General features: G+C 41.1%; 103 protein-coding genes and 5 tRNA genes (1 of these 108 running past the window's edge). 49 read left to right on the top strand and 59 right to left on the bottom strand.

Features of this window, described 5'->3' with window-relative positions; translation table 11 throughout:
• The 11 genes from ACL9RF_RS15425 to gltB all read right to left on the bottom strand — a co-directional run.
• Positions 1 to 97, bottom strand: partial view of a DUF4254 domain-containing protein gene (locus ACL9RF_RS15425; RefSeq protein ID WP_422801532.1) — the 5' portion only. It extends 509 nt beyond the left edge of the window; 97 of the gene's 606 nt are visible here — the first part of the coding sequence; its start codon is at positions 95 to 97; the stop codon falls past the left edge of the window.
• A gap of 45 nt (positions 98 to 142) precedes the next feature.
• Positions 143 to 1636, bottom strand: coding sequence for an NADH-quinone oxidoreductase subunit N (locus ACL9RF_RS15420; protein ID WP_422801531.1), 1494 nt, complete (start codon positions 1634 to 1636; stop codon positions 143 to 145).
• Between the two features lie 6 nt (positions 1637 to 1642).
• Positions 1643 to 3247 carry a complex I subunit 4 family protein gene (locus ACL9RF_RS15415; protein WP_422801530.1) on the bottom strand — a complete coding sequence of 535 codons (1605 nt, stop codon included), beginning with the start codon at positions 3245 to 3247 and terminating at the stop codon, positions 1643 to 1645.
• 1 nt (position 3248) lies between these two features.
• Positions 3249 to 5255, bottom strand: a complete 2007-nt coding sequence (gene nuoL, locus ACL9RF_RS15410; protein ID WP_422801529.1) for an NADH-quinone oxidoreductase subunit L — start codon at positions 5253 to 5255, stop codon at positions 3249 to 3251.
• On the bottom strand, positions 5255 to 5560 hold the full coding sequence (gene nuoK / locus ACL9RF_RS15405; protein WP_422801528.1) for an NADH-quinone oxidoreductase subunit NuoK: 306 nt from the start codon (positions 5558 to 5560) through the stop codon (positions 5255 to 5257). Before nuoK ends, nuoL begins: the two co-directional genes overlap by 1 nt.
• The gene (locus tag ACL9RF_RS15400) at positions 5560 to 6102 is read right to left on the bottom strand and encodes an NADH-quinone oxidoreductase subunit J (RefSeq protein WP_422801527.1); all 543 of its coding nucleotides are present in this window, start codon (positions 6100 to 6102) and stop codon (positions 5560 to 5562) included. The genes nuoK and ACL9RF_RS15400 overlap by 1 nt, the downstream gene beginning before the upstream one ends.
• Position 6103: 1 nt before the next feature.
• On the bottom strand, positions 6104 to 6664 hold the full coding sequence (locus tag ACL9RF_RS15395; RefSeq protein WP_422801611.1) for a 4Fe-4S binding protein: 561 nt from the start codon (positions 6662 to 6664) through the stop codon (positions 6104 to 6106).
• A 4-nt stretch (positions 6665 to 6668) separates the two neighbouring features.
• The gene (locus tag ACL9RF_RS15390; protein ID WP_422801526.1) at positions 6669 to 7742 is read right to left on the bottom strand and encodes a complex I subunit 1/NuoH family protein; all 1074 of its coding nucleotides are present in this window, start codon (positions 7740 to 7742) and stop codon (positions 6669 to 6671) included.
• 464 nt (positions 7743 to 8206) lie between these two features.
• Entirely contained in the window at positions 8207 to 10183 is a 1977-nt protein-coding gene (locus ACL9RF_RS15385) for an FUSC family membrane protein (RefSeq protein WP_422801525.1), read from the bottom strand.
• 229 nt (positions 10184 to 10412) lie between these two features.
• Complete coding sequence (locus ACL9RF_RS15380; protein ID WP_422801524.1) at positions 10413 to 11879, bottom strand: glutamate synthase subunit beta; 1467 nt, start codon at positions 11877 to 11879, stop codon at positions 10413 to 10415.
• A 20-nt stretch (positions 11880 to 11899) separates the two neighbouring features.
• Positions 11900 to 16399 carry a glutamate synthase large subunit gene (gene gltB, locus ACL9RF_RS15375; protein ID WP_422801523.1) on the bottom strand — a complete coding sequence of 1500 codons (4500 nt, stop codon included), beginning with the start codon at positions 16397 to 16399 and terminating at the stop codon, positions 11900 to 11902.
• A 452-nt stretch (positions 16400 to 16851) separates the two neighbouring features.
• Here gltB and ACL9RF_RS15370 point away from each other — a divergent pair, with 452 nt between their 5' ends.
• The 3 genes from ACL9RF_RS15370 to rdgB all read left to right on the top strand — a co-directional run bounded on the left by ACL9RF_RS15370 (position 16852) and on the right by rdgB (position 19138).
• Positions 16852 to 17832 (top strand): deoxyhypusine synthase family protein, encoded by a 981-nt coding sequence (locus ACL9RF_RS15370; RefSeq protein WP_422801522.1) that lies wholly within the window; start codon positions 16852 to 16854, stop codon positions 17830 to 17832.
• Between the two features lie 91 nt (positions 17833 to 17923).
• Positions 17924 to 18481, top strand: coding sequence for a hypothetical protein (locus ACL9RF_RS15365; protein WP_422801521.1), 558 nt, complete (start codon positions 17924 to 17926; stop codon positions 18479 to 18481).
• A 69-nt stretch (positions 18482 to 18550) separates the two neighbouring features.
• Positions 18551 to 19138 carry an RdgB/HAM1 family non-canonical purine NTP pyrophosphatase gene (gene rdgB / locus ACL9RF_RS15360; RefSeq protein WP_422801520.1) on the top strand — a complete coding sequence of 196 codons (588 nt, stop codon included), beginning with the start codon at positions 18551 to 18553 and terminating at the stop codon, positions 19136 to 19138.
• A 42-nt stretch (positions 19139 to 19180) separates the two neighbouring features.
• Here the strand turns inward: rdgB and ACL9RF_RS15355 are convergent, their stop codons facing one another.
• Positions 19181 to 21586, bottom strand: coding sequence for an OstA-like protein (locus ACL9RF_RS15355; RefSeq protein ID WP_422801519.1), 2406 nt, complete (start codon positions 21584 to 21586; stop codon positions 19181 to 19183).
• Positions 21587 to 21688: 102 nt separating this feature from the next.
• Here ACL9RF_RS15355 and tilS point away from each other — a divergent pair, with 102 nt between their 5' ends.
• The 5 genes from tilS (at position 21689) to ACL9RF_RS15330 (ending at position 25405) form a co-directional block, all read left to right on the top strand.
• Complete coding sequence (gene tilS / locus ACL9RF_RS15350) at positions 21689 to 23017, top strand: tRNA lysidine(34) synthetase TilS (RefSeq protein ID WP_422801518.1); 1329 nt, start codon at positions 21689 to 21691, stop codon at positions 23015 to 23017.
• Between the two features lie 6 nt (positions 23018 to 23023).
• Positions 23024 to 23509 (top strand): hypothetical protein, encoded by a 486-nt coding sequence (locus ACL9RF_RS15345; RefSeq protein ID WP_422801517.1) that lies wholly within the window; start codon positions 23024 to 23026, stop codon positions 23507 to 23509.
• An 83-nt stretch (positions 23510 to 23592) separates the two neighbouring features.
• A complete protein-coding gene (locus ACL9RF_RS15340; protein ID WP_422801516.1) occupies positions 23593 to 23946 on the top strand; it encodes a DUF4834 family protein in 354 nt (117 codons plus the stop codon).
• A 48-nt stretch (positions 23947 to 23994) separates the two neighbouring features.
• A complete protein-coding gene (recF, locus tag ACL9RF_RS15335) occupies positions 23995 to 25098 on the top strand; it encodes a DNA replication/repair protein RecF (RefSeq protein WP_422801515.1) in 1104 nt (367 codons plus the stop codon).
• Positions 25091 to 25405 carry a DUF721 domain-containing protein gene (locus ACL9RF_RS15330; RefSeq protein WP_422801514.1) on the top strand — a complete coding sequence of 105 codons (315 nt, stop codon included), beginning with the start codon at positions 25091 to 25093 and terminating at the stop codon, positions 25403 to 25405. The genes recF and ACL9RF_RS15330 overlap by 8 nt, the downstream gene beginning before the upstream one ends.
• Before the next feature lie 73 nt (positions 25406 to 25478).
• Here the strand turns inward: ACL9RF_RS15330 and ACL9RF_RS15325 are convergent, their stop codons facing one another.
• The 10 genes from ACL9RF_RS15325 to ACL9RF_RS15280 form a co-directional block, all read right to left on the bottom strand.
• Positions 25479 to 26099: an L-threonylcarbamoyladenylate synthase gene (locus tag ACL9RF_RS15325; protein ID WP_422801513.1), complete on the bottom strand. Its 621-nt coding sequence runs from the start codon at positions 26097 to 26099 to the stop codon at positions 25479 to 25481.
• Between the two features lie 137 nt (positions 26100 to 26236).
• Entirely contained in the window at positions 26237 to 27685 is a 1449-nt protein-coding gene (asnS, locus tag ACL9RF_RS15320; RefSeq protein WP_422801512.1) for an asparagine--tRNA ligase, read from the bottom strand.
• A 169-nt stretch (positions 27686 to 27854) separates the two neighbouring features.
• Positions 27855 to 28610, bottom strand: coding sequence for a tryptophan synthase subunit alpha (trpA, locus tag ACL9RF_RS15315; protein WP_422801511.1), 756 nt, complete (start codon positions 28608 to 28610; stop codon positions 27855 to 27857).
• Between the two features lie 56 nt (positions 28611 to 28666).
• Positions 28667 to 29851 (bottom strand): tryptophan synthase subunit beta, encoded by a 1185-nt coding sequence (gene trpB / locus ACL9RF_RS15310; RefSeq protein ID WP_422801510.1) that lies wholly within the window; start codon positions 29849 to 29851, stop codon positions 28667 to 28669.
• Entirely contained in the window at positions 29829 to 30476 is a 648-nt protein-coding gene (locus tag ACL9RF_RS15305; RefSeq protein ID WP_422801509.1) for a phosphoribosylanthranilate isomerase, read from the bottom strand. The genes trpB and ACL9RF_RS15305 overlap by 23 nt, the downstream gene beginning before the upstream one ends.
• Entirely contained in the window at positions 30469 to 31458 is a 990-nt protein-coding gene (gene trpD / locus ACL9RF_RS15300; RefSeq protein ID WP_422801508.1) for an anthranilate phosphoribosyltransferase, read from the bottom strand. Before trpD ends, ACL9RF_RS15305 begins: the two co-directional genes overlap by 8 nt.
• Before the next feature lie 224 nt (positions 31459 to 31682).
• Positions 31683 to 32189, bottom strand: coding sequence for a hypothetical protein (locus ACL9RF_RS15295; protein WP_422801507.1), 507 nt, complete (start codon positions 32187 to 32189; stop codon positions 31683 to 31685).
• A 172-nt stretch (positions 32190 to 32361) separates the two neighbouring features.
• Positions 32362 to 32583: a DUF2795 domain-containing protein gene (locus ACL9RF_RS15290; RefSeq protein ID WP_002996718.1), complete on the bottom strand. Its 222-nt coding sequence runs from the start codon at positions 32581 to 32583 to the stop codon at positions 32362 to 32364.
• A gap of 153 nt (positions 32584 to 32736) precedes the next feature.
• On the bottom strand, positions 32737 to 33471 hold the full coding sequence (locus tag ACL9RF_RS15285) for a lysophospholipid acyltransferase family protein (protein WP_422801506.1): 735 nt from the start codon (positions 33469 to 33471) through the stop codon (positions 32737 to 32739).
• Positions 33472 to 33627: 156 nt separating this feature from the next.
• The gene (locus ACL9RF_RS15280) at positions 33628 to 34998 is read right to left on the bottom strand and encodes a dipeptidase (RefSeq protein ID WP_422801505.1); all 1371 of its coding nucleotides are present in this window, start codon (positions 34996 to 34998) and stop codon (positions 33628 to 33630) included.
• Positions 34999 to 35202: 204 nt separating this feature from the next.
• Between ACL9RF_RS15280 and ACL9RF_RS15275 the strand changes: the two genes are divergently transcribed.
• The gene (locus ACL9RF_RS15275) at positions 35203 to 37941 is read left to right on the top strand and encodes an outer membrane beta-barrel protein (RefSeq protein ID WP_422801504.1); all 2739 of its coding nucleotides are present in this window, start codon (positions 35203 to 35205) and stop codon (positions 37939 to 37941) included.
• A gap of 8 nt (positions 37942 to 37949) precedes the next feature.
• Positions 37950 to 38738, top strand: a complete 789-nt coding sequence (locus ACL9RF_RS15270; RefSeq protein WP_422801503.1) for a GLPGLI family protein — start codon at positions 37950 to 37952, stop codon at positions 38736 to 38738.
• A gap of 76 nt (positions 38739 to 38814) precedes the next feature.
• Here ACL9RF_RS15270 and ACL9RF_RS15265 read toward each other — a convergent pair whose 3' ends face one another.
• Both ACL9RF_RS15265 and ACL9RF_RS15260 read right to left on the bottom strand, forming a co-directional pair.
• Positions 38815 to 38994 carry a histone H1 gene (locus ACL9RF_RS15265; protein WP_422801502.1) on the bottom strand — a complete coding sequence of 60 codons (180 nt, stop codon included), beginning with the start codon at positions 38992 to 38994 and terminating at the stop codon, positions 38815 to 38817.
• A 120-nt stretch (positions 38995 to 39114) separates the two neighbouring features.
• Positions 39115 to 41256, bottom strand: a complete 2142-nt coding sequence (locus ACL9RF_RS15260) for a S46 family peptidase (protein ID WP_422801501.1) — start codon at positions 41254 to 41256, stop codon at positions 39115 to 39117.
• Between the two features lie 126 nt (positions 41257 to 41382).
• On the opposite strand from ACL9RF_RS15260, the gene ACL9RF_RS15255 reads away from it, so the two are divergent.
• From ACL9RF_RS15255 to ACL9RF_RS15240, 4 genes are read left to right on the top strand one after another with little or no spacing between them, the layout of a single operon-like run.
• Complete coding sequence (locus tag ACL9RF_RS15255) at positions 41383 to 42759, top strand: DEAD/DEAH box helicase (protein ID WP_422801500.1); 1377 nt, start codon at positions 41383 to 41385, stop codon at positions 42757 to 42759.
• A gap of 4 nt (positions 42760 to 42763) precedes the next feature.
• Positions 42764 to 43003, top strand: a complete 240-nt coding sequence (locus ACL9RF_RS15250) for a hypothetical protein (protein ID WP_422801499.1) — start codon at positions 42764 to 42766, stop codon at positions 43001 to 43003.
• On the top strand, positions 43004 to 43357 hold the full coding sequence (gene gldC / locus ACL9RF_RS15245) for a gliding motility protein GldC (protein ID WP_422801498.1): 354 nt from the start codon (positions 43004 to 43006) through the stop codon (positions 43355 to 43357). It begins immediately after the preceding gene.
• A 31-nt stretch (positions 43358 to 43388) separates the two neighbouring features.
• Positions 43389 to 43799, top strand: coding sequence for an EVE domain-containing protein (locus tag ACL9RF_RS15240; protein WP_422801497.1), 411 nt, complete (start codon positions 43389 to 43391; stop codon positions 43797 to 43799).
• A 341-nt stretch (positions 43800 to 44140) separates the two neighbouring features.
• Here the strand turns inward: ACL9RF_RS15240 and ACL9RF_RS15235 are convergent, their stop codons facing one another.
• The 7 genes from ACL9RF_RS15235 to ACL9RF_RS15205 all read right to left on the bottom strand — a co-directional run bounded on the left by ACL9RF_RS15235 (position 44141) and on the right by ACL9RF_RS15205 (position 51784).
• Complete coding sequence (locus ACL9RF_RS15235; protein WP_422801496.1) at positions 44141 to 44668, bottom strand: acyl-CoA thioesterase; 528 nt, start codon at positions 44666 to 44668, stop codon at positions 44141 to 44143.
• Positions 44669 to 45583: an SDR family oxidoreductase gene (locus ACL9RF_RS15230; protein ID WP_422801495.1), complete on the bottom strand. Its 915-nt coding sequence runs from the start codon at positions 45581 to 45583 to the stop codon at positions 44669 to 44671.
• Position 45584: 1 nt separating this feature from the next.
• A complete protein-coding gene (locus ACL9RF_RS15225) occupies positions 45585 to 46520 on the bottom strand; it encodes a M28 family peptidase (RefSeq protein WP_422801494.1) in 936 nt (311 codons plus the stop codon).
• Between the two features lie 97 nt (positions 46521 to 46617).
• Positions 46618 to 47268, bottom strand: a complete 651-nt coding sequence (locus ACL9RF_RS15220; RefSeq protein WP_422801493.1) for a lipoprotein signal peptidase — start codon at positions 47266 to 47268, stop codon at positions 46618 to 46620.
• A 57-nt stretch (positions 47269 to 47325) separates the two neighbouring features.
• Positions 47326 to 47712, bottom strand: a complete 387-nt coding sequence (locus ACL9RF_RS15215) for a TraR/DksA family transcriptional regulator (protein ID WP_422801492.1) — start codon at positions 47710 to 47712, stop codon at positions 47326 to 47328.
• Between the two features lie 3 nt (positions 47713 to 47715).
• Positions 47716 to 51129 (bottom strand): isoleucine--tRNA ligase, encoded by a 3414-nt coding sequence (ileS, locus tag ACL9RF_RS15210; protein ID WP_422801491.1) that lies wholly within the window; start codon positions 51127 to 51129, stop codon positions 47716 to 47718.
• A gap of 301 nt (positions 51130 to 51430) precedes the next feature.
• Positions 51431 to 51784, bottom strand: coding sequence for a HesB/IscA family protein (locus tag ACL9RF_RS15205; RefSeq protein ID WP_422801490.1), 354 nt, complete (start codon positions 51782 to 51784; stop codon positions 51431 to 51433).
• Positions 51785 to 52040: 256 nt separating this feature from the next.
• On the opposite strand from ACL9RF_RS15205, the gene glyA reads away from it, so the two are divergent.
• The 3 genes from glyA to ACL9RF_RS15190 all read left to right on the top strand — a co-directional run bounded on the left by glyA (position 52041) and on the right by ACL9RF_RS15190 (position 55126).
• Positions 52041 to 53312: a serine hydroxymethyltransferase gene (gene glyA / locus ACL9RF_RS15200; RefSeq protein ID WP_422801489.1), complete on the top strand. Its 1272-nt coding sequence runs from the start codon at positions 52041 to 52043 to the stop codon at positions 53310 to 53312.
• A gap of 272 nt (positions 53313 to 53584) precedes the next feature.
• Positions 53585 to 54172: an RNA polymerase sigma factor gene (locus ACL9RF_RS15195; protein ID WP_422801488.1), complete on the top strand. Its 588-nt coding sequence runs from the start codon at positions 53585 to 53587 to the stop codon at positions 54170 to 54172.
• Between the two features lie 267 nt (positions 54173 to 54439).
• Entirely contained in the window at positions 54440 to 55126 is a 687-nt protein-coding gene (locus ACL9RF_RS15190) for a zinc metallopeptidase (protein WP_422801487.1), read from the top strand.
• Positions 55127 to 55251: 125 nt separating this feature from the next.
• Here the strand turns inward: ACL9RF_RS15190 and ACL9RF_RS15185 are convergent, their stop codons facing one another.
• From ACL9RF_RS15185 to ACL9RF_RS15175, 3 genes are all read right to left on the bottom strand, one after another.
• Positions 55252 to 57534, bottom strand: a complete 2283-nt coding sequence (locus ACL9RF_RS15185; protein WP_422801486.1) for a cation:proton antiporter — start codon at positions 57532 to 57534, stop codon at positions 55252 to 55254.
• A 108-nt stretch (positions 57535 to 57642) separates the two neighbouring features.
• Positions 57643 to 58362, bottom strand: a complete 720-nt coding sequence (locus ACL9RF_RS15180) for a LytR/AlgR family response regulator transcription factor (RefSeq protein WP_422801485.1) — start codon at positions 58360 to 58362, stop codon at positions 57643 to 57645.
• On the bottom strand, positions 58328 to 59089 hold the full coding sequence (locus ACL9RF_RS15175) for a histidine kinase (protein ID WP_422801484.1): 762 nt from the start codon (positions 59087 to 59089) through the stop codon (positions 58328 to 58330). The genes ACL9RF_RS15180 and ACL9RF_RS15175 overlap by 35 nt, the downstream gene beginning before the upstream one ends.
• Positions 59090 to 59219: 130 nt before the next feature.
• Between ACL9RF_RS15175 and ffh the strand changes: the two genes are divergently transcribed.
• The 5 genes from ffh to purE all read left to right on the top strand — a co-directional run bounded on the left by ffh (position 59220) and on the right by purE (position 63576).
• Positions 59220 to 60563, top strand: coding sequence for a signal recognition particle protein (gene ffh / locus ACL9RF_RS15170; RefSeq protein WP_422801483.1), 1344 nt, complete (start codon positions 59220 to 59222; stop codon positions 60561 to 60563).
• Positions 60564 to 60785: 222 nt separating this feature from the next.
• Positions 60786 to 61406, top strand: coding sequence for an NADH-quinone oxidoreductase subunit A (locus ACL9RF_RS15165; protein WP_422801482.1), 621 nt, complete (start codon positions 60786 to 60788; stop codon positions 61404 to 61406).
• Positions 61403 to 61906, top strand: a complete 504-nt coding sequence (locus ACL9RF_RS15160; protein WP_422801481.1) for an NADH-quinone oxidoreductase subunit B — start codon at positions 61403 to 61405, stop codon at positions 61904 to 61906. The genes ACL9RF_RS15165 and ACL9RF_RS15160 overlap by 4 nt, the downstream gene beginning before the upstream one ends.
• 15 nt (positions 61907 to 61921) lie before the next feature.
• Entirely contained in the window at positions 61922 to 63064 is a 1143-nt protein-coding gene (locus tag ACL9RF_RS15155; protein ID WP_422801480.1) for a 5-(carboxyamino)imidazole ribonucleotide synthase, read from the top strand.
• A 5-nt stretch (positions 63065 to 63069) separates the two neighbouring features.
• Positions 63070 to 63576 (top strand): 5-(carboxyamino)imidazole ribonucleotide mutase, encoded by a 507-nt coding sequence (gene purE / locus ACL9RF_RS15150; protein WP_422801479.1) that lies wholly within the window; start codon positions 63070 to 63072, stop codon positions 63574 to 63576.
• A 56-nt stretch (positions 63577 to 63632) separates the two neighbouring features.
• Here the strand turns inward: purE and ACL9RF_RS15145 are convergent, their stop codons facing one another.
• The 4 genes from ACL9RF_RS15145 to bshA form a co-directional block, all read right to left on the bottom strand.
• On the bottom strand, positions 63633 to 64610 hold the full coding sequence (locus ACL9RF_RS15145) for a sugar phosphate isomerase/epimerase family protein (protein ID WP_422801478.1): 978 nt from the start codon (positions 64608 to 64610) through the stop codon (positions 63633 to 63635).
• A 206-nt stretch (positions 64611 to 64816) separates the two neighbouring features.
• Positions 64817 to 65380, bottom strand: a complete 564-nt coding sequence (gene frr / locus ACL9RF_RS15140) for a ribosome recycling factor (RefSeq protein WP_422801477.1) — start codon at positions 65378 to 65380, stop codon at positions 64817 to 64819.
• Positions 65381 to 65399: 19 nt separating this feature from the next.
• Entirely contained in the window at positions 65400 to 66104 is a 705-nt protein-coding gene (gene pyrH, locus ACL9RF_RS15135) for a UMP kinase (protein ID WP_422801476.1), read from the bottom strand.
• An 81-nt stretch (positions 66105 to 66185) separates the two neighbouring features.
• A complete protein-coding gene (gene bshA / locus ACL9RF_RS15130) occupies positions 66186 to 67319 on the bottom strand; it encodes an N-acetyl-alpha-D-glucosaminyl L-malate synthase BshA (protein WP_422801475.1) in 1134 nt (377 codons plus the stop codon).
• A gap of 81 nt (positions 67320 to 67400) precedes the next feature.
• Between bshA and arfB the strand changes: the two genes are divergently transcribed.
• Together arfB and ACL9RF_RS15120 are read left to right on the top strand one after the other, a co-directional pair.
• Positions 67401 to 67811, top strand: coding sequence for an alternative ribosome rescue aminoacyl-tRNA hydrolase ArfB (arfB, locus tag ACL9RF_RS15125; protein ID WP_422801474.1), 411 nt, complete (start codon positions 67401 to 67403; stop codon positions 67809 to 67811).
• Between the two features lie 591 nt (positions 67812 to 68402).
• Positions 68403 to 69239: a hypothetical protein gene (locus tag ACL9RF_RS15120; RefSeq protein ID WP_422801473.1), complete on the top strand. Its 837-nt coding sequence runs from the start codon at positions 68403 to 68405 to the stop codon at positions 69237 to 69239.
• Between the two features lie 46 nt (positions 69240 to 69285).
• Here the strand turns inward: ACL9RF_RS15120 and ACL9RF_RS15115 are convergent, their stop codons facing one another.
• The 13 genes from ACL9RF_RS15115 to ACL9RF_RS15055 all read right to left on the bottom strand — a co-directional run bounded on the left by ACL9RF_RS15115 (position 69286) and on the right by ACL9RF_RS15055 (position 79868).
• Entirely contained in the window at positions 69286 to 69969 is a 684-nt protein-coding gene (locus ACL9RF_RS15115) for a phosphoribosylaminoimidazolesuccinocarboxamide synthase (protein ID WP_422801472.1), read from the bottom strand.
• Between the two features lie 44 nt (positions 69970 to 70013).
• On the bottom strand, positions 70014 to 70286 hold the full coding sequence (locus ACL9RF_RS15110) for a chaperone modulator CbpM (RefSeq protein WP_422801471.1): 273 nt from the start codon (positions 70284 to 70286) through the stop codon (positions 70014 to 70016).
• Between the two features lie 4 nt (positions 70287 to 70290).
• On the bottom strand, positions 70291 to 71196 hold the full coding sequence (locus ACL9RF_RS15105; protein WP_422801470.1) for a DnaJ C-terminal domain-containing protein: 906 nt from the start codon (positions 71194 to 71196) through the stop codon (positions 70291 to 70293).
• Positions 71197 to 71336: 140 nt separating this feature from the next.
• Positions 71337 to 72917: a M28 family peptidase gene (locus ACL9RF_RS15100; RefSeq protein WP_422801469.1), complete on the bottom strand. Its 1581-nt coding sequence runs from the start codon at positions 72915 to 72917 to the stop codon at positions 71337 to 71339.
• Positions 72918 to 72937: 20 nt separating this feature from the next.
• Positions 72938 to 73369, bottom strand: coding sequence for a ribose 5-phosphate isomerase B (gene rpiB / locus ACL9RF_RS15095; RefSeq protein ID WP_422801468.1), 432 nt, complete (start codon positions 73367 to 73369; stop codon positions 72938 to 72940).
• A gap of 11 nt (positions 73370 to 73380) precedes the next feature.
• Complete coding sequence (gene tatC / locus ACL9RF_RS15090; protein ID WP_422801467.1) at positions 73381 to 74250, bottom strand: twin-arginine translocase subunit TatC; 870 nt, start codon at positions 74248 to 74250, stop codon at positions 73381 to 73383.
• Positions 74251 to 74327: 77 nt separating this feature from the next.
• A complete protein-coding gene (accC, locus tag ACL9RF_RS15085) occupies positions 74328 to 75689 on the bottom strand; it encodes an acetyl-CoA carboxylase biotin carboxylase subunit (protein WP_422801466.1) in 1362 nt (453 codons plus the stop codon).
• Between the two features lie 84 nt (positions 75690 to 75773).
• The gene (gene accB / locus ACL9RF_RS15080; RefSeq protein WP_422801465.1) at positions 75774 to 76274 is read right to left on the bottom strand and encodes an acetyl-CoA carboxylase biotin carboxyl carrier protein; all 501 of its coding nucleotides are present in this window, start codon (positions 76272 to 76274) and stop codon (positions 75774 to 75776) included.
• A gap of 76 nt (positions 76275 to 76350) precedes the next feature.
• Complete coding sequence (locus ACL9RF_RS15075; protein WP_422801464.1) at positions 76351 to 77340, bottom strand: beta-ketoacyl-ACP synthase III; 990 nt, start codon at positions 77338 to 77340, stop codon at positions 76351 to 76353.
• Positions 77341 to 77346: 6 nt separating this feature from the next.
• Positions 77347 to 78285: a phosphate acyltransferase PlsX gene (plsX, locus tag ACL9RF_RS15070; RefSeq protein WP_422801463.1), complete on the bottom strand. Its 939-nt coding sequence runs from the start codon at positions 78283 to 78285 to the stop codon at positions 77347 to 77349.
• A gap of 105 nt (positions 78286 to 78390) precedes the next feature.
• A complete protein-coding gene (gene rpmF, locus ACL9RF_RS15065) occupies positions 78391 to 78582 on the bottom strand; it encodes a 50S ribosomal protein L32 (protein WP_422801462.1) in 192 nt (63 codons plus the stop codon).
• A gap of 15 nt (positions 78583 to 78597) precedes the next feature.
• Positions 78598 to 79137, bottom strand: a complete 540-nt coding sequence (locus ACL9RF_RS15060) for a YceD family protein (protein WP_422801461.1) — start codon at positions 79135 to 79137, stop codon at positions 78598 to 78600.
• A 68-nt stretch (positions 79138 to 79205) separates the two neighbouring features.
• A complete protein-coding gene (locus tag ACL9RF_RS15055) occupies positions 79206 to 79868 on the bottom strand; it encodes an epoxyqueuosine reductase QueH (protein WP_422801460.1) in 663 nt (220 codons plus the stop codon).
• A gap of 114 nt (positions 79869 to 79982) precedes the next feature.
• On the opposite strand from ACL9RF_RS15055, the gene ACL9RF_RS15050 reads away from it, so the two are divergent.
• Positions 79983 to 81083 carry a hypothetical protein gene (locus ACL9RF_RS15050; RefSeq protein WP_422801459.1) on the top strand — a complete coding sequence of 367 codons (1101 nt, stop codon included), beginning with the start codon at positions 79983 to 79985 and terminating at the stop codon, positions 81081 to 81083.
• Here the strand turns inward: ACL9RF_RS15050 and ACL9RF_RS15045 are convergent.
• From ACL9RF_RS15045 to ACL9RF_RS15020, 6 genes are all read right to left on the bottom strand, one after another.
• Positions 81080 to 81928 (bottom strand): transglutaminase-like domain-containing protein, encoded by an 849-nt coding sequence (locus ACL9RF_RS15045; RefSeq protein ID WP_422801458.1) that lies wholly within the window; start codon positions 81926 to 81928, stop codon positions 81080 to 81082. The genes ACL9RF_RS15050 and ACL9RF_RS15045 overlap by 4 nt on opposite strands.
• A 41-nt stretch (positions 81929 to 81969) precedes the next feature.
• Positions 81970 to 82629, bottom strand: a complete 660-nt coding sequence (locus ACL9RF_RS15040; protein WP_422801457.1) for an ABC transporter ATP-binding protein — start codon at positions 82627 to 82629, stop codon at positions 81970 to 81972.
• A 202-nt stretch (positions 82630 to 82831) separates the two neighbouring features.
• Positions 82832 to 85294, bottom strand: coding sequence for an ABC transporter permease (locus ACL9RF_RS15035; RefSeq protein WP_422801456.1), 2463 nt, complete (start codon positions 85292 to 85294; stop codon positions 82832 to 82834).
• 34 nt (positions 85295 to 85328) lie between these two features.
• On the bottom strand, positions 85329 to 87719 hold the full coding sequence (locus tag ACL9RF_RS15030; protein ID WP_422801455.1) for an ABC transporter permease: 2391 nt from the start codon (positions 87717 to 87719) through the stop codon (positions 85329 to 85331).
• Between the two features lie 144 nt (positions 87720 to 87863).
• Positions 87864 to 88547: an ABC transporter ATP-binding protein gene (locus ACL9RF_RS15025; protein WP_422801454.1), complete on the bottom strand. Its 684-nt coding sequence runs from the start codon at positions 88545 to 88547 to the stop codon at positions 87864 to 87866.
• A 13-nt stretch (positions 88548 to 88560) separates the two neighbouring features.
• Entirely contained in the window at positions 88561 to 89814 is a 1254-nt protein-coding gene (locus ACL9RF_RS15020) for an efflux RND transporter periplasmic adaptor subunit (protein WP_422801453.1), read from the bottom strand.
• A gap of 315 nt (positions 89815 to 90129) precedes the next feature.
• Between ACL9RF_RS15020 and ACL9RF_RS15015 the strand changes: the two genes are divergently transcribed.
• Genes ACL9RF_RS15015 through ACL9RF_RS14995 form a run of 5 tightly spaced genes read left to right on the top strand, consistent with a single transcriptional unit; the run spans position 90130 to position 94647 of the window.
• A complete protein-coding gene (locus ACL9RF_RS15015; protein ID WP_422801452.1) occupies positions 90130 to 91437 on the top strand; it encodes a TolC family protein in 1308 nt (435 codons plus the stop codon).
• Positions 91438 to 91452: 15 nt separating this feature from the next.
• On the top strand, positions 91453 to 92802 hold the full coding sequence (locus ACL9RF_RS15010; protein WP_422801451.1) for a sigma-54-dependent transcriptional regulator: 1350 nt from the start codon (positions 91453 to 91455) through the stop codon (positions 92800 to 92802).
• Positions 92803 to 92806: 4 nt separating this feature from the next.
• The gene (locus ACL9RF_RS15005; RefSeq protein ID WP_422801450.1) at positions 92807 to 93502 is read left to right on the top strand and encodes a hypothetical protein; all 696 of its coding nucleotides are present in this window, start codon (positions 92807 to 92809) and stop codon (positions 93500 to 93502) included.
• Positions 93503 to 93505: 3 nt separating this feature from the next.
• The gene (locus ACL9RF_RS15000) at positions 93506 to 94126 is read left to right on the top strand and encodes a sensor histidine kinase (RefSeq protein WP_422801449.1); all 621 of its coding nucleotides are present in this window, start codon (positions 93506 to 93508) and stop codon (positions 94124 to 94126) included.
• 17 nt (positions 94127 to 94143) lie between these two features.
• Positions 94144 to 94647, top strand: a complete 504-nt coding sequence (locus ACL9RF_RS14995) for a hypothetical protein (protein ID WP_422801448.1) — start codon at positions 94144 to 94146, stop codon at positions 94645 to 94647.
• A gap of 163 nt (positions 94648 to 94810) precedes the next feature.
• On the opposite strand, the gene ACL9RF_RS14990 is transcribed toward ACL9RF_RS14995, so the two are convergent.
• A complete protein-coding gene (locus tag ACL9RF_RS14990; protein ID WP_422801447.1) occupies positions 94811 to 95950 on the bottom strand; it encodes a polymerase in 1140 nt (379 codons plus the stop codon).
• 339 nt (positions 95951 to 96289) lie between these two features.
• On the opposite strand from ACL9RF_RS14990, the gene ACL9RF_RS14985 reads away from it, so the two are divergent.
• The 19 genes from ACL9RF_RS14985 to ACL9RF_RS14895 all read left to right on the top strand — a co-directional run bounded on the left by ACL9RF_RS14985 (position 96290) and on the right by ACL9RF_RS14895 (position 114946).
• A tRNA-Thr gene (locus ACL9RF_RS14985) sits at positions 96290 to 96362 on the top strand.
• A 25-nt stretch (positions 96363 to 96387) separates the two neighbouring features.
• Positions 96388 to 96468 (top strand) — tRNA-Tyr (locus ACL9RF_RS14980).
• 45 nt (positions 96469 to 96513) lie between these two features.
• Positions 96514 to 96586 (top strand) — tRNA-Gly (locus ACL9RF_RS14975).
• Positions 96587 to 96671: 85 nt separating this feature from the next.
• Positions 96672 to 96743 (top strand) — tRNA-Thr (locus tag ACL9RF_RS14970).
• A gap of 75 nt (positions 96744 to 96818) precedes the next feature.
• Positions 96819 to 98003 carry an elongation factor Tu gene (gene tuf, locus ACL9RF_RS14965; RefSeq protein ID WP_422801446.1) on the top strand — a complete coding sequence of 395 codons (1185 nt, stop codon included), beginning with the start codon at positions 96819 to 96821 and terminating at the stop codon, positions 98001 to 98003.
• Positions 98004 to 98159: 156 nt separating this feature from the next.
• Positions 98160 to 98231, top strand: a tRNA-Trp gene (locus ACL9RF_RS14960).
• Between the two features lie 25 nt (positions 98232 to 98256).
• The gene (secE, locus tag ACL9RF_RS14955) at positions 98257 to 98448 is read left to right on the top strand and encodes a preprotein translocase subunit SecE (protein ID WP_422801445.1); all 192 of its coding nucleotides are present in this window, start codon (positions 98257 to 98259) and stop codon (positions 98446 to 98448) included.
• Positions 98449 to 98472: 24 nt separating this feature from the next.
• Entirely contained in the window at positions 98473 to 99018 is a 546-nt protein-coding gene (gene nusG / locus ACL9RF_RS14950) for a transcription termination/antitermination protein NusG (protein WP_422801444.1), read from the top strand.
• 222 nt (positions 99019 to 99240) lie between these two features.
• Positions 99241 to 101925: a glycoside hydrolase family 2 TIM barrel-domain containing protein gene (locus tag ACL9RF_RS14945; protein WP_422801443.1), complete on the top strand. Its 2685-nt coding sequence runs from the start codon at positions 99241 to 99243 to the stop codon at positions 101923 to 101925.
• 516 nt (positions 101926 to 102441) lie between these two features.
• Positions 102442 to 105621 carry a SusC/RagA family TonB-linked outer membrane protein gene (locus tag ACL9RF_RS14940; protein ID WP_422801442.1) on the top strand — a complete coding sequence of 1060 codons (3180 nt, stop codon included), beginning with the start codon at positions 102442 to 102444 and terminating at the stop codon, positions 105619 to 105621.
• Between the two features lie 12 nt (positions 105622 to 105633).
• Positions 105634 to 107526: a RagB/SusD family nutrient uptake outer membrane protein gene (locus tag ACL9RF_RS14935; protein ID WP_422801441.1), complete on the top strand. Its 1893-nt coding sequence runs from the start codon at positions 105634 to 105636 to the stop codon at positions 107524 to 107526.
• A 24-nt stretch (positions 107527 to 107550) separates the two neighbouring features.
• On the top strand, positions 107551 to 108786 hold the full coding sequence (locus ACL9RF_RS14930; protein WP_422801440.1) for a DUF5000 domain-containing lipoprotein: 1236 nt from the start codon (positions 107551 to 107553) through the stop codon (positions 108784 to 108786).
• A gap of 21 nt (positions 108787 to 108807) precedes the next feature.
• The gene (locus ACL9RF_RS14925; RefSeq protein ID WP_422801439.1) at positions 108808 to 109983 is read left to right on the top strand and encodes a DUF4998 domain-containing protein; all 1176 of its coding nucleotides are present in this window, start codon (positions 108808 to 108810) and stop codon (positions 109981 to 109983) included.
• Between the two features lie 157 nt (positions 109984 to 110140).
• The gene (locus ACL9RF_RS14920; RefSeq protein ID WP_422801438.1) at positions 110141 to 110923 is read left to right on the top strand and encodes a ThuA domain-containing protein; all 783 of its coding nucleotides are present in this window, start codon (positions 110141 to 110143) and stop codon (positions 110921 to 110923) included.
• A 14-nt stretch (positions 110924 to 110937) separates the two neighbouring features.
• Positions 110938 to 112140, top strand: coding sequence for a DUF5009 domain-containing protein (locus ACL9RF_RS14915; RefSeq protein ID WP_422801437.1), 1203 nt, complete (start codon positions 110938 to 110940; stop codon positions 112138 to 112140).
• Between the two features lie 131 nt (positions 112141 to 112271).
• On the top strand, positions 112272 to 113294 hold the full coding sequence (locus ACL9RF_RS14910; protein WP_422801436.1) for a glycoside hydrolase family 18 protein: 1023 nt from the start codon (positions 112272 to 112274) through the stop codon (positions 113292 to 113294).
• Positions 113295 to 113640: 346 nt separating this feature from the next.
• A complete protein-coding gene (locus tag ACL9RF_RS14905; protein WP_422801435.1) occupies positions 113641 to 114123 on the top strand; it encodes a hypothetical protein in 483 nt (160 codons plus the stop codon).
• A 79-nt stretch (positions 114124 to 114202) separates the two neighbouring features.
• Entirely contained in the window at positions 114203 to 114508 is a 306-nt protein-coding gene (locus tag ACL9RF_RS14900) for a hypothetical protein (RefSeq protein ID WP_422801434.1), read from the top strand.
• A gap of 3 nt (positions 114509 to 114511) precedes the next feature.
• Positions 114512 to 114946, top strand: coding sequence for a DUF4304 domain-containing protein (locus ACL9RF_RS14895; protein ID WP_422801433.1), 435 nt, complete (start codon positions 114512 to 114514; stop codon positions 114944 to 114946).
• A 33-nt stretch (positions 114947 to 114979) separates the two neighbouring features.
• Here the strand turns inward: ACL9RF_RS14895 and ACL9RF_RS14890 are convergent, their stop codons facing one another.
• Positions 114980 to 115291, bottom strand: a complete 312-nt coding sequence (locus ACL9RF_RS14890; protein WP_422801432.1) for a helix-turn-helix domain-containing protein — start codon at positions 115289 to 115291, stop codon at positions 114980 to 114982.
• Positions 115292 to 115343: the final 52 nt, after the last annotated feature.

Raw genomic sequence — 115343 nt, 5'->3', positions numbered from 1 at the left:
CCGGATACGGGTTATCCATAGGGAAATCAATCTGATCATGTACGTGGTAATCATCGATAGCACGTTGAAAAATCATGTTGGCAGTGGCACTAATCATAGTGCAAATATAAATATATTACCGATAATTAGTAAGAACAGCCCATTAATTAAAAAAGGGAAGCAGCAGATTCGGGAAAACCCCTAGTACCAAAGTCAATATTGCCAATGCAATTGCTATAGCGTAAAGCAAGCCGCCGATACGCACAGTAGGAAGCGGTTTATGGCTTTCACGAAGGAAGGCATACAGTGGAATCCGGAAATAATAAAACAAAGAAATTACCGATGTTAACGCCCCCACAATCAGCACCAGTAAAATAGCGACATCATGTTCAGCCTGATAGCGCTCAAAGGTTGTGCTAAATACCAAGAGTTTACCAAAGAAGCCAGCAGTTGGTGGCAGTCCGATCAATGAAATTCCCACCAGCGTAAAGGCAGCAAACAATAAGGGGTGTTTACGGCCTAAGCCCGTGTAATCTGCCAACGCAGTGGCGCCATAGCGCTTTTCGACAACGGCAATACAGGCAAAAGCCGAAAGGTTCATGATACTATAGACCGCCAGGTAAAACAAGAGTATGGCGGGGCTGCTGCGCTGAAAAGTCAGTAACAACATCAGCAAAAATCCCGTATGACCGATGGAGGAATACGCCATCATCCGTTTGACCTGCTGCTGACGTAAGGCAATCAAGTTACCTACCAGCATGGTTGCAATAGCAGCTACAATAATAAAAAAATAAATAATCTCGCTGATATAAAATAAACTACCCGTTAAAGCCTCGAACACCCGTGCAAACAGCACAACGGCAGCAATTTTAGGCACTGTAGCTAAGAATGCCGTTATCGGTGTCGGAGCACCTTCGTACACATCCGGAGTCCAAAGGTGGAAGGGTACGAAGCCCAGCTTAAAACCAATACCCACCAGCATAAAAAGTATAGCAATAGCCAGTAAAACTGGAGGCGCAGCGATTAATCCCTGCAAATGCTCGGTACTAGCAAAATCCATATTCCCCGTGAAACCATAGATTAAGGAAAGCCCATATAACATTACTGCTGCCGATACCGATCCGAAAAGCACATACTTCATGGCCGCTTCCGACTGTCTTTTCGTTTCGGAAAAGTAGCCTACCAAGATGTAAGAGCCTATAGATACCGTCTCGATACCGATAAATACCATTAACCAATGGCTGGTTAAGGTTAGGGTATATAGACCTACGGATACCGCAAGTACCATGCTATAAGCATCGCCCAATTTTTGGGGTGCTGTAGTACTACGCTGAAAGTATTGCTGTATAAAAACCAATAATACCAACAACGATATAGCGATGATAAAACGGGCTTTAATGGCGAAGGTATCCAGGGTTAACATGCCGAAAAAGGCCTTTTCTGTGGATGGAGTCTGTGCCGACAAGAAGTAACAGGAAAACAAGATGCCAAGCAGGGCAATCAGGAAGGAGCTATGCTTCCATAACCTATCGACAAATAGCGCGGAAATTACGGTTCCCAAAAAGGCAAAAATTAAAGCCAGCTCGGGTTTAAAAACCGGAACCGACTGTATCACATGGTTTAGCGTATCTGTAAGCTGTGGTCCAAACTCGTGCATAGTATCTTATAAATACGTTGTTACTAATGAAACTAGGTTTAACACCGTAGCGTTAAGTTTTTCGAAAACCAAAGCGGGCATCAATCCTAAAACAAGCGCTAAGGTAAGGGTAGGAAATAGCACGATACGTTCGCGAATGCTTAAGTCCGTTAAAGCTAAAGCCCATTCCTCGCCACCTTTTAAGCGCGTCTGTCCAAAAAACATACGCTGCAAAGTCCACAATAAATAAACAGCACTCAACAAAATCCCTATAGACCCTGCAATCGCCATCCAACGCGGAATTCCGGTGCCCACCGATTCCGCATTAAAGGTTCCGATAATAACAAAAGCCTCCCCAATAAATGCCGAGAAACCCGGTAAACCCAGCGAAGCAAAAAAAGCAATAGCGACAAAGGCAGTAAACTGGGGCATAAGGTTAGCGAGGCCACGGAAATTATAGATATACCGGTCGTGCACACGGTCATAAATAACCCCAACGAGAAAAAATAATGCCGCCGAAAGGAAGCCGTGGCTAATCATCTGGAACATCGCACCCGAAATACCCTCGGCCGTGAAAGATGCTATACCTAGTAGCACAAAGCCCATATGCGATACCGAAGAGTAGGCGATCATACGTTTCAGATCTTTTTGTGCCAAGGCATTAAGTGCCCCATACAAAATAGAAAGTACACCGATGAGCCCCAGCCAATAGTTGGCTTGCGCTGCCGCATCGGGAAATATACTTAAGCATACCCGTATAATACCGTAGCCACCAATCTTAAGGAGTATACCTGCAAGTATAATAGACACGGGAGTAGGTGCTTCAACGTGTGCATCGGGCAACCAGGTGTGTAAGGGTACTACCGGTATTTTAATTGCAAAAGCAATAAAAAGCACGATAAAACCTAATAGACGTGCCGGTATACCAAATACTTCATTATAATTGTTTGCGAAGCCAAAGAAAGCACCATCCACATAATTGGCGGGATTCATCATATGGATCATATTGAAGGTATGCGCACCTGTTTCCGGGTTGATAACCGAGAAATAAAGCCCTACAATAACCAAAAGCATAAATACCGACCCTAGGAGGGTATAAATAAAAAATTTAATGGCCGCATATTCCCGGTTGCTACCTCCCCAAATGCCTATTAAGAAATACAAGGGCAGCAGCATAACCTCGTAGAAGATATAAAACAAGAAAAAGTCTAAGGCCGAGAATATCCCCATCACCGCCAGGTTCAGTACCATTAGCAGGGCAAAATAACCCTTCAGATTTTTGTCCATACGCCAGGAAGCACCGATGGCCATCAACATCACAAAGGCACTCAATACCAATAAAGGCAAAGAAACACCATCTATGCCGACAAAATAATCTATTTCCAAATTGCCAAGGCTACCTAAAGAAAGGCGTATCCAGGGCAGCTGCTCTACAAACTGAAAACCAGCAGTATGGTTAATCCCCGTTGCAGCAGCGTTAAATTGGCTATACATCCAACCCGCAATTCCGAACTGCAGCAACGTTATCCCCAAAGCAATATACTTAAAACTATGGCGTAATGCACTTGGTAATACCAAGATCAGTACCGTAGCCAGCAAGGGCAAAAATATAAGAAGAGAAAGTATTCCCATATCAACGTAAAATCAAATAAATTATTCCAAGTAAAACAACGGTAAAGGCAAAGCCCAAGTAATTCTGTAGGCGTCCGTTTTGCACCCACCGTAAAATATGTCCAATCGTATAGGCCGTATTTGCGACCATATTCACGATTCCATCCACAACAACGCTATCGAACCAAGTCGCGCTATTCGCCAAGGTACGTGTTAGCACGGTAAAAAATTTCACTAAACCGTCTACAATATTTCTATCAAACCAGTAAGTCCAGTTACTAAGTTTTAAAGTGCCATTCACAAAAATAGCCCCGATCCATAAGTTTAGGTTCAGTTGGTTTGTCGCCAAGGTTATCCATTTGCTTGCAGCATGCAGCGGATATTGATCTTTTACATACCAACGGTACCCCAATACCCAACTGAGTAGTGCCGTAGAGGTAAGCAATACGGGGATAATAATATGCAGGCTGTGCAACTCCTGAAAAATATAATGCACGGAGAAGCCTTCTAAAATAGCCGCGTCATGGTAGGAAATAGGGTTACTGGAGAACACAAAAAATAAACAGCATAATCCGAGGAAATACATCGGATATAACATCAATTTTGGGGCCTCATGCATAGTATCAGGCTTATAATTTTGCAGTCTGAAATTTCCGAAGAATGCTTTGAAAATTAGACGACCAATATAAAATGCCGTTAACATACTCACTAGCACCAAAACAATAGGGACAATAATATACACAGTACCCTGATGTGCCGCCCATTCAAATGCCGCAATAACAATTGCATCCTTGGATAGAAACCCAGAGGTCAGCGGAAAACCCGCCAATGCCAGTGAGGCAACCACCATCAGCAGGAAAGTTTTCGGCATATACCGCCGTAATCCCCCCATATTGCGTAAATCCTGCGGGTCAAAATCCGCATTATGCTGCGCTTTAAGATGCGCCATTTCGTGAATTACAGCACCAGCACCTAAGAATAAGAGACATTTGAAGAAAGCATGTGTAGCCAAATGGAACATCGCTGCATCCCAGGCACCGATGCCTACAGCAACCATCATATACCCCAATTGAGATACCGTAGAGAAAGCCAAAATCTTTTTTATATCATACTGCCCCAAAGCAAAGTATGCAGCCGATATCGCCGTAATCGTGCCAACGATTGCTATCACAAGCAACACTGTGCCGTTAAAGAGTGGAAATATAGACCCCAATAAAAACACCCCGGCAGCAACCATCGTGGCAGCATGTATTAACGAAGATACCGCGGTAGGGCCTTCCATTGCATCAGGAAGCCATATATGCAGCGGAAACTGTGCCGATTTTGCCATTGCCCCGACAAAGAAACAGATACCAGCAAAAGTCATCAAGCCCGTATCCTTATCGTGCAGCTCGAGGATAAGCCCCTCCTTGCCAAAAAGCTCCTGCAGATCCAGGGATCCAAAACATGCAAATAAGGTAGAAATACCCAGAAGAAAACCTAAGTCGCCGATTCTATTGATTATAAAAGCCTTTTTGTTAGCCTGTACAGCCGAATCTTTGGTAAACCAAAAACCGATTAATAAATAAGAGGCAAAGCCTACCAGCTCCCAGAAGATATACATCATCAACAGATTTTTAGAGATGGTAAGCCCTAACATAGCAAAGCAAAAAAGACTTAAATACATCCAATAACGATGTATACCCGGGTCGCCTTTCATATAAGCACGCGAGTAAATATGCACAGGTACAGCAATAACACAGACAATAAGCTGCATTAATACACTAAGGTTATTTAATAAGATGCCCAGTGTAAACGTTTTATCGCCAACGGTAAACCACGAAAAAGTCTGCACAAGGGGCACATTTCGCCATACCTCGAGAAATACAAACACCACCGAGATCAGGGTACTAAGCACGATGGCAAGCAAGGCAAATATGCCAGAGGTAGAACGCTTGCCCCATATAGCCTGTAGCAGAAAAGCCAGAAAGGGGAGTAGTACAACCACCATGCTGGCCGTAAGCGGAGATATGTTAACTAAATCCTTCATCAATCGTGTAAATCTGTAATACCATCCGGATCTATAGTTTTATAATATCGGTATACATTCAATATAATCGCTAAAGCCACGGCAACCGAAGCTGCAGCCAAGACAATGGCAAACAAAGCGAACACCTGCCCGCCGTAGTTTATTTTGTCATATTTGGAAAAGGCTACCAAGTTAAGTATGGCCGCATTAATTATAAGTTCAATCCCGACCAAAATCATAATAGCATTGCGCTTGGAGAGAACAGCATATAAGCCAATAGAAAAGATGAGGGCACTAACGACCAAGAAGTGCGTAAGGGTAATCATTATTGTTGTTCCTCCTTTCTAGAAAGATGAGCTGCACCAATCAGCGCCATCAATAAAAATATAGATATCACTTCAAACGGAAGGATATATTGTGTCATAAACTTAATACCCAATTGGTTGATGTTATTGTCGCTAGGTTGAATAACCTGACCCTGACGGATATTATCATTAATCCAGTCGGCAGTAATCGGTTGCCATTCGTTTATACCATACACAAGCACCACACAGAAAGCCAGAGACAGCAGCAACGCTTGCCAGTTGGGGAGTGCTAAAAACTTCCCCGACATATTTTGCAAATCCTCCAACAGGGTTTTATTGGACAACATAAAAGCAAAGAGCATTAATATTAAAACGCCACCCACATAAACCATAATCTGCGTAATAGCAACAAAATCGGCGAGTGCAAAAATAAAAAGCCCAGCCATGGCAAAAAGCGTAACGAAAAATAAAAATAACGCCCGGGCAGTATTCTTTAAACCTACAACCAAGAGCGCAGATCCTACGGCTAAAGCTGCAAAAGCATAAAATACAATCGCTTCCATATTATTTTTTCTTTGCCGCCTCCTTGTCAGCTTGAAACCGTGTCCATTCCGCTTTACGTTGCGCAATTTCGGCATCCGTCATTTCGGCAAAGTCGTAAATCAAATCCGTTAATTTGGTGCTGCTGCGGTCGTATTGGTTCGTCATGGTAATACATTCCGTTGGGCACACCACCGTACACAGTCCGCAGTACATACATTTTGCCATGTCAATATCAAACTGTGCAGCATACAAACGTTTTACCGATCCGTCGGAAGTTTTCCCTATCGCTTCCGGCGACTTAATCGATTCAATCGTAATGCAATCTACAGGGCAAGCCTTAGCACAGAGATCACATACAATACAATCGTCGATATCCACCTGAAGCTGGTAACGCGCCAACTCAGGGATAGGCATTTTCTGTTTCGGAAACTGCACCGTAGTAACCCCATCCTGCTGATCAAAATAGTTCGCATCGCGGATATCTACTATATTTCTGGATTTACGGGCACCAAAAAGATGCCTCACTGTAAGCAGTAAGCCTTTGACCGCAGTGGTAAATCCCTGTATCGTTGTTTTAAGAATCACGTTATACCATTACTAAAATACGCCATAGCCCAGATATTGCCATCAATAAAAAGGCTGCAGGAATCATTATTTTCCAACAAAGGTTCATCAACTGGTCCGCACGGAATCTTGGTAAAGTCCAGCGGATCCACATCTGAATACCCACGATGGTTAACGATTTGGCTAAAGTCCAGAAAATACCCCAATATAACCCTGTTGTCCAATCGGCAAGTCGTAGTGGTCCAATATTAGGAAGAATGGTATTCCAACCACCCAGAAATATGGTTACCCCCAAAATTGCGACTAAAAACATCATAGCATATTCGGCGAGAAAAATAAAGGCAAAATGTATTCCACCATACTCCGTATGGAAACCACCGATAAGCTCACTTTCCGCCTCCGGAATATCAAAAGGAGCCCGGTTACATTCCGCCAAAGAGGCGATAAAAAAGATAATATAAACAATAAGAAGGTGCGGCGCCTGGAAAATATTCCAGGCCAGGAGTCCACCAATATCCGTAACTTCAAAAATCCCGAGGAAAAAAACAGGCTCTTTGGCCCATATCCCCTGGTTAAAGGCAATATCATTGAGGTTTAGCGTCTGTGTAATCATCACTGCCGCGATGAGCGACAAGCCTACCGGGATTTCATACGATACCATTTGCGCAATAGCACGTATCGCCCCCAACAAAGAATACTTATTGTTGGAGCCCCAACCGGCCATTAAAATACCTAAGGCATCAATAGACACCACCGCCATCATAAAGAATAAACCCGTATGCGTATTTGCCGGAAGAAAATCCGGCCCCCAAGGTATCACAGAGAAACCAATAAATACCGCCGTAAAGATAACAATAGGCGCTAAGGCAAATAAAATACGGTCTGCAGCTTTGGGGGTAATAAGTTCTTTTTGTAGTAATTTTAATATATCGGCAAATGTTTGCAGCAGGCCATATTTCCCGGTCTCCATAGGGCCCAATCGGTCTTGTACAAAACCAGCAATTTTACGCTCCGCATAAACTGCAAAAAGTGTGAATAGCGCGATAAAGCCAAATATGGCTACAGGTACAAGTATATGAATGAATAGTTCAGCCAACTTCTACTTTAGATTAATTCTTAATAGGTGCAAACATACGGAAAACGTTATAAAGGTTGTACAAAAATAATAATATACCGGAATAGTAGGCTATTTTGAATATAGATAATTCGAGAATATCAAAATCTTATTGTTTTATCCGTAGATAGCATGCTTCAATAAAGGTATTAGCAGGCTGAAAATAGGAAATATACCTTATCCAATTGCAAACCCGGAAAAAGAATTGCAAGCTATAATAAGAGCAATTGTCTGCTTTACAATACACTGACTTGGTTATATACTGAGTACCGCCTAAAAGAGGGCTTGTGGCATACTAAAAAACATGCGATGCGTATTGCATGCATACTAAAGCAGAATAGACCGTTGACTCCTATACCCGGCAAGTCCAAAGTATAAGATAAAAGGCACTTTTGCTAAAAGATATTAGCGAATAAATTTACAGAAAAATGATTTTTAAAAAACGCTTACGATAAGAGCAACTTTTTTTGCGATATATAGTTTAAATCCGCAATTAACGCTTGTATACGCAGCAGTCTTTGGTTGCTGGTATAATCCTGCTCCACAGGCGACGTTTTACTTAAGCTAACCGATAGTCCGACCAATAGCGCATGGATACGGTATGCTAGCGTTTGAAACTCACTGATTTGCCGCCAATCTTTCTTACGGTTCTGAGGTTCGTTTTGCACCTGACTGATGGTGTCGTAAAATTTTGCTAAGGAGTTTTGTGCATTCTTACGTGCCAGCCTCAATTCCAGGGCATCAATTTTTTCGCCTTGGAGTTTAGCATTTACCTTATTAAAATACTGCTCATAGTGGCTTATCAATACCTCCGTTAAGCTACCAACAGTTTTATGTTGGTTTACCGGAACAATAAAACAACCCAGTAAAGCTAATACAGAACCCAAAAGCGTAAACGCAATTCTACTACCTAAAAGATCCCATAGGTTACCTTCGTAAATATTAAGACATAGCATAATGCATAGCGTAATAAAAACGACACTGATTAAGTAGCTCGGTTTATTAAATAAGAAAAAACCATACAACGACAGCGCCGCAATAACCAGTAACAAAGGCGTGTTTTTAATACATACATAGGTAATTACAATGCTTAGGATTAAGCCAATTAGCGATCCTACAATACGTTCGTAATTACGTTTTTGTGTAATGGCATAACTCGGCCTTGCCACTAAGATAATAGTAAGTATCGTCCAAGACGAGAATTTATATTCCGGGGCAAGCACACCAATTAAACCACCAAGCGCTAATAATAAGGCCATACGTAAACTATACCGGAATATAGGCGATTTAAAATTCAGTTGCTTCCTTATGGTGTTGAAGGTATGCTGTGCGGGAATAAAATGCTTATACGCATTGCTATCAATCCAAGTATGGTCTGCAACAACATGTACACCCTTTACGCCATCAATAATTTCTAAGATATGATTAACATGGTCTACAACAGATTGCAGAATCTGTGCAACATCCTCCGCTTGCTGTTTTTGGATAAATATCAGCTGTTGCAGTACAGAATTTACGGTAGTGCGTTGCAGCGTATCTATACCAACCCTATGCTCCTGGTCATCGGCAAGGGTTGCCACCTCCTGCGCCAAGCAGTGCAGGATAGCACGAATTAAAGGCAACGACTGCGTGTCGGCCAGTTTTTCGCGTATGGTATCATAATCATTATCAACAGCAGTCAAGAGCTCGTAAAGGTCTATTAAGCGGTACACCTTATTTAACCAGACGGTTTTCTCCGCACTTTCGGAAGCTATTAATTCGGTTTCACGCAGCAGTAGCGAGCGAACAGATTCCAGCTGATCACTGATGCGGATATGTACCAAGGTTAATGCCTTATACGCCTGATCTAACGGGGTATTATCATCATAACACTTTATTTTAAGCTCCAACAGTCCGGACATGGTTAAAAAACCATCATTTAAGGCATATTTTAAGGAGCGATAAGGCGTCAACTGGCTTTGGATAAGGCTAACGATAAAAAACCAGATTGTTCCTAGCGTAAGTGCTAACGTAAACTCCAGGATATGTTGCGGTTTAAGGCCAATTGTAAAACTTACAACAATCATAGTAAGGTTTCCTACCGCACCAACACGAGGCCCTAATGCAAGGAGCATGGAGCAGGCGAAGCCCGCAAAAGCCAGGATTAACAGGATAAGTGGGCTATGATATTGTATGCTGATGGCAGTTACGAGTGCCGCAACAAAGAATAGTGGAATACAATAAGCTGCAGTTTGGCGTTTGTCTAGCCTGTTGCCAGGCAGATCCGTTAACGAAGAAAGGATCGTGCCTACCGCAAAGGCTATCGCAAAATTTAAATTGATGACATAAAATAATAGAACTGCAGGTAGGATAATCGCAATAATATTGCGTAACGCATCTCGGCTAAATTCCTTCCCGAAAAATTGTGTTAAAGTATTGTACACAAGTAAAGTTCTAAATCTTTTATATATGGAAACCCAATCTGGGTACAAAAGTAAGAAAATAACTGTTTAGTAGAATATATTATTAGGTTTTATATGTATTGTAGAATTAAATTTTGACATACATCTGTTTTATGTAGTCTATATTTTGTTGTTGCAGGTTTTTTATAACAACCCCAGCAGCCCCATTCAGGGCTGCCAGGTTGTAAAAATATAAATTGATGATTAGTAATTAAGCGTAAGCGTAAATAGCATCCTTACTTTCCAGATCAGAGGTTCCCATAAGAAACTCATCCACCTTGCGCGCGCATTCGCGCCCCTCGGATATCGCCCATACCACTAACGACTGTCCGCGACGCATATCGCCGGCGGTAAAGATATTGTTTACCGATGTTTTATAGGATCCTTCAGCGGCTTTAACATTTCCTCTTTCATCCAAGTCTACAGCCAGCTGCTGCAAAAGATTCTGGTGCTGCGGGTGTAAGAAGCCCATCGCGAGCGTAACGAGCTCACATGGGATTTCGCGTTCCGATCCTTCCACCTCCTTAAAGCTGGTCGGCCGACCAAGGTTATCGGTCTCCCATTCCAGGTCTACGACCAATGCCGCCCTAAGGTTGCCATTTTCATCGCCTAAAAACTCCTTGGTGCTAATGCTCCAATGGCGGGTACATCCCTCCTCGTGGGAGGTCGTCGTTTTTAGCAGCATAGGGTAAGTAGGCCACGGCATGGCTGCAGTACGCGTTTGCGGCGGTTGTGGCATAAGCTCAAATTGCGTCACCGAGCGGGCACCATGCCTGTTGGAAGTACCGACACAGTCGGAGCCCGTATCACCGCCCCCGATTACCAGCACATTTTTGCCGGCAGCATGTATTTCGTCGACCTCAATGGCTACATTGCCGACACGTTTATTCTGTTGTTTTAAAAACTCCATAGCGTAATGTACCCCCTTCAGGTCGCGTCCCGGAATATTAAGGTTTCGCGGTATGGTAGACCCACCTGAAAGCACAATAGCGTCGTATTGATGCAGCTCAGTGGCCGGAACGTTAACACCAACTTCGGCGTTGGTGCGAAATTCAATGCCCGATTCTTTCATAACCTCAACCCGGCGGTCGATAACGGATTTATCCAATTTAAAATCTGGAATGCCGTAGCGTAGCAATCCACCCACCTTATCGTCGCGTTCATACACCACCACATCGTGCCCCGCTTTATTAAGTTGTGCTGCAGTGGCTAAGCCTGCAGGGCCAGAGCCCACCACGGCCACTTTTTTTCCGGTTTTAAGGTAGCTTTTATTCGGTTTTACATAGCCCTTTTTATACGCTATCTCGATGATATGTTTTTCAATTTCCTCGATAGCGACCGGGCTTTTATTGATACCTAACACACAGGCCGACTCGCATGGTGCAGGACAAATTCTACCGGTAAACTCCGGAAAGTTATTTGTTGATGTTAAAATATGGTATGCGTCTTCCCATTTACCATCGTATACCGCATCATTAAATTCAGGTATTACATTCCCCAGTGGGCATCCCGAATGACAAAAGGGTATACCGCAGTTCATGCAGCGTGCAGCCTGGTTGTTTAGCTGTGTGTCGCTAAAAGGCTGTACAAATTCCTGATAATTCTGTTTCCTGTTTTCTACAGAATCTTTCTGAGGAAGTGATCTGTCAAATTCTAAGAATCCTGTTGCTTTTCCCATGATATTATTTCCTCCAATAATTAGGCTAAGGCCAATTTTTTTGTTAACACATTTTTGTACTCCCGCGGAAATACTTTGATAAAACGACTTTTTTCTGCTGCCCAGTTCTTTAAAATAAAGTCTGCACGTTCGCTGTTGGTCAGCAAGATATGGCGTTTCAATAAGCCGATAATTGCAGTTTCATCCTCAGCTTCCAGCGGATCAAGGTCTACCATTTCATGGTTACAGTTTTCGCGGAACGTACCTTTAATGTCGTAAATCCACGCAATACCACCACTCATTCCGGCAGCAAAGTTGCGTCCTGTTTCGCCAAGAATTAGCGCTCGTCCGCCGGTCATATACTCACAACCGTGGTCGCCCACACCTTCTACAACAGCGGTAGCGCCCGAGTTGCGGACAGCAAAACGTTCGCCTGCCATACCATTGATAAAGAGGTGCCCCGATGTTGCACCATACAGTGCCACATTACCGATAATAATATTATCCTGCGGTACCAAAGGGCTATATTTCACCGGGTAAATAGCCAGCTGAGCGCCAGAAAGACCTTTTCCAACATAGTCATTCGCTTCACCCTCAAGCTCAAACGATATACCCTTGGTATTAAAGGCACCAAAAGATTGCCCTGCAGAGCCTTCGAATTTAAAGTTAATCGTATTGTCGGGCAGCCCCTCTGCGCCATAAATCTTGGATATCTCGTTCGACAATAAGGTGCCGATAGTTCGGTCGGTATTTTTTACTTTAAATGTTCCAAATACCGGTGTTTTACTATCCAAGGCAGCCTTCGCTTGTTTCAGCAAGCCCCAATCCAGAATCATGCTCATGCCATGGTCTTGCTCTTCGGTATTGTGTAAACTTTGACCTACATCATTTCTTGGGACATACAGAATATCTGTAAAATCAATTTTCTCAGCTTTCCAATGGTTTATATGCTCCCTTTTCTTCAGAAACTGTGCCTTACCTACCATCTCATTGATGCTACGGAACCCAAGTTGTGCCATAATTTCACGCATCTCTTCGGCAAGGAATTTAAATAAGTTGACAACATCATCAGGCTTGCCAGAGAAAAGCTTACGCAGCTCCGGGTCCTGCGTTGCCACGCCAACCGGGCAGGTATTTAAATGACATTTACGCATCATAATACATCCGCCAGCGACCAAAGCAGCCGTTGCTACCCCCCATTCTTCTGCACCCAATAGCGTAGCAATAACCAAGTCGCGCCCCGTTTTCATCTGTCCGTCGGCCTGTAATACCACCCGGCTACGGAGTTTATTTTTCACTAAAGTTTGGTGAGCCTCCGCTAAGCCCAGTTCCCAAGGTAAGCCCGCATGTTTTATAGAGCTAATCGGTGATGCTCCGGTTCCACCATCATAACCAGCAATCAGAATAACGTCAGCATGAGCTTTGGCAACGCCGGCAGCTATTGTTCCTACGCCCGCTTTAGATACCAGTTTAACATTGATACGAGCATGGCGGTTAGCGTTTTTAAGATCAAATATAAGCTGTGCTAAATCCTCAATAGAATAAATATCGTGGTGTGGCGGTGGCGATATTAACCCCACCCCAGGTGTCGCATGGCGCACCTTAGCAATCCACGAGTCAACCTTGTCTCCAGGAAGCTGTCCACCTTCACCCGGTTTTGCCCCCTGTGCCATTTTAATCTGTAGCTCGTCAGCTTGCGTAAGGTAATTCGACGTAACCCCAAAGCGAGCCGATGCTACCTGTTTAATTGCCGACCGCATGGAGTCGCCATTCGGTAACTTCTGATAGCGTAGCTCATCTTCGCCGCCCTCACCCGTGTTGGATTTTCCACCAATACGATTCATGGCGATGGCCAAAGTGCTATGCGCTTCATGCGATATCGAGCCAAATGACATCGCTCCAGTAGCAAAACGTTTCAAGATATCTTTTGCCGGCTCCACCTCCTCAATAGGGATTGCCGTACGGTGCTTCGCAAAGTCCAACAATCCACGAAGCGTAAACATATGCTCCTGTTGGTTGTTGATATGTGCGGCATATTTCTTATAGGTAGAATAATCCCCTGTGCGGCAAGCCTGCTGCAGTAAGTGCACGGTTTGTGGGTTCCATAAATGCCCCTCGCCCCGTCTTTTCCATTGGTAGATACCGCCCTCAGGTAAAAGTTCAGTTTGATTCCGGCCCTGGTCGAAACCGCGGTGATGTTTGGCAAGCGCCTCTTTGGCAATATCATCAAGTGTCAGTCCGCCGATGCGTGATACGGCACCACAGAAATATCTATCCACCACAGACTTGTCGATGCCCAATACTTCAAAAATCTGTGCCCCGTGGTACGACTGTAAAGTCGAGATTCCCATTTTAGAGAAGATCTTTAACAAACCATTGCACACCGCTTTAACATAGTTTTTCTTCAACTGATCCCAAGACAATTGCGTATCCAGCTGCCCCTGTTCGCGTAAAGTTCGGATACTGGCCAAGGCCATATACGGGTTTATTGCCGTAGCACCGAATGCCAGTAAGCAAGCAAAGTGATGAACCTCCCAGGCATCGCCCGCTTCCACAACAAGACCTACAGCGCCGCGGTTTCCGGTTTTTATCAAGTGGTGATGGACCGCAGAGACCGCTAAAATAGAAGGTATAGCAGCGTGCTGCGAGTCAATCGCGCGATCCGAGAGAATAATAACCTCAAAGCCATCCCTTACCGCATCATCGGCATAGCGGCATAAACGCTCTAAGCCGGCCTCCAACGCACCCGCAGTACCGTCGGCACGGAAATAACTCTGCAATGTTTTTGCTTGAAATACCCCCGTATCAATGGAGCGCAACTTTTCAAGTTCGCTGGATGTTAATATAGGGTGCTCTAAGGTAACACAGTGGCAGAACTTTTTATCTTCGATAAGAATATTGCCTGCATTTCCGATAAAAGTTGCCAGGCTCATCACCAGACGCTCCCGTATAGGGTCTATCGGCGGGTTTGTTACCTGAGCAAAAAACTGTTTAAAATAACTCGACAAATGCTGCGGTTGATCGGAGAGCACCGCTAGCGGCACATCCGTACCCATCGAGCCTATCGGTTCATAACCCGTAAGCGCCATTGGCGTTAATATCGTTTCAATATCCTCTCGGGAGTAACCAAAAGATTGCTGATATTTAAATACAGACTCTTTAGAAAGGTAAGTAAAAGTAACCCGAGGGTCAGCTAATTCTTCAAGTTTAATTTTATAGTTGTTTAACCATTCGCCATATGGCTGCTGGTTTACCAGCTGGCCTTTCACCTCCTCATCCGTACGGATAATACCTTCTTCCATATCGACAACGAAGATTTTTCCCGGTTGCTGACGCCCTTTTTTGATAATGATAGACTCGTCGATCGGTAATGCTCCAGCCTCCGAGGCTACAATAACACGGTTGTCGGAAGTTACGGCGAAACGTAACGGGCGAAGTCCGTTGCGGTCTAAAGTTGCGCCAATCATTTTACCATCGGTAAAACATAAAGCCGCAGGCCCATCCCAAGGCTCCATTAAGGTGGCATGGTATTCATAGAAAGCCCGTTTTAAGGGATCCATCTGTGTATTGCCGTCCCAAGCTTCAGGTACCAGCATCAGCATCACGTGCGGCAAGCTACGACCGGAATGTAAAAGAAGCTCCACCACATTATCTAAGCAGGCCGAATCGGATTGGCCGCGGTCTACGACAGGTAGAAGAATTTCCATCTCTTCGGCTGTAAAGTAGGGTGAGGATAAAGAACGTACACCCGCATAAAACCAGTTTAAATTTCCTGTTAAGGTATTTATTTCGCCATTATGTGCGATTAAGCGGAAAGGCTGTGCCAGCGACCAGGATGGAAACGTATTGGTCGAAAAACGGGAGTGAACCAATCCAAATGCCGATACTACCCTAGTATCGCGTAAATCTTTAAAATATGTGCCTACTTGATAGGTGGTTAACTGGCCTTTATAAATAATGGTTTTGCAAGAAAGAGAAGCGATATATAGGGGGAGCGGGTAACTTTGATGGTTTTTGATTTTTTGGATAATAAGTCTTCTTAAGACATATAATTTCCGTTCAAAATCTTCTGTGTTGTTAACCCCATCCGGTCTAGAAACGAAGAACTGCACGATTTCCGGTTCTGCGCTTAAGGCGGTTGGCCCGATACCTTCTTTATTGACCGGTACAAGGCGGAAGCCCAGAAAATCCATTTGACGTTCTGCGGCTGCCTCTTGGATTACCTGTCGGCAGAGGGCATTTACGTCTTTCTCTTTGGGTAGGAATACCATCCCGACGCCATAATATCCCGGTTCCTGTAATTGGATACCTAAGTTAATACACTCTTCCCAAAGGAATTCATGAGGCAACTGGATCAAGATGCCGGCACCATCTCCACTTTCAGGGTCACTGCCACAGGCGCCGCGATGTTCCATATTTTCCAACATGGTTAAAGCATCCTTCACCTGCGCGTGCGACTTTTGCCCTTTTATATGTGCTACAAATCCAACGCCGCATGCGTCATGTTCAAATTCCGGGTTGTAAAGTCCTTCTTGCTGCATTGTGTTATGAATATTTTACTATAGAATAAATGAGATTGCTAATATATAAATAAAATCATTAATTGTTTATGAATATTATAATTTTTATGTTATTTATTTAGATTCTTTCTAATAAACGAATGTCTTTTTAAGGGTATTTGTATTTCTTTCGTTGATTTGTTGATAAACTGAAATTTCATTCGTTATTTTGGTTAAAAGAAGAAACAACGTATGTTGTGCTCAAACAGCATATGCAAGAATATTTTTTTTATTACTAAATAAAACCGCTATGCATTCGATGAGTTGGGGAATCGGTAAGGCCGAGATTATTATACTCTTTATTTTACTGCTTATCCTTTTTGTATTTTATCAGATTTTTTCGCGTCTACTGAAGCGGAAGTAATTCGGTTTCGAGGCTGTGCCTTTGGGATATATTCCATACCTTTGCGGTACTTGTTAAAACATAAAAAAAGATGAGTACACAAAAAGGTCCAATTAGTCAATTTATTGAACACAATTACCGTCACTTTAATGCTGCAGCATTAGTAGATGCGGCAAAAGGTTATGAAGCACACCTATTAGAAGGCGGGAAAATGTTAATCTCGTTAGGTGGTGCAATGTCAACGGCAGAATTAGGTTTATCTCTTGCCGAGATGATCCGTCAAGATAAAGTACATATTATTTCTTGTACAGGAGCCAACTTGGAAGAGGATGTTATGAACTTGGTAGCACACTCGCACTACAAGCGTGTGCCTAACTACCGTGATTTAACCCCTGAACAAGAGCGTGAATTGTTGGATCAGCATTTCAACCGCGTTACAGACACCTGTATCCCTGAAGAGGAGGCTTTCCGTCGTTTACAGCAACATTTAGAAGATGTATGGCATGCTGCCGAAGCGAAAGGTGAGCGTTACTTACCCCATGAATTCCTATACCAAGTTGTAAACTCTGGGGTGTTGGAACAATACTACGAGATCGATCCTAAAAACTCCTGGATTGTTGCAGCAGCAGAGAAAAACCTACCTATTGTATGTCCAGGATGGGAAGATTCTACAACAGGAAATATCTTCGCTTCAAACGTTATCAAAGGAAAACTAAAAGCTTCTACGGTAAAATCAGGTATTGAATATATGATCTACCTAACCGAATGGTACCGTGCAAACTCTGGCGGTAAAGGTGTAGGATTCTTCCAGATTGCTGGCGGTATCTCAGGAGATTTTCCAATCTGTGTTGTACCTATGATGTATCAGGATTTGGAGTGGGAAGATGTTCCTTTCTGGGCATATTTCTGTCAGATTTCTGATTCTACAACCTCTTACGGGTCGTACTCAGGTGCCGTACCTAATGAGAAAATTACTTGGGGTAAATTAGACGTAGACACGCCTAAGTTTATGATCGAGTCGGATGCTACCATTGTAGCACCTTTGGTTTTTGCATGGATATTAGGTCAATAATCTAATTCATACGATACGGTAGCGATGTAAGGTCAAGGGAAAATATGACCGGCACTTTACATCGCTAACTTCTAAATAGCTTACCCTTGTTATGTCTCAGCTTATCACTACAGACCCTATAGCTTTACAAGCGTTAATGTCGGAAACTCTATTTTCGACAGGTTTTGAGACGACAGCAACAGAGGTCAACCAAATGGCTGTAGAGCCGGAGAAAGCGGCAGTCCCTTTATTTGATACCTCCGAAGAGGAATTTGTATTTCAAGGCAATAAGTCCTCCGGTGTATTGTTTATTTTACGGTACCCTGCCTATCCTTATTTTTCTCCCGCCGCCGAGGAAGCTTTTACCAAGACCATAGCTGCTTTACAGCTATCCCTATCCAATGTTGCCGTGGTGAATTTAGCGAATCCACAAAACCCGAATGATTTTAAAAGGATAATGTCCTTTTTTACACCCCAAAAAATTACCCTTTTAGGCGTAGACCCCGTTTCCCTAAAACTTCCTGCAATTGCCCATAACGCGTATATGCAGGGCCGTATTGCTACGGTCTTTAATACCTTTTCTTTCGAAGAGATGTTTGCGGATGTGCAAAAAAAGAAACTCTTCTGGGCCGAATTTAAGCGTTTTATCGGCGCCGCCGATACGCAGTAATAGCGGTATTTTTTCCTTTATATTTCCTCTTCTTTTTATTATTTAATTTTTCCTTGTTAATTTTAACACATGAAGATAGAATTGGTGTTTGCAACAAACAATGCGCATAAGTTGGGCGAGGTGCAGGCGATGGTAGGGGATAAGTTTTTATTACAATCCTTATCCGAAATAAACTGCCACGAAGATATTCCAGAAACGGGTGTTACATTCCATGAAAATGCAAAACAGAAGACCGACTATCTGGTAAAAAATTACCAGGTGATTAATTGTTTTGGCGACGATTCGGGTTTGCTTATAGATGCCCTGGATGGAGAACCGGGAGTGTATTCGGCCCGGTATTCGGGAAGCCGTGATATGGCTGCTAATATTAACCTCGTTATGCAACGTATGGCAGGGAAAGCGAACCGCAGTGCGCGGTTTAAAACCGTAATTTCCCTGTATCTAAATGGGGCACAATACTTCTTTGAAGGATCTGTTGAAGGGACGATTATCGAAGAGCAGCGGGGCACAGAAGGCTTCGGTTATGACCCCATCTTTATTCCCTTAGGGGCTACAAAAACCTTTGCTGAAATGTCGGCATCGGATAAAAATGCCATCAGTCACCGATCTATTGCCATCGGAAAAATGGTAGATTTTTTGAAAGATATTAAGCTATAAAAACCAAAGAGCCTACAAAATTTTTAGTAGGCTCTTTGCTGATTAATTACTTTCTATAATTTCGTCGCTATCGGATTTTTTTTCATTTCCTTTAGTCGCCTTATCGCTATTTGTATTTTCCGTTTTAGGGCCTTCACGTTTCCGATTTAACAGGTCCTCCTTTGAGGTCGGCCTATCTTGAGGGCGCCAGATAAAGCCCGGAAGAATTTCATTATCCTGCGTTACGAGTTTAAAAGGATATACTTTTTGGTCTACCTTCCGTATGGTATAATAGTCGATAAGCTCTTTATTTTTCATAAACACTTTTATCCGTGCGCCACGATCGTGAAACATTTCGGTAATGGTCTTGGTCTTATCGTTAACACTAAATACCAAATTTTCGGCATTACCATCTACGAAGAGTTTCTCCATTTCATTGTTTTCAAAAAATGCCGTTATTTTACGCCCCTTCAGCTGGTTGTACTTCAGCGTATCCTGCACTACATTAACCATAAAGGCATTATTTATTAACAAGGCATTGTCGATCTGTTGGTTTACAATCTGCATAAATATCGTGTCTGAAGATATCTGAGATCCTTGTGCCCATATCATAGGTCTACCCATAAAACGGAACATAGAATCTGCCATGCCATAATACACCGAATCGGCTACAGCCTGAAGGTCCGATTTATATAACCGTACATTATAAAATGCCTTAACTATACGTGTACGTGCCGTATCTGCCGGTACCTGTGTTAGGCTATCCTTGGAGATGCTATCCCTATTGGTGAGAGGCGTTGCATCCTGACTTTGTGCGGCCAGTAAGGCCTTATTAATCAAAGTATCCGCAGTATTTGCTTTCGGGATAACCGCTTTTTTTCGAAGAATAGAGTCAGCTTTAAGGGTCGATTCTATACTAATCCCATCGTCTCTTTTTTTAGATGGCGCAATCCGTGCTGCTGTGGATGTAGCCGTCGTTGCTGTCGCCGGTTTAGCTTTTGAATTTGCTTTTAATGGGGCTACAGATTTTGGCGCATCCTTTTTTTGCAAACTATCCTGCGTTTTTGAAGCCAGCGGATTAGCATCTACCGATGCAGCCGTTAAGGAGTCCGTACTTAAGTCGTCTAAAGGAGCCGTATTATCATCGGTATTTGCATCCTCGTCGTCGCCATAATCCTTGTTATCCTCAGTAATCAATTCTCCACCGTCTCGTTTTAAATTAAGATTTAAAGGTTTATAATCTTTGCGTAATATCATACGCGAGTATAACGTATCCGCCGTCATATACACCGAATCCATTAACGGTTTTTTTAAGGTGTCGGCAGGGAGGAGGTGCTTTTCCTGTTCGCCGCTAGTTTCAGGTTGCGAGGCTGCAGCACTTTTTTTCTTTTCATCCTGAACGTGGACAATTTCTTTCGTGGCCTCCGTATTTTCTTTTTGCTGTGCCTCTATTTTCTCCTTCTCCTTCTCTTTCTGTTCCTTTTTCAGCTCCTTTTTAGACTTCGAACTTTTTATATCCGTACTGTCAACGGCAATACTATCTTTGGCTCCGTTATCATTTTTTACGACGGTAATGATATACGGTTTTTCGGTCATTAAAATAGACTCTTCGGTTTGTTTATATAAACCACGTCCACCATAGGCATAAAATTTATCGAGGGTATCCACAAAGACCACATTACGGAAAGCTTCGCCGATACCGCTTGCTCGATCATAGTGTAAACTATCGCCCTTTAAAAATTTACTACCTTCGGTATAGAGGTTATTTTTATTGAAGTTAGCAATTCCAGTGGCGGTATTATACGTTCCTCTTTCGGTATACAGATTTTCTTTGTTATTGCCTTTAATATTTGTGGGGCCAAAGAAATAGGTGAGCTTGCTTAAGGAATTATAGCGCATGCTATCGGTATAAACCCGGACTTGCGGATTTCTGACCACCACATCATAACGAAAATAAGCATCCGAGGTGTTTTCAAAATAAAAGGCATTTTTCGAAGTTATGGTATCCGTCTGCGAGATAATACGCCCCCCCCCGGTATAAGTACCTACCTTAGATTTTAGGTTGTAGGTTAAATAATTGGTGGTTAACGTAGAGTTTTTGTCTACCATTTTAACATTTCCAAACAAGCGTGCCAACTGCACTACAGCATCATAGTGTAACCTATCTGCATAAATAACAGTACCCGACGGCTGGGTAATAACCACGTTGCCAAAAGCTTCGAAAAACTGGTTTCGGTGCGGGTCTTCATAGAGCAAGCCGCTATCTGCAGATAGGGTGTTGCCCTTATGCTCGTATACCGGAACAATACTATGTATACTATTTTGATCTTTAATAATAGAGTACCTGGAAGACACCAGATTAAGGCGGTCTCCACCTCCTTGCGGAGGGTTAACAGTAGAAATGGGCGTTTGGCCAAATGCTTGACTGATGGCAAGGATGCAAGTTAAAATAAAGGCATAGATTCTCACAAGGCAAAAATATAGAATAAAAAGGCAAAAATATGTTAATTTGAAAATTTTAAACGGGTATTCTGCTTAAAAGAAATAGATAATAATGGTTAATTTTGAACTATGGATATTCGTACGCGTTTTGAAGCCTATGTAAGCGACAATCAACTGTTTGAAAAGGGAGATAAAATATTGCTGGCCGTAAGTGGGGGGAAGGACTCTATGTTGATGTTATGGCTGTTTATGGCCTGTGGTTTTGATGTCGTCGTTGCGCACTGTAATTTTCAGTTGCGTGGTGAAGAATCGGACGCCGATGAGGCTTTGGTTCGCAACTACACAAAACGATGGGGTTTGCCCTTGCATGTTAAGGCTTTTCCTACCGAAACTTGGGCGCAAGAACATAAAACCTCTATTCAAGTCGCTGCCCGCGAGTTACGTTATGCTTGGTTTAAGGCCTTGGCGAAAGACTTGAACTGTGCTTATATTGCCGTTGCACAGCATAAAAATGATCATATAGAAACGGTACTGTGGAACTTAACACGTGGAACGGGATTGCTCGGCCTGCAGGGGATATTAAATAAACGGGATGCTATAATAAGGCCTTTGTTATTCCTAAGCCGTGACGAGATTTCCACCGCAATGTCGACCTATGGTATTCCTTATCGTGACGATAGTTCAAATTTTTCTACGAAGTATTCACGAAATAAAATACGATTGGATATTATACCCAGGTTTGAAGAGCTAAATCCTAATTTCCTTTCGGTAATGGAGGCGAACATCGCACGTTTTCAAGAAAGTATGCAGGTGTTAAAGGGTTTTGTGGATCCTTTACGATCTCAATATTTTATTCCTTTAGGTCCCGAATTATGGCAGATAAAACAAGAAAATTTGCAGCTTTTGGATATGGGCTTATTATATCTATTGTTTGAGCCATATGGTTATGCAAAGAATGTGTTACACGATTTAGTAAAGGGGCTTCAACAACAGGAGTCGGGTAGGGTTTTTGAGTCGGAGGAATATCAGCTTTTGCTAGATCGCGAATACGTATATTTACGGAAGAAGGAACTGCCACAACTTGCGGAGGCCGAAATTCTGGAGGATACAAAAGGGCTAGATTTTGGAGGATATAGTTTTTCTTTTTCGTGGCCTAGTGATCTTTCTATTGAAAAAGATCTTGCTGTAGTTAAGGTAGATAGCTCCAAATTAATTTTTCCACTGCGATTACGCTATTGGAAACTGGGGGATACCTTCCATCCCTTGGGTATGAAGGGGCAAAAAAAAGTGAGTGATTTGTTTATTCAAAAAAAAATAAATCGCTTTGAAAAGGATAGGACGCCCATATTGGTAAATGGCGATGGTGAAATTATATGGGTGGTAGGTTTGCAGTTGGGTGATGCATACAAGATAACGGAAAACTCGCAAAAAGTCCTTAGATTAGTATTTCGAAAATAAATGGATATGGATCAAGATCGAATTTTTGTGGAAAGGCAGTATTTAGGGAGGGATATGACATGGATTAGCGTGCGTATGGTATTGGCTCTATTTTGTTTTATTGTCTTTTATCTGAATGTGGATCATTTTCCTTCGCAGCAGTTGTTTTTTATTGTCGGGAGTAGTATTATCGTGGTCTCTGTTATTATGATGTACTTGGTGCATTACCGTACAGTGGTCACGCAGCATAATATAACCTTGAGTGGTTTGTGGACGACAAGTTTGGTGAAAATCGATTTAAACGCTATCGTTAAGGTTGAAAAAAAGAACTATAGCAAATTTGTGTTTAACAACCCAGTATACAACTTACATAAAAATGGAAAGATTCGTTTTTATGCCGGAGGTAAGGATGCGGTGTGGCTCACGGATAGGGATGGGTTGGTTTATATTATTGGTACACATAAACAAGAGGCCTTGTATAATGGTATTATGGCCGCAAAGGCAAATTCTTAAAAAATGTTAAGCTTTCGACTCTGACAGTTTACTGACGTTAGCTTTCTATGAATTTATTATATTTGGTAAAATAGAATTTAACAATGACAGCATTATATTTTATACTTTTTGTAGTACTCGCATATTATGCCTTTAAGTTTTCTATGCGTTTACTTATTCCTTTTGCTATGCGTAAGCTTACCGAAAGGATGATAAAAAAAGCACAGGATTCTCAATCCCAATATTCATATGGTAATTCAGGTAATCCATTTGCTGGTGGAAACCCTTTTGCGGGAGGTAATGCATACGAAAGTGCAAGTTATGGTCGTCAGTCGCGTAGCAGGCGCGCTGCCGATAGTAAAGTTCAGGTAGATTATATTCCACCAAAAGACCCGAAACGTCAGGGTAAAGGAACGGCTACGGCTGGGGAGTTTGTGGACTTTGAAGAGCTGAAGTAGTAGGCGCTCTTCGCTCTTCCTGTTAAAAAGTTTATCTTTGTCATACTTATGTGGCTAAAGCAACTTTCTATTCTTAATTTTAAAAATTATACCGAGATTTCCTTATCGTTTTTGCCGGAGGTAAATGCTTTTACAGGTAAAAATGGGGCTGGGAAAACCAACCTGTTGGATGCCATTCACTACCTTTCGCTCTGTAAATCGTATTTTAACCCCATAGATTCTCAACATATTAAAAAGGGAGAGGAGTGGTTTATGGTACAGGGTGAATTCGACCGAGATGAACGTGTGGAGTCGATTTCTTGTAGCCTCAAGAAAAACCAAAAAAAACAGTTTAAAAGGAATAAAAAAGATTACCCCCGTTTAGCTGATCACATTGGACAGTTTCCCTTGGTTATGATATCGCCAAACGATAGCGAAATTATTACCGACGGTAGTGAGGAGCGGCGTAAGTTTGTGGATAATGTGATCTCCCAAACCGACAACCGTTACCTGGATACGTTGATTTTGTATAATAAGGTGCTGCTACAGCGCAATACCTTATTGAAGAATATTAAGGAAAATGGTGTTTTCGATATCGGTCTACTGGAGGTATTAAACATGCAGCTTGTAGAGGTTGGAGAGCGTATCTATACCCGTAGAAAACGCTTTATGGACGAGTTTTTGCCGGCCTTTCAAAAGTATTATGCCTTTTTGACGGATGCGGCTGAAGATGTAGCCTTAATTTACGAGTCGCCCTTACATTACGAGGGGTTCAACAGCCTTCTGGAGCGTAGTTTGACGAAAGATAGAGCGCTGGAGCGAACTACTCAAGGGGTTCATAAAGACGATTTATTGTTTACCATACATGGCGATATGCCGCTAAAGAAATTTGGGTCGCAGGGGCAGCAGAAATCTTTTTTAATTGCTTTAAAATTAGCGCAATACAGTTATTTGCAGCAGCAGAAAAAATTTAAACCCCTGTTATTGCTGGATGATATCTTCGATAAATTAGATGATACCCGTATCAAAAAACTGATGCAGTTGGTGTCGGAAGATGAATTTGGGCAAATATTTATTACCGATACCGATGCTGTAAGAATTCAGCATATTTTTAATGATATCGCTCAGCCAATACGTATCTTTGATATCGAAGGAGGCACCATACATGTATAAGAAGAAGTTTGATGAAATTCCGACCCGGGATGATATCAGTATGAAACAAGCCGTTGAAAAATGGTTAGAGGTATATCGGTTAAGGCGAAAATTTGATGAGTCTTCAATTGCCGTATTTTGGCCAGAACTTATTGGTCCATACATTGCCAAACGCACACAAAAAGTATATATTCACGATAGAAAACTGTATGTTAAAGTAGAGTCGGCCGTGGTAAAACATGAACTTGTATTAATGCGTAAACAAGTTATAGGTCGTGTGAACGAACATGTAGGCAAAGTTATAATCGAGGATTTTGTTATTCTTTAAAACGTACTATTTTTAAATCTATAAAAATGAATTGGCAGACATATGGCCTGCCAATGAAGCCGTATTTATAAATTTATAAATAAAGATCTAAATCGCCTTTACCATCGCGGATAATCTCAAATTCACCTCCAGTAAGGTCCACAACAGTAGAAGCGACATTATCGCCATACCCTCCGTCAATAACCAGATCCACTTTGTCCTGATATTTTTCGTAAATCAATTCGGGGTCTGTAGCGTATTCAATAATCTCATCCTCATCGTGGATAGAGGTCGTTACAATAGGGTTACCCAATTGTTTTACAATTTCACGTACAATATTATTATCTGGAATACGGATACCTACCGTTTTCTTTTTCGAACTCAATAGTTTGGGCACCTGTCCACTGGCATTGAAGATAAACGTAAAGGGGCCTGGTAGTGCTTTTTTTAATACCCGGAATACAGCCGTATCGAAAGGCTTGGTGTACTGTGCTATATCCGTTAGATCGTAACAGATAAAGGATAAATTAGCTTTATCGGCCTTGAGACCGCGGATATTACATACCCTTTCAATTGCCTTTTGGTTGGTAATATCGCATCCTATACCATACACCGTATCGGTAGGATAAATAATAACACCACCCTTTTTAAGAATGTCAACAACCTGCTCAATGGTCTTAGGGTTAGGGTTATCGTTATATAGTTTTACTAGCACAATCGAGAATTAAAAAATAAAATTAAATAAAATAATGAAGCAGGGAGGAAAGTATTATACCAATACTATCTTCAAGCCCTATGTAAAGAAAAACGCCAAACGATACATATTGTTTGGCGTTTTAATTTTATGTTTTGTTAAAACTCTGCGTTTTTAGGTGTACGAGGGAAAGGAATCACATCACGTATATTTGTCATTCCAGTGGTAAACAATACCAAACGTTCAAACCCTACACCAAAACCTGAATGCGGTACAGAACCAAAACGGCGTGTATCCAAGAACCAATCCATCTCTTCAGGTTGAATACCAACCTCAGCCATGCGCGCTAAAAGTTTGTCTAGATTTTCTTCTCTTTCCGAACCTCCGACCATTTCGCCGATACCTGGGAACAGAATATCCATTGCGCGTACGGTATGACGGCCTTCGGCATCAACCTCATTTTGCTTCATATAGAAAGATTTAATCTCTCTCGGGTAATCGGTCAATATAACCGGTTTTTTGAAATGTTTTTCTACCAAGTAACGTTCGTGTTCCGATTGCAGGTCGGCTCCCCATCCATCAATACTATATTTGAACTGTTTCTTCTGGTTAGGTTTACTATTTTTTAAGATGCCAATAGCTTCCGTATACGTTAAGCGTTCGAAATCATTATCAATTACGAAGTTTAATTTTTCTACTAAGTTCAGCTCCGAGCGTTCGTTCTGCGGTTTAGATTTCTCCTCTTCCAATAAGCGGTTTTTTAAGAATTCAATTTCCTCCGGACAGGTTTCTAGGGCATATTTAATAACATACTTCAACAACTCCTCCGCAAGGTTCATATTATCTTCCAGCTCGTAGAAGGCCATTTCCGGCTCTATCATCCAAAATTCAGCCAAATGGCGTGTAGTGTTTGAATTTTCTGCGCGGAAGGTCGGGCCAAAGGTGTATATATTACCGAAAGCCAATGCTGCCAATTCACCTTCCAATTGTCCTGAAACAGTAAGGTTGGTAGATTTACCAAAGAAATCTTCTTTAAAGTTGATATCCCCTTGTTCATTCCGTGCTGGGTTGTTCAGGTCTAAGGTCGTTACACGAAACATCTCTCCGGCACCTTCGGCATCCGATCCCGTAATAATTGGGGAATGGAAATATAAAAAGTCACGCTCATTGAAGAACTTATGAATGGCAAAAGCCAAAGCGTTACGTACTTTAAATACTGCATTAAAAGTACCCGTACGTAATCTTAAATGCGCAATTTCGCGTAAAAACTCAAGGCTATGTTTTTTCGGTTGTAAAGGATATCTCTCAGGATCTGAATCCCCAATAATAGAGACCTCTGTAGCCTTTATTTCTACGCGCTGGCCTTTTCCTTGAGACTCGATTAATATACCTTTAACACGAACTGCAGCTCCTGTAGTAATCCTTTTCAGGATACTTTCGGCTGTGTTTTCAAAATCCACAACGGCCTGAATATTATTTATCGAAGAGCCATCGTTTAGCGCAATAAACTGATTGTTACGAAAAGTTCTAACCCAACCTTTAACGATAACCTCTTGTCCTAATAAATCTTCCGATTGTAATACTTGTTTTATTCGTGTATGTTCCATATTCTATTTTTATGATAGCGCTACAAAAATACGCTATTCATTGACTATTTTGTAATAAATGCTCAAAATGTTGTTGCGCAGTATCGCTGTTATTTCCTTTTTCTATAGGTTTTAAATGTAAACCCCATTCTACAGAAGCCAATCTATGCGGCTTGCCCAATACGCCAATCTATTTTTTAATTGTGGCAATAAAAGGTGCGATGGTTTCCATGTAGTTTTTTTCTGCCAATAATTTTACAAACGCCGTTCCGATAATTGCAGCATTCGCGTATTGTGTTGCTTTTTTAAATGTTTCGTTGTTGGATATACCAAAACCAATAACCACAGGGTTTCTCAAGTCCATATCCTGAATACGTTTAAAATAAGCTTCAGATTGATCTTTAACTTCCAGGTTTTTGCCGGTCGTAGCATTGGACGACAATAAGTAAATAAAGCTGGTAGAAAGCGAATCGATTTTACGAATCCTTTCCTCCGATGTTTGTGGTGTTACGAGAAAAACATTGCTAATGCCATATTGCTCATAAACACTTTGGTAAAGTTCTTCGTATTCGTACATAGGTAAGTCTGGAATAATAGTTCCGCTGACGCCCACCTCTTGGCACGACTTACAGAAATTGGCTACGCCATATTGCAATACAGGGTTAAAATACCCCATAAGAAATATCGGAATAGAGACCTTTGCGCGCAGTTCTTTCAACTGCTCGAAAAGAACAGGTAAGGTCATTCCATTTTTTATGGCCTTCTCCGAGCTATGTTGAATCGTAGGTCCATCAGCTACAGGATCGGAGTACGGGATACCAATCTCCAAGAAGTCAGCACCAGCCTCTTCCAAGGCCTGTGCTATTGGCAGGGTACTATCCAGTGTAGGATAGCCTGCGGTGTAATATATGGATAATAATCCGTTTGCGTTTTTATTTAATTGCATGGTATAATAAGGCTTTACTGAAATTTATCTATCCAAGTTTCTTGCTGCTATCCGCATTACAGGTTAAAATATTTCATATAATTATCTAAGTCTTTATCGCCACGGCCAGAAAGGCAGATCACTACCGTCTCATCGCCCTTGAAAGTCATTTTCTCCAAATGTGCCAAAGCATGGGAGCTCTCAATAGCCGGAATAATTCCTTCCAGTTGCGTTAATCGTAATCCCGCCTCCATGGCCTCAGCATCGGTGGCACTAACATACTGGCCGCGCCCCGATTTAAATAACCAGGCATGCTGTGGGCCGATGCCCGGATAATCTAAACCCGCCGAGATGGAATATGGCTCAATAACCTGACCGTCGTCTGTCTGCATTAAAATCGAGCGGCTACCGTGCAACACCCCCTCTTTGCCCAGCACTGTCGTTGCTGCTGTTTCGCCCGTGTCTACACCTAAACCAGCCGCTTCAACGGCAATAAGTTGCACAGATGGCTCATCCACAAAGTGGTAAAACATGCCGGCAGCGTTCGAACCCCCACCTACACAAGCCATAACAATATCTGGATTCTCTTTTCCTGTTTTCTCGTGAAGCTGTTTCTTGGTTTCTGCAGATATAATAGATTGAAAGCGGGCAACCATATCCGGGTAGGGGTGTGGGCCAACAACCGAGCCGATAATGTAGTGTGTATCTACCGGATTGTTTATCCAGTCGCGCAGGGCCTCATTGGTGGCATCTTTTAGCGTTTTACTTCCCGATGTTGCCGCCACAACTGTTGCGCCCATCATTTTCATGCGTGCCACATTCGGTGCCTGCCGCTGAATATCAATTTCGCCCATATAAACCACACATTCCAACCCCTTCAGGGCACAAACCGTAGCTGTTGCAACACCATGTTGCCCAGCGCCAGTTTCGGCGATAATACGTTTTTTACCTAGGCGCTCAGCCAGTAAAATCTGACCAATGGTATTATTAATTTTATGTGCTCCTGTATGGTTTAAATCTTCCCTTTTAAGGAATATATTGGCGCCATATTTTTCCGATAGTCTTTTTGCCAAGTATAAGGGCGACGGGCGCCCTACATAATCTTTTAACAGCTCATTAAACTCGGCTATAAAAGTAGGGTCTTCCATAATACGTAAATACTGCGCTTGCAGTTCTTCAACATTTGGATACAACATTTCGGGCACATAAGCTCCGCCAAAAGGTCCGTAGTACCCTCTATTATCTACTTGATATTTGCTCATTTTGTACTATTGTAAATGCGTTAGCTAAGGATTGTATATTTTTTATGCCCGGTTCACTTTCAAACTTAGAATTGAGGTCCAGGGCATACAGTCGGGCATCGTGATGCGCAAAATCCAGCGCATCTTTAACATTTGTTAGCGCTAGGCCACCGCTTAAGAAGTAAGGCGTCTCTAAAGGATAACTTTTAAGCTTATCCCAATTAAACGTAATTCCAGTACCACCGTACGCGTTACTTTTGGTGTCGAATAAAAAAAAGTCGGTAAATGGCACGTAAGGAGTTAAGGTATCCCAATTGAAAGCATCATCTATACCAAAAGCCTTAATAATATGTAGACCATGGGCTTTCAACTGCTGTACCGTTGCAGGGGCCTCATCACCGTGTAATTGTACCATTTGCAGCTCGTAAGCCTGCACTGTGTCGATAATCGTTTCCACGTTTTCATTTACGAATACACCTACCTTTTGAATATGCTGCGGCATATAGGCAGGTTTATGTGGCACAAAACGCGGCGATTTAGCATAGAAAATAAAACCCATAAAATCTACAGGTAAAGCACTGACGGCCTGTATATTTGCAGGGTCGCGCATGCCACAGACTTTAATTTTAAGTTTAGTATTAAGCATGTGTAAGGATGTTTAAGCTTTTCAAGGCTTTAAGCCCCATCAGTGAGGCCTCAGCTTCGTAATAACAATCGGCGAAGCTTTTTTCAGGATGGATGGTTTTTATGGCAAAAGCCGCATTGGTAAGCACCACATCATTCTGGAAGGCATTGCCCTTACCTTCAATAATGCTGCGGAAAATTGCCGCTGCTTCCTCCACTGTATCCCCACCCGCAAGCTCCAGTGCGGCAATAGGCGCAAAGCCTAAGGCCTCTGGTTTATAATAATACTCGCCACTATTGTTCACAATTTTAAAATCACCAGTTAAGGAAATCTCATCGTATCCATCCAAAGCATGTAAAATGCTGAACTGTTTCTCCGTATGTTGATACAAATAGGTATATAAACGAGCGAGCTCCAGACTAAATACCCCTACCGATTGGAATTTTGGGTTAGACGGGTTGGTAAGTGGGCCTAACATATTGAAGAATGTTTTCACGCCTAATGCACGACGTATAGGAGCCACCGTTTTCATGGCCGGGTGAAACAAGGGTGCATGCAGAAAACAGATATTAGCTTGCTCCAATTGTTTTTCCAGAACATCCTTATCGTTTGTAAAGGTATAGCCCAGGTATTCCATAACATTTGATGATCCACAACCCGAAGACACCCCAACATTGCCATGCTTCGCAACATGGTAACCTGCACCGGCAACAACAAAGGATGCTAAGGTAGAGATATTGAATGTGTTTTTACCATCGCCGCCTGTACCACACAAATCGATAAGGTCGTAGCCCTTAAAGTCTACTTTTAAGCATAAATCATACATCGCATCGCGAAAGCCCCCCAGTTCTTCCACCCGAATGCTACGCATACCATAGGTAGTCATAAAGGCTGCAATCTGATGGGTGTCGTATTTCCCTACCGCTATATTGGTTAATATATCGTATGCTTCCTTCCGTGAGAAAGATTTGTATTCAAAGAGATGTCTTAATATATCCTTCATATCCTGTACTTATCCGAATTTCTAATTTTTAAGCATAAAAAAAGGCCTGCCGAAATGGCAAGCCTACGATTATTTTGAATGGATCAATTTAAGCAATAGACAAAGCCACAACATTATTCGTTGTGCCACCACCATGCATTATTTGATACAAATTGTTTCATTTCTTTATTGTTGAAAACAAATATCTTATAAGTTTTTAAGAATGTCAAGGATTTTTTAAAAAATTAATAAAGCACAAAGTGAGCTTTGTTGTTTCCTTTAGCGACCAAAGTAAAAGACGCGATTTTATGGTCTTCCATATAGACAGCGAGCATCTGTCTATTTTTATAGTGTAGGAAATACATGCTATTTATATTTAAATCCTCGGTATCAATGTCACGAATCTCTTTTTTGGGCATATCCTTATAAGACCTGTATTGAATATCCGCAATATTTTTACTGCTTACATTAATGCGTACTTCCTTTAAGCTGACCTCCAGGTAATCATAGATGTCGTCTGAAGGCTCTTCTACAATAATATATTGGCTTAAAATAACGTCCAAAGCTATATTCTCATCGGCTAAATCCTTAACGAAAGACTGTAGGAAAGCAATGTCTGTTAGGCTATCAGTGGAATTCATATTTACATTTATCGGAGCTGGAGCGGGTGCCGGTGCCGGTGCCGGTGCATTGCCTTGTGCGCAAGAAAGCAGGCTAAGAAAAGTAAAAAATAGAAGGAATACTGCTTTCATGATTAAAAACAATTTAAAAACAAATTAAATATAATTAAAATACAACCAGATAGACTGTACAAGTTGTGGAAAGATTAATCTGTAACCGGTAAAATAGCAGATTGCGCATTTCCGGAATAGCCAAAAGCAAAAGAAGGTGTCAAAAAAATTGGACACCTTCTTTTATGATGGATTAATATTCGTCTTCATTGAAAAAGAAGTCATCTTTCGTCGGATAATCAGGCCAGATTTCTTCGATATTCTCGTAAGGTTCGCCATCATCCTCCAACGCTTGAAGGTTTTCGATTACTTCTACTGGAGCACCAGAACGAATCGCGTAATCAATTAATTCATCTTTTGTTGCAGGCCATGGTGCATCTTCTAAATGAGATGCTAATTCTAGAGTCCAATACATAGTATTACAATTTAAGTTCTACTTTTTTCGCAAAAATAGCATTATATTTAAAACCTGCAAGTTTCTGACGAATTAAAAAATATGATATAGCTTATTTTTTGTTAAATTCCTGTTTTATGCACTTTTAGATTAATTTTACTGGCCCGATCAACTTTATTTCTTATTCCATATTTCTTGCATATCGGCGTATACCGAGGCCTGTAAATCTTCAAGTTGTTGCGGATTAAGTAATGCCGTGTCGATAGGTTTTAAGACATGAATATGAATGCGTCCTGGTGCAGAACCAAATTTCGAACCATCATCCCAAAGCATTTTCCAGGCATCTTTAATAACTACAGGTAAGATCTGCACTTTATTTTCCAAAGCCAACCGAAAAGGACCTGATTTAAATGCATGCAATTGGGGAGGGTACTCTTCGTCGATTTTCCCTTCAGGAAAAATGACCACCGAACGCCCCATTTTTAGAAATGCTTCGGCTTTTTTGAATGCTCTGAACGACGAAATTTTGCTGCTACGATTTACAGCAATATCGATGGTTTTAAAAAATATGCCTGTCACCGGATTAGTTAAAAGATCACTTTTGCCCATAAATGATATTGGCTGCTGGCAACTGTGGATAATTGCCGTAATATCTACTATCGAGGTATGGTTAGGGCATATTACCATAGGTTTTGACCAGTCGATTTCCTCCTCAAAATCAACTTTAAAGCGGAAACCTACCAAAGATGCAGCAGAAAGCGTCATCCATTTCCGGATACCCGCTATGGTACGGTAGTATTTATCCGGTTGTCGTTTTAAAATGTATAATATTGGGAAACAGATGCTAAAGCATAAAAATACCGCTGTATAGTATAAAAAGCTGTGGGTTTTTCGTAAAAGTTTCGCCATGGAGCAAATATAATTAATCGATTTAATTATCAAATTTGTGGCTTTATTATTTATCGATGTATTTATCCTCCGAACAGCAGGGCTGGGTAGAAGCCCCTAAAAAAGGCTGTCTTTTTTAGAAGACAGCCTTTTTAGAAGCGTAAGAAATAAACAAGATTACTTGCTTAATTCTGCGTAATATTTGTGGAATAGCGGAATTGTTTCAATTCCTTTTATATAATTTTCAATACCATACTTCTCATTTGGAGAATGCAAGTTGTCGCTATCCAAGCCAAAACCTAGCAAGACCGTTTTAATCCCCAATTCCTGCTCGAATAAAGCGACGATAGGAATAGATCCGCCACCACGCGTAGGAATAGGTTTTTTATTAAATGTCTCTTCTAGCGCTTTCTCAGCAGCTTTATACGCGATGCTATCCGTTGGTGTTACCACCGGCTCGCCACCATGATGTGGTTTAACCTCCACTTTAATATAATCTGGTGCAATACCCTCGAAGTGTTTAACAAATAAGGAAGTAATTTTCTCGGAATTCTGGTTCGGCACCAAGCGCATAGAAATTTTAGCGAAAGCTTTTGAAGGCAATACCGTTTTGGCACCTTCACCGATGTAGCCACCCCAAATACCATTTACCTCGAGTGTAGGGCGTATACCTGTTCTTTCGATAGTGGAATATCCATTTTCTCCCCAAAGCTCATCCACACCAAGATCAGTTTTGTATTCTTCAATATCAAACGGAGCCTCGTTAAGTGCTTTTCTTTCTTCGGCAGTAAGTTCTACGACATCGTCGTAAAAACCAGGTATAGCAATATGGTTGTTCTCGTCGTGTAATGAAGCAATTAACTTCGCTAAGATGGTTGCTGGGTTAGCTACCGCGCCACCATATACACCCGAGTGTAAATCGCGGTTCGGACCTGTAACTTCTACCTCAACATAAGAAAGACCACGTAGACCCGTTTCTAATGAAGGGTTTTCCAAGCTAATCATGGAAGTATCCGAAATAACGATAACATCAGCCTTCAAACGTTCTTTATTTTCACGCACAAAGATGCCCAGATTTGCAGATCCTACCTCTTCTTCACCTTCAATCATGAATTTTACATTACAAGCAAGTTCATTGTTTTTTACCATGTACTCGAATGCCTTAACATGCATATAGAATTGCCCTTTATCATCAGCAGCACCACGCGCATAAATTTTACCATCACGCACCGTAGGCTCAAACGGAGGAGTGTCCCATAATTCTAAAGGATCTGCAGGTTGCACGTCGTAGTGTCCATAAACCAATACCGTAGGTAAAGAGGCATCAAAAATCTTTTCACCATAAACAATAGGATAACCAGCAGTAGGGCATATTTCAACATTATCTGCTCCTGCATCTTTCAATTTTTGCGCTACAAATTCCGCTGTATTCAATACGCCTTCCTTGTACTGAGGGTCAGCACTTACCGATGGAAAACGCAATAGTTCAAATAGTTCGTTTAAGAAGCGTTCTTTGTTTGCTTCTACATAGTCTTTGATTTTTTGCATTTGAAAATGATTTTATACAAATGTAAAGAAATATATTTTGAATCAAGTTGTAACATTTTTCAATGTTCTCCAACTAATTGTTAGTTATCCATATAAAATCGGCAACAAACGGCCTTACTTTTGGCGGAAGATCAAAATAAACCGTACCTTTTATATTGATAATCGTAAAACGTATATATTCTATTTTAACAAATTAACCCATTTATGCGAGGTTTTATCCTATTTCTAATGCTGCTGGTAGGGACGGTCCAATTGAGTTTTGGACAGGCTACAATTACCGGTACTGTGGTGGATGCCACAGAGAAAACAAAACTGGAGAATGCAGCTGTTATGTTGCTACGTGCCAAGGATTCTTTATTAATTGATTATATCCGGACGGATGCCGCGGGAAAGTTTCAGTTGAAAAGGCCTGCCGACGGCGATTTTATTATCGTGGTCTCTTACCCAAAGTATGCGGATTTTTCGAAGGTTATCCCCGAAATGAGTGCCGCAGCCTCCGTGGGCGAAATTGGCTTAAGTAGTGTTGCGCATTTAATTGATGAGGTTGTCGTAAAAGGAAGAGCAGCGATAACAATTAAAGGGGATACGACCGAGTACGATGCATCAAGTTTTAAAACGGAAAAAAATGCTAAGGTGGAAGATCTATTGAAGGTTTTACCGGGGATCACAGTCGATGCTACTGGAAAAATTACAGCACAAGGAAAGGTGGTGAAGAAGGTTTTGGTAGATGGAGAGGAATTTTTTGGAAACGATCCATTGTTGGTAACGCGAAACCTACGCTCTGATATGGTCGATAAGGTGCAGGTGTATGAGAAAAAATCAGAACAGGCGGAACGTACCGGCGTCGACGATGGCGAGCGTCAACAGACGATTAACGTTAAACTTAAGGAGGATGCCAAGAATGGTATCTTCGGTAAGGCCCTTGCGGGTGCCGGTACCGATAAATATTATATGGGGCAATTGATGTTCAATAAATTCAAAGGCTCACAGAAAATTTCTGCCTATGGTTTATTGGGCAATAATGCTACAACAAGCTTAAGCCAGGAGGATGCTGAAAAGTATGCTGGTGATTCTGGTGTTTCCTATTCCGATGAGGGTAGCTTCAGTTTCAGTAGCGGTAATGATCCCTTTTCGGGGAACGGCTCTATTGGTATTCCACGTGCCATTAGCACGGGCGTGAACTTTGCTGATCGTTTTAAAGGTGATAAGCACAAGATGAACCTGAGTTACAAGTATGGCCGTATAGCTAGCGAGGGTAATGACAATATGGAGCAAACTGGGGTACTTATAAATTCCTCTAAAAAATACATTGATGCCGAAAATTCACAGCATAATATTAACCTGCGCTACGATTGGAATATAGACTCCCTTAATCAGTTTACGGTGCGTGCCAATGCGCAGCGCAAAATGATCTGGAATACGACCGATTTGAACTCAAGCAATTATGATAATAATGGTAATCTAACTTTGGATAACCGAAGTGTAGAGGTTGTTGATAATAAGCTCAATACCTATGCCATGGATTTAATGCATACCTTGAAGTTTGCCAAAAAAGGTCGTTCCTTAACATTAAACGTGGGGGCCAATAAAGATGAAACCAATGGTGGTGGATCGTTAAAAGGCGTGCTTAAAAATATTCATGCCGGCGATTCTACGCTTACAGATCAATTAAAAAATAGAGAACAAGATATTACTACCCTTCGAGGCTCGGTTACCTATACCGAACCCCTATCCAAAGCCCTTAACCTAGGCTTAGGTGCGGGTATCGAAGATAATAAAAATACCTCTCTGGTAGAATCTTGGAATAAAGGTGCTAGTGGCGAGTATGACGAATTGGACAATAGGTTTAGTAGTAATTTCGACTACCATAGGATAAGTAGTAACTATCGTGTTTCCTTAAATTATACCACCGAAAAGTTACGAATAGGCTTAAATAACAACCTTAATAACGACCGCTTAAATCAGACCAACTTGTCTGATGATGCGTCTTTACAACGCTCTTTTAAGCGTACTTTCTTTACCTATAACCCGCGTTTAAATGCAGGGTATTCTTTGGCGAAAAACAAGTATATATGGTTAAACTATCAAGGAAGAAATCAATTGCCTTCCTTAAACCAGATTCAGCCTATATTAAATAACTCAGACCCCTTGAATTTTTATGAAGGTAACGAGGCTTTAAAACCGGCTTTCAATCATAACCTAAATTTAGGGATGTATACCTTCGATGTGTTTTCAGGTAGTAATTTATATGCAGGTGGTAACGCAAGTATAACGAAAAGCCCGATTGCGCAGAATATTACCCGTGTAGATAATGTGAACTATTATCGATGGTCCAATATTGAGGGAAAAACCAATAAAAACTTTTCCCTATGGTCTGGCTATTATTTCAAGTTGAACAAGGATTTAGGTTTAGCGAATCAGCCCCAATTAAATGTGAGTTATGGCGAGTTTAACAACTTTGTAAATAGTGCGCAAAATTTGGTTAAGACATCGACCTATAGCTTTACCTACAACTTTATCCGCGATACCAAAACAGGGTTAAACTTCAATGTAAATCTAACACCGCAGTACCGCAAGATGACCTCGAACCTAGAGCCGGACCGCGAAAACAGTGGTTTTGTATTTGCTTCCAATGGTTCTGTGGAGTATTTCTTTGCCAAGACATTTAAGATCTATGCGAATTATGATTATTCGTATGAAGCAAAGACAAAGTCTTTTGACACGAAGTTAGAGCGTTTCTTGGTGCACCCGGGGATCAGCAAAAAGTTCCTGAAGAACGAATCCTTAATGGTAGATTTTATTATTAATGACGTGCTAAACCAGAACATAGGCTACAGCCGCTCGCAAAGTAACTCGGTATTTACCCAAAGAAGATTTGATACCATCCGCCGTTATTATATGGTAAAGGTATCCTGGGATTTTAATAAAATGTTTGTTAAATAATAATGAAAATGAAACGTATAACCATCCTTATACTCTGTATAATATGTGCTATTCAAGTAGGTAGGGCACAACATGCTATGTTTGCTAAGTCGGGGACAGTAACCTTCGATAAAACCATGTACATGAAGAATATTGTACGTAAACAGTTTATCGAAAAAGCCGATGAACGATCGAAAAGCCAGTTTGAGCATCTTCTGCCAAATATTCCCGAAAATGTGGTGTTAAAGAAAAAGCTGCAGTTTAAAGGTGATGAGGTAATGTTTGGACCTGAAAAACAGGAGTTAGACCAACGCGTAAAGCAATTAATAATGATGCTGGCTTTAGATTTCGATGCCATCACCTTATCGAACCTTAAAACAAAGGACTATAAACGTTTTAACGATGTTATTGGTCAGAAACTAATTATACAAGATACGGTAAAGAAAATTAACTGGACCATTACCGACGAGTATCGGGAGATTGCCGGTTATAATTGCCGACGTGCCAATGGTATTACTCCAGATTCTACCTATGTTGTTGGTTTTTATACCAATGATATTCTTATCGATGGTGGACCTGAGTCGATAAATGGCCTTCCAGGCTTAATTCTAGGTCTTGTTGTGCCGAGCCAACACGTTTCCTATTTTGCAACGAAGGTGGAGGTTTCTGATAATGTGCTGATGGATAAAAAGGTATTTGAGAACAGCAAAACAAAAACAATGAGCCGCGCGCAGATGTCGAAACAATTTTCAGAATCGTTATCGGGATTTTTGAATAAAGAAACCGTTGCTTATATCATTAAACTGGGGCTTTTATAAAGTTATAGTTCAATGATAATCAATAAAAAAGGCGCTTTTTAAAAGCGCCTTTTTTATTGAATTAATCTATGAGAGATTATTTAGCTTCATTTTTTTTAGAGGTAATCTCGTTACGGATTTCTTGTGATAAAGTTTTGATATCCTGTAAACCTTTACGTACACGAGTACCTGCAGCCGAGTTACCGTTGTTGAAGAATTTCTCTGCATCAGCTTCGATCGAAGCAACTAGTTCTTTTAATTTAATGTAGTTTTCCATTTTTTATAATTATAATTTTGTTTTAATTAATCCACTAAGATGTAATAAATATACAAAAACATCAAATATAAAAGTAATAATATATCCTTTTTTTGTAGATAAACATAGATTCCTTAGCTATTATTCTACAATTGTCAGTTCGTTGATAATGTTTTGAGCACCAGCAAACTTATCGATAACGAAAAGAACATAACGAATATCAACCGAAATTGTACGTTGCAATACAGGGTCGAAGATTACGTCGCCAGCCATAGCTTCAATATTTCCATCGAATGCCAAGCCAATTAATTCTCCCTTAGCATTTAATACCGGAGAACCCGAGTTACCCCCTGTAATATCTTGGTCGCTCAAGAAATTTACCGGCATATAACCCTTTTTATCCGCATAACGGCCATAGTCTTTGCGCTCGTATAATTCGATTAATCTTTTAGGAAGATCAAACTCCTCATCGTTAGGTTTGTATTTCGCAATCGTACCTTTTAAGGTGGTGTAATTATTGATGTCGGCGTCATTTCTAGGGTCCTTAGGCAATGCACGCACGGTACCATACGTTAGGCGAAGGGTACTATTTGCATCCGGGTAATATTTACCTTTAGGGTTCATCGCCAAGAAGCCAGCGATATATTTACGGAAAGCACCTTGAAAATCGTCGTCCATCTGCTCCTGTGCTGGAGAAGCTTCGCGGTATTTCGTTAATAAAGCATTTGAAATTTTAAATAATGGATCGTTGTTTACCAACTCCACATTAGGGTTTGCCAAGAACGCATTTAATTTTTCGGTACTTCCAAAGATACTTTGTTCAAACGCTACTTTTACCGTTTGGCTGAAATCCGCATGATTTGCTGTTGCTAATTCCGCAATATATGGTGCTATATTTCCTGCTTTTTTAACATATAAGTTTAACTCGTCGGTAAGGACATCGATTTCTAAAGGCATATATGCTTTTTCGTAGCTATCCTGAATCAGCGCTTTTATGCGAGGGACAATTTGCGCACGTTGCGCTTCGTTGGCTCCAGCATATTGCAATAAAGCATTGCCCAAGTTATTCGGTAAAGCTGCAAAAGTCGACGACCGTAACATACCAATTAAGTAGTTGTCGTGTCTAGCTTTTTCATTGGTTGCCGCATAGTAGCTGTTTATGGTCTGCAAAACATCCCCATACTGTGCTTTATTTTCCTTTTTATTCGCCCACTTCTGCAGTCCGTTTTCCAATTTGCGCTTCGATGCTGCCGTATTATGTTTGGTAAGCGCATCTATCATACCTTGGCGATTTTTCCAGTAGTTGGCCACACCAGAATACTGCGACGCATAGTTGATGTTTACCGTTTGGTCTTTTTCCATATGGCGCTTCATCGCATCCATACCGACCTTAGAAGCCTCCACCCAAGCAGGGTAAGCATAATTTACATTTTGGTCAATACCAGCTGCAGGCATCCAACGGTTGGTACGTCCTGGGTATCCTAAGATCATGGAGAAGTCGCCTTCTTGAACACCTTTTAAACTAATTGGCAGGTGATATTTAGGCTTCAATGGTACATTGTCTTTGGAGTAAGGTGCAGGGTTACCGTCTTTATCTGCATAAACACGGAAAATCGAGAAATCGCCTGTATGACGCGGCCATTCCCAGTTATCGGTATCGCCACCAAATTTACCGATGCTGTTTGGCGGGGTACCTACTAAACGTACGTCCGTAAAGTCTTGGTAAACGAAGTAATAAAATTCGTTGCCGTTATAAAAAGATTTTACCGATACAACGTATTTACCGTTTTCGCTATTTTCTTTTTCAATTTTAGCAATCTCCTGGTTAATAATTTTCTGGCGTTCTTTTTCCGGCATTTTATCATTTACCAACGCTAAGATACGTTTAGAGACATCATCCATACGCACAAAGAAACGTACGTAGAGCGATTTAGGTTTTAACTCTTCGCCGTAATTTTTCGCCCAGAAACCATGCGTTAAATAGTCGTGCTCTTTGGTCGATAGCTCGGCAATAGCACCATAACCACAGTGGTGGTTGGTGAATACCAATCCTGTTTTAGACACAATCTCTGCTGTACAACCGCCGTTAAATTGGACGATAGCATCTTTTAAGCTTGAATTGTTAATACTGTAGATCTCCTCCGCAGTAAGTTTAAGTCCTTTTTTCTGCATATCCGCCTCATTAAGACGTTTTAAGTGCATTAAGAACCACATCCCTTCATCGGCCATACTGGTCAAGAAGGCAACACATAGTGTCATTAATAATAATATTTTCTTCATCATAAAGTTATATTTCTAGAACAAATTTGGTTTTATTCAACGGTAAAACAAAATTTTGTAAAATAAAGTTTATTCCAAACAGCATTTCAGGACAACGGATAAATGCTTGCTTTTGATTATCTTTGCCCTATGCAAGCATCTTTTGAAGACTTCAAATTAAACAAACAACTGTTGGATGCTATAGCCGAAGCCGGCTATCAGACGCCAACAGAAATCCAACGGAAGGCAATTACCCCCATTTTATCCGGACAGGATGTTATGGGTATTGCCCAAACTGGAACCGGTAAAACAGCAGCTTTTGTTGTACCGCTATTAATGCAACTTAAATATGCACAAGGGCAAGATCCACGTGCTTTGATTCTCAGCCCCACACGCGAATTGGCGATGCAGATTCAGGAGCAGATTCAGCTTTTCTCGACTTATTTAGATCTACGATCGGTATTATTATATGGCGGCTTAGGCCCTAAAACCCAGAAGGAGCAGTTGGCACAGGGCTGTGATATTATTGTCGCTACTCCGGGACGTTTCTTGGACCTTTATCTTGCCGGTGATATTGTAACCAAGTCGTTGAAGTTTTTGGTTATGGACGAGGCGGATAAGATGATGGATATGGGGTTTATTGGAAAAATACACCGTATATTGGAGGTTGTGCCCCGTAAGCGGCAGAATCTATTGTTCTCGGCAACAATGAGCGAGCTGGTGCGTAAGATTGCGGGCGACTTCCTTGCTTTTCCTACGGTAATCGAAGTAACCGAACAGGCAACCCCGGCAACCACGGTTACGCAACAGCTGTTTGAGGTTCCTAACCTAAAAACCAAAATAAATTTACTGAGTCACCTTTTTAAAGACGATGCCGCCTACCATAGGGTTATTATCTTCTGTAAAACAAAGACGGTAGCAGATAACGTATTCGGTTTTATTGAACGGAAATATGGCGAAGATAATGTGCGTGTTATCCACGCCAACAAAGGGCAGAATACGCGTATCAACTCCATCAATGCCTTTAAATCTGGAGAGATCCGTTTTCTGGTCGCTACAGATGTGGCGGCACGGGGGCTAGATGTTTCCAATGTAAGTCATGTAATAAACTTTGATGTACCCATTGTTACGGAAGATTATGTACACCGTATCGGCCGTACGGGAAGAGCATTCTCTACCGGTGATGCGTTAACATTCTGTAATCCTGCCGAAGCGTACTACGTGAAAAAAATTGAAAAACTCATCCGCCAATCTATTCCGGTTACCCCATTGCCGGAAGAGGTATTTGTAGAAAACACCCCTTTCCAGGAGAGACAGGATATTGCGCGCGAGATTGATAACCAGAAGAAGAAGGATAACCCCGACTTTAAAGGTGCCTTTCACGAGAAAAAATGGGCTATAAAAGAGGCCAATGCTAGAAAATCAGGCAAAACATCGCGGGCTACAAAACCCGCTGGCAAGAAAAAAAGTGTAACAGGAAAGTCAAAGAACGGTTCGACAAACACGAAATCATTTAAGAAAAGATAGTTTTGTGAAACTAACACCGCTAAATATAACCTTAGCATGTATTCTGGTATGGTATATCTCGGAGTATGGCAAAGGAAATGGACAGTACATTTCCTTGGGTTGGCTTATGGCATTACTGGTAATGATTATACTTATCGATCAAGCCTTTCGCTTGATGTTTAAGCATATGAAGACGCTATGGTATGTGCAGGTAGGTTTTGTGTTGTTGGTATCGGTACTGATTCTTGTATTGAAAGTCATATAAATGAAAAAAGCAGAAATAAAACTTAATGTAGAATTGGACGAAAATAACGTTCCAGATACGATTCAATGGTCATCAACGGATGGTCAAACGGCCGACACTATGCCGGCAAAAGCGATGTTCCTAGCCTTATGGGATGCGCAGTACAAAAACTCATTGCGTATAGACCTTTGGACCAAGGATATGCCTTACGACGAAATGAAAAGATTCTTTTATGAAACATTGCAGACTATGGGCGATTCGTTCCTGCGTGCGTCAGGTGGCGATCCTATGGCTGAAAAAGTAATTGGCGATCTGCGTGATTATTGCGCGCACTATGCCGATAAAATGGAAATATTGGAACAGCAGGGTTCTTAATTTCGGGTGTTTATCTATAAAAGCTTTGTATATGAACTATTTCTTAGTAAAATCAGAACCCTTTAAATACAGTTGGGAGCAGTTTAATAAAGATGGACAGACCTTTTGGGATGGCGTACGTAATTATCAGGCACGCAATAACCTGAAAGCCATGAAAAAGGGCGATCTAGTTTTGTTTTACCATAGCAATGAGGGGAAAGAAGTTGTAGGCATTGCAAAGGTGGTAACCGAATATTACCAGGATCCTACTACCGAGGATAAAAATTGGGTCGTTGTAGATTTAGCTCCCGTGGAGACGTTTAAGAAAACGGTTACTTTGGAGACGATTAAAGCCGATCCCTTTTTGCAGGATATCGCTTTGGTAAGACAGGGAAGACTTTCGGTCATGCCGTTGAAAGCGGAGGAATTTGATCGTATTGTAGCCTTAGGCAACGAAGAGTAATACGATGAACCTGTAACGAAAATGCCTTTCACATCTGTGGAAGGCATTTTTTTATGGGCTTACCAGAAGCCCGGTTAACCTTTGGCCTTTGGCCTTTGGACTTTATTTTCTGTCTGGGTAAAAGACATCGTCTCCTTGCCCAACAGGGTACAAAAATGGTTTCCTGTGCGCCTATCCCTCTAGCCGCGATCTGTAGCACTCCAGCAAATTCGGATGGCTTGTAAATGTTTCGTATACGCCTTTTATAGGCCTTATTATTTAAAAAGGGGTAAGCACTTTACCCTACGTAACATCGGATATCCGATATCGAGGCCAGCATTTTGAAAGCCTCGATACGGTTATTAGCCTTTATGATCGAATAACTCGACAAGACTTTTTAATTCTACGGCATTTTCGGGCTTTAGCTTTCCCGCCAAAATCAGGCGCATCTGTCTACGTTGTAGTGCCTCGTTGTGCAGTTTACATTCCAATTCGGTTTCCGGTTGTACCTGCGGTACGGGGATAGGACGGCTATTTTCATCGATGGCAACGAAGGTATAATACGCTTCATTCGATTTCTCCTTGATGCCTAGCGGTAGGTTCTGGGCAAAGATTTCCATTCTTACCTCTACCGAAGTATTAAAAGCGCGTGTTACCTGTGCCTGTATGGTTACTACCTCTCCTAAACGTATAGAACGCTTAAAGGATACATTATCTACAGAGGCAGTTACGACCACATTTTTACAATGTTTTTGTGCCGCCATTGCCGAACAGATGTCCATCCAATATAAAAGGCGTCCGCCCATAAGGTTTCCAAAGGTATTGGTATCGTTGGGTAATACCAATTCGTTCATTTCTGTATACGATTCCTGTGCTCTCTTCGCTTCCATTTATTGTAAATACGCTTTTAGTTGTTTATCAATCTCCTGCAAAGATACAACAAATGCTGTAGGATTATAACCCAATACCTTTTTCGCCTTTTCTATACTAAAACCAGTACGTTGAGGCCTGTTGTCGGCCTGCCCGATTTGTGCAGACGAAATAGGTGTTATTTGTGTTTTATCAAGGTTCCAGAAATCCGCTACCTGCCGTACTGCCTCTTCGATAGAGAGCATTTCATTTCCGGAGATATGAAATATACCCTCGGCCCTTTGTACCATCGACAGCCAGCAGGCCTGTGCAAGATCATCGACCCAGGTGGGCATACGCCATTGATCGCTCACCACATCTATAGGAAGATTAGCCTCCAATTGTTTTTTTGCCCATAACACCAAGTTGCTACGCTGTAGGTCGGCCACAGCGCCATACAGCAATATCGTCCTTAATATCGCCATCGATCCGCCTAAGGCCAACAGGCGCTGCTCGGCTTCAACCTTGGTACTGCCATAAACGTTTTTCGGGTTAGTAGGATCAGTTTCAAGGTATGGCCCCGCTATTCCGTCGAAGACAAAATCGGTGGATATAAAGGTAAGGTGACAGCCCTGCTCTTTGGCATATGCCCCTAGGAAAGCGGTAAGGTCGACATTCAGCTGCTGCGCCCGTTCAGGTCGCTGTTCACAGGTTTCTACAGCCGTAACGGCCGCTGTATGCAGAATATGGGTAGGTTTAAATGTTACAAGCAGCCTGTTTAAGGCCTCAAAATCCGAAAGGTCAATTTGTTGAAATTCGGTACTTTTTAAGTTCGGGTTTCTGTTCGTAGATTTGGAAACCCCTAAAAGCGCTCCAGGGCGATTTTCCGCCTTAAACTGTTCACAAAATTTTTGGCTTACAAATCCGTTGGATCCCGTTATCAATATACGCATCATACTAGTTGGTCCAGATAAAATCCATTTTAGGCTGTTTCATTGAATTATCCAAGACCTTAACCTCCAACTCTAGAATTGATTTTAAGGCCTTAAAATCAATTTTTTCGGTATCATCCCCCGTTTTATGGTAATCCTCATGCCCTCCGGTATGGAAAAATAAGACCGGGATATTTTTTCGGTAAAAAGAAGTCTGGTCCGAGCCTCCGCTGCCATCATTAGACCTGAAGAATTTAATATCACTGGTTATCCCCTCGAAGATTTCCGGGAATTTGCTACTCGTTCCGTAGCCAATAATTGCCAAGCCATTATCGGGGTTATAGCGACCAATCATATCCATATTCAACATCCAGTGAATCTTATCCAGCGGCAGGGTAGGGTTTTGAGTCCAGTATGTAGAGCCCAGCAGTCCCAATTCTTCGGCGCTGAAAGCAATAAACAGCATATTAAAATTCTCTATCCGGCTATTCCTCGAATAGTAGCGCGCCAGCTCAAGAAGTCCGGCAACGCCGGAGGCATTATCATCGGCGCCATTATGAATCTTACCGATATTCGCTAAGTCTTTAGATCCACCGAAGGTGCCCAAGCCCAAATGATCGTAATGTGCACCAATTACAATGGTATAGGGAGCATTATTATCCAGAAAACCAATTATATTTTTAGCCATTTTGATGCTATCAGGGACGGAAACTCGCGTAACTTTAGCCTCAAAAAGCTGTTGATACCCTTGTGTACCCAAAGGCTGAAGTCCATAACGTTTAAAATGCTTTTCGATATAGCGCGCAGCCTTATCGAGCTCTTTACTTCCGGTTGCCCGACCTTTCATTTTGTCGGATGCAAGAAAAGAAATATGTTTTTTAAGGTTTTTAGTAGCAATCTCCTGGGAAAAAGCGGAGCCCGAGAAAACAAGAACAACCAGGAATACAAGTAATTTTTTCATAATAAATTTAGGGTTACATAAAAAAAGCCGTAAACCCTAAGCCTATAGTAACTATACAACTTAAAGCTTACGGCCTTACTGCCAAAAGCTACATATTTTAATCTTCTAAAATCTCACTATGCACACTATCTTCCTCTTTGTGCTCCTCTTTGAAGTACCTTTTCTGAAACAATAGGATAAGAACAACACCTACAGAAATTGCCGAATCGGCAATATTAAAAATCGGTCGGAAGAACAAAAATTCTTCGCCACCCCAAACAGGCACCCAAGAAGGGAAGGTGCCGCTAATCAGCGGGAAGTACAGCATATCCACAACATTTCCGTGTAAAAATGAGCCGTAACCCCCTTCAGCAGGAAATAAAGATGCTTTTTCATAGAATGTACTTTCACTAAAGATCAGACCATAGAAGGCGGAATCCAAGATATTCCCTAAAGCACCAGCAAATATTAAGGCTACATTAAGAATAAAACCACGGTTATATTTATTCTTAATCATGTAATGCAAACCATAACCAATCCCGGAAACGGCTAAAATACGGAACACACTTAAAAACAACTTGCCATATTCACCGCCAAACTCCATGCCATAAGCCATGCCTGGATTTTCGATAAAATGAATAAGAAATTTATTGCCCAAGACTTTAAAATCTTGACCAATAGTCATGTTAAGTTTTACCCAGAATTTAGAAATTTGATCGATTAATAAAATAATTACAATGAGAGAGATGGGTCTTGTATAGCCTTTCATATAAATAGTAAAATTGGGTTGTCGACCCTGAGGACGGCAACCCAATGGGGTAAATCTTTAATATTGTTTGTTTTTTGCTTCAATGCTTAAAGTCGTATGTGGAACAGCTTTTAACCGTTCTTTTTGAATCAACTTACCCGTTTCTCTACAGATACCATAAGTTTTGTTTTCAATACGCACCAAGGCTGCCTCCAAGTTATCGATGAATTTCTTCTGACGGGCCGCAAGCTGATTGGTTTGTTCTTTCTCCAACGTTGCTGATCCATCCTCAAGAGTCTTGTAAGTTCCTGCAGTATCATCCGTACCATTTGCATTGCTATTGCTTAACGTTGATGTTAAAGCCAATAATTCCTCCTTTGCGATACGCAATTTTTCTAAGATAATATCTTTAAATTCTTGCAGTTCAGTATCGCTGTACCGTGTTTTTTCTGTATTTTCTCCCATACTTTAGTTTTTTTCGATTAACACCTTGATCTTTTGGTCTTCGATCTCGATATAATCCGCTGTAACGACATCCGTTACAAAATTTATTGAATCAGCTAATATCTCGGTGCAAATATACGATAAATTATTGTTGGCAGCTTGCGTAAGCATATTATTTTCTTGTAACTGTAGCTTAATTCTGTCAGTCACTTCGAAGCCTTTTTCCTTACGCAGGTTTTGAATACGATTTATAAGCTCCCTTGCGATACCCTCCTGTTTTAGTTCTGCTGTTATCTGCACATCCAAAGCCACAGTAAGGTTGCCTAAATTTGCCACCTGCCATCCGGCTACATCCTCAGCGATAATTTCAACATCAGCAAGCGTAATACGGTGTGCTGTTCCCGCTATCAGCAAATCGCCCGCTTTTTCTAAAGCTGCAATCTGTAATTCTGTAAAAGACTGTATAGCAGCACTAACCAACTTCATATCTTTACCCACTTTAGCCCCCAGCGCCTTGAAGTTAGGTTTAATTTTTTTCTTTATTATACCCGCTGTATCCGTAATAAACTCAATATTTTTGATGTTTGTTTCGGTTAAGATTAAATCCTTTACCTTCTCCACCTTCTCCTGGAAAGCGGCATCCAATACCGGAACCAATATTTTATTTAACGGTTGGCGCACGTTGATGCTGCTCTTTTTGCGCAACGACAACGTTAATGAAGAAATATCTTGTGCTAAGGCCATGCGTTCCTCCAGATCCTTATCAACCAAATCAGGATGGTAAGTAGGGAAGTCGGCAAGATGTACCGATTCAAACTGCTCTTTGTTGGTCGCAGCATTTAAATCCAAGTACAACTGATCGGCAAAAAACGGCGATATAGGCGACATTAATTTGGCAATGGTATCCAAACAGGTATATAATGTTTGATAAGCCGATATCTTATCCTGGCTATAATCACCCTTCCAAAAACGACGGCGGCATAAACGAACGTACCAGTTGCTCAAGTGCTCATCTACAAAAGACTGGATAGCACGGGCAGCCTTTGTAGGCTCATAATCGGCATAAAAACTATCCACCTCCTGGCTTAAGCTATTCAATAAAGAAAGGATCCAACGGTCGATTTCCGGTCTGTCTACCAAATCAATTTCGGGCTCTGCATAACTAAAGTTATCAATATTAGCATAGAGCGCAAAGAACGCATAAGTATTGTATAAGGTACCGAAGAATTTACGACGAACCTCATCCAAGCCCTCCTCGTTAAATTTTAAGTTATCCCACGGCGCTGCATTACTAATCATATACCAGCGTGTAGCATCGGCACTATACTTTTCAATGGTAGCAAAAGGATCGACACCATTACCTAGGCGTTTCGACATCTTGTTTCCATTTTTGTCCAACACCAAACCATTGGAAACCACATTTTTGAAGGCAACAGAACCACGTACCATGGTCGAGATCGCGTGTAGAGTAAAGAACCAGCCACGCGTCTGATCCACCCCTTCGGCAATAAAATCCGCAGGGAAAGCATGGTCATAAGCCTCCTTAAACGGTAAGGCATCGCCATTGGCCAATTTATCATAATCTAACCCCCATTGCGCATACGGCATAGCACCCGAATCAAACCATACATCGATTAAGTCCGGCTCGCGGAATAATTTCTGTCCAGCTTCGGATACCAACACAATATGATCCACATAAGGGCGGTGTAAGTCCAGTTCTTCCGTTCCAAATTTTGCCAAATACTCACTGTTAATAGCTTTTTCAGCATCGGAGAGCACATCTGAGGTTAAAGAAGACGTTAAGTACGCTTTCAATTCCTGCATAGAGCCGATACAAACCTCCTCATTTTCATCTTCCGAACGCCAGATTGGCAACGGCGTACCCCAATATCTCGAGCGCGAAAGGTTCCAGTCCACTAAATTTTCCAGCCAGTTACCAAAGCGTCCAGTTCCTGTCGCTTCAGGTTTCCAGTTAATTGTTTTATTTAAGGCTACCAGTTGCTCCTTCACAGCAGTAGTACGAATAAACCAGCTATCCAATGGATAATATAATACCGGTTTATCTGTACGCCAGCAATGCGGGTACGTATGTTCATATTTTTTAACGTCGAAAGCCTTGTTATCCTCTTTCAACTTAATAGCGATTAAAACATCCGTAGGGCGGAAATCTTTATCTGCGCGTACCGAATCGGCATAATATTCATCTTTAACAAAGCGGCCTGCGAAGTCGGTTATTTCCTTTACAAAGCGTCCGGTACGATCTACTGTAGGCACCTCCTTACCATTTTCATCCTTCACCATGATGGGCGGAACACCATTTTCCTTCGCCACCCTAAAGTCATCCGCACCATAAGTAGGCGCAATATGTACAATCCCCGTACCATCTTCAGTCGTAACAAAATCACCCGGAATAACGCGGAAAGCATGCGCTGTTAACTCCTCAGAAGTGATATACGGCAACAGCTGCTCGTAGCGCAATCCCACTAAATCAGCCCCTTTAAATTCAGCCGCTTTTTCCCAAGGCACAATTTTATCGCCCACTTTAAAATCCTGGAACGATGCATTTTCACCCTCCGCTTTAAAATGCTTTGCCAGTAAGTTATGTGCTAAAATTACCGATACAGGTTCGCCCGTATACTGGTTGAAGGTACGTACTTTAACATAATCTATATTCTTACCAACCGCCAAAGCCGTATTACTAGGCAACGTCCAAGGAGTTGTTGTCCACGCGATAAATGCCAAGTCCTCCTCTTCCGACTCCAATAATATAGGCATCATAGGGTGAAGCTGCTTTTTATCAAGCCTGAACTCCGCAACGATAGTTGTATCCTTAACATCCTTATACGTGCCCGGTTGGTTCAGCTCGTGCGAGCTCAATCCCGTTCCTGCGGCAGGCGAGTAGGGCTGAATGGTATACCCTTTATATAATAATCCTTTTTTGTATAAGTCCTTTAATAAGAACCATAACGTTTCGATATATTCATTTTGGTAGGTGATATACGGGTTTTCCAAGTCTACCCAATAGCCCATTTTTACAGTCAAGTCGTTCCAAAGGTCAGTATACTTCATTACCTCCTTCTTACACGCATTGTTATACGCTTCCACGGTAATTTTAGTGCCGATATCTTCTTTTGTAATCCCTAAAGACTTCTCTACAGCCAATTCAATTGGAAGGCCGTGGGTATCCCAGCCGCCTTTACGTTTTACTTGGAAGCCCTTTAGGGTTTTATAACGGCAGAAAATATCCTTAATTGCGCGGGCCATAACATGGTGAATGCCTGGCATACCATTTGCTGAAGGTGGCCCTTCATAAAATGTGTATGGCTTGTTCGCTGGTCGATTCGAAATACTCTTCGCGAAGATGTTTTCTGCGTCCCAACGTTTTAATACCTCCTTGCCGATTTCCGGTAAATTTAACTGCTTATATTCCTTGTACATCACGTAATTATAAATCAAATTTTAAAGGTTGCTAATTTAATGATTAAAAAGGAAAGCTAAAAGCCTGCAACGCTTGTTTATTGTAATCTTGGAGCCTTTGCCGGGGTATTAGCTGAAATTAAGTGCTTTTATTTGGTATAGCGTATTGGCAGGAAGGTTTTTAGGCTGTATTTGGCGTAAAGGTGTTTTATATTGCAACATGCTGATTGTAAATAGCAGCATCAACCGGTAAGTATACCGCAAAAAAGGGGCTTCTATAATTTAGAAGTCCCTTTTTTACAACAGTATTATGTAATAAAAATTAAGCAGAGAAACTGCTGCCACAGCCACAAGTGCTGCTTGCATTTGGATTGTTAAAGGTAAAACCTCTAGCATCCAATCCATTTTTAAAGTCTATTTCCATGCCGGCAAGGTACATACCATGCGCTTTGTTCATAAACAAACGGATACCCTCTATAAAGTACTCGGTATCGCCATCTTTCTTTTGGTCGAAACCAAGGATGTAACTCATTCCCGAACAACCACCACCTTCAACGCCCACACGTAACCCGAAGTCGGCACCAATTTCTTGTTGGTCGATTAGTTTCTTAAGTTCGCTCAAGGCCCCCGCTGTTAAGGTTACAGGAGCTGCTGATGTTATATTTTGTGTACTCATAGTTAACGGCTTTACTAAATTTTCAATGCAACAAAATTACATAAAAAACAAGAGATTAGGTAAGATGAAATATTTTTGACAATTTTTCAACATTAAAACCAGGAAAACGCATGTTGCGGTTTAAAATTGATAAATCTGCAATAGACGCTATATTTTCGAAAAGAAGTGCTAAAGAATTCCTTTAAAAAATAAGATTGTCGTATATTTGCGTGAAGAAATAAATATTCTCCACACCCAATAAAAAATATAGATAATAATGGAAAGAGATCAAGCTATCTTTAATCTTATTGCAGATGAGCTAAAACGTCAAGAAGAAGGCATTGAGCTTATTGCTTCAGAGAACTTTGTAAGTAAGCAGGTAATGGAAGCTGCAGGTTCGGTATTAACGAACAAATATGCAGAAGGCCTTCCAGGAAAGCGTTACTATGGCGGTTGTGAAGTTGTCGATCAAATTGAGAACATCGCTATCGATAGAGCAAAACAATTGTTCGGAGCAGAATGGGTTAACGTTCAGCCTCACTCTGGTGCACAAGCAAATGCTGCGGCATTTTTAGCCATTCTTAAACCTGGTGACAAGATTTTAGGTTTTGACCTTTCTCACGGCGGTCACTTAACACACGGTTCTCCGGCAAATTTCTCTGGAAAATTGTACCAGCCATTGTTTTACGGCGTGAAAGCCGATACTGGTTTGTTAGATTACGAACAATTGGAGGAAACAGCATTACGTGAAAAACCAAAAGTTATTATCTGTGGTGCTTCGGCTTATTCTCGTGATTGGGATTATGCACGTATTCGTGCCGTTGCAGATCAAATAGGTGCGCTTGTTGTGGCTGATATCTCTCACCCTGCAGGTCTTATCGCACGCGGTTTATTAAACGACCCACTTCCACACTGTCATATCGTAACAACTACGACCCACAAAACACTTCGTGGTCCTCGTGGTGGAATGATTATGGTAGGTAAAGACTTCGAAAATCCTTGGGGTTTAACGAACCCTAAAGGTGAAATACGTACCATTACACAATTGTTAGATCTTGCCGTTTTCCCAGGTATTCAAGGCGGCCCATTAGAGCATACTATCGCTGCTAAAGCAATCGCTTATGGGGAGGCTTTGACAGACGATTATTTGAGCTATGTAAAACAAGTTCAAAAGAATGCACAGGCATTAGCACAATTCTTTGTGGAGCGCGATTATAACATTATTTCTGGTGGTACCGACAACCATTTAATGTTGGTAGATCTACGTAATAAAGATATCTCGGGTAAAGAAGCAGAAGCTGTTTTAGGTTTAGCAGGTATCACAACCAATAAAAATATGGTTCCTTTTGATACACGCTCACCATTTGTAACTTCAGGTGTACGTTTCGGTACTGCAGCTATAACTTCGCGTGGTATTACAGAAACAGAAATCGTTCAGATTGGTGCTTTTATCGACGAGGCATTGCAAAGCCGCAATAACGAAGCGCAGCTGGCTAAAATTCATGATAAAGTGAAGGCTATGATGGCAGAGTTTCCATTGTACAAATAGAAATAAAACGTATTATTTATAAAAGGGGGAGCTGCAAATTATGCAGCTCCCCCTTTTTTTATTTTAGCCCTTACTTGGTACAATTTTTGTTATAAAATGTGAAGAAATGTTAAAAGAAATCGCTTATTTTGAATAAGCGGTATTTTTGACCTACTTTGGATAAATAATTCAGCAGTTATACTAATTTTACATATTTAAGTACACAAAAGCCTATCGAAACACACTTACTCTTTTTTTGTTTTTGAACTCTAACTTATAATTAGGGAATTATTATGGGAATTATAGAAAAAAAGACCGATCAAGAATTGATTAAAATGTATATGGATGGGGACGAATGTGGCCTAAAGACATTGATTGATCGGCATAAGAGTAAGATTTATACCTCTATTTATATTCGTACCCAAGATGCATACTTGGCAGAGGATATTTTTCAAGAGACTTTTATTAAAGTTATAAATACGATTAAATCGGGTCGATATAACGAAGAGGGTAAGTTTTTACCTTGGGTAATTCGAATTGCTCATAATATGGTGATTGACCATTTTAGGAAAGAAAAACGCAGCCCAACTGTTGTAAACAGTGATGGATATGATATCTTTGAGGTTTTGGATTTTTCGGAAGAAGATTCAGAGCGTAAACTGGTTAAGCAGCAGATGGATGTAGATTTGAAAAGACTTATTCAAAAACTTCCGGACGACCAAAAAGAGGTGCTTATTATGCGTTTGTTTTGTGATATGAGCTTTAAGGATATTGCGGAGATTTGTCAAGTTAGTATTAATACCGCTTTGGGCAGAATGCGCTATGCATTAAATAATTTACGCCGTATGATCGATAATCATAATCTTGCCCTTCAATTTTAAGAAGCACGTTTAATCCAGATAAATCAACTGAGGAAGCTTTTGCTCTTTTAACTTCAAAAGAGCAAAAGCTTTTTTTTTAGGGTTTAAAATTTAAGCTTTTGCGAGACAGTCTGTCTCTAACCCAGGTAAAAATGACTTTTTTCAGATGTTGCCTTCCGCTTTGGGAGCCAAAATGACAGGTTTTTTTAGTAATTTAGGGTTTTGGAATTATAGTTGATAATACCTTTAAAAGCATACTAAATCGAATATTTACGTAATTTTTAAGATATGACAATTTGGATTTTATTAATTGGGATAGGTATAATCAGTTGGATTGTACAGACAAGGTTTAAGAATAAATTTAAGAAGTACTCGGAAATGCCGCTGACCTCAGGTTTATCTGGCGCTGAGATAGCACAAAAAATGCTACACGAAAATAATATTTATGATGTAAATATTATTTCTGTAGACGGGCAACTTACCGATCATTATAACCCTGCCGACAGAACGGTAAATTTAAGTCCGGAGGTATACCATGGACGTAGTGTTGCGGCGGCAGCTGTCGCGGCACATGAGTGTGGTCACGCGGTGCAACATGCTACAGCCTATTCATGGCTACAGTTTAGATCCGCTATGGTACCTATTGTAGGTTTTTCGTCCAAAATTGTATCCTTTACTTTAATGATAGGCGTTATCCTGGCGATATACTCGAAGTCTTTTCTATTATTGGAAATCGGCGTTGCAGCTTTGGCAATAACGACATTGTTTAGTTTTGTAACCCTTCCGGTAGAGTTCGATGCATCAAACCGTGCATTAGCTTGGTTGGACAGATCCAATGTTACCCCCAACAGAGAGGAACATGACGGAGCGAAGGATGCTTTAAAATGGGCTGCAATGACCTATGTTATTGCTGCACTATCGGCCTTAGTAACGTTATTGTATTATGCTAGTATTCTTTTTGGCAGAAGAGATTAATCGTATAATAATTTAATAGTTTTCTAAATTTTAAATTTAAGCGCTATTCTTTCTAGTAGCTATAGCGCAAACAAAAGCTGCCCCCCATTATTGGAGGGCAGCTTTTTTAAATAGAAGGTATAAGCTTATAGTTTAGCGGTGTTGCTAAGAATCAGCGTTGTTGGAATGGCTGCAAGCCAAAGATTTTTGTTTTGAAAAAGCTGCGTCCAACTGTTTTTACTAAGCAGCAATAAATCCATGTCGGTAAATGTTTCTGCATCAATCTCCTGGTTCAGGCGGAATGTAATATGGTTAGGTGCCGTTTGTTCAATATTGCGTAGCAATTCATAACTCTTTTGATCCTGCGAGACGATTTGATTTAAGTCCAGTATCGTGACATGGGATCCACTGTTATGAATGAGCTTTTGCGCATATTCCAACAACGGCAAATCTGCTTCCGTAAATAGGGTTAAGAGTATACGATCAAGCTTCTTTAACTCTTTGTCAATCAATATTCCTACCGGGATTTTACACTTATGGATAATCTGAATGGTATTGTCTGAAAAAACACCCGTGTTTAGGATATTTTGTTTTCCCATAACCTGATACATCAGCTTTTCAGGGTTGATTATTCGCGTTGTAAATCCTAGTATACGGCCTAACACAGAACCATCATAAATCGACTGTCCTACACCGATCAGCAAAAGGTCATAATGCCCTTCGTTAGCAATTTCAACAATATCAGCCTCTATATTACTTGAAGCCTTAAAAAAGGTCGCCATAGGTTGGTTTAGAAGTTGCGATTCGGCAGCGATAGGCTCAAAACTTTCCTTTTCATATTCGGCGATATTAAACTGATGCAGATTTTGCGTTGACGTGAGGTGCATCGCCGTAATAGACGAGCTTTTATCTTGTTTTTTTACCAAGCCACTTGCCAGGCGCAATAGCGAACGCCCCCGTTCCGGGTTACCAAAAGAAATTAAAATATTGTATTTATTAAGCTGGCTTACGCCATAGGATGTATCCTCTTCTTTATCTTTAAAAATTTTGTTGAACAAATCCAAGGCTGGGCCGGTCATAAACGTGGTTACCAAAGCCATAATTACCATCATAGCAAATATTTCAGGCCCTAACACACCAAGATCATAGCCTATATTTAACACCACCAGCTCCATTAAACCACGGGTATTCATGAGTGCACCAATGGTTAAGCTATCCTTCCAATTTTGCCCTACAAATTTTGCTGCCAAGGCCGATCCTACAAATTTCCCGATTACGGCGACTAGAATAATCAATCCGGTGATCTCCCATAAGTAAGCATCATTCAGCAGGCCAATTTGTGTGCGTAAGCCTGTAAACACAAAAAATAAAGGTAATAACAAAACCAAAGCCACATCCTCTACTTTTTCGATGAAGATATTTCTAAACTTCATATTCTCAGGCATGATGGCGCCGGCCATAAATGCACCAAATAAAGCATGAATACCTATGACCTCGGTTAAGTACGCAGAGATAATTAAGGTTAAGAAAAAGATGGCGACGATAGGTTTGCTAAGGTTCTCGCGTGTGGAGTGCAGATCGCCGATACGTTTTAAAAACGGGCGCACCACCTTTATCATCACTAAAACATAAACCACGGCCAGTGCTATAATGTACAACGAACTTACAAAAGATCCGGCTTTAACGATAGCGATTACTGCGGCCAAAATACACCAAGCCGTGATATCATCGGCGGCAGCACAGGTAATAACTATAGTGCCCAATTTTGTCTTTTGGAGGTTGCGTTCTTGTACTATTCTTGCTAATACCGGAAAGGCTGTAATACTCATCGATATGCCTATAAACAAGGCAAAAGAGGAGAATTCTATGCCCATCGGGGAGAAGTTTTCGTATATAAAATACGCTAAGCCCACGCCTAAGGCAAACGGAAATACAATACTGGCATGACTGATAACAACGGCATCATGGGCTTTGTTTTGCAATACTTTTAAGTCTAGCTCCATGCCAATCACAAACATAAAAAGAATAAGCCCGATCTGGCTTAAAAATTGGAGGTTGCCCAACGATTCAACAGGGAAAAGTAAGGCTGAAAATTCGGGGAAATACATCCCGAAGAAGGAGGGGCCTAGTGCAATACCGGCAAGGATCTCGCCAATAACCGAGGGCTGACCTATTTTTTTAAATAACCAGCCGAAAAGCCGGGCTACTAAAATAATAACGATAATCTGTGCCAAAAGTATGGCCAGGGGATGCTGTAGGTTATGAGCCATAGCGTTTAAAAACTCCTGCCACTGCGACAACGACGATTTATCCGCTACGATTTCACGGTCTACCTCCATAGGCTTCCCAACTTGTAAGATCCAGTATATTAATGCTGAGAATCCACCAATAACGGCAATATAAAAAAAACTACTTTTAAAATTCTTCATCCAAAGGCTGCGTTAAATGCGAAATAGACCAATATTAATAAAAAGGTATAAGCAATTTGAGCGCACAGAAATAGAATTGTAATAAAGCGGTCTTTTTTTGTAACGTGCCTAAAGGGCTAATTTTTGTATAAAATCCGTCCGGTATTTTTCTCCCAAAGTAAAATCTATAAATTTTTGATCGACGACAAGGGTGCTCGAAATAAGGTCGTGAGAGAAGGAGCGAACAATGTTCATGGCGATAATTTCCTTCTTATTTATTTGGCAGAACTTCGCAGCAGGAAGCTGCTCCATGAGAGCCTGTAGGGAAATATTTTTTGCTAGAATATCTTTTCCAGAATTTAAAGATATGGTCTTATCCCGACTGTCTTGGCTGGAGGTACGGATGTATAATATCTGATGAAAATAGAGTATGTATTTCCCGATATTTGTATTTAAGGTAATAAAATCTGCTGTAGAACTGCGGCTTCTCTGGTAAAATAAAATAGCCTTTTCTACAGCTATGCGTAGGCGATCCAGCTGTAGCGGCTTCCGGATATAATCGATGGCATTCAGATCAAAAGCGTCTGCAGCATACTCACTGTAGGCTGTAGTAAAGATAATAGCTTTGTCGGATAAAGTTTTAGCAATCTCTAATCCCGAAATTCCAGGCATTTCGATATCTAGAATGGCGAGATCAAACTCCAATGTCGGAAGATCTTCCATAAATCGCGTTGGACAATTATAGATTTTTACAATTTCCAATTCCGGAATCTGCTGTCCTAATAATTTTAAGTAAGTAAGGCTTGGCAGCTCATCATCGAGCAGCAAGCATTTTAGCTTTGTGTTCAAGTAAATCTATTTTTAAATGTGCAATATGAACATCATCTTCGATAAATTTATCGAAAGTAAAGTTATCCTTGTAAATAATCTCTAGGCGTTGTTTTAAGATATTGGTGCCATAGCCGTGGTTTTCTTTTTTAAAGGCTTTTTTTTCCGATACCTTATTGGCAACGGTTAAGGCGAAAATATTGTTTCTGAATTCGAAGGTTATGGCGATGAACGAGTTTGCACTTTGCAGATCTGCATGTTTAAAGGCATTTTCAATAAGATCTATGGAGATTAATGGCGCCATCAGTTTCTGGTTCAACAGTGGCTCGTTGTCGTTTATTAATCTTTTAAGCTTCAAATCAAAAAAAGGGCTTAATTTAATTTTGTATATCTCAATAAGACTGGCTGCAAAGTCAATTTCTTGGCTGGGGCTTACATACTTACGTTTGCTTTCGTATAGAATATAGTCTAAAACATTAGACAGTGAATCTAAGGAATGATAGGTTTGGTAGGCATGCGACTGTATCGCATTTAAGACATTTTTAAATAAATGTGGGTTCAGCTTATAGTCGATATCCGCAAGTTGTATAGCCTGTATTTTGTCTTCTGTATCCTTCAGGACCTTCTCCAGTTTTGCTGTTTTCAGTTTTTCTATTCTCCATTGCCTATAAATATAGCTAATACCGAGCAACAGTATTAACCAAATAATAAGCGCATATATATTGATATGAATTGAGATATTGTCCATAGGCGATCTACAATAAGGTATATTTCAAAATTACATTTTTAATCTGTAAAAAGAGCTGTGAAATTGGACGAGTACGAATGCTAAATATTTTGTAACTTTGCCACTTAAGAAAAAATTCAATCGATAGAATATGTTTTCAAATCTTCAGGATAAGTTAGATAGAGCCTTTAAAGTATTAAAAGGGCAGGGAAATATTACCGAAATCAACGTCGCTGAGACGATGAAGGAAATTCGTAAGGCATTATTAGATGCCGATGTGAATTATAAAACGGCTAAAACATTTACCGATGAGGTAAAGCAAAAAGCCTTAGGTGAAAATGTACTGACCAGTATCTCGCCAGGACAGTTGTTAACGAAAATCATGAACGATGAGTTGACAGCCTTAATGGGGGGTACGGTGACAGATGTCGATTTGTCGAAAAACCCTACTGTAATCCTTATTGCAGGTTTGAATGGTGCGGGTAAAACCACATTTACCGGTAAATTGGCGAATTACTTGAAAGACAAAAAAGGTAAAAAACCATTGTTGGTGGCAGGCGACGTTTATCGTCCGGCAGCGATAGACCAATTGGAGGTTTTGGCCGGACAGGTTGGGGTGCCCGTGTATGTAGATCGCGAATCTACCGACCCTATTGCTATTGCCAAAGCAGGTGTTGAGGAAGGTAAACGCAATGGACATAATGTGGTAATTATCGATACCGCTGGTCGTCTGGCAATTGATGAGGCCTTGATGAACGAAATTACCGCCGTTAAAGAAGTTACGCAGCCACATGAAATTCTGTTTGTGGTGGATGCGATGACGGGGCAGGATGCTGTAAATACAGCCAAAGCTTTTAACGATAGATTAGACTTTACCGGTGTTGTTTTAACCAAATTGGATGGTGATACCCGTGGTGGGGCAGCCTTGTCTATTAAGTCGGTGGTGAATAAACCTATCAAGTTTATTGGTACGGGAGAGAAAATGGAGGCTTTGGATGTTTTCTATCCAGACCGTATGGCTTCGCGTATCTTAGGCATGGGCGACGTGGTTTCGTTGGTAGAGCGCGCGCAGCAGCAGTTTGATGAAAAACAAGCGGCCGAACTACAGAAAAAAATCCGTAAAAATAAATTCGATTTCAACGACTTTAGATCACAAATCCAGCAGATCAAGAAGATGGGTAATATGAAAGACCTTATCGGTATGATTCCAGGTGCCGGAAAAGCGTTGAAGGATGTAGAAATTGAAGATGATGCTTTTAAACCTATTGAAGCAATTATCGACTCTATGACACCTTTCGAAAGAGAGAACCCAGATGTGATAGATCAGAAGCGGAGGATGCGTATTGCAAAAGGTTCTGGTACGGATATCAACGAAGTTAATAAGCTGTTAAAGCAATTTATGGATATGCGTAAAGTGATGAAGCAGATGTCTAACCCGGCGATGGCAGCAAAGTTAATGCGAAATATGCCAAAAATGCCTGGTAAACCATTCTAACTATTTTTGTATTTTATTGTATTAAATATATAAAGAAGGTGGCCCGTATGGTCACCTTCTTTGCGTTGCAAGGTCGCTGTTTCCCGCTTCCCGTTTCCCCGATTTCAATAGGATGTGGTTAATAGGTATTGGCTTCTATGCTGAAGATGGTTTTTGTGTTTTTAATTTCAATTTTGTTGCTTAATTTTAGAAGTAAAAGAATTTATTGTTAATTTTGCAACTATGGACGACCACCCCACGCAACTCTCCGCATATGGCTCTATCCTCCTCATGGGGATGATAGGATTTTTATTGGTGTGTTTAACCATTTTTTTAGCTAAGATTTTAGCCCCCCATAAGCCTAACCCGATTAAAAACAGTACCTACGAGTGTGGTGAAGAAACGGTAGGCTCTGCATGGCTGCAGTTTAATCCGCGGTTTTATGTTATAGCCTTAGTGTTTTTATTATTTGATGTTGAGCTGATATTTATATTTCCTTGGGCTACGGTTTTTGGAAACAAAGATTTTATACATATCGACAGTAGATGGGGATGGTTTACGCTTGTAGAAATGGCCATCTTTTTATCCATTTTAATCATCGGATTAGTGTATGTATGGAAGCGAGGAGATCTAAACTGGATAAAGCCGAAACATCGGCTACCCGTTACGACCGTAAATATTCCATCCGCTGCTTATAAAACCCTTAATGAACGTATTTACGTAGTTAGAGATTACAAGGCCGTGCCACATTCTGCGCAGCAGGATAGTGCAGCAGCGTCAGCAGCAGCAGCAGCACCGGTTGATACTGCGGCAAAATCTCCTTCTGTAGGGTTTAAGCCTAGATTTAAAAAACCAGGAGCATGAGTTTAGAACAAGAACTGAAATCTAATGGTGTTGTTGTAGCCAAGATTGATGACCTGTTGAATTGGGCTCGATTGTCGTCGATGTGGCCCGTTAGTTTTGGAATTGCCTGCTGTGCCATTGAGATGATGGGCGCAATGGCTGCAACCTACGATTTAGATCGTTTAGGTGTATTTCCGAGGCCTTCGCCGCGGCAAGCCGATGTGATGATTATTGCGGGAACGGTGACATTTAAAATGGCCGATCGTATCAAACGCTTATACGAGCAAATGCCCGAACCTCGCTATGTAATTTCGATGGGGTCCTGTTCAAATTGTGGTGGCCCATATTGGCAGCATGGTTATCATGTTGTAAAAGGTGTGGAACGTATTATTCCGGTTGATGTGTATGTGCAAGGCTGTCCGCCAAGACCTGAAGCACTAATCGGTGCATTTTTAGAATTACAAAAGAAAATAGATAAAGAGCAGATCTTTCAGGATAAGTATTTTGAAGAGACTGTTTAAGTATGAATATAAATTATGGCAAAAGATTTTTATGGTGAGTTACAGTTAGGTATTCTTGGTGGCGGCCAATTAGGGCGTATGCTAATCCAAGAAGCTATTAGCTACAATGTGAATGTACATATCCTTGATCCGGACAAAAATGCGCCGTGTCGGAAGCTGTGCAATCATTTTGAGTGTGGCTCCCTGAGTGACTATGATACGGTTTATAACTTCGGTAAAGACCTGGACATGATTACTATCGAGATTGAGAAAGTTAATGTTGATGCGCTAGAAGCCCTGGAAAATGAAGGGGTAGTGGTTTACCCACAGTCTAGGGTTATTCGTTTGATACAGGATAAAGGGTTGCAAAAACAATTTTTCAAGCAAAATGATATTCCTACATCGGCATTTCAACTGTTTTCAAATAAAGAGTCCTTAGAAGGGGCGAACCTTCCATTACCGTATGTACAGAAGCTGAGAAGAGATGGTTATGATGGTAAAGGAGTAAAAATTATCCGTACAAAAGACGATTTAGCTGGTGCTTTTGAAGAACCTAGTATCATTGAAGAGATTGTAGCCTTTGAGAAGGAGATCGCTGTAATCGTGGCACGAAACGATAGAGGAGAGGTTAAAACTTTCCCTATGGTGGAGATGGAATTTAATCCAGAAGCGAATTTGGTGGAGTTTCTGATATCACCATCGACCTATGGTTTTGAAATCCAGCAGCAGGCCGAAGATTTGGCAAAAAAGATCGCCAATGATTTACAGATTGTAGGTCTTTTGGCTGTGGAAATGTTTTTAACCAAAAACGGCGAAATTCTAGTAAATGAGCTGGCACCAAGGCCACATAATTCGGGCCACCAAACTATTGAAGGGAATTTTACATCCCAGTTTGGGCAGCATTTACGTGCGCTATTTAATCTGCCATTAGGCAATACCGAGGCGCGTTCGAATGCTGTGATGATTAATTTATTGGGTGAAGCAGGATATGAAGGCTTAGCAAAATATGAAGGTGTCGAGGAAATATTAGCTATAGATGGTGTATATTTACACTTGTATGGAAAGAAATACACAAAACCTTTCCGTAAGATGGGGCATGTTTGCATTGTTAACGTAGATCGAGAAACGGCAATCAGCAACGCGCGCAAAGTTCAGGAAATACTTAAAGTTATCGCATAATATTCATGAGTTCACAAACTGTACAAGTAGGCATCATTATGGGAAGCAAATCGGATCTTCCGGTTATGCAGGATGCTGTCGATGTTTTAAAAGATTTGGGTGTTGGTTTTGAGGTTACCATAGTTTCAGCACACCGCACACCGCACCGTATGTTTGCCTATGCCGAGGAGGCAGCAGCACGTGGTATTAAAGTTATTATTGCCGGTGCAGGTGGTGCTGCGCACCTTCCTGGGATGGTAGCATCGATTACACACCTACCGGTTATTGGTGTTCCTGTTAAGTCTTCCAATTCTATTGACGGCTGGGATTCGGTTTTATCAATCCTACAGATGCCAAATGGTATTCCTGTGGCTACAGTTGCATTAAATGCGGCAAAAAATGCAGGTATTTTGGCCGCACAGATTATAGGTACCACAGATGTTAAGGTTGCAGAAAATATTCTAGCCTTTAAAAAAGGATTAAAAGAGAAAGTCGAGGAAACGGCTCATGAGGTAGAGAACATGAAATTTTAATTCTTTACAGTATACAAAAGGCGCTCAAAACATATTCGATATTTTGAGCGCTTTTTTTATTTGGCCAAAAATTTCTGTACGTAATCGTAGCTCTTTTTGATGCTTTCAAATTTATTCGCCAAATAGATGTCGTCTTGCTCTACGAAAGCATACTGTAAGCCGGCCTCTTGGGCATGCTGTGCAATATTGATATAATCGATATGGCCCGTTCCTACTTCGGTATATTTTATCGTATTGATTAAGCTATCAAAGGGTAGGTTATCCATCTTTTCGCCTATAATTGGGGCGGTATAATTTTTATCCATATCCTTAACATGCCATAAACTAAAACGACCAGGATATTTTTTAAAATAAGATTCCGGACTTAATCCTGCTTTTTCAATCCAAAAGATATCGAGTTCAAAAGTTACCAATTCAGGCTCGGTAAAGGCAATCATAATATCCAGACCTTTAGTGCCGTTAGCAAAATCCCTAAACTCCCAGAAGTGATTATGATACCCCATGGTAATACCAGCCTTTTTCGCTAGCTCACCTGCTTTGTTAAGCTGTTCTGCGGCATATTGGTAATCCTCCACTTTAAGGTTATTTAAGTCATCCATCGGTGTAACGGGCGCAATAACATACTTCTGTCCCAGTTCCTGTGCTATGTCAATATAGCGCTCCACACTTTCCTTATCGGTATGCTTACGACTTAAATACTTACTTAAATCATAATGACCGCTATAGGTCTTCAGGTTATTATCGCTTAATATTTTCTTGAGTTCTAGTGTTTTTAATCCCCAGAATGAATTGTCGGCCAAATTAACACCAAAAGTCTCGATATGGCTATAACCAATTTTAGCAATGGTCTCTAAGGTAAGTTTTGCGTCTTGGGTCAATAAATCGCGCAGCGAATAGGCCTGCAATCCTATATTCGAAAAGGGACTATCGCCTTTTACATTATGCGATGTACATGAGCTGATAAATGAAGATCCTAAATAAGCTCCCAAGGCTCCTATGCCAGCTTTTTTTATAAAATTACGTCTCGATTGCATAAAGGATTATTATAGAATTATATATATATCAATTGAAATTTTACTAAAGATAATAAAATTTTTAGTTTCAATAGGGCATCGTAAAGATTGTCGGAGAGCTCGTTTGCTGGGGTATTGGTTGGCAGCTTACCGGTATAGAAGGTAGTGGGAGAGGGGGAGGGGGGGCAAATAGAAGAGGCTGCCTTTACAAGACAGCCTCTATTCAATTATACGGTCATAATATCTTTTTCCTTCAATTCTGCCAATTGATCAACCTTAACAATATAAATGTCAGTCAATTTTTGAACTTCCCCTTCGCCAACTTTAATTTCGTCTTCAGAGGCACCGTCATTTTTAAGTTTTTTGATGGATTCGTTAGCATCTTTACGGATGTTACGAACACCAACACGGCCTTTTTCAGCTTCTTCTTTTACTTTCTTAACGAGGTCGCGTCTTCTTTCCTCTGTAAGTGGTGGCACCACTAAACGGATAACAACACCATCATTTTGCGGGTTCAAGCCAATATTCGAATCTACGATTGCTTTTTCAATGGTAGATAAAAGGTTTTTCTCCCAAGGTTGAATTACAATAGTACGTGCATCCGTGGTGTTTACATTACTCACTTGAGATAGTGGCGTTGCAGCACCATAATAATCAACATGTATACCATCCAACATCGAAGGCGTAGCCTTTCCAGCGCGGATTTTGGTAAGTTCTGATTCGGTATGCGCAACTGCTTTGGTCATTTTTTCTTTGCAGTCGTCTAATTCTATAGCTATCAGTTCGTTCATATTTCTGTATATTTTTTTCTTAGCTTACTAGCGTGCCAATATGTTCACCCTCAGCCAATTTTTTAAGGTTTCCAGGCTTATTCATATCAAACACAATAATCGGTAAATTATTTTCTTGACATAACGTGAATGCGGTCATATCCATAACATTCAAGTTTTTAGCATATACCTCGGTAAAAGAGATATGGTCATAACGCGTAGCGTTTGGATCTTTTTCAGGGTCTGCAGTATAAATACCATCCACACGCGTACCTTTAAGAACAGCATCTGCATTTATTTCTATTGCACGTAACGATGCTGCAGTATCTGTTGTAAAGTATGGATTTCCTGTACCAGCACCGAAGATCACAATTCTACCTTTCTCCAAGTGTCTTACCGCACGTCTGCGAATAAAAGGCTCACATATTTGTTCCATTTTAATCGCGGTCAACAAACGAGTTTTCAAGCCCACTTTTTCCAACGCATCTTGTAAAGCCATGCTGTTTATTACAGTTGCCAACATCCCCATATAGTCTGCCTGAACACGATCCATGCCTGCTTTTTCAGCACTCAAGCCTCTGTAGATGTTACCACCACCGATAACAATGGCAATTTCTAAGCCCTGTTCATGGATTTCTTTAATGTCTTTCGCGTATTGAGCGACTCTGTTGATGTCAATACCATAATTCTGCTCACCCATAAGGGCTTCACCGCTAAGTTTTAGTAGGATACGTTTATATTTCATGATTGCTTCTTTTGGAATTTTTCCAAAAGTCAAAGATATAATTTTTTTTCCTGCTATAGGTCAGCAAAGTAGGAATTGTTTTTATTTTTTTAATGAATCAATGGCCTGTTGATAATAACGCTCGTACCAAGGTAAGATATTTACAATATCAAAATCCTGTGCTCTACGGTATGCTGCGGCTTGAAATTGCTTCAATCTTTCACAATCTTCTAAGATATAAACGGCATGTCGAGCCATGTCTTCCACATCAGCAACATCGCTTAAGAAACCTGTAACACCATGGACATTAAGTTCGGGTAGTCCGCCAGTATTAGACGAGATAACAGGCACACTACAAGCCATAGCTTCCAATGCGGCCAATCCAAAACTCTCGGAAGAAGAGGGCATCAAGAATAAATCCGATACCGATAATATTTCCTCAATAGCATCCTGTTTTCCGAGGAAACGCACACAGTTGGAAATCCCGAGCTGCCGAGAAAGCTCCTCCGCATTACCACGTTCAGGGCCATCGCCAACCATCAACAGTTTGCTAGGTACCTTTTCGGTTACCTTTTGGAAGATGCGGATAACATCTGTTGTATTTTTTACCTTTCTAAAGTTGGAGGTATGCACTAAAATGCGTTCATTCTCTGGTGCAATCGCCTTACGGAAATGTTCACGTTTTTTATTTACAAAGCGATTTAAGTCGATAAAATTCGGGATAACTTCAATATCACGGGTAATATCAAAAAACTCCAGGGTCTGGTTTTTTAGACTCTCCGATACCGTTGTTACACCGTCTGATTCATTGATGGAAAATGTTACAACAGGCTTAAAACTCTTGTCGCGTCCAACCAACGTAATATCAGTGCCGTGTAAGGTCGTTACTACGGGAATGTGAATGCCGTAAGATTTTAAAATCTGCTTGGCAAGATAAGCGGCAGAGGCATGCGGAATAGCGTAGTGTACATGCAATACATCTAACTCCTCAAAGCGTACCACATCTACGAGTTTACTGGCTAAGGCCGATTCATACGGAGGGAAATCAAAAAGAGGGTATTGAGAAACGGCAACTTCATGATAAAATAAATTCTCCGAGAAAAAATCCAACCGTGCGGGCTGACTGTAGGTAATGAAATGCACTTGGTGACCTTGGGAGGCTAAACCCTTTCCTAGTTCTGTAGCTACGACCCCAGATCCACCAAATGTTGGATAACAAACTATTCCTATTTTCATGAAGTTTTTGTCTTTATATTTACAACAGCCAAAGTTAACTAAGGTTTTACAATCGTTTTGCAATAAAATCGTAAAGTTTATATGAAATTACTAGATCCTGCATTAATACAAAAAGAGTTAATTGTCAAAACTTCCCGTTCGGGAGGTGCTGGCGGACAGCATGTTAATAAGGTGGAGACTCGGGTAATAGTACTTTGGGATTTTTGGTCTTCCAACTTGTTATCGCAAGAAGAGAAAATAGCCGTTCAAAATAAGCTTTCTAACCGGTTACAAGGCAGCGGTTTTTTACAGATCGATGTTTCCGAAAGCCGTAGCCAGTTTACAAATAAGGAGCTCGCTATAAAAAAAATTATACATCTTGTTCAACGGGCTTTAATACCCGTTAAAAAGCGTGTTCCCACAAAAGTACCACGCGCCAAGATTGTTGCTAGGCTGGATCGAAAGTCAAAACATGGAGCAAAAAAATCCAACCGACGTTGGCGCATGGATTAGCCAATACACCGTATAAACTAATCTACGAGTTGCATAAATACAGAATTAGTTTTAGATTCGTGCTTACCGTAAATCTAGGATTATTACTTCGGGCGGCCTTTAAAAGTGGAGGCATGGGGTAAAGAGTTTACCAAGATTAAAGACCAAATTAACGGTCCTTTGGCAGCTTTCAAATTATAGAATACAGCGTGTGCAATATTTCCCGAAAGCTAGAAACCTATAGTTTTGGAGCGCATAAAATATTTAGCAGGAGCTATCTATACATTTGAAAAAAATACAAGGAGACGTTAAAAATTATGACCAGCAGGAAACGATATTATGGATAGTATGATAACTTAAAAATATAGGCTTTATTTTGTCTGCAAGGGCTATATAGGCATGCGCAGGATACAGCGGTAAAATTAAGTTGATCCGTAAAGAACGGCATGTGAGATTGTAAGTGCCTACTAACTAACAAATTATAAATAATAAACTATAAAATATTCAAAGATACTGGAAACCGGGAACATGGCAAACCACTCTTCCTAACAAGCGTCCTGAGGTATACGCGATGTAATTCCTATCCATATCGATTTTTAAAAACAAGAAGTTATGCGTTATTTGAGTTTAGCAATTATTGGTTTTCTATGTATTACACTGGGGGGATGTACGACGTCAAGATTTGCGCGTGGCGGCATTTTTACGCAAGATGTAGATTTGTATTTTAATCCAAAAGAAAAGGTCAATGTTTGGGTTTATGAGAATTACAAACCCTATCCAGACGAGTTGAAAAAAGGCCTACGCATGGATAGTCTATATTCTGATGATAAGGTAGTTATGCAAAGTTTCGATCTTTGGGCCAGAAGAGGTACCAAGATTCTATTTTCAAGTTTTACGACAGGTAGTCCGACATACCACCTGGTGGCCATAACACATCATAAAGCCTCCATAGATACGGCAGGATATGTGCGGAAGACGTATAATAAGGCATATTATTACCAAAAAGACGACAGCCTGGCCAATCAAGTCGATATACGCCATGTGTACATTCCCTATGGTCAGAATAAAGCACTTAGTCTGTTGTATTATACCCAACGGGCACAGCACCAAGCCTGTCCATTCTGTAAGGTAGTATATTTAGCTAATATAAATGCGGAAGAGCTGCAGATGAAGAAAAATCGGTTAATGCAGTGGCAGGTATTTGACACAGAACAGCAACGCCTGGAAGATGTGACGATACCGTTGAAGCGCCTAAAAAAAACGAAGTATATTAAAATTTATGCCGATTATGGCACACAAACAGGAGTTCATGTTTTTAGGATACTCGATAAAAAAGGAAGACAGGAAATGCCCCTAAAACTCGGTCCGAACAACTATTTTGTACATTACCTCGATAAAAGCTATCAAACCATAAGGCAAGACACCATCCAAGTAGAAGCAAAGCATTAAGACAGGATAAAAAAAGCTGCCCTATATAGTTGGGGCAGCTTTGATATTAGGCTAAAAACTCTTTCTCCAAGGCCAAAGGAGTAATATATACTCCATCTTTATACACCCGCATATTACCGCCAGAAATTTCGTCAATTAACATAATCTGCTTGTTGGTTTTGTCGTACCCAAATTCCAGTTTAATATCGTAAAGCTCCAAGCCTTTTTTTGCCAATTCCTCTTTAACGATACCACAGATTTTACGTGTCAATGCTTTAAGTTCCTGGTATAACTCTTTAGATAATATGCCCAGTTCTGCCAAGGTATCCTCCGAAATAACAGGGTCCCCTCTTTCGTCATCTTTAATTGTAACCTCTACTAAGGCATCTAAAGCCTGAGCCTCCTGCGCATATGCCGCATAACGTCTGAAGAAGCTTCCAACCGCTTTATAACGGCAGATAACTTCCAAACCTTTACCCAAGACTTCTGCTTCTTTAACGGTCATGGTAACCTCGTCCAGATCTGCAGCAATAAAATGTGTAGGTATATTAAGGCTATTTAAGCGTTCATAGAAAAACTTGGTCATTTTTAAGCCTGATTTTCCAGCTCCTTCGATGGTAAGGCCAACGGTATTCGCGCCCGGATCAAAAACACCATTTTCACCCGTTACATCGTCTTTAAATTTTAATAAAAAGGTATGATTGCCTAAATCATAAACATCTTTTGTCTTCCCTTGATAGATTAATTGCATGATAGGTTAAATTTTTTGAAGGCGCAAGATAACAAAAAATCTAACTAAACCTGCTTTAAACGTTTTACCTCTCTTTGTAATTGCTCTATTCTACGGACCAAATCTTCGACAACCTCAATACCCTGAATATTAATTTCCAGGTCATAATACCAGCTTGAAAAGCGCTGCAGCTGCGGTAGGTGGTCCTCATGAACAAACTCCTGACTCTCAATCACGATAAGCTCTAATAATCCATTCTGCTGCAAGGCGCGAACGAAAGAAGTTTCAATATGGTTGGATTGACAAATATCAATAACCTTAAATAAATTTGTTGACATAGTATTAGGTATTTAAATCCGCAACTTGTTGGAGTAAAGCCTTCTGATCATCCGTTAGATTGGTCGGCATTTTTATATTGATCTCGGCGTAAAAATCACCATAAGAATCCTGCTGTTTATACCGAGGAAACCCTTTCCCTTTTAATCTTATTTTGCTGCCATTTTGTATTTCCGGCTTTATTTTTACTTTAATTTTTGCGTCTAATGTTTCCACCAAGGCCTCGCCCCCCAATAGCGCCGTAAACAAGTCTATATCCAGGTGGCTATACAGATCATCACCTTTCCGTACCAATTTGCTGTCAGGTTTAATATGGAAAGTAATATACAAGTCGCCTTTTGGTCCGCCATTGCCGCCCTCAGCACCCTGACCTTTCAACTTTATTTTTTGTCCATCCTGCACCCCCGCCGGAATGGTGATACGTATATTCTTGCCATTAACAGCGAAAGTCTGTTGCTGCGTAGTAGCCGCCTGCAGCAACGTAAGTTCAATTTCGGCATTATAATCTTGCCCCCTGAAGGAGCCCCTTCTACTAGAACCAAATCGAGAGCCAAACATCTGTTCAAAAAAGTCGGAAAACTCTCCAGTATCGTAGTTGCCATTGTAGTTAAAATCCGAATCCCCAAAAGGCTGTCCGCCATATCCATGGCCAGCATGCTGTTGCTGTGTTCGTTCATATGTATCGGCATGTTTCCAATGCTCACCGTACTGATCATACTGCTTGCGTTTTTCAGGATCTGTTAATACCTCATTCGCCTCGTTTAGTTCTTGAAATTTCTTTTTAGCAACCTCATCGTCGGGGTTTAAATCGGGGTGATATTTACGGGCCATTTTGCGATATGCTTTTTTAATATCGGCCGGGCTGGCATCCTTATCTACACCCAAAATACTATAATAATCTACAAAGGCCATAAATCAATTATTGGATTTAGTATAAAACAATAGAAACGACGAAAAGTTTTATCAACGACAACAGCTGCATACCTTCTTCAGATATGCAGCTGCAGTTTTTTCAAGCTATGAATTTAAGGAAGTCCTATAAGCGATTATTATTATTTTTTGTTGCTGTCGACAACAATTTTTTTGTCGCGATTGGCAATTTCCCAGAGGGTATAAAAGATAAGTTTTTCACGTTTCACCATAAGTGGAAATTCAATCTTATCTACCGTATCATTCGGGGTGTGATAATCGGGGTGTAAACCCGAAAAAAAGAAAGCCGCAGGAATGCCCTTTTTGGCAAAGTTATAGTGATCCGAGCGGTAATAAAGTTTCATAGGCTCATTTGGATCGTTGTAGGTATAATCTAATTTTAGCTTCGTATGTTCAGCATTTACCTTTTCGGTAATGCTTTGCAATTCCGAGCTCAACTTATCTAAGCCTATGGCGTGGATATAATTGGGGTCGCCAGTTTTAAGATGGATATCATCAATACGACCAATCATATCGATGTTCATATTAACTACTGTATTTTCAAGGGGCACCAAAGGATTTTCAACATAATATTGCGAGCCCAGCAAACCTTTTTCTTCGGCTGCCAAGGCGATGAAGATAAGGCTTCTGCGCGGCCCGTTGCCATCCGCTTTAGCCTTAGCAAATACCCGTGCCAGCTCCAATACAGCTACGGTACCCGATGCATTATCGTCTGCTCCAGGAAAGATAACACCATTGGGTAATATGCCGTCATGGTCATAGTGACCGGAAACGATAACATACTCGTTTTTACGATCGCTACCTTCAATCATTCCCAGTACATTGGGGTCAAAAATACGGTCTATTCGTATCCCCATTTTGCTGTTTACCGTAACGGGGATATGCAAAGCAGCCTGAGGCCCTTGGGCAGCATTTTTTACAAAGGCAGCTAAGGAAGAATTTCCCTTCGCTAAGATTTTATCTGCTGTAGCTTCCAAAATATGTACAACCGGTATAGGCTGCATAGGCCTCCGATTATCATAATCCTTCCCATCGTCCAATGAAATACGCCCTGTAACGTTACGATCGGAACCTTGGTTAATCATTTTCTGTGCGCCTGGGCCAGTGGCTAAAATCATTTTAGGCTTTAGCCTTAGTAAGGCCTGAATACGCTTAAACCTACTTGATGACCATTCAGACTGTTGTTTGCTCTGCGTAAGCAGCGAGTTGCCCTGTGTATCATAAGGCTCCCCCTCATTGATAAGCAGAATAATTTTATCTTTTACATCAACATTTTTAAGTTCATTGTATTTGTCGTCTTGCAAACCATAGCCCACAAATACAATATCCGTTGCGTTGATATCCGAAAAATTATTGTCGGCCGTAACAAAAAAGTCCTTCCCAAAAGCATAATCCTCCTGGCCAATTTTAAAATAATCGACTTGGTATCCAGTGCGGATTAAAGATACCGGTTGAAAGTAGGAGTTATCCGCAGTAATGGTTTTAAGGCCATATTGTTTAAACTGTTCGGCAATATAATCCGCCGCTTTTTTACCACCAGCTTGTCCCGTACCACGACCTTCAAAAGCTGGACTCGCCAATACCGTTAAGTGGGCTTTTGAAGTGCTTTCGGTTATTAAATTTGCATATTTTTTATGTACCTGACCATAAGAGCAGCTGCTCAGCATGGGTAAGATAAAGAGTATAGAGAGTATCTTTTTCATCGTTATCCCATGTTTAAAGTTTAAGCACAAGCAATTTTCCCTACCCGATTGGCATGACGGCCGCCTTCAAATTCGGTGGTTAAAAATGTTTCGGTAATTTTTTTTGCCAGTTCAATATCAATAAAACGTGCCGGTATACAGACGATATTAGCGTTGTTGTGCTGTCTGGCAAGGGCTGCGATTTCATTTTGCCAAGCAATTGCAGCACGTATGCCCTGATGTTTATTGGCGGTGATGGCCACACCATTTGCTGACCCACATACTAAAATACCCAAAGTATTTTCTCCGTTTTCAACCGATGATGCTACCGGATGCGCAAAGTCTGGGTAGTCTACAGAATCCAAGGAATGCGTTCCAAAATCCTTAACGTCATAACCTAATTCTTGTAGAAAAACAATAAGTTGAGATTTGTATTCAAATCCGGCATGATCACTTCCAATGGCAATTTTCATGATATAATGGTTTATGATTTATAAAATTCTTTTTCTTTCTGATCGCGATTTTTCTTCACATTTGCAGATACCATAATACTCAGCTCGTACAAGATAAACATCGGTGCACTTACGGTAAGCATGGTGATAACATCCGCCGAAGGCGTAATCACGGCAGCAATAATTAAAATTATTACAATAGCATAACGACGGCTGGCACGCATAAATTGTGGCGTCATTAAACCTAATTGGGAGAGTATAAATACTAAGATTGGCAATAAGAATACAATACCACAACCTAAAGTTAAGGTAGCAATTGTAGAAAGATAATTGTCGATGGTAATCTGGTTTGTAATCTCACTGCTCAAGGAAACATTCGCTAAGAAATTTATCGATAAAGGTACAACGATATAATAGCCAAATAAAGCGCCAAGCGCAAATAAGATGGTCGCATAAAATACAAAACCACGAGCCGACCGCCTTTCTTTATCGGTAAGTGCAGGTTTTACGAAGAGCCAAATTTCAAATAATAAATAAGGAAAGCCCAAAGCAACGGCCATTAAAAGGCAGGAGTTAATCTGCAACATAAACTGTCCGGTAAGCTCGGTACTTATAATATTGAAAGGGATACGTTCAACACAGAAGCCATCTAAGTGCAACAATGCTCCAACCTTACACATCATCCTGTAGGTCCAAAAATCCAAATTTTTGGGGCCCATAATAATGTCGTTAAATACAAAATCGTAAAAGGAGAAAGCGAGGATAGCAAAAACAATAATAGCAATTACTGTACGGATAATGTGCCAGCGGAGCACCTCCAAGTGTTCGAAGAAAGACATTTCTCCTTCAAGGCTCTTTCCTTTATCTTTTATAGCTTTAATTAGTTCTTTACTTGATGACATAGTTATCGATGAATAGAAAACAAAAATACCATTCTTAAAGATAAGAATGGTATTCTTTTACGATGAAAACAAAATTATTACGCTTCCTCTTCTTCGGCATATTCCGATAGATCGAAAGTTTCCATAAATTTTGTTGTGAAATTTCCTGCTCTAAAGTTTGGATCACGCATTAAACGTAAATGCAAAGGAATAGTAGTTTTCACCCCTTCAATTACAAATTCACTTAAGGCACGTTCCATGGTACTAATTGCCTCTTCACGCGTTTGCGCTACGGTAATAAGTTTCGCAATCATAGAGTCATAGTTCGGTGGAATAGTGTAACCTGCATAAACATGCGTATCTACGCGTACACCATGACCTCCCGGGGAGTGGAAATTTGTAATTTTTCCTGGCGACGGGCGGAAGTTATTGAATGGATCTTCCGCATTGATACGGCATTCAATGGCATGCATGGTAGGCTCATAGCTTTTCCCCGATATAGGGATCCCTGCAGCAACTTTAATCTGCTCTTTAATTAAGTCGAAGTTTATAACCTCTTCAGTAACGGGGTGTTCTACCTGAATACGCGTATTCATTTCCATAAAGTAGAAGTTACGGTGTTTATCGACCAAAAATTCTACGGTTCCGGCACCCTCATATTTTACAGCTTGCGCTCCTTTTATGGCAGCCTCACCCATTCGAGCCCTTAATTCTGGCGTTACGAAAGGTGATGGTGCTTCTTCGACCAATTTCTGGTGACGGCGCTGGATAGAGCAGTCCCTTTCAGAAAGGTGACATACCGTACCGTACTGGTCGCCGATAACCTGAATTTCAATATGTCTAGGCTCTTCAACGAACTTCTCCAAATAAATACCATCGTTGCCGAAGGCAGCGGCAGACTCTGTACGTGCCGAGTCCCAGTTAGGTTCGAAGTCCTCATCTTTATAGATAATACGCATACCACGACCACCACCACCGGCAGTAGCCTTAATGATAACAGGATACCCAATTTCATTAGCCAACTGAATACCCGTTTTAACATCCGGAATTAACCCTGGAGAACCAGGTACCGTCGGTACGCCAGCCTCTTGCATAGTACGTTTAGCCATGGACTTATCGCCCATTTTTTCAATTTGTTCAGCTGTAGCGCCGATAAATTTTATGCCATATTCAGCACATATTGCCGAGAATTTAGCGTTTTCTGCTAAGAAGCCATAACCCGGGTGAATTGCATCTGCATTTGTTAATTCTGCAGCAGCAATAATATTAGGAATATTTAAGTAAGAATCTCTACTTGCAGGAGGGCCAATACACACAGCTTCGTCTGCAAAGCGCACATGAAGACTGTCTCTATCAGCTGTAGAATATACGGCTACACTTTTAATGCCCATCTCGCGACAGGTACGGATAATGCGTAGTGCAATTTCTCCTCTATTTGCTATTAATATTTTTTTAAACATAAAGAATGACTTGAATTAACCTATTTCGCGTATAGGAATCGCTTAATTTAAACTCAAAAAGCTGCTTTACAAAGCAGCTTGAGATTATCTTGGATCAACTAAGAATAAAGGCTGATCGTACTCAACAGGTTGAGCGTCGTTCACAAGGATTTTAACGATTTTACCAGACACTTCTGATTCAATTTCGTTGAATAATTTCATTGCTTCAACGATACATAATACTTTACCAGGTGTAATTTCATCGCCAACATTAGCAAATACAGCCTTATCTGGACCTGGAGAACGGTAGAATGTACCAATCATAGGTGATTTAATGGTAATTAAATGCGCCTCATCATTCGCTGCTGCCGCTACCGCCGGTGTTGCCGGAGTTGCTGTTGCTGCTGCTGCTGCTACAGGTGCTGCTGCCACTGGAGCTGCCGCCACAACAGGAGCTGCAGTAGGGATAGATGCCGTTACGAAAGTAGGTTCCTGATTCGTTTTTATTGTAATCTTGAAATCTTTTTCTTCGATTGATACTTCATTCACACCTGATTTAGAAACGAATTTAATCAAGTCTTGAATTTGTTTGATATCCATACTCATATTACAGTAGGTTTTATGTTTTTTTTAAAAATGTTTAACAATAAAAGGTTTAAATATACGAAAAAAGTAGAAGGCATTAATATGCCCATTTGATGTATATTGAGCCCCAAGTGAAACCACCACCAAAAGCCGCTAGAATTAAGTTGTCACCTTTCTTAAGCTGGTTTTCCCACTCCCAAAGACACATCGGTATTGTTGCGGAAGTTGTATTTCCGTATTTGTGGATATTCACCATTACCTTATCCTCAGGTAGTCCAGCCCGTTCAGCCGTAGCATCAATAATTCTTTTGTTGGCCTGATGAGGAACTAACCAAGCGACATCGTCGGCAGTAAGGTTATTACGTTGCATAATATCATGTGCAACATCCGCCATATTGGTTACGGCAAATTTAAACACCGTTTTCCCTTCTTGGTAAGCGTAGTGCATCCCCGCATCTACGGTAGCATGCGTAGAAGGATTTAAGGATCCGCCACCTTTGATATTTAGGTATTGACCACCCGAACCATCGGTTTTTAAAATGGAGTCTTGGATACCATTTCCCTCCTCGTTAGGTTCTAGGAGTACAACCCCACAACCATCACCAAAAAGGATACAAGTATTACGATCCTGGTAGTTTACTACCGACGACATTTTGTCGGCACCAACAACCAAAACCTTCGTATGTTTTCCAGATTCGATAAATTGAGCACCCGTTGTTAAGCCAAATAAGAAACCCGAGCAAGCCGCTTGAAGGTCGTAACCCCAGGCATTTTTTGCTCCGATTTTATCGGCAAGAACGTTTGCTGTTGCAGGGAACAGCATATCAGGTGTACTGGTGCAGAAGATAATAAGGTCAATATCCGCTGCGGTAATTCCTCTTTTTTTAAGCAATCCATTTACTGCAGGCACAGCCAGGTCGGAAGTCGCTAAACCTTCACCTTTTAAAATTCGGCGTTCTTTGATACCAGTCCGACTTACAATCCATTCGTCGTTTGTATCTACCATTGTTTCCAGTTCCTTATTTGTAAGGATGTAGTCTGGAACATACCCATTTACGGCCGTTATAGCTGCATGAATTTTAGACATATAATCTTAGTTAAAAGCAGATTTGATTTTGTCAATAAATTTAGACTCTACCATATCTTTGGATAGTAATACCATATTTTTTATAGCTTCGGGAGTAGAAATCCCGTGCCCTATAATTACAGGAGCATTAACCCCAAGTATAGGGCTGCCACCGTAGCGCTCATAATTGAAACGATCAAAGAACTCATCTTGAAAACCTTTTTTCAATGTTACTACGTAAAAAGACTCTGCAAGTTTCAACACTACATTTCCTGTATAACCATCACACACATAAACATCAGCATGATCGGTAAACAAATCGCGACCTTCGGCATTGCCGATAAAATTAATATGAGGGTTTGATTTTAATAGAGGGTAGGTTGATATGGTCAGGATATTACCTTTTTCTTCTTCTTCGCCAATATTTAGCAAGCCTACTTTAGGTTTATCAACGCCATATACATGTTCAGCATATAAGCTTCCCAGTAGAGCGAATTGATTTAGCATCTCCGGTTTACAGTCGGCATTTGCGCCAACATCCAATAAAATGCCATAACCACTCTTTAACTTCGGTACATTAGTTGCAATCGCCGGTCTAAGTACACCAGGGATTGTTTTTACACTAAACATAGCACCTACAAACATAGCACCCGTATTGCCAGCAGAAGCGAAAGAGTCAATTACGCCATCTTTTAGCAATTCAAAACCTTTAGCAACGCTAGAATTTGGTTTTTGAGTGATTGCCTTAGTAGGATGTTCGTGCATAGAAATATTTTCTGGAGCATGTACATAATCAAATAAAGCACTATCTACCCCCGCCTCTGTAACACGCTTTTTGCTGTCTTGTTCATCGCCGATCAGGACAATCCGCTGATCATTATTAAGAATTTTCTGTGCTTCAATAGCACCTAAAATTGTGGAATTAGGGGCATAATCACCTCCTAAAACGTCTAAACCAATCTTCATCCGTTATTATTTATCTAAATCAATAATACGTAAAAAACATCCCAAAGTAAAGCAAAATAGTAAAAATTTACGCTTTTTTGGGATGTTTACTTTTAAAGATATTTTCTAGACAGTAGCTGTATTTTCGATAATCAATTTACCGTTGTAGTATAAGTTACCTTCAACTTCATACGCTTTGTGCGGTATATGTACAGCACCAGTTTCTTTACACACCGTTAAAGTAGGTCTTTCAGCTTTATAGTGTGTTCTTCTTTTGTCTCTTCTTGATTTTGAAGTTTTACGCTTTGGATGTGCCATCTCGTATAATGTTTTTTAATTGTTTTTAATATTCTTTAGTGCGGCCCAACGAGGGTCTATGTTTTCTGTTTTTGTCTCTGCGTCTTCCTGATCAGATATACCATTAATTTTGGCCAACATATCAGGGTCACAGGTAATGTTTTTGCCTTGTTCAGCGCATTTTGCGTAATACGGAACCCGAACGTTAATATACTCATAGAGTAGATTCGCAATATCGAGTTCATGCTCGGCTTTATTAAGGATAAGAACTTCTTCCGTTTCTTGATCCCATTCTTCCTGTGTAAATTTTACAATTACACGTTCTTGAAACTCAATGGGAGCAGCGAATTCAGCTAAACATATGTCACAAGTTAAAAAGATGTCTCCATGAATATTGAAATTCACTATCAGCATGTTTTCCTGTTTTTGCAGGGAAACGAGCGCCCGGAGATTACCTTTTTTTACCAATGAGTGCTCATAGCAATCAAAGAACTTATTATCCATGTCAAACTCAAAATCGTGCTTCCCTGCGGCTAAGCCGGAAAAAGGAATTCTATATTGTTTAAGATACTTCACAATCTTGTATTTGAGCCTGCAAAATTAATATTTAAAAACTAAGGATGCAATTATTTTGCAAAATATTTTTAATCTTCCTCCCCATAATATTGGGTTCCGAGTTCAATTTTACTACGTCCTGTTGCCATACGCCATTTATTCGTATCCCGAAGGGAATAGGCACAGCCACAATACTCCTGCATATAAAAACGCTCCCGTTTACTGATCTCTAACATACGCGACGAACCTCCTTTTTTACGCCAGTTGAAGGTCCAGTAATCCATATCAGGATAACGCGATACGGCACGCGCACCACAGTCGTTAATCTGATTCATGTTTTTCCAGCGCGATATCCCCAAGGAGCTGGAAATAACATCGAAACCATTTGCTGCCGCATACTCGGCGGTTTTTTCGAAGCGCATATCAAAGCACATCGTACATCGAGCACCACGCTCAGGTTCATTTTCCATGCCTTTGGCAAGCTCGAACCAGTGGTCTACATCGTAGTCGGCGTCGATAAAAGGGATATTATGCTTTTCAGCGAATCTAATATTTTCATCTTTACGGATGTCATATTCCTTACGCGGGTGGATATTAGGGTTATAGAAATATATGGTAAACTCAATATCCGAAGCGATTAACGCTTCCATAACCTCACCGGCGCAGGGAGCACAGCAAGAATGCAACAATAATTTCTTCCCTTCATTGGGTAAAACCAGCTTTTCGCGGACGAGTTTTTTTTCGCTATCCATGATTATATTCTCCAAGATGCAATTTTACGCAAAAAAAATGAAGGCGAGGAATTCAAGGAGTTTCAAATTATTTATTTTATATCTTTGTAGGTATAACGAAACGATTAGATTTTAATGAAAAACCTGTTTAGATATATAGTATTAGTAGGCAGCTTGGGGCTTACTCTATTTTATGGTTGTAAGCGCGATGATGACGAGCCCACGATTAAAGGAAGGTCGATATCGCGATTGTATATTTCTACTTCCGATTATAACATTAATTCTGGTGCCGAGCCCTTGAATAATGTATTTGTCGTGGACCCTGCGGATACCTTGAATTTCACTAAATTTCAAGGGCAGTATGGCTCTGCAGCAAAAGGAGGGAATATTATCCATTACTCGCCCTTCAATAAAGGGTTGGTTTTTCAAAGTGGAAGGAACGTGCAGTCGGCCATAGACACCTCCATTCAGGTACTTTCGGTTAGCCAGTATGGAGTGCTAGGAACTTCAGGGGTAATCGGAAACAGGCTTTTTCAACAAGTTCGTGGTTTATTCTATACGGTTGTAAATAGCGGCCAGTTAAGTCAGGGGTATTTAATGTTAATTGAAGCCAGCAGCTCGCCGTCCATGTATGTTATCGATCGGGTAACGAGTAAAAGTGGGTACACCGATTATAAGTACCGCATGCCTTTTACATTTCGGCCTTGGGGCATTTATGTAGACAATAACGATGTCTTTGTTACAAAAGCCGACAATAATGGCGGTATTGCGGTATATAAAGACTTTACGTCTATGTTTATAAACGATGGCCCTAAAGAGATAACACGCGAACCCAACTATGTGTTAACCATAAGTGGCGCCAATAATATTCGTGGTATTTCGTATGCTAAAGCCAAAGATATTTTATTTTTAACCGACTATACAGAAGGAAGTGGACAGAACGACGGAACAGGTCGTATACTGATTTTTGAAAAGTTCTCTGAAAATAAAACAACTGGAACTATTACGCCCACACGTATTGTAACAGGGCCAAATACCGGGCTTAAAGAACCCTTAGATGTAGCCGTAGATACACGCGATAAGGGCGAGTTTTTTTATGTCGCCGACCCTAGTGCAAGAGCCGTATTCAGATTTAAAATTTCGGATACAGGCAATGCAGCACCCGACGATAAGATTGAGGTTAAATCAGGGGCATTAAGCCAGGTGCCGCAATCTATCGCTTTGGATACGCGTTAATCCATATCGTCAATAAGATTTAATAAATGGGCAACTTCGGATTTCTTTTCCATGTTGCCTATATTATCATAAGCCGTTTTTAAGTTGCGTAGTACCCGTTTTATAATAGCAATGTTAGAGCAAGGCTGTGTATAGTCGTCAATAATGGGTAGATTAAGCTGTTTTAAGAACGAATAAATATCCGTATGTTTCATAATCTGCCCGCGATTAAAGACATTGATATAAAATAAAGGCGCCTGATTTTCATCATCCAAATACGCAACGATAAAATGCTTCGGTAAATTTACCCCGTAAATAGGGATATCCAATTTCTGGGCTATAATACTATAAATACAAGCCAAGGAAATGGGGTTTCCTTTTTTTGTTTCCAAAACTTTATTGATAAAAGAATTCTGGGGGTCGTGATAATTACTGGTGTTTCCCGATAAGCCAAACTCACGAAAGATAATATTATTCAGTAGTTTCACCTTCTCCATGGGCGTCATATCATAAATCATTTCAAACCAGGCATTACGTCTTATTTCAGCTATCTGAAGCTGAACAGCATTTTCATCTAAGTTGGGGTATTGGTAGCGGCTTACAATAAGCAAACCCTCCAAAAGGTCCTCTTGATTTTGTATAGCCCAAAGCTGCAGCTCATTTTGAACCTGCTCCAATTGGATTTTGTGGATAATATTTTCAATACGCGTTTGGGAAAGTGGGTCAAAAGAAGCCTGCCAATTTTCTTCCAGCAGGGGTATTATCACCGGGCCAGAAGTGATTAATTCCTGTTCAACATGCTGAAAGACCTCCTGGTCGGGGTCTTCCAACAATGCTATCAATGCTTTGATTTCCGTTTCCTTCATAGCCTAAAATAAATAAAACCGTTTTTCTGCGCAAATTGTTTTTATTTTAGTTGTCCATCCAACAGGTTAATGATACGCTTTCCATAGGTAGCATTTTTTTCGGAATGTGTAACTTGTATAATAGTTACGCCATCATCGTTCAGCTGTTTAAAAAGGCGCATAATATCTTCACCCTGTTGCGTATTCAGATTTCCTGTAGGCTCATCTGCCAACACTAACTTCGGGGATACAGCCAGTGCCCGTGCTATGCCAACGATCTGTTGTTGACCACCAGAGAGCTGGTTTGGGTAAAGGTCTTTTTTTCCTACAATACCAAATCTATCCAGCATATCCGCCACAAGCGCTTTGCGTTCACTGCCCGATAGATTCTTGTATATTAACGGTGTTTCAATATTTTCATATACCGTAAGCTCATCAATCAGGTGGTAAGACTGGAAGACAAAACCTACCTGAGACTGAAATAGCTCCTTTCTTTTTTTTTCTTTCAAGGACAGAACATCCTCGTCGCGAAAAAAATACCTCCCCTCATCGGGAACATCCAATAAACCTAAAATATGAAGTAAGGTAGACTTGCCCGATCCCGACGGCCCCATTATAGAGACAAAGTCGCCCTTGGCAATTTCAAGGTTTATATCTTTTAATACAAAGGAGCGTGCCCCTCCAACGGTATACCATTTGTAAATATGTTCTAATTTTAGCATGTTATTTTTGTTTTTATTGTGCGGGAGTAAAAGTATAAATTAAGGCGGTGAAAATTCGCTGTTGCCAACCCGAATACCGTTAAAGGCGAATCCAACACAGCGCCCCCTTCCGGATAACAAATACCCTATTCTTCCGTTTTTCCAAAAAGTCCTTCCGCTGGTATTGGCTACTTAAAACCTTAGACCTGCGGCTGGGAGAGGCCTATTCGTCTCTTAAACTATCCACAGGATTTACCTTTGCAGCCCTTAAAGCTTGGTAAGCAATGGTGCTACCCGCAGCAAAGCATACGATAGCCAAGCCAATAATAAAAGGCCATGGAGCGATGTCTATTTTATAGATAAACTGCTCCAGCCAATGATGCGTAAGCCAATAGGTTAAAGGGATGGCTAATACCGTAGAAAGGAAAATAAGTTGAAAGAAGTTTTTGGATAGCATAGTAATAATATTTGGTATGCTGGCGCCCAAAACCTTACGGATACCAATTTCTTTAATACGTTGGAAGGCAGAAAGGGTGATTAAACCAAATAAACCCATACATCCGATTATTATAGAAACACCCGTACTCAGGTTGATAAGTTTAGACAAATTTTGCTCCTTCGTGTATAATTTTTCAATACTCTCATCCATAAATTTCAAGCTTGGATCGTAGCCCGGGTACAACAGCTGGCATTTTTCTTTAACGCCAGTAAGAATATCCTTCCATGTTTTAGGATCTGCATTTAATTTAAGATGAAAATTTAAATCGTGGCTATTGCCAGGGAGTAAAGCCAAAGGTTCTATGGCTGTATAAAAGTTTTTGGAGTGGAAATCTTTTACTACCCCGACAATAGGGAAAAAGCCATTCCCCGAACCAATATACTTGCCTATAGCCTCCTGCGGATTTGCAAAACCCAAAGCTTGGATTGCACTTTCGTTTAGCAGGTAACCGTTTGTCGTATCGGATGCTGTAATATTGCTGCCCGCAATAAGTGGAATTTCAAAAACATCAATATAGTCGGCATCGATATTTTTCATAAATAGCTGGCTTCTTATAGGTGTTTCTGCATGTAAATCCTTCACCTCAAAGGAGGATGAAAAGTAGCTGTCGGTCAAAGGCATGGAACCTATAGAAACCCCGTTTACCCCCGCTAAAGAACGAAGCTCATGTTTTAATGTTTTTGTTTTTTCACCACTTTTATCTTTATAGAAAACCTCGTTCAACAATTTTTTTGGGAGGTTCAGTGTGACAACGGCATCCTTTTCGAAGCCCATATCCTTATGAACCAGATAGGTAAGCTGTTGCCCAATAATTAAGGCCGAAACGGTGAAAATTTGGGCAATGAAGAATTGAAAAACAATCAATGATTTCCGAAAGTTAAACTGCCCGTTACCCATTTGAAACTGCTTACTATTTTTAAAGATATGTACCGGTTGCACCCGTGTTATGAGCCAGGAGGGGTATAAGGAAGCAAGTACACCTGTCGTTACGAGTAGCATGATGATAATTAGGGCAAAAGTAAGGTTTGTGCCATACGATGCCATACCTGCAGGAATAAGGTCTTTAAAAAACCTAAAGGCTATGCCGTTACCTACAAAAGCAAGGAGTAGGGAGATGGCCAGCGTAATAAATGTTTCCATAAAAATCTGACCTACCAACAGCCTGTTATGACAACCTAAGGTTTTACGCACGGCAATAGCTTTGCTGCGTGCCGGCAGCTGTGCTGTGACTAGATTAATATAGTTAATACAGGCGAGCAACAATATAAAAAGAGCAATACCCACCAAGCCATAAATTACCGTTTTACTGGTTTTACTTGTATCCCAGATATCCAAATGTGTTGCAAAATGTAGCTCTTTCAAATTTGTTGTCACAATTTTCCGATTATACGTATAAGTAGGTTTATTTTCTTTTTTAAAGTATAACCATTTATCATCCGTTATCTTGTTTATTGCAGCTGTGACCTGCGCGATATCAGCGCCTTCTTGTAAAGCAATATAGACCTTATCCGAGCCATGCGTATTTGTCCAGATATTCAAGGGGTAATTTTGGGGCTTCAGGAAGAAGAATTCTGATCCATCAAATTCGGTCGGGAATGCCAACTCATCCACAATACCAGAAACGATTTTCGATAGCGTATCGTTATACACTAACGTTTGTCCGATAATTTGATCAACAGCAAGATTAGGGAAGTACATTTTCGCCTTCTTCGCTGTCAGGACAACGTTATCGGGTTGGCTAAGTGCCCTTGTTTTATGGCCTGCTAACCAGGTGTAAGGTACCATTGAAAAGTATGCCGAGTCTACGAGCATCACCTTAAACAGCTCTTCTGTCGCATCAATTTTTCGGGCTGAAGCCCCTGTTTGCGGCACCCCTACCGATGCGATATTATACTCCCTAAAAATTGGGGCTACCGTTTTTATATACGGTATATCGTCTCGTATAGCCTGGTATAACGGTTTTGGCACCCCGCCATTATAGTCTACCTTCCCCTCATTCGTAAAAGCCGAAGAAAGGCGGTATATATTTTCTTTGTTCGGGACAGCATTTTCGAAACTAAGTTCATAGTTTACGATGCGAAGTACAACCCAACAGATACTGATACCTATGGCCAGACCCATAATATTTAAGGAAGTAAACAAACGAGTCTTCCATAATTGTTGTAATGCAGATTTAAAAATATTCATGGTAACTATAATTCGTTCAGTATATCAAAAATTATTATTCATCGCGTAGACTGTTTATCGGATTTACACCTGCTGTTTTTACCGCCTGAAAACTAACCGTAATAAAAGTTATCAAAAAGGCAAGAAAGGCTGCGAGAAGAAATATCCACCATTCCAGCGTAGTGTGGAATGCGAAATTTTGCAACCAATTATGCATTATCCACCATCCTAAAGGCAGCGCCAATAGCAAGGCCATAGCGACAATTTTCAGGAAGTCTGCAGACAACATCAACACCAGATCAGGAACAGATGCACCGAGGACTTTACGGATGCCAATTTCCTTGATACGCTGTCTAGCCTGGAAAGCCGATAAGGCAAATAGCCCCATGCAGGCAATACTAATAGATAGTATGGAAAACAGGCGCATAGTTTTGCTTGCCTGCTCTTCGGCCTTATAAAGCGCAGCATAGTCATCATCTAAAAAGTGATAATCGAAAGGCACCAAAGGTTTCATTGTTTTCCACACTTTTTCCACACTGTTTATTCCTTCTTGTACCGTTGTTTTGTCGTTGAGCCTAACAAATACCTGCCCGAAGTAGCTATATTCCGGAAATAAGACAATAGGCTTAATTTCATCTTTCAACGAGGCAAAGTTAAAGTCTTTAACAACGGTTTTTATAAAGCCCGAACGACCGTTCAATGCTATTCGTTTACCTATAGCGTCGTTAGGTTTCCAGCCCAGGCTATTGGCCGCTTTCTCGTTTATTATAAAACCATACACCTGTGCATCCGTGGTATCGCGTGCTTGTAAAATATCCGCATCACTAAGGTTTCTTCCGGCAATAACGGGAATATCAAACACCGAAATAAAATCCTTTTCTATAGGTATTGCGGTAACATGAAGTTTGAAATTCTCCATTTTTCCCTCCGCATAATTGATCGAATAACCACCTTGTATATTTACCGGGGAATCATATGATGCTGTGACGCCGGCAACGCTGTTTAATCGGAGCAACTGTTCCTTTAAAGTAGGGATCTCGTTGTCCTGCAGTATATCGCCATCCACTACAAGTACCTGGCTACGGTTTAAGCCTGTGTTAAGCTGCTGAATATAGCTCATCTGTCGGCCGATAATTAACGTACATAGAATAAACACCGTCGTGATACAAAACTGTATTACAATTAAAGACTTGCCAAGGCCGCTGCCCTTAACCTTACCTAGAAAACCACCTTTAAGGGTTGTTTTGGGCTCCAAACCCGTGAGCAGCAAAGCAGGCCATCCCCCAGCAATGGCAGCGATAATGATAGCCAATAAAACTAAAGCGACATAAAATAAGGGCGAGTATCCAAGCTTTAACTGTATATCGGTACCTATATACTGACTAAATATAGGCAGTAGAGCAACCGTAAGCACAATAGCAATAACCTCGGCAATAAATACCAATATAAAGCTATCGAATAGGTACTGCATGAGTAAACGTATCCGACTAGCTCCCAACAGTTTTTTCATGGCAATTTCTTTACCTTTTTCGGAAACCTGTGCTAAGGCAAGGTTTGTAAAATTAACGCAGGCAATACCTATAATCGAAATGGCTAAGATGCTGAATATATAAATGTACAATCGATTTCCTGTACCCAAAGTTTTATGCAGGTGTAAATCAGCGAGCTTATCCATATAAACCCTAAATTGGAAGCCATCAGCGAAGCTCAAAGCGTATTCTTTTTCCAAATACTGGTTAACTTTGCTTTCCAGCGCTGCTGGTTCGGTGAAGGGTTTGAGGCGTATAACTGTCATATCATTTGCGCTTCCCCAGGTTGCTTCTTTGTACCGAGCCAAGTGAGGGTTGGACAACAAGGCATCAAACCGTATCTCGCTATACGAAGGCGGGTTTTCGATGACAGCGGTAACTTTCCACGGCTGTTTATCTATAAGCAAATCTTTTCCGACAGCAGGGCCTTCGGGGAAGTATTTTTTTGCCATATCCGCCGTTAGCACAATCTGGTAGGGGGCGCTCAATGCATGCTCTTTCGTGCCCTGCAGAACTGAGTACGTTAAAATGGATAATAAATCCCTGTCGGCATAATAAAGCTTATTCTCTTTAATCTGTTGCCCCTCATTATCTACTAAGCCCTCGCTATTATACCTATAAATACGAGCGGTATATGCTACCTCCGAGAATTGGGCTTTCAATGTAGGAGCTACCGCTGTTGGTGTTACAAATGTTTGATTAAACTGGCCATCTTCCGAACCTTTGTAACCATAAGATACATACACGATTCGGTCGCTATCTGCGAAAAATTTATCATAGCTGTATTCATGTAGAATGTAAGCTCCCAGTAGCATAAAGCAGGTAATCCCTAAGGTTAATCCCGCGATATTTAGCATAGAAAATCCCTTATTTTTACGAATATTACGCCATGCGGTTTTTATACTATGTATGAACATAATGTATGCTTTAAATGTATTTTGAGTTAAACTACCACGCCATGTTTACGCGCTGCTTTTCTTTGTCTCACTGGCCCATCGACGCACAGTGATAAGCGAAATGGAGTGATTCTGCACGTATGGCAGCCAAGGGTGTCGATAGAATTAGCTGTTTATGGCTGCCGATTCCATAATCACCTGTCCATCGAGCATCCGTATAATGCGATCAGCAAACTTAGCATCATGCTCCGAGTGGGTTACCATAACGATGGTTGTCCCTGTTTCGTTCAATTCGGTGAGTAGGTGCATAACCTCGTTGCCATTACTAGAGTCTAAGTTGCCCGTAGGTTCATCGGCTAATATTAATTTCGGGTTGTTTATAACGGCGCGTGCTACTGCAACACGTTGCTGCTGCCCGCCGGAAAGCTGTTGTGGAAAATGATTTCTGCGGTGCATAATCTGCACTTTTTCCAATACCTCCTCCACGCGGCGTTTACGTTCAGCTGCAGGGACATTGGTATACACCAAGGGGAGCTCCACATTTTCAAAAACCGTTAGCTCATCGATCAGGTTAAAACTCTGAAAGACAAAGCCAATATTATGTTTACGTAAATCCGAACGCTTATTCTCTTTAAACTTAGCGACCTCCACAGCATTAAAAAGATAACTACCTTCGTCCAGATCGTCTAGCAGACCTATAATATTTAGGAGGGTAGACTTACCACAGCCAGAGGGACCCATTACGGCCACAAATTCGCCCGCCTTAACATGTATATTCACCTTATTTAAGGCCACCGTTTCGACCTCCTCGGTACGGTAGTATTTCTGAAGATTCGTTATGTTAATCATATATTCTTTATCCTTAGTTTTTAATCGTTAATTCCTGAATTGTATGGTACAATTCATAACTCGAGATAATAACCCTATCGCCAGCTTTCAGGCCACCAACTACTTCAAAGTATTCCGGGTTTTGACGACCCAGCTGCACCTCCATACGATAGGCTGCGGTACCCGATTTATTCAATTTAAACACCCAGTTACCACTGCTCTGCTGATAGAAACCACCACGCGGTAAAAGTAAGGCTTTTGACTCGTCGCTTAAAGCCAAACGTATCTGTAATGTTTGTCCTCTACGTATGCCAGAAGGCGCGGCACCTAAAAACTCCATATCCACCTGAAAGCGTCCATTGGTAACCTGCGTATATATTTTTTTAATTTTCAATTGATACAGCTTTCCGCCAGTAGTAAATTCCCCTTTAAGATCGGTGAAAATGCGATTTATATAATGTTCATCGATATCTGCGCGAACCTTAAACCCCGTTAAGACATCGATTTGCCCCAAACGTTCGCCTGCATTTTTGTTCTGTCCAATTTCGGCATCAAAAGAGGTCAGTTGTCCGTCTACCGGCGCCCGAAGAATTAAATCACCCACTTTTTTACGCATCAGTTGCAAAGCACGCTGCGTTCTGCTATACGTATCCTGATCTTGTTTTGCCTTTTGTCCCGTAGATATTGAGTCTTGTTTTAAAATCTGTTTGGTTAAAATAATACGTTGCTTTTGGTAATTGTAATCGTTAAACGATTTTTCATATTCCTGGCTTCCAATTGCCTTTTCGGCAAATAACTTTTTGTTTAAACGGTATACACGTTCCGATTCACGTAGGGCCTGTTCCACATCGGCCATCTGGTTGCGGTTGTTTATAGACACCTGTTCGGCATTCGTCCTTGCAATCTGCGCTTGTGTCAATAAATTTAACACCTGAGTTTCCTGCTGCACTAAACTCAGCTCCTGATCGGTATTGGAAAGGCGCATTATTGGGTCGCCCTGTTTTAATACGGCGCCATCTTCAACATATTTCTGTTCAACACGGCCACCAACAGCGGCATCTAAATAAATACTACTTATAGGTAATACAGTACCATTAATTGGAATAAACTCCTGAAAGATGCCTTCTTTTACCTCGGCAATAGTTATGCGTTCGGCATCAATATTAAGCTTTCTGTTGCCAGTTGTGAAGTAATAACTGGCGCCTAATAAGGCCACAATACCCGTCACAGCCACAATTGTTAGAATACGTTTCGGCGTCCACTTCTTTTTTTCAATTTGTCTATCCATTCATGTATGCTGATTAGTTATATACTCGTTTGGTTATAGATAAGCTTGTGCCAAATGCTTAATGTGTTATTATTGAGCGTATTATGTATGAGGCGCTTGCGCTGTTGTGTTCAAAAACGAACAGTGTTTGTGCGTAGGCGAACAGTATTCCGACGTTGTGCAGCCTGCAAGCAAATATCGACTTGTACGTAGGTGGACAGTTAAATGTTCGAAAACGAACACCTTGCTGTGTATAGTTTTGCTGTAAGATGCTGGCTGTTAGTGTTTTTGTTGTTTTGGCATATGCTATGAAGTATAAGTTTTAAAAAAGCAGAAATGAAATACCTCCTCTTCGTACTCTTTTATTGTTGTTTAATTCATTCGGTGAAGGGGCAGGTGGTAGACCTTTCCCTTTCCGATTGTATTCAGCTGGCCGTACAAAATAATCCTACACTACTGCAGGACGAACTGAATACCCAACGCGATGCCATTCAGTTTAAACAAGCAAAAAATAATCTTTTACCGAATCTGCGCGCAAATATTAATCAGGGCTGGAATCAAGGACGTAATATTGACCCCATTACTAACCAGTATGTAGAGCAGAATTTATCGTCAGGACAACAAGCGGTAAACCTAGCATTACCCCTTTTCGATGGATTTAAAAATTTGCATGAAATACGAAGACGATCCGATGCGCTGGAGGCTGGTAAGCTGGAATACCAGAGTAAGGTAAATGCGTTAAAGCTCGATGTTATAGAAGCGTATTTGCAGGTGCTGATGGCGACAGATATGCTGGAGCAAGCGAAAAAGCAACTTGCTGTTACGCAGGAGCAGGTGAATAGAGCGGAGACCTTACACAAGGAAGGAGCCATTGCGCCGGGCGATTATTTTGACCTTAAAGGGCAGATAAATATCGATAGGAATACCGTTGATCATCAAAAAACGGCCTTTTATAGTAGTAAGGTGCGCTTAGCAACATTGATGCAGATGGATCCATCAGTATTGGGTAAACTAGAGACCATAGACTACGCTAAGGAAGTGGCCTGGTATAGCCGCAATCCAGCGTTATTTGAGCAGGCTAAAACTGCTATTCCCGATATTTATGCTTTAGACTGGCGTATAAAGGAAGCGCAGCAAGCCTTGAAAATTGCCAAAGGAGACTATTGGCCTAGCCTTTCCTTAGCTGCAGGTATTAGTAGCAACTACTCGAGTAGTAGCAATCGTGACCTCCTTTTTCAGGTGCGTAACAACCTGGGGAAGTCGGTAAGTTTACATCTAAGTATTCCTATTTTCTCCAGGTTTATGGTGCGCAATCAAGTCAAGTTAGCACGTTTAGACCTGTCGGCAGCACAGTATGCACGGTTAGCGCGCTTAAATTCTTTACGTGAGGCTACGGCTCACGTAATTTTTAATATGGACAATATAAATCAGCATATCAAAAATCTACAGGAGCAGCGTATAAATTTTCAGGAGTCTTTTCGTATTGCGACGGTGCATTTTGAAGCGGGCAACAGCAATTCTGTTATTTTTTTAACGGCTAAAAATAAAGTCGATAATGCACAGAGCCAACTGCTCGTGAAACAATATGAGTGGTTGTTGCAAAAATATATTAATGATTATTATGCAGGCACTCTTAAATTGTAATACCTTAGTATAACCATGAAAAAAGCTTCAATACTTGTTGTCGACGATGATTTGGACCTGCTTACTGCTGCGCGTATACTGTTACGTCCCAAAGTTCAGGAGGTTCAGGTAGAATCTAATCCCGAAAAGCTGCTGTCTATTTTAGAAAGCAAAGCTGTGGATATTATACTGCTGGATATGAATTTTAAAAGTGCCATAAATACCGGCAATGAGGGTTTGTATTGGCTGGGTAAAATAAAGGAAAAATACCCCAGCGTCCAGGTTATTATGATTACCGCATATGGGGCGGTAGATTTAGCCGTAAAATCCCTTAAACAAGGGGCTGCAGATTTTATTGTTAAGCCTTGGCAAAATGAGCAGTTGTTGCAAACATTGGAGGCAACATTTGCCGAAAAACAACCTGCTGCTAGTACAAACAAAAAGGATAAGGTTGCCGCGATACCTACGCTGATTGGTAGCTCGGCCATCATGGAAGATTTGCACTATAAAATCGATAAAATTGCTCCTACAGAAGCTAATATCCTTATTCTTGGAGAAAATGGCACGGGTAAGGATTTAATTGCCAATGAAATCCATAAGCGATCGCTACGCCACAGGAAGGCATACGTCAAAGTCGATGTTGGTGCGCTAACCGAAAGCCTCTTCGAGTCGGAGCTTTTTGGTTATAAAAAGGGCGCTTTTACCGACGCACGTGAAGATCGTAAAGGCCGTTTTGAAACGGCAGATGGCGGGACGCTATTTATGGATGAAATAGGAAATATCAGCCTGCAACAGCAGGCAAAGTTATTAAGTATCTTACAAAATAGGGCTGTCGTGCCCTTGGGGTCGTCGCAGCCAATACCGGTAGATATTCGTTTGTTAAGTGCTACAAATGTACCCCTGAGGGCGCTATCCGATGAAAGCCGTTTCCGTAAAGATTTAATATACCGTATCAATACCGTAGAAATACAAGTTCCGCCACTACGTCAACGTGGGGAGGATATTATTGAATTGGCGCAGTACTTCCTAAAATTTTATAGCCATAAATACCATAAAAACACACAGGGTTTTGAGACGGATGCCATAAAGAAGCTACGTGCATACCATTTCCCGGGAAACGTACGCGAGCTGCAATATAGCATAGAGCGTGCCGTAATTATGAGCGACCAACAAAGTATACAGGGCGATGACATCCTGTTTTCACCCATAGAACAGTCGGCCGTAATAGAACCCGTAGAATTGGTGTCGCACAACCTGGAGGAAATCGAGCGCAAGGCTATACAGTCGGCAATAGAACGTTTTAGTGGCAATATTAGTAAGGCAGCAAAGGAGCTCGGTTTAACGCGCGCAGCATTATATCGGCGTTTGGAGAAATACAATATCTAAAGGGATGTATACAACCAGGTTCAAAGAATTTCTAGCTATAGCATTTATGCTATTTGCTGCCGTTGCAGTAGCATTTTTGTGTTTTAGCGGGCATTATATCTATGCCGCAATTCTATTGCCGGCATTATTGTATTTCGCCTATTATTTTTACAGGCAGCAGCGGTCGCTGCTGAAGCAGGTATTAGAATTTGCCGAGGCGGTAAAATACCGTGATTTTACACGCCGGTTTGTTGTTAAGGATACGAATACCGAAGAGGGGCTTTTACTTGCAGCCTTTAATACGATAAATGAAACCTTCAAAAACATCAGTATCGATAAGGAGATTCAGCAGCAATACCTGAGCAAGGTAATCAACATGCTCGATACGGCCATTATCTTTTATAATTTTAATACCGGAAAAGTGATTTGGGTAAACGATGCTTTTAAACTGCTGTTTCAGGTTCCACATTTAGGCAATATCAGTGGTTTGGAAAAGCGGCATGCCGATCTTTTTGACAAAACGATACACCTGAAAGTTGGGCAGCAGCAGGTAGAGGCTGCACACTCGAGTAAGGGGAAAATAAAATTGTTGATGCAAAGCGCTGCCTTCGATACGGTCGACGGATCTTTCCGTATTGTGGCTTATCAAAATATCAATGAGGCTATCGACGAAACAGAAACCCGGGCATGGCAAAAGTTACTCCGTGTATTAACCCACTAAATCATGAATTCTATTGCTCCGATAAGCTCGCTGGCGGAAACATTGCACAACCGCTTAGGGGGGGAGATTGGCGCCGAGGATATTGATGACCTTAAACTGGGGATGTATACGATAAAACGGCGTAGCGAGGGGCTATTACAATTTGCTAAAAGCTACCGCATGATAAATAAGGTCGATCAGCCCGATTTTCAGGCTATTCAGCTGATTCAAATGTTTGAAGATGTATACCAGCTGTTTGAACCAACCTTATTACAAAAGGGTATAGATATGGATATCATCTTAAAGGATACCCGTATGCTGCTCAAGGCCGATCGGAACTTAATCGAGCAGGTGCTTATAAACCTTGTTCTAAACGCTATTGAAGCTGTAAAACATACCGAGGGTGCGTATATCAGTATTTCGGGCATACTACGCGACGATCGGGTTTTGGTGCAGGTAAGCGACAACGGCATGGGAATGTCGGCCGATATACAGGAGCAGATTTTTACCCCATTTTTTACTACCCGAAAGTCTGGAACAGGGGTAGGGCTTACCCTAAGTAAACAAATCATGCTGATGCACAATGGAAATATTTATGTTGATAGCCTGGAAGGGAAGGGGAGTACCTTTACCCTGACATTTTAAGCTATTGGTGGTTTCAGTTGTGGCGAAGTTATCTTACTTTTGCGGGTATGTTCTATCGCTGGAAACAAATACTTCATTTTTTTACCTCCAATAGCCGGCATGGTACCCATTCCCCTTTTGTATACGAACTCGCCGAAAAGGTGATTTATGCAAAACAAAAGAATGCTGAAGGGAATACCCCTACTAAACATACGGTTAAACATCGCCTGATTGCCGATATCGCGGCCTTCTATACCCTGCAGCTACAACATACTATAACGGAGCCATCCATGGATAAAGCCTGTTACATACCCATAGATAAAACCAGTGCCGAAGCGGTGGAGGAATTACAGCATCGCTTTTTTATGGTGTTTCTCGATGACATCCATCGGAATACAGCAAATGAAGCCGTATGGGATGCTATTTGTCGTTCCGACGCGGTGTTGGTCAGTATAGACATGTTTCATTTCGGTATTGTCTGTTACCGTCCGGGGCAGCGTAAAGAGAATTTCAAATTGCGGTTTCCATTTTGGCGCCATTAAGCTGTTTTTAGGCCTCCTAAACCCAGGCCATAAAAAAAAGGCACGGCAACACATGCCATGCCTACAGTATAGAGTATCTATGTTATAATGTATACATATGGACTCTCGTAATATACATCTATATAAGGTATACACTATATATAAGCTATACAACGAATAAAATCTAAAAAGCCTCACTAACGCTCAGGTAAAAACCAGACTGTCTTTTTTCTCCCGGTCTTTGTTCGCCTATAGCATAATCAATACGGATACTACTGCTATGCTCTATACTGAAGAAGTACCGTAATCCGCCACCATAACTCGGTACCATTCTTATTTTATGGTTATCCGAAAATGTAGATCCAGTTCCGACAAAGCCAGAAACGCCAAATCTGGGGTGTAAACGGTAGCGTAGCTCCGCCTGTGAGGCTATATAGTTATTATCTTTATAGCGCCCCAAATAATATCCGCGCATTATCATATCGCCGCCCAGATCACGCATCACATAAAAAGGTATGTTTTTACCCTGCGTTCCTCTATAGATACCCTGCGCAGCGAGAGTAACCTTTCTGTTAAAGGGTATAAAGCCTTTTACATCCACTTCTGTCAAGCTACCTTTAAAATCGTCGGCCTTAAATATCCGTGGTGCGTATGCCCATTTCACGCGTGCATACATACCTGCAGTAGTATAGGTGGTAACATTACGGGTGTCGTATAAGGTCGAAAAACCTAGAGCTAAAAACTGACCGCCGTTTTTACCGGTAAGGTTACTCTGTTCAAAAATGCCATCGCCGAGCAAATCTTTAAAAGAAAAGTTATCATAGTTGGCATTTATGCCTACATACAAGTTTGAAATCACTTTTTTTTCTACATCCAATTTAACACGGTATAGCTTTTGGTCTAAATTATTCTCATCTTTTTGCCAAGTATCGTTGCCAATACCATAAAAATTAAAGGGCCAATCGCGTAACCGTAGCTCTCCCAATATGTGGTAATCGTTATTTTTTGTCCATATATCGGTATTGATATTAATCTTTTTTTGATTTTTGGTCGTCAATGTACCAATCAACATGACACTAGATGTACGGCTTTGTGGGTCTTTTTTATCCAAATAGAAGTTATAGTTGCTTGCAATTCCAAATTCAAAACCCGTTTCTTGGGCATAGGCTAAGGCAGGTAAGGCCATAAAACTTGCACTTCGTGTGCTATCACCCTGCGCGGAGAACACTTTTTTTGCAATTTTTTTGACTAAATTTTCATTCTCTTGAGCATTTCCAACTATGGAAAACCCCAAAATAAGGAGTAGTATAAAACTTTTTTTCATGTTAAACGGCATACAATTTTGAGGTTTCAAATATACCGCAAAGTTTTTGGATACTTTTATAGTCGTTTAAATGAAAAATTATTTGCTTGCATATCAGCGTAATTAGCGTTTTAGTGCACTTTTTTTTCTAAAATATTTTTGAGATATCAATTCTGTGCCTATCTTTGCATCATCAAAAACGATAACACTTCAACGGAAATGACATCGAGATTTGAAAAGCGTTCTTTAAAACAACAACAGAAAAAAAATAAAAATTCTCTTGCAAATATGAAATAAAAATTTGATTTTTGCACTCGCTACTCAGAAGAGTAGATGTTCTTAGAGAGTTGAAAAATAAAAGCCTCCTTAGCTCAGCTGGTAGAGCAACTGACTTGTAATCAGTAGGTCATTGGTTCGATTCCGATAGGAGGCTCAAATACAACTACGGTTGTAGGTCTGGAGGGGTTCCAGAGCGGTCAAATGGGACGGACTGTAAATCCGTTGCTTCGGCTTCGAAGGTTCGAATCCTTCTCCCTCCACACTTTTTCTTGCTTTCAGTGGTCTTTGAGATATTGAAAGCAATTGCGGAAGTAGCTCAGTTGGTAGAGCGATAGCCTTCCAAGCTATAGGTCGCGAGTTCGAACCTCGTCTTCCGCTCATAATTTTCAAGATTTTCAGTCTCTATCTTCCAGGTATATATAGGTTAGGTGGGGGCATAAATCTGTAAATAGACTTTTGTAAAGCCGAAGTAGCTCAGGGGTAGAGCACTTCCTTGGTAAGGAAGAGGTCGTGGGTTCAAATCCCATCTTTGGCTCTCAGGAAATAATACGTTATTTTTGTAAGAAATTTTTAACAAAGAAATATTTAATAATTACTAATTCGCATAAACATGGCAAAAGAGAAATTTGACCGTAGTAAACCGCACTTAAACATTGGTACAATCGGTCACGTTGACCACGGTAAAACAACAACTACAGCAGCTATCACTAAAGTTTTAGCTGATAAAGGTTTGTCAGAAGCTCGTTCATTTGATTCGATTGACTCTGCTCCTGAAGAAAAAGAACGTGGTATTACTATTAATACGGCTCACGTTGAGTATTCAACTGCTAACCGTCACTATGCACACGTTGACTGTCCAGGTCACGCTGACTACGTTAAAAACATGGTTACAGGTGCTGCACAAATGGACGGTGCTATCATCGTTGTTGCTGCGACAGATGGTCCTATGCCTCAAACTCGTGAGCACATCTTGTTAGCTCGCCAGGTAGGTGTTCCTGCGTTAGTAGTATTTATGAACAAAACCGACTTAGTTGACGATTCAGAGTTGTTAGACTTAGTTGAAATGGAAGTTCGTGAATTATTATCTTTCTACGAATTCCCAGGTGATGATATTCCAGTAATTAAAGGATCAGCTTTAGGTGCATTGAACGGTGAGCCTGAGTGGGTTGAGAAAATCATGGAATTAATGGATGCTGTAGATAACTACATTCCAATTCCTCCACGTTTAACTGATCTTCCTTTCTTAATGCCTATCGAGGATGTATTCTCTATCACAGGTCGTGGTACTGTTGCTACAGGTCGTATCGAAAGAGGTGTAATCAACTCTGGTGATCCAGTTGAAATCTTAGGTATGGGTGCTGAGAACTTGAAATCTACTGTAACAGGTGTTGAGATGTTCCGTAAAATTTTAGATTACGGTGAGGCTGGTGACAACGTAGGTTTATTGTTACGTGGTATTGAGAAAACGGATATCAAACGTGGTATGGTTATCTGTAAACCAGGTTCAGTAACTCCACACGCTGACTTCAAAGCTGAGGTTTACGTATTATCAAAAGCTGAAGGTGGTCGTCACACACCATTCTTTAACAAATACCGTCCTCAATTCTACTTCCGTACAACAGACGTAACAGGAGAAATCTCGTTACCAGAAGGTACTGAAATGGTTATGCCAGGTGATAACGTTACGATCACAGTTAAATTGATCTCTCCTATCGCTATGGAAAAAGGTCTACGTTTCGCTATCCGTGAGGGTGGTCGTACAGTAGGTGCTGGTCAGGTAACTGAAATTATTTAATCTTCGGATTTTTTAAATATAAAAATAAGCTAATTGGCTGATGCTGATTAGCTTATTTTTTCACTACAGAATCGTTGTAGTGATTTGTGAAAAAAAGTAAAAAAAATTTGGTCTAATAGTGTTTAAACGCTATATTTGCATCATCAAAATTTCTACAGGGGCATAGTATAATGGTTAGTATCGTGGTCTCCAAAACCATTGGTCTGGGTTCGAATCCTGGTGCCCCTGCTAACAAAACTTAAATAATCAAACTATGGCTAATGTACTTGGTTTTTTTAAAGAGTCATACGAGGAAATAACTCAGAAAGTGACTTGGCCTACATGGTCTCAATTGCAAAATCACGCGGTAGTAGTACTTATAGCATCTTTGATAATCGCCGTAGTAGTTTTAGTGATGGATAAAGCTTCTAGCAATGTGCTAGAGTTATTGTACGGCACTAAATAAGGAAAATCCAAGTAAGATAATAGTATGGCTGATCAAACGTTGAAATGGTACGTAGTACGTGCCGTAAGTGGTAAAGAAAAGAAGGTAAAGCAATATCTAGAGGCTGAAGTAAATCGTTTAGGTATTCAGCATTTGATTCCACAGGTTTTAATTCCTATGGAGAAATATTATCAAATGCGTGATGGAAAGAAAGTAGCGAAAGAAAGAAACTACTATCCTGGATACGTTTTAATTGAAGCTGCTTTAGATGGGGAGATCGAACACGTAATCAAAAACTTGAATAGTGTTATCGGTTTCTTAGGTGATAAATCAGGAATGGCGATTCCTTTGCGTCAAGCAGAAGTAAATCGTATTTTAGGAAAGGTTGATGAAATGGCCGAACAAGGCGAATCTATCAATGTATCTTACTACGTGGGCGAATCGGTAAAAGTAACAGACGGACCTTTCAATGGGTTTACGGGTGAAATTGAAGAAGTTCACGAAGACAAGAAAAAACTGACTGTAATGGTAAAAGTTTTTGGTCGTAAAACACCACTTGAGCTTAACTATATGCAGGTAGAAAAAGAGTAATTATTATAATTAAATATAAAGGCCTTTTCATTTTTTGGAAAGGCCTTTTTTTGTTGCCTTAAGTAGGTTTTTAAAGACTTTACCCTTCCCGGTTACCTAAATTTTCCTTATCTTAGAAATACCGAACAACTAGAAACATAAGTTACAATAAAACTTGTTGGTTACGCATAATACAGGTTTATTCGGCAGTGGCCGATTGTTAATTTTTAATTTTTAGTTTTTATGCGATATTATACTATCTTTTTTGTGGCTTTCCTGATATTGGCGTTTTCTAAATCAGGTATAGGGCAGCAGCAATTGCAAGCCGACAATAGAATTACCTTGGCAAACTGGTTATTTAAGAAAGATAGCCTGGCCACAGATCCCCAAGATTTATCTACTACGGGCTGGAGTGCTGTAACTGTTCCCCATTCCTGGAATACACAGGATGTGATGGACGATGTGCCAGGTTACTACCGTAACAAAGGCTGGTACAAGCTGCAGTTGCCCAATTTAACGGCCTACAAGGGTAAAAATTTACGTCTTCATTTTGATGGTGCAAACCAGGAGGTACAGCTATTTGTTAATGGAAAAGCTGTCGGCACGCATGTTGGAGGCTATACGGCATTTTCCTTTATCATTGACCCCTACATTGATTTTTCTAACTCAGCAAATGAGGTATTCGTGTTGGTAAATAATCGCTTTAACCCTGACATTCCGCCTCTAACTGCGGATTTCACTTTTTTTGGCGGTATTTACAGGAATGTTTACCTGGAGGTATTGCCTAAAAACCATTTTTCTGACCCTTTGTTTGGCTCTAAAGGGGTTTTTTATCAAACAACAGAGGTCACTGCAGAAAAGGCGCAGCTTCGGGTTTTCGGGAGAGTACAACTTCAGGATAAAAAGGCAGGAGCAGTGCGAATTAAATCGCGGCTCTTGGATAGCAACCAGAAACTTGTTGCCGAGGTATTGGGTAAGCTGGGGGCTCAAGATTCGTTTAAGCTTTCGTTTAAGCCGATAACAAATCCGAAATTATGGTCGCCGGAGAACCCTTACCGTTATACCTTGGAAACGATGTTGCTCGACAAAAATGGGGCTATATTGGATAAGGTTATTGCACATGTGGGGTTTCGTTATTTTCACTTTGACCCTAAAACAGGTTTTCACTTAAATGGTAAGCCCTATAAGTTGATTGGTGTAAGTCGGCATCAAGATTTTAAAGGTTTAGGAAATGCTGTTCCCTACGACCTACAGGTCCAAGATTTACATTTTCTAAAGGATATGGGCGGTAATTTTCTTCGCGTTGCCCATTATCCGCAAATTCCCGCCATTATGGAAGCTTGCGATAGCTTGGGTATACTAACGTCTGTAGAGATCCCGCTGGTAAATGAAATCACCGAAAGTTCGGCCTTTACACAGCATAGCCTGCATATGCAGGAGGAGATGATTCGGCAGAATTATAACTATTGCTCCGTAATTATCTGGGCCCATATGAACGAAATTCTGCTGCGCCCAAAATTCAATGCGGATAAACCACGGCAGGAGGTTTATTTTCAATCGATCTATAAACTTGCCAAACAGCTGGACAGCCTTACCAGAAGGCTAGACCCCTACCGGTATACAATGCTGGCGCACCATGGTGCTGTGGAGCTTTATCATCGTGTTGGCCTAACGCGTATTGCGATGCTTAATGGCTGGAACTTGTACCCAGGCTGGTATGGTGGCACCATTGCTGATTTCGGGAAGCAGTTGGATCATATCCATGCCATGATGCCTGATATTCCCTTTATGGTGACGGAGTATGGCGCCGATGCTGACCCAAGAATTCATGCTTTTGATCCGATACGTTTTGACAAAAGTGTGGAGTATGCCGTTTTATACCATAAAGGTTACCTGAAGGATTTTTTTAACCGCCCTTTTGTGGCTGGGGCTTTTGCTTGGAACCTCTCCGATTTTAATTCGGAAACCCGCGCTGAATCTATGCCCCATATCAATAATAAAGGGCTGTTAACCTGGGATCGTTACCCTAAAAATACCTACTACCTCTATCAGGCAGCCTTGAAGAAAGAACCCTTTCTGCAAATAGGAACAGCGTTATGGCGGCATAGAGGTGGTATTGCTGCAGACAATATTACTGCTGTAGTGCAGCCGTTGGAGATATACAGCAACCAACATCAAATCGAATTGACCGTTAATGGTAAAGCTATCGCAACAAAAACGGTGCAGCAGCATAGCGCGATATTTGATGTTCCCTTTACTTCGGGGCTACATATTTTGAAGGCTGCTGCTTTGGATGTTCAGGGTAACGTTGTTCGTACGCAAACAGATAGTATTCACTTTCAACTGGTGGATCCTAATTTCGTAGAGCCCTTTAAGAATACAGGTGCGGTGCACTTCTCATTAGGTGAAAATCGTTATGTTTTGGATGCTGATAAACGCCTTTGGATTCCGTTGCGCCAGCAGCAGGGGCAGTTATGGGGGCTAACGGGAGGTAAGGATTTTAAGCTTGCGAATCGTGGTGAAGCTAATGTCGGTACAGATCGCAATATTGCGGGTACCGATCTGGACCCTGTATATCAAACGCAGCAGGTTGGCCTGGAGGAATTGTTTTTCCCATTGCCCGAAGGAAGGTATAAGGTTGTCTTACATTTCGCAGAGTTAAGTGGAGCTAAGGAGAAGGAGGCATTGCCCTATGATCTGGAAAATCCGAATGCGGTCGTCACACAACTTCAGAATCGTGTATTTAACGTCTACTTAAACCACAGCTTGTGGTTAAATGATTTCGACTTGATAAAAGTTGCCGGTACACAAAAAGCACATGAGGAAGTCGCTGAGGTGCAAACGTATAAAAATCAAGGGTTAAGGTTGAAGTTTGAAAAAATTATCGGTGATCCGGTTTTAAACGCTATATCAATTTATAAATTATAAAAGTTAGGCCCCAAGAATGTATGTCCTAAATCTTATCGGTATAGGATACCTAATTTTGGGGCTTTTTTGTACCGATCCATGTATGCATACTAGGAATTACTCCAGCGTAAAAGCATTTGCTTAAAGCTTATAGCAGCTATTTAAAGCGGATAGAGCAATTTTTCCCCCTAAAAGAACGATTTGTACTACCTAAAAAAAGCAGCAGGTTTAGACATTTACCCCTGTAACCAACAAGTTAATCTTGTGTATATAAATTATTAGCCAATGTTAATCCGTAAAGAAAATCAATTATTGAAGCAGGTTAACATATAAAACTTATAATGTAATACTAAACCAAAACCAAAACCTAAAATTAAATCAAATTCGGCCTTCAATACCATAGGTCTATTCGAAGAAAGTAAAACATCAACCTGCAGCCTTATCCAGAGTGGATAAATGCAAAGCATAACAACCTAAATTAATTTTCCAGCTATTAGGGAAATAACCGATTACACTAAACCAATTAACTTACACATAATGAATAAAGTCCTACCTATTTTAGGGGTGGTATGTCTATGCTCATTTGGAATGGCAGCTGCCAAAACCCAGGTGAAGCAGCTAGGTGAACGCCATCAGGTACAACCACAAAACATTGAAATTCGAGGCCTTGTTACCGATAGTGAGGGGAAGGCTATGCATGGCGTTACCATTGTTGTAAAAGACAAACCCAGTCTTAGTACAAAAACAGATCTTGATGGGCGCTATGTCCTTAAAGTTCCCAAGAGCGCCACCCTGGTGTACTCGATGGTGGGTTTCATAAAACAAGAAATCACAGCGAATGAAGCGGTGCTGGATGTCGTAATGGAGGAAGATAGCCATGCCGTAGACGAAGTGGTGGTTACTGGTTTTGGTGGCACCATAAAAAAAACAGATATGATTGGCTCGGTCGTATCTATAAAACCTGCGGATTTAAAAATCCCCTCCAGCAACTTAACAACGGCATTAGCAGGGCGTGCTGCTGGCGTTATAGCTTACCAACGCTCGGGAGAACCGGGGCGTGATAATGCAGACTTCTTTATCCGTGGGGTTACCACCTTTGGGTATAAAGTAGATCCGTTGATATTGATTGATAATGTGGAAGTAACGACGACAGATTTCGCACGCCTACAGGTAGACGATATCGCCAGTTTTTCCATTCTTAAGGACGCTACAGCAACGGCAATCTATGGTGCCCGCGGTGCAAATGGTGTTATCCTGGTTGTCACAAAGCAAGGTTCAGAAGGACGTGCAAAATTAAATTTCCGCTTAGAAAATTCCCTGTCGGCACCGACCACAAATGTCAAGCTTGCGGATCCGGTGACCTATATGCAAATGGCAAATGAGGCTGTTTTAACACGAGATCCACGTGGAGCTACCTTATACCCCATAGGGCAGATCGAGCGCACGATAGCGGGCGACGACCCTTTATTGTATCCAGCTGTAGATTGGCGTAAACAGCTGATTAAGGATTATACCATGAACCAGCGCGCCAACTTGAGCGTTACTGGTGGCGGTGCTATTGCACAGTATTTTGTTTCGGGGGCTTTTAATCAAGATAATGGGGTGCTAAAGGTACCTAAGGTAAGTAGTTTTAATAATAACATTAACTTGAAAACCTATTCATTACGTGCCAATGTAAACATGCACCTCACCAAAACAACGGAGTTTATTGTACGTATGAATGGTTCGTTCGACGACTATGTTGGTCCTATAGATGGCGGACAAACGGTATACCGTAACATCATGCGTACCAGTCCTTCGCTGTTTGCGCCATCGTATCCTGCTGGTGCCGACCAGCAATATATTCAACATATTTTGTTTGGAAATGCGGGAACGGGAAATTATTTAAACCCGTATGCCGATTTGGTTAAGGGCTATAGAAACTCTTCCCGTTCTATGATGCTGGCACAGCTGGAGTTAAAGCAAGATCTAGCCTTTATAACCGAAGGCCTTACTTTCAGGTCTTTAGCCAATACTACGCGGAATTCCTACTTTGAGGTTACCCGTCAATATTTTCCTTTTTACTACCAGATGATGGGCAAAAACCCATTCACAAACGATTATATGCTGCAGATCATGAATGAAAATGGGGGGACGGAATATCTCGATTATCGGGAAGGTGGAAAAACTGTGAGCACCTTATTTTATATGGAAAATGCGTTAAACTATAACCGTACATTTCAGGATAAGCATACCTTCTCGGGTTTGTTAGTAGGTATTCTTCGCAATAATATTAAAGGAAATGCCGGCAGTTTACAGCAATCTTTACCCTTTCGAAATATCGGTGTTTCCGGTCGTGGTACTTATGCATATGATAAACGTTATTTCTTGGAGTTTAACTTTGGCTTTAATGGCTCCGAGCGGTTTGAGAAAAGTAAAAGATTTGGATTTTTCCCTTCAGCAGGTTTAGCATGGTCGGTATCTAACGAGCGTTTTTGGGAGCCGATAAAATCGGTGGTAAATAACTTGCGGCTGCGCGGTACGTATGGTGTCGTAGGAAACGACGCTATCGGTAATGAAAACGACCGTTTTCTGTACCTTTCTGAGTTGAATATGAACAGTGGCGGCCGTAGTGCAACCTTTGGTTCTGACTTCGGTTATGGTAGAACGGGAATTGCCATGCTCCGTTATGCTAATCCTGCAATTACGTGGGAACGTGGCTATAAATCGAATGTTGCCTTAGAACTGGGCTTGTTTAACAAGATACAGATTATTGTCGATGCCTTTAAAGAGCAGCGAAAAAATATCTTTATGCAGCGGAATGATATCCCGACAACGATGGGACTGGCAGCTCCTGTAAGTGCCAATTTGGGGGAAGCTGAGTCTAAAGGTATTGATATATCCATGGATGTTAATCATAGTTTCAACAGTAATTTCTGGCTGCAAGCGCGTGGAAATTTTACCTATGCTGCGAGTAAGTTTCTGGTATTTGAGGAACCTGCATATCAGGAGCCCTGGCTCAGTAGAATTGGCTATAGCATTAACCAGCAGTGGGGCTATATTGCCGAGCGTTTATTTATCGACGATGCTGAGGTTGCCAACTCGCCGTCGCAGATTTTCGGAAATACTCCGGTGCGTGGTGGTGATATTAAATTTAAAGATATTAATGGCGATGGGCAAATTACGTCCTTGGATCGTGCGCCAATTGGTTATCCTACTGTTCCGGAGATTATGTATGGTTTTGGCTTTTCAATGGGGTACAAAAAGTTTGATTTTTCAGCTTTCTTTCAAGGATCGGCACGCTCTTCATTTTGGATAGACCCGGCTGCTACGGCACCTTTCGTGGCGCATTATTATCCGAACGACCCGGCTGCCGGTAGAGCCCTACAAAATCAATTAATTCAAGCCTATGCAGCAGACTATTGGTCGGAGGATAATAGGAATCTATATGCATTATGGCCTCGCTTGAGTGATGTTCATATCGAAAATAACGAACAGCGGAGTACTTGGTTTATGCGTAGTGGTAGTTTTCTGCGCTTGAAGCAGGTGGAGATGGGATATACCTTGCCACAGCGTATAACGGAGCGAATAAAGATGAGCAATTTCCGTATTTACGCGAATGGTACCAATCTGCTGGCCTTTAGTGGATTTAAACTTTGGGATCCAGAGATGGCGGGGAATGGTTTGGGCTATCCTGTGCAACGTGTTTTTAATATTGGTATAAATGCTTCCTTTTAATCGCTAACGGAAATGAAAATCTTAAAATTAACCCTGATTATGGGAGCGCTAACTTTTAGCTCCTGTCAAAAATATTTAGATGTTATCCCGGATAATGTCGCTACAATAGACAATGCCTTTACTATGCGCAATGTAGCAGAGCGTTATCTTTTTACCTGTTACTCGTGGATGCCGTACCACAATTCCATCGCCAATAATCCTGCATTTTATGGCGCTCAGGAAGTATGGCCTATACCGAGCGATAATGGTACTTCCTTAGGCATTGCCAAGGGCTTACAGAATGTACAAAGCCCGATTTTAAATTATTGGGACGGTTGGAATGGTGGGCGTAATATGTTTCAAGCTCTGCGGGATTGTAACATTTTTCTGGAGAACATACATAAGGTTCCTGATCTATTGGAGCCAGAGCGCAATCGATGGACGGCAGAGGTGAAGTTTCTAAAGGCGTATTATCATTTCTGGCTCTTTAAAATGTATGGACCTATTCCTATTATCGACGAAAGTCTACCCATAGATTCACCAACCGACGTGATTCGTGTAAAACGTAATACCGTAGATGATGTGGTTAATTTTATGGTGAAATTAATCGACGAGTCGACGCCATATTTGCCGCCAGTAATCGAAAGTGAGGCATCGGAGTTGGGGCGAATTACGCAGGCTATAGCTTTAAGTATTAAGGCGCAGATTTTAGTGACAGCAGCCAGCCCTTTGTTTAATGGGAATGTGGATTACCTCAACTTTAAGGATAAAGATGGTGTGCAGCTTTTTAATCCGAATTACGACCACAATAAATGGGTGCTGGCAGCGCAGGCTTGTAAGGAGGCCGTAGACGCTTGTGAGTCGGTAGGGCATAGACTTTATGAGTACCAACAAGCAATAGGGCAGACGCCAATTTCTGAAACAACGCGGGTGCAGATGAGTGTGCGTAATGCGGTAACAGAGCGCTGGAATACGGAGGTGATTTGGGGAAATACCAACAGTGTGGCTACAGAGAGTTATCAGCGCGATCTTACCCCTCGGTCCTGGGATCCGGGACGTAGCCATAATAGTATGCAGGGGCGATTTGCTCCTCCAATGAAAATGATGGAAATGTTTTACTCCGATCATGGCGTGCCTATTGAGGAGGATGTAACTTTCGACTACAGTAATCGCTATGCCTTAAGAACGGCTGTTGCGGCGGATAAATATACTATTAAGGAGGGCTATACTACGGTAAATATTCATTTCAACCGCGAGAATAGGTTTTATGCTACCTTGGGTTTTGATGGTGGCATATGGTATGGTCAAGGCCGCCTTAATGATAACGATCCGTTTTACCTGATGGGAAAAGCTGGGCAGATTACGGCCATGGCTATTCCATCGGCCTATTCTTCGACAGGGTATTGGCCAAAGAAGTTAATTAACCCGCAGAATGTTGTGGAGGCATCTAGTTATACGGTTCGGATTTATCCTTGGCCGGTAATTCGTTTGGCAGATTTGTACCTTATGTATGCCGAGGCTTTGAATGAAAGTGAAGGCCCTGACGCTGCCGATGTGCATAAATATGCTGACCTCGTGCGTGCAAGGGTGAAATTGGAGCCTATCGCTGATGCTTGGACAAAGTACTCCCGCAATCCGGGGAAGTACAAAACCAAAGCGGGTATGCGTGAAATATTACGCCGTGAACGCCGGAATGAATTGGCGTTGGAGGGTGTTCAATATTGGGATCTGTTGCGTTGGAAAATTGCCCACGACGAGCTTAGTTCCCCAATTGTAGGCTGGAGCCTGAACGATAAAACAGCACAGGGGTATTACCGTAAGGTAACCTTATTCCAACCTACGTTTCTACGTAAAAATTATCTAATGCCGTTGAGCGAGCAAGCGCTTCTTCGTAATAATAAATTGGTTCAAAATCCAGGCTGGTAGTGGCTTCCCTATAAATTGATAAAAATGAAAGATATAATATCAACCTTAAAAAATGTAAATCGCAGTATCGGTACGGTACTATGGGTACTGTGGCTGTTGGTCCTGCTATCGATGCAGGGCTGTAAAGAGGAGTTGGCGAATACGCCATCGGCTGGCGGACAGAAGCCTATGGCGCTCAGGGAAGTGCAGGCTGAAAAAGGTGCTGGAAAATCAACTTTAACCTTTGTTTTAAAGGATGAAAATGCTTTGTATGTAATGGCTCAGTTTGAAATACGCCCGGGCGTGGCTAAAGAGGCCAAGGTGTCTAAATACCAAAATAAATTGGTGTTGGACGGTTTTGCTCGTGCCGGGAAATATCCTGTGAAATTGTATGCTGTAGGTGAGGGTGAAATAAAATCAGATCCGTTGGATATTACCGTTGATGTGGATACACCGCCCGTAATGGAGGCTTTTGAAACTTTAAACCTAAGGGAGGATTTCGGCGGACTGAATGTGAGTTTTATAAATGAAAATCAAGGTGATCTTTCTGTGGATGTGCTCACAAAAAATAATTTTGGCGCTATTGTACTCGCTCAAACGTATTATTCCAGCCAGAAGAAACCATCTTTTTCGGTACGTGGTTTTCAGGCGGAGGCGCGCGAATTTTATGTGGTTATACGCGATCGTTGGAAGAATATTTCCGATACGGCCAAGGTAAATCTTGTGCCATTGCAGGAGGATCTATTGGATAGAACAAAAATTAAAGACCTGCGTTTACCCACTGATGTTTGGCAGGGGCATACTTGGAGCGGTTTGTCGCCTCGAGAGATACGTTTTATGTTTGATGGTAATACTACAGACCCTAGCTCGGTATTTCACGTGCCTAATAATATTGGGGTGCCGCTTCATTTTACCATTGACCTTGGTAAAAAGTATCAGTTAAGTCGCTTTAAGATGTGGATGCGTAACCAGGATTCTGATATTTTTAACTCCATGTCGGCCCGGTTATTTGATGTGTATGGCAGCAACGAACCCGATCCTGAAGGCTCTTGGGACGGATGGACTTTAATAGGGGAGTATGAAGCGCATAAACCTTCTGGACTACCCCGTGGTGAGCTTTCCGCTGAGGATCGTGCACAACATACGGCTGGTTTAGAGTTTGATGTTCCTATTGACTACCAGACTGTACGGTATTTGCGCTTCCGTATAAAAGAAACCTGGGGTATGTTGCAGACATTTTCGTGTGCCGAAATGGCGTTCTGGGGGATTGAAGATAAATAATTTGGATTTACCATGAAGACAATGAAAAATATAAAACTAATATTCATATCGTTAAGCCTGTTGCTGCTGGGCTTCTGGGGATGCACAAAAATGGATCACCATTATAAAGATTTTCTCGTGGGTGGAGAAAAGACCTATGTGGGTAGGGTGGATTCGATCAAGGTGTATCCGGGGGATAATCGTATTAAACTGTCGTGGAAGGTAAACCCGGATCCGGCAGTTAATCGGGTGCAGATTTTTTGGAGTAAGGAGGGCGTAGACGACTCAATAACCGTGACATTGGATAGATCAAATAATGTGGATACGGCGGAAATTACCCTTGCTAATCTTTCTGAGGGGGATTATGTATTTAATTTTTATACTTTCGATAACCACGGCAATAAGTCTGTGAAAATGGAAAAAGCAGGAAAGGTGTATGGCGAAAGGTATCGACAGTATATTATTCCGACAAGCTATGCGAATGCGGCTTTGCGGGAAGGGGCTTTGCAGATAGAATGGATTGCTAATACCGATACTACGGCAATAGGAAATAAGGTGTTTTTTACCGATATAAAAGGTGTTCAAAAGGAGTATTTTGCGCCTGCAAAAGAACTGAAAAGCATAATTCCGGAGGTCGATCCTACCCATATGGTGAATTACAAAACCGTATATGAACCTAGTCCACGAGCAATAGATCGCTTTTATACGTACGAATTACCTATAAAGGTGCTGATTACCTCGCCCAATTTGTTGCGTTCGGATGCATGGCATAATTGGGTTTTTACTCCGGGCATAAATATTACCGCCATAAACAATGGTTTCTTATTTAGTGGAGGCACAAACGGCCATGCTGGTATTTACCAGGCCGTGGATATTGAAGCGAATAAGGAGTATACTATGGATATGTTTTTGGATGGGAAGGCTGCCACAAACTCTTGGTTTGAGGTGTATCTTGGAACGGAGGTGCCCGATCCTAAGGTTGAATATAAGAGTGGTGGCAATCGATTTGGCTTGAGTACTTGGACTTCGGGATGTGCTAATACAGGCTCGGCGTATTCGGGGAGGTTATCGGTAATACGCTGTGTAGGAACGGGAAATAAGGTGACCTTTAATCAAGCTGGTAGGGTGTATTTTCTAATCCGTACCGGAGGTTTGAATTTGGGCTCTGGTGGTATTAAGGTTACGGATATTGAGTTGCGTGGCCCTAATTTATATTAACCATTTTTTCTAGTACTGGAAATAGCTATATTATTGTGACAGGATTTATAGCTGTTTTCTGGTACACTTTTTTGATATTAAGGGATTTATGGTTAATTTCAATGCTAATGATTTTTATCATTCCTAAATTAACCTAACGCTTAACCTAAACTATTTTATGAAGAAAATAATTTTATGTATCTGCCTTCTCTGTTTAACGGCTATGCAGCTGTATGCACAAGGGCGTTTCCCTCGCTTTAAAGTGCTGGCTTTTTACAACGAGCATGTGGAACCTGCGCATGTTGAATTTGCCGAGGAGGCTATCGTATTTTTTAAGAAACTGACGGAGGGTAACGGTTTTGTATTTGATGTTACCAAGGACCTCAACGATTTGAACGATGAAAAGTTAAAAGATTATGCTTTGGTCATGCTGTTGAACGATGTGCCTGGCTCGCCACAACAGCGGCAGGCCTTTGAAAAGTATATGCAAAACGGTGGTGGATGGTTTGGTTTCCATGTTGCTGCTTATAACGATGCGCGTACCAACTGGCCGTGGTTTGTAGATTTTTTGGGTGCCGGCGTTTTCTACCGTAATAATTGGCCTCCCTTACCGGCAACCGTGGTTATTGATAAACCGGAGCATCCCGTGGTGAAAGGCCTTCCGCAGCGTTTTGTCGCTCCTTTGAACGAATGGTATCAATGGAAACCTAGCCCACGGGCGCATAAAAATATTCAGGTACTGGCGACATTAGCGCCAGAAAATTACCCCTTAGGGTTAAAAGATATTATCCCCGACGGGGATACGCCAATTGTGTGGACCAATACTGCCTATAGGATGATCTATTTAAATATGGGGCATGGTAGGGGGATATTTTCCGATGCTACACAGAATAAATTGATTATCGATGCTTTCAAGTGGGTTATAGCGACCGATAAAAAGGGAAATGTTTTTGAACGTTAATATTTTTGGAGGCTATGGAGGAAATGCAAAAGGTAACAAAATCGCGTATCCGTTCTATCGACGTGATGCGTGGCTTGACGTTATTTCTAATGTTATTTGTGAATGACTTGTTCTCGCCGGCTGCTTCTAAATGGCTGTTGCACACTGAAGGTCATGTCGATGGTATTGGGCTTGCCGACTGGGTTTTTCCGGGTTTTTTATTTATGGTGGGTATAGCTGTTCCATATGCTATCCTAGCACGTCGCAAAAAAGGCGATTCTTCGGGACGTATTTTTTGTCATGTGCTCTTCCGTACGTTGAGTTTATTGCTTATCGGGGTACTAATCCTTAACGGCGGACGTGTAAATGCGGCGCTTACTCAAATGCCTCAATTGCTGTGGTCTGCATGTTTATATGTTTGTATTTTTCTCGTTTGGAATTTATATCCTAAGACTAGTAGGTATAATGGTTTGTTTATAGCTTTACGGGCTATAGGTGTACTGGGGTTGTTGTATTTGGTTTTTATTTTTAAGGCGGGTACAGCAGAAAATATCCGAGGTTTAGAAATTGGTTGGTGGGGTATCTTAGGCCTTATAGGCTGGGGCTATTTTGCGGCTGCCGTGGTTTATCTTTTGGCACGCGACCGTATTATTTTCGTTGTTTGTTGTTGGCTTTTGTTTGTAGCATTAAATATACTTTCGCAGCAGGGTCTGTTACCTCATATCCCTTATGTTGGGCGTTATTTTGGGGTGCTGCTATCCGGAAATGTTCCTTCTATTGTGCTTGCCGGACTATTGGTAGGGTTGTTGATACGCCGGTATGCGTCGCAGCCATTTTTGCTGTTGCGTTATTTGGTTATCCTTGCGATTTTTTGGATTGTGGCTGGCTTTTCCCTCCGTAATTGGTTTATTTTATCGAAAATTTATGGTACACCGAGCTGGGCTATGCTTTGCAATGGTTTGAGTTTATTGCTGCTTATTGTGATCTACTATTTGGTGGATATAAAGAAATTTCAAAAGGGAATCGGTATTTTCGAGACTGTAGGACGTAATTCATTGACCACCTATTTAGCTCCTGATGTGATTTACTTTATCTGCTGGGGTTTTAGTATTCCTTTATTTTTTTATAAACAACCTGATTATAGCTTCCTTGCTGTAGGGGGCTCTTTATTATGGGCTTACAGCATGCTTTGGTTTGCTGTTGGATTACAGAAGTTGTATATACAGTTAAAACTGTAAAACTGTAAAACTGTAATACGGTAATACGTTAAAAATGTAATACTTTACTGCTGTACTTGTACGAATAGAATACCCACCTTAATACTTACATACTTAAAAAATTAAAAACCTAAATTCTATACATTATGCTTGTGAAAAATAGTTTTTTTAGTCGTGTTACGGCGCTATTATTTGTATTTACTGTGTTGGGCACTACGTTATGTTGGGCGACAAAGAAACCGGCTAAGGTGGTGATAGCTTATGTAACCTCCTGGACCTCGGTACTGCCGGACCCTGATTTTGTTACGCATATTAATTATGCCTTTGGCCATGTTACGGATAGTTTCGATGGCGTGCGTATAAATAACGAAGACCGCCTAAAACAGGTGGTAGCACTTAAGAAAAAATACCCGCACATTAAGATTCTTTTGTCTATTGGCGGATGGGGATCGGGCCGATTTAGCGAGATGGCTGCAGATGCTAGAAACCGAAATCTTTTTGCGAAAGATTGCTTGCGTGTCGTGAAGCAGTTTGATCTGGATGGCATCGATATCGACTGGGAATACCCGACTAGTGCTGCTGCTGGGATTTCGGCTTCGCCGGATGATACTGAAAATTTTACGCTGCTGATGCGGGATATCCGTAAGGCTATTGGTAAAAAGAAGCTGTTAACGCTGGCTACGGTGGCGAGTGGCAAGTATATCGCTTTTGCGGATATTAACCCTGTTGTTGATTTTGTTAATATTATGACCTACGACTCGGGAAACCCTCCAAAACATCATGCTAGCCTTTTCCGCTCGTCGATGTCGGGGGGGACTACCTGCGAAGAGGCGGTGGCGGCTCATGTTGCTGGTGGTATGCCGATAGAAAAACTGGTGCTGGGGATTCCTTTTTATGGTCGTGGTAATAAAACGGATATTAAGGGTTTTATTGATTATAAGGATATTTTAAAACTGGAGGGCTTTGACAAAAAATGGGATGACGATGCTAAGGCTGATTATCTGGTAAATGCTAAGGGTGACTTTGTTTTAACGTTTGAAACGCCCCAATCTATTGCCTTGAAATGTGAGTACCTCTTGCAGAAAGGAATGCTTGGCGCGATGTACTGGGAGTATGCTGGCGATAACGACGATGGTGATCTCCGGAAAGCGGTATTTTATGGCGTTAATAAATAAGCATTAAACCGCAATATCGGTTTTTGTAAGCTTTTATTTCCTGGAGCTGTATTGCTGAAAAATGCGGCTTCAGGTTTAGTGTTTGTCTGCTGTTGGGAAATATGTGTATTTAAAATGTATGGGGTTTGTGTGTTTAGCTGTACCCTTTGTGCTTGTAATTTTTTTCAATATTTTTAGCTGTTTTTATTTTCTTAATAGGACATAAGTTTATAAGGCTAGCTTGGACAAATAATATTTTTCCTTCCAAAATTCTTCGATAATTAGGAAAAACCGTCCTTTAGTATAGGATGCTGAATAGGGCTGAACCTGTAAATTTGGTAGCATTACCAATACCTAGATTGACCTTATGAAGTATGTTTTTTTTATGCTATTTAATCTGCTGTTTGGCATAGCTGTCTATGCACAATACAATGCTGGTCTTCCCGCTCCAGATTATAAATTTTTAGGTAAACCCGCAGAGCGGGCAGTTACGGGAGTCTCTGTCGATAAGTATTCCGGACGGCTGTTGGTTAGTATGCCGCTCACACAACTGACTTCTAGAAGCTTTACCATTCCAGTAGGATTGAATTATATCGGTGGCGGCGGACTGAGGCATCAGGAATATGCTAGTTGCGTAGGGCTTGGCTGGCAACTTGCGGCTGGCGGTGCAATTAGTCGGGTAGTCCGTGGGCTTCCAGACGATGACCTAAATGGGTACCTAGGCCCCAAGCAACATGGTAAAACAATTAGTAATGCTATACGTAATAGCATGCCTTTACAGTTGGATTACTTGAATACTTTCCGTGGTTTTGAAGCTCTACCACAAAATTCGTATCTAAGAGCGAAATAAAACAAATAATTATTCTCTCTAGCATAGAGAGATTGGATTGGAAAGTTATTAACTTGTTTTTGAGGTGTAAGGGAAGTAGTTGCTGCTAAGGGGGGGAATACAATATACCAAGTCCAGCTTGAAGCTTGGACAGGAAATGCACAATGCGTACAAAGTAGGTGCAAACGGTATTAAAGAGTTTAGGCTGCCAAGTGGAAAACGAATTGATTTTCTTGATGTAAACAATGGAATTATTCACGAGTTGAAACCATTTAACCCAAGAGCAATGAAAGCAGGACAAAAGCAGCTTGATATGTATTTGAAAGAAATACAATCCCCTGCCACTCTATTGAAACACCCTGAATTTAGGGGTATTAATTGGAAAACTGTTTTAGATACTTATTGATATATGGATAGTAAAGAGTTTAAGAAATTATTTGGCGAAGTAGCTAAGTCTAACGGTTTTGAAAGTGCTTTTGGCGGTTGGTTCAAAGACAGTGCCGAAAGTATCGTTGTGCTTGAATTACAGAAGTCATCTTTTGCAAATAGTAACTATTTGAACGTCAAAGTTTTTATTCAAGGTGCTTTTGATAGAACATACACGCCTAATAAAGACTTGATAAAAAGTTCTATGGGACATATTACCAATCAAATAAGGGATAAAGAAATTTTGGACTTTGACGAACCAATGGACGATGATAAGCGAAAGGGAAAATTAGGACAGTTGTTTAGTGAATTTATCGTACCATTCGCTGAGAAGGCATTATCAAAATCAGGTATAAAAGAGTTAGCAGATAAAGGGGAAATTATTTTACTACCCGCAGTTAAAGAAGAATTAGCATAAAGCAAAAGCCCGGCAAGTCCGGGCTTTTGTTATTTATCTAAACGCCTGTTTAGTTTTAAAATTTTGGATGTAGGTATCAATGACGTTGAACAGAACGCTTTTGGTGTCTGCATCCATTTTTTGTATGTCGTTGATACGTTCCACCGTTTCTTTATCGTAAGAAGCGTTTTCGCCTTCCCCAATCAGAAAATCAACGGTAACGCCAAAAGCCTTAGCCATTTTGGCGACCATCTCAATGGACGGTAAATTTTCATTGCGTTCATACTTCCCGATAATCTCACGTGTAGCCTCAATCTTTTGGGCAAGGTCTTTTGCTTCTCTTAATCTTTTACCGAAACTGTCCATATCTACACCCGATTATGTGTTAATAAACCTGTTTTTTGAAGTATAACATCCA

Source organism: Sphingobacterium sp. Mn56C, from assembly GCF_049319645.1.
GTDB lineage: Bacteria > Bacteroidota > Bacteroidia > Sphingobacteriales > Sphingobacteriaceae > Sphingobacterium.
Note: the sequence above shows the minus strand (reverse complement) of the source record. Positions and strands in the feature narration are given on the sequence as shown.

What these genes read in the sequence shown, in the direction of transcription:
- ACL9RF_RS15075 (WP_422801464.1), bottom strand. Translation starts at nt 77,340, where the DNA reads ATGTCTAAAATTCATGCAGCTATAACGGCCGTAAATGGGTATGTTCCA.
- ACL9RF_RS15155 (WP_422801480.1), top strand. Translation starts at nt 61,922, where the DNA reads ATGGCAAAAGATTTTTATGGTGAGTTACAGTTAGGTATTCTTGGTGGC.
- ACL9RF_RS15205 (WP_422801490.1), bottom strand. Translation starts at nt 51,784, where the DNA reads ATGAGTACACAAAATATAACATCAGCAGCTCCTGTAACCTTAACAGCG.
- ACL9RF_RS15030 (WP_422801455.1), bottom strand. Translation starts at nt 87,719, where the DNA reads ATGTTCATACATAGTATAAAAACCGCATGGCGTAATATTCGTAAAAAT.
- ACL9RF_RS15160 (WP_422801481.1), top strand. Translation starts at nt 61,403, where the DNA reads ATGAGTTTAGAACAAGAACTGAAATCTAATGGTGTTGTTGTAGCCAAG.
- ACL9RF_RS15270 (WP_422801503.1), top strand. Translation starts at nt 37,950, where the DNA reads ATGAAACGTATAACCATCCTTATACTCTGTATAATATGTGCTATTCAA.
- nusG (WP_422801444.1), top strand. Translation starts at nt 98,473, where the DNA reads ATGGCTGATCAAACGTTGAAATGGTACGTAGTACGTGCCGTAAGTGGT.
- ACL9RF_RS15055 (WP_422801460.1), bottom strand. Translation starts at nt 79,868, where the DNA reads ATGGATAGCGAAAAAAAACTCGTCCGCGAAAAGCTGGTTTTACCCAAT.
- ACL9RF_RS15025 (WP_422801454.1), bottom strand. Translation starts at nt 88,547, where the DNA reads ATGATTAACATAACGAATCTTCAGAAATACTACCGTACCGAGGAGGTC.
- ACL9RF_RS15195 (WP_422801488.1), top strand. Translation starts at nt 53,585, where the DNA reads ATGGGAATTATAGAAAAAAAGACCGATCAAGAATTGATTAAAATGTAT.
- ffh (WP_422801483.1), top strand. Translation starts at nt 59,220, where the DNA reads ATGTTTTCAAATCTTCAGGATAAGTTAGATAGAGCCTTTAAAGTATTA.
- ACL9RF_RS14990 (WP_422801447.1), bottom strand. Translation starts at nt 95,950, where the DNA reads ATGAAAAAAAGTTTTATACTACTCCTTATTTTGGGGTTTTCCATAGTT.
- ACL9RF_RS15040 (WP_422801457.1), bottom strand. Translation starts at nt 82,629, where the DNA reads ATGCTAAAATTAGAACATATTTACAAATGGTATACCGTTGGAGGGGCA.
- ACL9RF_RS14925 (WP_422801439.1), top strand. Translation starts at nt 108,808, where the DNA reads ATGAAAAATATAAAACTAATATTCATATCGTTAAGCCTGTTGCTGCTG.
- ACL9RF_RS15005 (WP_422801450.1), top strand. Translation starts at nt 92,807, where the DNA reads ATGTATACAACCAGGTTCAAAGAATTTCTAGCTATAGCATTTATGCTA.
- ACL9RF_RS15010 (WP_422801451.1), top strand. Translation starts at nt 91,453, where the DNA reads ATGAAAAAAGCTTCAATACTTGTTGTCGACGATGATTTGGACCTGCTT.
- recF (WP_422801515.1), top strand. Translation starts at nt 23,995, where the DNA reads ATGTGGCTAAAGCAACTTTCTATTCTTAATTTTAAAAATTATACCGAG.
- ACL9RF_RS15415 (WP_422801530.1), bottom strand. Translation starts at nt 3,247, where the DNA reads ATGGGAATACTTTCTCTTCTTATATTTTTGCCCTTGCTGGCTACGGTA.
- ACL9RF_RS14895 (WP_422801433.1), top strand. Translation starts at nt 114,512, where the DNA reads ATGGATAGTAAAGAGTTTAAGAAATTATTTGGCGAAGTAGCTAAGTCT.
- tuf (WP_422801446.1), top strand. Translation starts at nt 96,819, where the DNA reads ATGGCAAAAGAGAAATTTGACCGTAGTAAACCGCACTTAAACATTGGT.
- asnS (WP_422801512.1), bottom strand. Translation starts at nt 27,685, where the DNA reads ATGGAACATACACGAATAAAACAAGTATTACAATCGGAAGATTTATTA.
- ACL9RF_RS15015 (WP_422801452.1), top strand. Translation starts at nt 90,130, where the DNA reads ATGAAATACCTCCTCTTCGTACTCTTTTATTGTTGTTTAATTCATTCG.
- bshA (WP_422801475.1), bottom strand. Translation starts at nt 67,319, where the DNA reads ATGAAAATAGGAATAGTTTGTTATCCAACATTTGGTGGATCTGGGGTC.
- rpiB (WP_422801468.1), bottom strand. Translation starts at nt 73,369, where the DNA reads ATGAAAATTGCCATTGGAAGTGATCATGCCGGATTTGAATACAAATCT.
- ACL9RF_RS15020 (WP_422801453.1), bottom strand. Translation starts at nt 89,814, where the DNA reads ATGGATAGACAAATTGAAAAAAAGAAGTGGACGCCGAAACGTATTCTA.
- ACL9RF_RS15120 (WP_422801473.1), top strand. Translation starts at nt 68,403, where the DNA reads ATGCGTTATTTGAGTTTAGCAATTATTGGTTTTCTATGTATTACACTG.
- ACL9RF_RS15255 (WP_422801500.1), top strand. Translation starts at nt 41,383, where the DNA reads ATGCAAGCATCTTTTGAAGACTTCAAATTAAACAAACAACTGTTGGAT.
- ACL9RF_RS15400 (WP_422801527.1), bottom strand. Translation starts at nt 6,102, where the DNA reads ATGGAAGCGATTGTATTTTATGCTTTTGCAGCTTTAGCCGTAGGATCT.
- ACL9RF_RS15290 (WP_002996718.1), bottom strand. Translation starts at nt 32,583, where the DNA reads ATGTATTGGACTCTAGAATTAGCATCTCATTTAGAAGATGCACCATGG.
- ACL9RF_RS14920 (WP_422801438.1), top strand. Translation starts at nt 110,141, where the DNA reads ATGAAGAAAATAATTTTATGTATCTGCCTTCTCTGTTTAACGGCTATG.
- rpmF (WP_422801462.1), bottom strand. Translation starts at nt 78,582, where the DNA reads ATGGCACATCCAAAGCGTAAAACTTCAAAATCAAGAAGAGACAAAAGA.
- ACL9RF_RS15240 (WP_422801497.1), top strand. Translation starts at nt 43,389, where the DNA reads ATGAACTATTTCTTAGTAAAATCAGAACCCTTTAAATACAGTTGGGAG.
- ACL9RF_RS14930 (WP_422801440.1), top strand. Translation starts at nt 107,551, where the DNA reads ATGAAAGATATAATATCAACCTTAAAAAATGTAAATCGCAGTATCGGT.
- ACL9RF_RS15340 (WP_422801516.1), top strand. Translation starts at nt 23,593, where the DNA reads ATGACAGCATTATATTTTATACTTTTTGTAGTACTCGCATATTATGCC.
- ACL9RF_RS15370 (WP_422801522.1), top strand. Translation starts at nt 16,852, where the DNA reads ATGAGTACACAAAAAGGTCCAATTAGTCAATTTATTGAACACAATTAC.
- ACL9RF_RS14935 (WP_422801441.1), top strand. Translation starts at nt 105,634, where the DNA reads ATGAAAATCTTAAAATTAACCCTGATTATGGGAGCGCTAACTTTTAGC.
- ACL9RF_RS15345 (WP_422801517.1), top strand. Translation starts at nt 23,024, where the DNA reads ATGGATCAAGATCGAATTTTTGTGGAAAGGCAGTATTTAGGGAGGGAT.
- ACL9RF_RS15045 (WP_422801458.1), bottom strand. Translation starts at nt 81,928, where the DNA reads ATGAAGGAAACGGAAATCAAAGCATTGATAGCATTGTTGGAAGACCCC.
- ACL9RF_RS15285 (WP_422801506.1), bottom strand. Translation starts at nt 33,471, where the DNA reads ATGGCGAAACTTTTACGAAAAACCCACAGCTTTTTATACTATACAGCG.
- ACL9RF_RS15280 (WP_422801505.1), bottom strand. Translation starts at nt 34,998, where the DNA reads ATGCAAAAAATCAAAGACTATGTAGAAGCAAACAAAGAACGCTTCTTA.
- ACL9RF_RS14940 (WP_422801442.1), top strand. Translation starts at nt 102,442, where the DNA reads ATGAATAAAGTCCTACCTATTTTAGGGGTGGTATGTCTATGCTCATTT.
- gldC (WP_422801498.1), top strand. Translation starts at nt 43,004, where the DNA reads ATGAAAAAAGCAGAAATAAAACTTAATGTAGAATTGGACGAAAATAAC.
- ACL9RF_RS15100 (WP_422801469.1), bottom strand. Translation starts at nt 72,917, where the DNA reads ATGAAAAAGATACTCTCTATACTCTTTATCTTACCCATGCTGAGCAGC.
- ACL9RF_RS15230 (WP_422801495.1), bottom strand. Translation starts at nt 45,583, where the DNA reads ATGATGCGTATATTGATAACGGGATCCAACGGATTTGTAAGCCAAAAA.
- nuoL (WP_422801529.1), bottom strand. Translation starts at nt 5,255, where the DNA reads ATGAAGGATTTAGTTAACATATCTCCGCTTACGGCCAGCATGGTGGTT.
- ACL9RF_RS15330 (WP_422801514.1), top strand. Translation starts at nt 25,091, where the DNA reads ATGTATAAGAAGAAGTTTGATGAAATTCCGACCCGGGATGATATCAGT.
- arfB (WP_422801474.1), top strand. Translation starts at nt 67,401, where the DNA reads ATGAAATTACTAGATCCTGCATTAATACAAAAAGAGTTAATTGTCAAA.
- ACL9RF_RS15105 (WP_422801470.1), bottom strand. Translation starts at nt 71,196, where the DNA reads ATGGCCTTTGTAGATTATTATAGTATTTTGGGTGTAGATAAGGATGCC.
- ileS (WP_422801491.1), bottom strand. Translation starts at nt 51,129, where the DNA reads ATGTACAAGGAATATAAGCAGTTAAATTTACCGGAAATCGGCAAGGAG.
- tatC (WP_422801467.1), bottom strand. Translation starts at nt 74,250, where the DNA reads ATGTCATCAAGTAAAGAACTAATTAAAGCTATAAAAGATAAAGGAAAG.
- ACL9RF_RS15190 (WP_422801487.1), top strand. Translation starts at nt 54,440, where the DNA reads ATGACAATTTGGATTTTATTAATTGGGATAGGTATAATCAGTTGGATT.
- ACL9RF_RS15050 (WP_422801459.1), top strand. Translation starts at nt 79,983, where the DNA reads ATGAAAAACCTGTTTAGATATATAGTATTAGTAGGCAGCTTGGGGCTT.
- plsX (WP_422801463.1), bottom strand. Translation starts at nt 78,285, where the DNA reads ATGAAGATTGGTTTAGACGTTTTAGGAGGTGATTATGCCCCTAATTCC.
- ACL9RF_RS15220 (WP_422801493.1), bottom strand. Translation starts at nt 47,268, where the DNA reads ATGAAAGGCTATACAAGACCCATCTCTCTCATTGTAATTATTTTATTA.
- nuoK (WP_422801528.1), bottom strand. Translation starts at nt 5,560, where the DNA reads ATGATTACCCTTACGCACTTCTTGGTCGTTAGTGCCCTCATCTTTTCT.
- ACL9RF_RS14945 (WP_422801443.1), top strand. Translation starts at nt 99,241, where the DNA reads ATGCGATATTATACTATCTTTTTTGTGGCTTTCCTGATATTGGCGTTT.
- ACL9RF_RS15175 (WP_422801484.1), bottom strand. Translation starts at nt 59,089, where the DNA reads ATGGACAATATCTCAATTCATATCAATATATATGCGCTTATTATTTGG.
- ACL9RF_RS15380 (WP_422801524.1), bottom strand. Translation starts at nt 11,879, where the DNA reads ATGGGAAAAGCAACAGGATTCTTAGAATTTGACAGATCACTTCCTCAG.
- gltB (WP_422801523.1), bottom strand. Translation starts at nt 16,399, where the DNA reads ATGCAGCAAGAAGGACTTTACAACCCGGAATTTGAACATGACGCATGC.
- ACL9RF_RS15260 (WP_422801501.1), bottom strand. Translation starts at nt 41,256, where the DNA reads ATGATGAAGAAAATATTATTATTAATGACACTATGTGTTGCCTTCTTG.
- purE (WP_422801479.1), top strand. Translation starts at nt 63,070, where the DNA reads ATGAGTTCACAAACTGTACAAGTAGGCATCATTATGGGAAGCAAATCG.
- ACL9RF_RS15225 (WP_422801494.1), bottom strand. Translation starts at nt 46,520, where the DNA reads ATGAAAAAATTACTTGTATTCCTGGTTGTTCTTGTTTTCTCGGGCTCC.
- secE (WP_422801445.1), top strand. Translation starts at nt 98,257, where the DNA reads ATGGCTAATGTACTTGGTTTTTTTAAAGAGTCATACGAGGAAATAACT.
- ACL9RF_RS15215 (WP_422801492.1), bottom strand. Translation starts at nt 47,712, where the DNA reads ATGGGAGAAAATACAGAAAAAACACGGTACAGCGATACTGAACTGCAA.
- ACL9RF_RS15165 (WP_422801482.1), top strand. Translation starts at nt 60,786, where the DNA reads ATGGACGACCACCCCACGCAACTCTCCGCATATGGCTCTATCCTCCTC.
- ACL9RF_RS15110 (WP_422801471.1), bottom strand. Translation starts at nt 70,286, where the DNA reads ATGTCAACAAATTTATTTAAGGTTATTGATATTTGTCAATCCAACCAT.
- rdgB (WP_422801520.1), top strand. Translation starts at nt 18,551, where the DNA reads ATGAAGATAGAATTGGTGTTTGCAACAAACAATGCGCATAAGTTGGGC.
- ACL9RF_RS14905 (WP_422801435.1), top strand. Translation starts at nt 113,641, where the DNA reads ATGAAGTATGTTTTTTTTATGCTATTTAATCTGCTGTTTGGCATAGCT.
- ACL9RF_RS15305 (WP_422801509.1), bottom strand. Translation starts at nt 30,476, where the DNA reads ATGCTTAATACTAAACTTAAAATTAAAGTCTGTGGCATGCGCGACCCT.
- ACL9RF_RS14890 (WP_422801432.1), bottom strand. Translation starts at nt 115,291, where the DNA reads ATGGACAGTTTCGGTAAAAGATTAAGAGAAGCAAAAGACCTTGCCCAA.
- ACL9RF_RS15365 (WP_422801521.1), top strand. Translation starts at nt 17,924, where the DNA reads ATGTCTCAGCTTATCACTACAGACCCTATAGCTTTACAAGCGTTAATG.
- ACL9RF_RS15265 (WP_422801502.1), bottom strand. Translation starts at nt 38,994, where the DNA reads ATGGAAAACTACATTAAATTAAAAGAACTAGTTGCTTCGATCGAAGCT.
- pyrH (WP_422801476.1), bottom strand. Translation starts at nt 66,104, where the DNA reads ATGAAATATAAACGTATCCTACTAAAACTTAGCGGTGAAGCCCTTATG.
- trpB (WP_422801510.1), bottom strand. Translation starts at nt 29,851, where the DNA reads ATGAGCAAATATCAAGTAGATAATAGAGGGTACTACGGACCTTTTGGC.
- accC (WP_422801466.1), bottom strand. Translation starts at nt 75,689, where the DNA reads ATGTTTAAAAAAATATTAATAGCAAATAGAGGAGAAATTGCACTACGC.
- ACL9RF_RS15035 (WP_422801456.1), bottom strand. Translation starts at nt 85,294, where the DNA reads ATGAATATTTTTAAATCTGCATTACAACAATTATGGAAGACTCGTTTG.
- glyA (WP_422801489.1), top strand. Translation starts at nt 52,041, where the DNA reads ATGGAAAGAGATCAAGCTATCTTTAATCTTATTGCAGATGAGCTAAAA.
- ACL9RF_RS15000 (WP_422801449.1), top strand. Translation starts at nt 93,506, where the DNA reads ATGAATTCTATTGCTCCGATAAGCTCGCTGGCGGAAACATTGCACAAC.
- ACL9RF_RS15420 (WP_422801531.1), bottom strand. Translation starts at nt 1,636, where the DNA reads ATGCACGAGTTTGGACCACAGCTTACAGATACGCTAAACCATGTGATA.
- tilS (WP_422801518.1), top strand. Translation starts at nt 21,689, where the DNA reads ATGGATATTCGTACGCGTTTTGAAGCCTATGTAAGCGACAATCAACTG.
- ACL9RF_RS15145 (WP_422801478.1), bottom strand. Translation starts at nt 64,610, where the DNA reads ATGCAATCGAGACGTAATTTTATAAAAAAAGCTGGCATAGGAGCCTTG.
- ACL9RF_RS15275 (WP_422801504.1), top strand. Translation starts at nt 35,203, where the DNA reads ATGCGAGGTTTTATCCTATTTCTAATGCTGCTGGTAGGGACGGTCCAA.
- ACL9RF_RS15185 (WP_422801486.1), bottom strand. Translation starts at nt 57,534, where the DNA reads ATGAAGAATTTTAAAAGTAGTTTTTTTTATATTGCCGTTATTGGTGGA.
- ACL9RF_RS15295 (WP_422801507.1), bottom strand. Translation starts at nt 32,189, where the DNA reads ATGAAAGCAGTATTCCTTCTATTTTTTACTTTTCTTAGCCTGCTTTCT.
- accB (WP_422801465.1), bottom strand. Translation starts at nt 76,274, where the DNA reads ATGAGTATGGATATCAAACAAATTCAAGACTTGATTAAATTCGTTTCT.
- ACL9RF_RS14915 (WP_422801437.1), top strand. Translation starts at nt 110,938, where the DNA reads ATGGAGGAAATGCAAAAGGTAACAAAATCGCGTATCCGTTCTATCGAC.
- ACL9RF_RS15235 (WP_422801496.1), bottom strand. Translation starts at nt 44,668, where the DNA reads ATGGAAGCGAAGAGAGCACAGGAATCGTATACAGAAATGAACGAATTG.
- trpA (WP_422801511.1), bottom strand. Translation starts at nt 28,610, where the DNA reads ATGCAATTAAATAAAAACGCAAACGGATTATTATCCATATATTACACC.
- trpD (WP_422801508.1), bottom strand. Translation starts at nt 31,458, where the DNA reads ATGAAGGATATATTAAGACATCTCTTTGAATACAAATCTTTCTCACGG.
- frr (WP_422801477.1), bottom strand. Translation starts at nt 65,380, where the DNA reads ATGAACGAACTGATAGCTATAGAATTAGACGACTGCAAAGAAAAAATG.
- ACL9RF_RS15115 (WP_422801472.1), bottom strand. Translation starts at nt 69,969, where the DNA reads ATGCAATTAATCTATCAAGGGAAGACAAAAGATGTTTATGATTTAGGC.